The organism is Flavobacterium sp. LMO8 (assembly GCF_009495755.1).
GTDB lineage: Bacteria > Bacteroidota > Bacteroidia > Flavobacteriales > Flavobacteriaceae > Flavobacterium.
The window spans coordinates 1-115343 of record NZ_WIBJ01000030.1; the positions used below are offsets into that span (position 1 = coordinate 1).

Here is a 115343-nt window from a genome sequence, read left to right on the forward strand (position 1 = left end):
ATGAAGAAAATTATTTTATTATCGGTTTTGTTTTTTGGGTTCACTACTATAAAAGCTCAAGAAAATATTGTTAAAGCGAGTGTCGTTTTTGGTAATGCTGGTATTCAATACGAAAGATCTTTGTCCCAACATTTTTCTTTAGCAGCCCAAGCAGGATACGGTTTTACTTTTATTTCCACACCAGTTGAGGAAAATGAGCTAACTACTGGTTTAGCATATTCAATTGAAGGAAGGTATTATTTTTCATCTTCAAAGGACAAGTTAACTGGTTGGCACATAGGTCCGTCTGTAAATTTTATTGATACAAAAGGTAAAAATGATTATAAATATAACACTAAAATATATGGTGTAACTGGAGGAAATCAATGGATATTTGATTCAAAATTTACACTTGAATTTGTTGTGTCTGTTGGTTATAGAACAGTTGATTCGCCTGATGTGAATTTAAATTTGAATACAACTTATAAAAAAGATTTTGATATAATGCCCTCTGCTGGTGTTTCCTTCGGATACGCTTTTTAACAAGTTATTTATCAGATATATTAAATCAAACCCGTTCTCTTAACATCGCCTCAACTTTCGGTTCTTGACCTCGGATTTTTTATGCAATTTCATTGCTTATTCGGTGTCGCATTTTGAAAGGGCATTTTTTTGAATTTTGTAGTAACGTCTTTGTTTAAAATTAATCCTGACAGGTTTTTAAAACCTGTCAGGATTGTGAATTTATCCATTAATAACAATTCGTTGTTCTACTTGTGCTTGACTTGCTTTTCGTTTTCCTCTAAAGAAAAAATACAAGTTTAAGAACAGCATCAATCCTAAATAAATTGAAAATCCGCCAATTTTGTAACTCAGTTTTTCAATTAAAACTTGGTAACTATTGTCATACATATTCATTTCTAAAATCATTAAAGCAAAGCCTAAATTCAATAAATAAAATCCAGTTTCGAATAGTTTGTTGGTTGCATTGGCGATTTCTTCTCGACCTTTAAAAATATCCAACATATAAATTTTACTGTTTTTAAAAAGCGTTTTTGAAACATAGTAGGTTAAAAATAAGGCAATGGGAAGATAAATTGCATAACCGATTAAAATTTTTGTAGTTTCCATAATACGAGTGTTTAAATTAATTTTTTAATGTAATTCGTTAATAAAATAATATTGATGTAATGCATTACGGCAATCGCAATAATAATGAAAGCCGATTTTGAGGTTATCACTTCAATGAGTTGCGTGGTACTTTCAATTTGTTCCCAAGAAATGATCGTCATCGCACAATAACCTAAGTTCAAAAGATAATATCCAACCAAAAGCAATTGATTTATTTTATGACACAAGTCTTCGTGATTAGGAATCAATTGCGAAACGAAAATGTTTCCATTTTGATAACAGACTTTTCCAACTTTGACAATGATGATGGCTGTAATGCTAAAATAGATTAGGTAGGCGATGATGTTGAGGTTCATGATAATAAGTTTTTGAACGTTTCATCTAAATCACTAAACTCAAATTCAAATCCGTTCTCTGTTAATCGTTTTGGGATGACATTTCTACTTTTTAAAACTAATTCGGTTTCTGTTTTGATGAATTTTGCTCCAATTTCAAGCATTGATTTTGAGATTGGTAATCCAAACGGAATTCCAATTGATTTTTGAAGTTTTTTCATGAATGCTTCATTGCGAATCGGTTTTGGAGAAACAACATTGATGCTCTCAGAAAGTTCTTTTTCGATTATAAATTCGACAGCTCTTGCAAAATCTTTTTCATGAATCCAACTAACAAATTGACTTCCATTTCCGTTTTTTCCACCTAAACCATATTGTGTTAGTTTTTTCAATGGAATAAAAGCGCCTCCATTTTTACCTAATACAATTGAAGTTCTAATCGCTGTTTTCAATGTGTTTGGTGTATCAATTTCATAGAATATTTTTTCCCAAGATTTGGCAACGTTCATAGAAAAATCATTGCCAATTTCTCCTGTATATTCATCCATTTCTTTATCTTCTGAATGACGATAAATAGTTGCAGTTGATGAGTTGATAAAATGTTTTGGTGGATTTGCACATTGTAAAATGGCTTCGTTTAAAATTTTGGTACTATCAATTCTTGAAGCTAAAATTTCAGCTTTATTTTTTTCGGTATATCTACAATCAACGGATTTTCCAGCTAAGTTTATGACAACATCTGTGTTTTCTAATTCTTTCTCCCAGCCTGAAAATGATTTAGCATCCCAATTTACATATTTAATTTTGTTTTTAATTCTTGATTTTCCTCGGGTTAGGATTACGATTTCTTCAAATTTATTATTGAAATGTTGGATTAAAACGTTTCCTAAAAAGCCTGTTCCTGATGCAATTATTAGTTTTTTCATTATTTTGTAATATTATATTTAGAATTTGAGAAACTACAATAGTTTAAATACAGATTAAATATTGCAATAATTAAGCACGAATTGAAATATAGTTTGCCTATAAACAAAAAGTATAAATAGACTAATAGCCAATAAATAAAATATAAAATCAATAGTTTTTGGTTACGATTAATAGTATGAAAAGTTATTCCTAATGATAAGGAGATTTGATAAAAACCAATAAACAATAAAAGGAGTAAATTCTCATCGGTGTTTTCAAAATTTAAATTACTGTATAAAGTTTCAATTAAGAATATTGAAAGTAATATTGCATTAATTATGAATGTTATTTTTCTCATATTATCTATTATTTTAAACTTTCAGAAATAATTGAAAGTTTTGATTAAATTTTTTTATTTCTATTTCATGATTTTAACAACCAATTTTGCCAACCAATTGTCTTTGTATTCTGTGATTTTATCCAAAACGTTATCGGCTTTTAATACGAAGTCGTATAATTTTGTGGTTTGATTTACGAAATGTTTTTCTGCTTCTGTGTTGTCTGATTTTATAGAAGAAACTTCTTTTAAAACTTTCAGGGCTGGTTTGATTTCGCGTTTGCTTCTCTCTCTTGAAATTTTTACGGCTAATTCATCTAAATCTTTTTCGGCTGTGAAAAATTCACGTCTTTCGCCCGCTTTGTATTCTTTGTACACGATGCCCCAATCCATTAAAGCTCTTAAATTCATTGAAGCATTACCGCGCGAAATTTGTAATTCTTCCATAATGTCTTCCATAGAAACAGGTTCGTGCGAAACCATCAACAACGCATGAATTTGTGCCATGGTTTTGTTAATGCCCCATTGAGAGCCTAAAGCTCCCCATGTTTGTACAAATTTATTTTTTGCTTCTTTGAATTCCATTTTGATGGTTATTTCATTTTGATAGGACAAAGATATATAAAAGTTTTTAAAGTTTCAAAAAAAAATGAAAGTTTGTTGTTTTGATTGTAAAAAGTTTAATATTGGTGAATGTAATCTCCGAAAAATATATAAATTTGGTGAATATAATCACCAAAAAATATATAAATTTGGTGAATAGAAATAAAATATATAAATTTGTTTAAAATTTAAGGTATGATTTTTAGAGATTTAGCAGCTAATTTGGAGGCAAAATTACACAAAGGAAAAGTTATTGTGTTAATTGGTCCAAGACAAGTAGGAAAAACAACTTTAGTTAATTCCATTTTAAAAGATAAAGAGTATTTGTTTTTGGATGGGGATGATAATACTGTAACCGAAACTTTAGCTAATGCTAATACCGAAATTTTGAAAAGTATTATTGGTAATCATAAATATATTTTTATTGATGAGGTGCAACGTATTCCAAATATTGGACTGAAGTTGAAAATTATAGTAGATCAAATAAAAAATGTGCAAGTTATTGTTAGCGGATCTTCTTCTTTAGATATTAATAATGTTACGCAAGAGCCATTAACAGGTAGAAAATTCGAGTTTCATATGTTTCCCGTTTCATGGAAGGAATTTGAAAGTAGTGTAGGTTACATGAAGGCGCAACAACAACTTGAAATTCGATTATTGTTCGGAATGTATCCAGATGTTATCAATAATTTTGGTAATGAATATGAAATCTTGAAAAATTTGGTTTCGAGTTATTTGTACAAAGATATTTTGGCTTTGGCAGACATTAGAAAATCAGAAGTTTTAGAGAAAATTTTACGTGCTCTCGCCATGCAAGTAGGAAGTGAAGTTAGCTATAACGAAATTGCTCAGTTGGTTGGAGTTGATAAAAACACTGTAAATAACTACATTGATTTGTTGGAGAAAAGCTTTGTAATTTTCCGTTTGACAAGTTTTTCAAGAAATATTCGAAACGAAATTAAAGCCAACAAAAAAATATACTTTTACGATAATGGTGTGATGAATACGATAATTGGTAATTTCAATACTTTAGAATTTAGACAAGATAAAGGTGCATTGTGGGAAAATTTTTTAGTTTCTGAACGAATAAAACAATTGTCTTATACACAAAGTATAGCCAAGCCTTATTTTTGGAGAACAACAACCCAACAAGAAATAGATTATGTAGAAATCAATGCGGATGAGGTAAGTGCTTTTGAATTCAAATGGGCAACTACTAAAAAAGCGAAATTACCAAAATCTTTTTCGGATGCGTATAACCCAAGTTTTTTGGTGGTGAATAAGGATAATTTTAGAGAATTTTTGAAGTGATTAAACCTGACAGGTTTCGAAAACCTGTCAGGTTTGATGTTTTACAAAAGCCCAGCCCTTTTCAACAAAGCCTCTACTTTCGGCTCCTGACCTCTGAATTTTTTGTACAATTCCATTGGTAATTCGGTTCCACCTTTTGAAAGAACGTTGTCTTTGAATTTGGTTGCGACTTCTTTATTGAAAATTCCTTTTTCTTGGAAATACGCAAATGCATCAGCATCTAAAACTTCCGCCCATTTGTAGCTGTAATATCCCGAAGAATAACCGCCTTGAAAAATATGTGAAAATGAAGTACTCATACAATTTTCGGCTACATCTGGATACAAACTTGTGCCTTCCATCGCTTGTTTTTCAAAGGCCTTTACATCGTCAATAGTTTGTGATTTTCCGTGATACTTCATGTCTAAAATTCCGAAACTCAATTGACGTAACGTAGCCATTCCTTCTAAGAAACTCGCACTTTCTTTGATTTTTTCTACATACTGTTGCTGAATAATTTCACCTGTTTCGTAATGTTTGGCAAATAAAGCCAATGCTTCAGGCTCGTAACACCAGTTTTCCATCACTTGACTTGGTAATTCCACAAAATCCCAATACACCGAAGTGCCAGATAAACTTGGATAAGTTGTATTGGCTAACATTCCATGTAACGCATGTCCAAATTCGTGAAACAATGTCGTTACTTCGTTAAAAGTTAATAATGATGGTTTTGTTTCTGTTGGCGGTGTGAAATTGCACACGATAGAAACATATGGTCGTTCGTTGATTCCGTCCTTAATATACTGTGGTTTGTAAGATGTCATCCAAGCGCCATTTCGTTTTCCTTTTCTTGGGAAGAAGTCTGAATAAAAAACAGCTACTAATTTTCCTTCGAAATCTAATACTTCAAAAGTTTGAACGTCTTCATGGTATTTATCAATATCAAAAACTTCTTTAAACGTGATTCCGAATAACTTTTCAGCGATAGTGAATGCTCCGTTCAATACATTTTCCAATTTGAAATATGGTTTCAACAACTCATCATCCAAACTGAATAATTTTTGTTTCAATTTTTCTGAATAATAGGCGCCATCCCATTTTTCTAATTGGTCAATTCCATCCAACTCTTTTGCGAAAGCGGTTAATTCAGCAAATTCTTTTTGAGCCGCTGGTTTTGCTTTTTCCAATAAATCATTCAAAAACGATTGTACTTTTTCCGGATTTTGCGCCATTCGTTCTTCCAAAACAAAATGTGAATGTGATTGATAACCCAATAAATTTGCACGTTTGTGACGTAATTCCACAATGCGTTTTACGTTTTCTTTATTATCGAATTCATTATCTTGAAACGATTTTTTTCCTGCAGCAATAGCAATTTCTTTTCGCAATTCACGATTTTGAACGTAGGTTACGAAAGGTAAATAACTTGGAAAATCTAAAGTGAAAACCCAACCTTCCAAATTTTTTGATTTAGCCAAACTCGCTGCCATTTCTTTAGCACCATCAGGTAAACCTTTTAAATCGGCTTCATTGGTTATATGTAATTGATAGTTGTTGGTTTCAGCCAAAACATTTTCACCAAAAGTTAGTTTGATTTTTGCTAACTCGGTATCAATTTCGCGTAATTTTAATTTGTCTTCTTCATTAAGTAACGCTCCATTTCGAGAAAAACCTTTGAATTTTTTGTCTAATAAAGTCGCTTGTTCGGTAGTTAATGTTAAACTATCTTTTTGATCATAAACGGCTTTTACTCGTATGAATAAATCTTCATTCAAAGCAATATCATTACTGAATGCTGTAATTAATGGAGAAACTTCTTGTGCGATTTTTTGCATTTCATCACAAGTTTCTGCCGAATTCAAATTGAAGAAAATATTGGACAATCTATCCAATTGTTCGCCTGAATAATCCAAAGCTTCAATTGTATTCGAAAAAGTAGGTGTTTCTGTGTTTTTTACGATACTATCGATTTCAGTACGAGCTAGTTCAATGGTTTTCTCAAACGCAACTTTGTATTCTAAAAGATTAATCTTACTAAACGGAGCTGTATTGTGCTTTGTTGTAAATTTTTTTAAAAAAAGTTCCATAAAAATTTGTTTTTATCGATAAAGTGTATAATTTTGTCGACGAAATGATGTTGAAACATCCTTTTTGCCCCAAATCAGAGAGAGAGTAGAATTTTTTTATAGTTGTCACTTAATTGTGAGTAGAAATCCCGAATTAGCAATAACTCGGGATTTTCTATTTTTATTTTAAACCTTCAGAAGCTTTTAAAACCGCTTGTTTCAATCCTTCTTTGTAGGCGATGATTTTATCTAAGACACATTTATCAGAACTTCCGATAATTTGTGCGGCTAAGATTCCAGCATTTTTAGCGCCATTTAATGCAACAGTTGCTACAGGAACGCCACCTGGCATTTGTAAAATAGATAAAACAGAATCCCAACCATCGATTGAATTGCTCGATTTTACAGGAACTCCTATTACAGGAAGTGGCGACATTGAAGCAACCATTCCAGGTAAATGAGCTGCACCACCAGCACCAGCAATAATTACCGAAATACCTCTTTCGTGTGCATTTTTACTGAAATCAAATAGTTTTTCAGGTGTTCTGTGTGCCGAAACAATATCTACTTCGGTTTCGATATCAAATCCTTTTAATATGTCGATGGCTTCTTGCATTACCGGCATATCCGAAATGCTTCCCATTATTATTGCTACTTTACTCATGTTTATTGTTTATTGTTTATGGTTTGTTGTTTATAGTTTTTTAAAGTAATAAATAAAAGCACTATAATCCAAAAGATTAAATAATTGTAAATTAAGTTTTTCGGAAAGCTTCCATGTTGAAGTTCGTAGCAATTTTTAAAACTTTTAACTTCAAATTGATGATAAATTTCAAATGGAAATCCAAAACTCATTTCAGGAAAAGTCCCTTGTAATTTGTTATAAATGATTGAATAAATTAACATGGAAAAATTAATCACACAAAATGTGACAAATGAATAAAAACTTATTTTTAAAAATTGTTTTATCATTTTCAAATCTTCAAATTATTAAATCGAAATCACTCGAATCGAATTTTTCACTTCCTCTGCAACTCTTCTTGCTTCTGCCATATCTTCATTTACAATCGTAACGTGTCCCATTTTTCTAAAAGGTCGCGTTTCTCTTTTTCCGTAAATGTGTGGTGTTACGCCATCGATTGCCATGATTTTTTCTATATTTTCGTAAACTACTTGTCCAGTATACCCTTCTTCACCTACCAAATTTACCATAATTCCGGCAACTTTGCTATCGGTGTTTCCTAAAGGTAAGTTTAAAATCGCACGTAAATGGTTTTCGAATTGTGAAGTATAACTCGCTTCAATTGAATAATGTCCAGAGTTATGTGGGCGAGGAGCAACTTCGTTTACCAAAATTTCATCGTCTGCTGTTTGAAACATTTCAACTGCTAATAATCCAACATGATGAAATGCTTCCGAAACTTTTAAAGCAACTTCTTTAGCTTTTTGCGCTACTTTTTTATCAATTCGAGCAGGACAAATTACGTATTCCACTTGATTTGCTTCGGGATGAAATTCCATTTCTACTACTGGATAGGTTTTCACTTCTCCAGAAACAGAACGAGCAACAATCACTGCCAACTCATTTTTAAACGGAACCATTTCTTCAGCAATGCATTCTACATCGGGTAATTTTACCAAATCTAATGCAGAGCGACAAATTTTAACGCCATTTCCGTCGTAACCAAACTGAGCGCATTTCCAAACAAATGGAAATTCTAATTCATCTTTTGCTAAAGCGTTTCTTAAATCGTTCAAATCGACAAATCGTTGGTGTGGCGAAGTAGGAATATCGTTTGAAACGTAATAATCTTTTTGTTTTCCTTTGTTTTGAATCAAACGTAAGGTTTTAGGTGAAGGGTAAATTGGTAATCCTTCTGCTTCCAATTTATCTAAAGCATCAAGATTTACATTTTCAATTTCGATCGTTAACAAATCGACCATTTTACCGAATTGATAAACGGTGTCAAAATCCATTAAACTGCCTTTGTAAAATCCGTTGCAACTGTATCGTGCTGGAGCTTCTTCGCTTGGTTCTAAAACTAAAGTTTGAATATCGAATTTTCGAGTTTCGGTCAAAAGCATTTTTCCTAATTGACCTCCTCCTAAGATTCCTAATTTAAAATCAGATGAAAAATAATTCATTATTTTATGTAGTGTGTTGTTGTTTGTGTCGCAAAGATACTCAGACAATTGATAATTAACAATTGATAATTAACAATTTGTTATTTGTTGAGTTTTTTTAAAAGATTTCGAGTAGCCGCTTGGTAAGCCGCGGAATGATTCGAATAATCTTGCTCTATGATGGATTTTAATTCTTCGTGAACCCAATCGTATTTCTTGCCTAAAACAAAAAGTGCTTTCATAGCATACACTTTTGCTGCTACTTTTTCGTCTTGAATTAATCGGTCAATTAAAGCTTCAATTAAATTGTGTTCTTGTTCTTGAGTAAGCGAAATGCCATTTTTTCTGTGATTGCTTTTAGCTAAAAACATACAAATTTTAATAGCGGGTCTTATTGCGGAATCGTCTTTTAATTTTGGTAAAACTTCACAAAACAAATCGATATAAGGAACAAAAAGCTTTAATTTTTTCTCGCAAACCAATTCTAAACTCCAAAACGCTTTTACGTGATTTTCATTTTGTATGTCAAATGCAATTTCGACAAATTCATTAAGTAAATCTTCATTACGAATAACATAATTACTAATGTAAACCCTACTTTTTCTATGAGCGGTACTTTGGTCAATTTTGGATGCTAAATTGGTTTTCATTTGGTAAATATATCAAATTTGCAAAAAAGTTAAAATACTTTATTTGAAATCCTTATGAGTTTAGTAAATTTGTTGTTTATTTCTAAAACGAACCAAAGTGATACAACTACACGATAAAAAATTTGAAGTTTTTATTTCAGGAGAAGAAATTAACTTCGCTATTGAAAATATGGCAAAACAAATTGAAGACGATTTTTGCGATGATGTTCCAGTTTTTATTGGAGTTTTGAATGGCTCTTTTATGGTTGTTGCTGATTTGTTGAAAAAATACAGTCACAATTGTGAAGTTTCATTTGTGAAAATGGCTTCGTATGAAGGAACAGAATCTACTAATGATGTAAAACAACTTATTGGATTAAATCAAAATTTAGAAGGTCGTTCTGTTATTATTGTAGAAGATATTGTGGATACCGGAAATACAATTGAAGAATTAAAAGCAATTTTAAAGCAACATAAAGTGAAACATTTTAAAATAGCAACTTTGTTTTTAAAACCTGAAGCGTATAAAAAAGATATCAAATTAGATTATGTAGGAATTAGAATTCCAAATAAATTTATTGTAGGCTACGGTTTAGATTACGATGGTTTAGGAAGAAATTTAAAAGATATCTATCAATTATCAGAATAACTAACTATTACACATAAACACAACATAAGCAATGATTAATATCGTATTATTTGGTAAACCAGGAGCAGGAAAAGGAACTCAAGCCGAATTTTTAAAAGACAAATACAATTTAGTACATTTATCTACAGGTGATATTTTTAGATTTAACATCAAAAATGACACTGAACTTGGAAGATTAGCGAAAACTTTTATGGATAAAGGAGATTTAGTTCCGGATGAAGTAACAATTAAAATGCTACAAAGCGAAGTAGATAAAAATCCACAAGCAGCAGGTTTTTTATTTGATGGTTTTCCAAGAACAATTGCGCAAGCAGAAGCTTTGGATAAGTTTTTAGAAGGTAAAAATCAAGAAATTACAGCTACAGTTGCTTTGGAAGCGAATGACGAAATCTTAGTACAACGTTTGTTAGAAAGAGGAAAAACTTCAGGAAGACCAGACGATCAAGATGAAGAAAAAATCAGAAATCGTTACCAAGAATACAACGAAAAAACTGCGCCATTAATGGATTATTACAAAGCGCAAGACAAATTTTACGCAGTTGATGGTATTGGATCTATTCAAGAAGTTACTGAAAGATTGAGTTTAGTTTTAGATATATTTTAATAGAAAAATCAGCCTTTGAGATAAATTTCGGGCTTTCATTTTTTTTTTCGATATTTGCAAACGGAAAAGAGCGATTTCTTAAAACGGAATATTGCTCTTTTTTTGTAATTTTAACTATGGAAATTTTAATTATTCTTTTTCTTATTGTTTTGAATGGCGTTTTTTCAATGTCGGAAATCGCATTGATTTCGGCTCGTAAAAATCGTTTAGAAACTGCGGCTAAAAAAGGAAATAAAAATGCGAAAGTAGCATTAGATTTAGCTAATTCTCCAAACGAATTTTTGTCTACAGTTCAAATCGGAATCACCTTAATTGGTATTTTAACGGGTATTTATTCAGGAGATAAAATTACTACCGATGTTCAAAATTTTGTAGCCACTTTTGAAGCACTAAAACCTTATGCAAATTCTGTTGCAGTTGGAATTGTGGTTGTGGTATTAACCTTTTTCTCTTTAGTTTTAGGAGAATTATTACCAAAAAGAATCGGTTTAAATTATCCTGAAGGAATTGCCAAAGCAGTTGCGGTTCCAATGAAGTTAGTTTCTACGATAACGATGCCTTTTATATGGTTATTGACTACATCGACCGAGTTTTTATTGAAATTGCTTCAAATAAAACCAACGGCTGATGGCAAAGTTACCGAAGAAGAAATCAAAGCCATTATTAAAGAAGGAACAGAAGTAGGAGAAGTTCAAGAAATTGAGCAAAATATTGTGGAGCGTGTTTTTCACATTGGCGATAGAAAAGTAAATTCGTTAATGACACACCGAAATTCAATTGTGTATTTGTCTTACGAAGATACAATTGAAGAAATCAAAGCGAAAGTTTTAGATGAATTGCATTCGGTTTATCCGGTATGTGCTGATAATTTAGACGATGTAGAAGGAATCGTTTTATTAAAAGATTTGTTTTCTAATTTCGAGAAAGGAAATTTTGATTTAAAATCGATAATAAAAGAACCTGTATATTTTATTGAGCAAACTTCGGCATATAAGGCATTGGAAAATTTCAAGATTTCAAAAGTTCATTATGCTTTGGTTACTGATGAGCACGGTGTTTTCCAGGGAATAATTACATTAAATGATATTTTAGAAGCGTTAGTTGGCGATGCTTCTGATTTTTATGAAGATGAATACAAAATTGTGGCAAGAGAAGATGGTTCGTGGTTAGTTGACGGACATTATTCTTTGCACGATTTCTTAACTTATTTCGATATGGATGAGTTAATAGGAGATTACGAAGTAACAACAGTAAGTGGATTAATCATAACAGAATTAGGTATAATCCCTAAACAAGGACAAAAGTTAATTTGGAACAAACTAGAGTTCGAAGTTATCGATATGGACGGTGTTAAAATTGATAAAATTTTAATTACCAATTTAAAAGAATAATAATTAAGTATTCAGTGTTCAGTATTTAGTAAGCAGATTTAAATATTGTTCATTGAGAATAACAAATTGTCATCAGAAAATGAGTTTTTACTGGTTTTAGAAAATCACTGAACACTCAACACTGATAACTGAACACTAAGAAAAATGACAGAGGGAAATTTTGTAGACTACGTAAAAATATATGTTTCTTCCGGAAAGGGAGGAAAAGGGTCGTCGCATTTACACAGAGAAAAATTTATTGAAAAAGGTGGTCCCGATGGTGGTGATGGTGGTCGTGGTGGACACGTATATATAAAAGGGAATAAAAACCTTTGGACTTTATTTCACTTAAAATTTCTAAAACACATGCGCGCTGGTCACGGAGGCGATGGAGGAAGTTCAAGAAGTACAGGTCATGATGGTGAAGACAAATACATTGAAGTACCATTAGGAACGGTTGTAAAAGACCAAGAAACAGGAGATGTTTTGTTTGAAATTACAGAACACGATGAGGTTAGGATTTTAGCAGAAGGAGGAAAAGGTGGTTTAGGAAACTGGCATTTTAGAAGTTCAACCAATCAAACACCTCGTTATGCGCAACCTGGTATGCCTGTAAAAGAAGTGGATGTTACTTTAGAATTAAAAGTTTTAGCAGACGTAGGTTTAGTAGGTTTTCCAAATGCAGGGAAATCAACGTTACTTTCTGTGTTAACTTCGGCTAAGCCAAAAATTGCCGATTATCCGTTTACGACTTTAAAGCCTAATTTAGGAATTGTTGCGTATCGTGATTTTCAATCGTTTGTGATGGCTGATATTCCTGGAATTATTGAAGGTGCAGCGGAAGGAAAAGGATTAGGACATTACTTTTTGCGTCATATTGAACGTAATTCAACGTTGTTGTTTTTAGTTCCAGCTGATGCGGATGATATTAAGAAAGAATACGAAATTCTGTTAGATGAATTACGTCGTTACAATCCAGAAATGTTAGACAAAGATCGTTTGATTGTGATTTCAAAATGCGATATGTTAGACGATGAATTAAAAGCTGAATTGAAAAAACAATTGGACAAAGAGTTTAAAGGAACTCCTTATATGTTTATATCTTCTGTTGCCCAACAAGGTTTACAAGAGTTGAAAGATAAATTGTGGCAAATGTTAAATGTCGAAGAAAAATAAAATAATATAAAAAGTATCAAAAGCATCTTCAATTTGGAGATGCTTTTTTGTTTTTAATGCAGGTATTATAATAAAAAGTTAAAATTGCTTCAATTTAACTTGATTTTAAAGTGATAATTTTATCAAAATCGTATTTTTAAGTATATTCGCCACACAAATCAAAAGAACACAGTTTTATTATGAAAAAATTATTATTATTTGTCGTTTCTGCTATAATGCTTGTGCCAGCTTCGGTAAAAGCAGATGAAGGAATGTGGTTTTTAATGTTCATTGAGCGTTTAAATCACCGCGACATGCAAAAAATGGGCTTACAATTAACTGCCGAAGAAATTTACAGTATCAACAATCACAGTTTAAAAGATGCAATTGTGCAATTTAACGGTGGATGTACTGCTGAAATGATTTCAAAAGACGGATTAGTTTTAACCAATCACCACTGTGGATATGATGCTATTGCAGAATTATCTTCAGCAGAAAAAAATTATTTAAAAAATGGGTATTGGGCAAAAAACAAAGCAGATGAATTAAAACCATCAAGTTTATACGTTCGTTTCTTTGTTCGTATGGACGATTGTACAAAAAGAATTTTGTCTGTAGTTAATCCAAGTATGAGCGAAGCCGATAGAGAAAAAGCTATCAATGCTGAAATCGCTAAAATTGAAAAAGAAAACAACGATGGTGGAAAATATACGGTTTCTGTTCGTCCGTTTTTTCAAGGAAATGAATATTACTATTTCGTTTACCAAGACTATAAAGACGTTCGTTTAGTTGGAACTCCACCAGAAAGTTTAGGAAAATTTGGTGGTGATACTGATAACTGGGAATGGCCACGTCATACAGCCGATTTCTCTATGTTTAGAGTGTATGCTGATGCTAATGGTAATCCAGCTGAATATTCTACAAACAATGTTCCTTTAAAACCAAAACATTATTTACCTGTAAATATTGGTGGTGTTAAAGAAAATGACTTCGCTATGATTTTAGGTTATCCAGGTAGAACGAATCGTTGGATGCCAGCAGGTGGAATTGAGCAAAACGTAAAATTTGCTTATCCAGCTTGGGTTGAAGGTTCTAAAACCGGAATGGACAATATGAAAAAATATATGGTTCAATCTGACGCTTTAAACCTTATCTATGCTTCAAAATTTGCAGGAGTTGCTAACTACTGGAAAAACCGTCAAGGAATGATTGATGCGTTATCAAAATTTGGTACAGCTAAAACAAAAACAGCTCAAGAAGCTAAATTTCATAAATGGGCTAACAAATCGGCTAACAAAGCAAAATATGGAAATGTAGTTCCTACTATCAATAAATATTATGCAATGACGAATGAGAAATCACGTCATGATAATTATTTAATGCAATTATTCAGAACTTCAGCTTTTGGAACAGTTGGTAGAGGTTTAGGAAGACAATTAGATGCGTATGCAAAAGCAGATGCAACTAAAAGAGCACAAATGGCTCCAGCTATTTTAAAAATGGCTCAAGGTATGCACAGTGAATTACATATTCCAGCGGAAAAAGATATCATGGCAGCTCAATTGAACCTTTATGCTAAAAAAGCGGGTTATACTTTAGCTCCAATGGTTGAAAAACTAGCTAAAGAAAATAATGGCGATTTTACAAAATATGTAAATGCAGCATTTGATTTAAGTATTTTTACTTCTGTGGATAAAATAAAAGCATTCTTAGATTTACCATCTGAAGAATTACTTAAAAATGACCCACTTTTCGTTTTAACAAATGATATGTTAAATCACTACAGTTCAAGAAGTGAAGAATTAATCAAATCTCAAAATGATTTTGGTGCTTCTTTCCGTTTATTGGTTGAAGGTTTAAGAGAATCTAAAATTGGAGAAATCAAATATCCAGATGCAAATTCAACTTTACGTTTAACGTATGGAAAAGTTCGTTCTTTACCAGCTGACAAACGTAATGACGCTAAAATTAACAACTACACTACTTTAGCGGGTCAAGTTAAAAAATACAAAAAAGGTGATTTAGAATTTGATTTACCTACAAGGGTATTAGAAATGAACGCTGCTAAAGATTTTGGTCGTTATGCTGATAAAGATGGTTCATTACACGTTAATTTCTTAACTGACAATGATATTACAGGAGGAAATTCAGGTTCTCCAGTATTAAATGGAAAAGGTGAATTAATCGGTTTAGCATTCGACGGAAACATCGAAGCGATGGCTGGTGACGTAATCTTTGACAAAAAATTACAAAGAACAATCAACGTTGATATTCGTTATGTGTTATGGGTAATTGAGAATTTCTCAGGAGCAAAACACATCGTAGACGAAATGACTATTGTAAAGTAATTTTCAAATACAATTGATAAGAAGCGGCTTGAGAAATCAAGTCGTTTTTTTATGCGAAAAATCCAAAATCATTTCACTATTTTTGGGAAATGAAAAAAATCCAGCTCGTTTTTCTATTACTTTCGTTTTCAGTCTTTTCACAATCAACGTTTGAAAGGGCTGAGAAATTGTATGGACAAAAAAAATACAGTGAAGCAGAAAATTTTTTTTCGAAGTTTTTAAAATCACAACCAAATCACGCAAAAACCATTGAATATCTTGGTGATATTGCTGGACATCAAAAAGATTGGAATACTGCGATTATCAACTATAAAAAACTAAAAGTTAGTTATCCCAAAAATGCTAATTATTGGTACAAATATGGTGGCGCACTCGGAATGAAAGCTAAAGAATCTAATAAATTCAAAGCTTTAGGAATGATTGATGAAGTAGAAGAATCATTTTTAACTGCCGCTAAATTAGATAAAAAACATATCGATGTTCGCTGGGCATTAGTTATTTTGTATATCGAATTACCTGGGATTATTGGAGGAAGCGAAAAAAAAGCACAAAAATATGCCGATGAATTAATGACACTTTCAAAGGTAGATGGTTATTTAGCAAAAGGATATATTGATGTATATTTCAGTCGCTATACAAAAGCAGAAATCCATTATAAAAAAGCACACGAAATTGGTAATTCAAAAACCACTTTTGAAAAATTATATGACTTATATTTGAACAAGTTGAAAGACAAAATAAAAGCAAATAAGTTAAAAAGAGAATTTGAAAACAAATAGTGTGATTGTTGAAATGAAGAATCGTTTAATCGATTTGACAAATTAACAGTTTAACAATTCAACATAAAAAATGAGAACACATTTCATAGCCATCGGCGGAGCAGCCATGCACAATTTAGCATTAGCCTTACACAATAAAGGATATCACGTAACGGGTAGCGATGACGCTATTTTCGAACCTTCAAAATCACGTTTAGAGAAAAAAGGTTTGTTGCCTGCTGAAGAAGGTTGGTTTCCAGAAAAAATCACAACCGATATTGAAGCGATTATTTTAGGAATGCACGCTAAATCGGATAATCCAGAATTGTTAAAAGCGCAAGAATTAGGTTTGAAAATTTATTCGTATCCTGAATTTTTATACGAACAATCGAAAAACAAAACACGAGTAGTTATTGGTGGTTCGCACGGAAAAACTACGATTACTTCGATGATTTTACACGTGATGCATTATCACAATATCGAAGTGGATTATATGGTAGGAGCACAGTTGGAAGGTTTCGACACGATGGTACATTTAACCGAGAACAATGATTTTATTGTGTTAGAAGGCGATGAATATTTAACTTCTCCGATTGATTTGCGACCAAAATTTCATTTGTACCAACCTAATATTGCGTTGTTATCAGGAATTGCTTGGGATCATATCAATGTGTTTCCAACCTTTGATAATTATGTAGAACAATTCAGAATTTTCGCTAACCAAATCACGCGTGGCGGAATTTTAGTATATAACGAAGAAGACGAAGCTGTTAAATCAGTTGCAGAAGAAACAGAAAATCCAATTCGAAAAATCGCTTATCAAACACCAAGTTACACAGTTGAAAACGGAACCACGTTGTTAGATACTCCAGAAGGTCCAATGCCGATTGAAGTTTTTGGAGCACACAACCTAAGCAATTTAGCAGGTGCCAAATGGATTTGCCAATGTATGGGCGTCGACGAAGCCGAATTTTACGAAGCCATTGCCAGTTTCAAAGGTGCTTCAAAACGTCTAGAAAAAATTGCCGAAAGTGCAAATAAAGTTGCTTATAAAGATTTTGCGCATTCGCCAAGTAAAGTTTCTGCAACTACAAAAGCCGTAAAAGCACAATATCCAAATAGAAAATTAATCGCTTGTTTAGAATTGCATACGTACAGCAGTTTAAATGCCGAGTTCTTAAAAGAATACCAAGGCGCTTTAGATGCAGCAGATGTTGCCGTAGTTTTCTATTCACCGGATGCTGTAAAAATCAAACGTTTGGAAGAAGTAACCTACGACCAAATTGCGCAATCGTTCCAAAGAGAAGATTTGATTATTTACACCAATCCAACCGAGTTCAGAGACTTTTTATTCAGCCAAAATTTAGATAACTCGGCTTTATTATTAATGAGTTCAGGAAATTATGGCGGATTGAATTTTGATGAGGTGAAAGGATTAATAAAGTAAAATTTCGTTGATTTATGATTTATAAAATTGAAATTGGGTTTTTTGATTATTTAAGAATTTTATTTTTTTCTTTATCTTCTTGGATACCTTGGTTTTTTATCCCCGACTTGAAAGGGAAAATTATTCTGGTTTGTTTACCAATCATAATTACTCTTTACTTTGTTTTAAAATTAGAATCAATAGAGTTTTATGAAAAATCAATTATAATAAGAAAAAGTTTTTTAATGTTCAATTCTACTGTAGCAAAATTTGATATTGATGAATTAAAAAAAGTAAAAATTTATTATTCTAAATCACTGGCCGATTATGGATATATTATTAGTTTTAATTTTTGGAAGTTAAAAAAAGAAGATATTACTGTGAGATTATATTCGAGAGAAATAGATTTAGATTTTTTAGATAAATTTTTCAGTGGCGGTAGAATAGATTTCGAAAAAGAATAAATTAGAATCATTTCCCATATCTAAAATGCCCCACAATTTTCCAACTGAACAAACAATCTTCTAAAACTTGTCCACTGCCCACGTTGTGCACAATCATTGGGTTTCCATTTTCTGATTTAAGATGCGTTACAATGCCAATATGTGGTAATTTATCACCAATCATCCAAGTAACTAAATCGCCCGTTTTGTAATCGTTTGGATTTTGGGTAATGAGTAAAGTTGTCCCTTTTCGAGCAAAGAAAATTTCTAAATTTGGAACTCTTCGGTGGTCGATGTTTTTATCGGTAGTTTTTAAACCCCATTTTTTTAAATTCGGATACAAGGAAAAGTTGTCTTTCATGTCTTCATGCACTTCTTTTTGTAAATCAATCCCTAATTTTCGATAAGCACGAATCACCACATCTGTACAAACGCCCGTTTTTGCAGGAACATCTCCATTTGGATATTTTATCCCAACATAATCCGGAGTATAAACCACTTCTGGGTCAATTATCGAAAGCGCTGCATTGGATAGTTTTTCGTAGAAATCGTTTGGGTTTTCAATTGCTTTGATTTCTGTTTTTGATTCAATCTGTTGTGCTATTTCCGTTTTAATGGTTTCTTTTTTACAATTCAGAAATAAAAAAGACAATAAAATGATTCCAGTAAATTTCATGTGTTAGTTTTTTATGAAAACGGAACTTCAACCTAATTTAGTATTAATGATTCTAAAATTAAAAAAATCATCCATCATCCATCATCCATCTTCCATCACCCATCTTCCATCATCCATCTTCCATCTTCCGTCAATGTTTTGCCATTTCAATTTTTTCAATTATTTTTGTTCTCATAAACGCCAAAATAAAATTTTATGTACACGCCAATCAATCAATGGTCCGAAGACGATCGACCACGTGAAAAATTTCTTCTAAAAGGTAAATCCACCTTATCTGATTCTGAATTACTTGCTATTTTAATTGGTTCCGGTTCTCGAAATGAGAGTGCGGTGCAATTGTGCCAACGCATTTTAGCTTCCTCTGAAAACAATTTGAATACATTAGGGAAAATGTCAATTTCCCAACTCATGCAATTCAAAGGAATTGGTGAGGCCAAAGCCATTTCCATAGCCGCAGCATTAGAATTAGGAAGAAGGCGCAGAGCCGAAGAGGCCATCGAACTCAAAAAAATCACATCTAGTAAAGCAGTTTTCGAAATTATGCAACCCATAATTGGCGAATTACCTCATGAAGAATTTTGGGTATTATATCTCAATAATTCCAATAAAGTCATCTACAAAGCCCAACTCTCAAAAGGCGGAATCACAGGAACTGTTGTAGATATTCGCATAATTTTCAAAATGGCATTCGAACAAAACGCAACGGGATTAATTCTCTCACACAATCATCCATCAGGAAAATTAATGGCAAGCGAAGCCGATTTAAAAATCACCAAAAGAATCAAAGAAGCAGGTCAAACTTTAGAAATCCAAGTTTTAGATCATCTTATCATCACTGAGACTGGTTATTTGAGTTTTCAGGATGAAGGGATTTTTTGATTTTTTTTAAACACACAGAATCTATGTGTTTAAAAAAGTTACATAGTTTTTAATTACAATCTATGCGTTTAAACCAAGAATTATAGAAATTTTAAGATTTGGTAGTTTTTTATCTAATCGATAAGCCGTAATTTTATCAAAAATTAAAATATCATGAAGAATATAAAACTTTTAGTTGTAACACTTTTAGTAACTCTTACTGCTTCGGCACAGTTTACATAAAAAGCCTTGCCTTATGCTTATAATGCTTTAGAGCCATTTGTTGATGCGCAAACTATGGAAATTCATTACAGCAAACATCATGCTGGATATGTAAAAAACCTTAATGCTGCTTTAGCAGGAACAGCTGATGAAAAATTAAGTTTGAATGAAATTTTTGCTAAAGTTTCATCAATGTCAACAGCTGTTAGAAATAATGCTGGCGGTCACTATAATCATGAATTATTTTGGTCGGTTTTAACACCAGAGAAAAACACTAAAATGTCGGCTGAATTAGAAAAAGCAGTAAATGAAACTTTCGGAAGTTTAGAGGTTCTGAAAGAAAAATTAAATGCTGCAGCTGCAACACGTTTTGGCTCAGGTTGGGCTTGGTTGGTGGTTACTAAAGAAGGGAAATTAGTGGTGAGTTCAACTCCAAATCAAGACAATCCACTAATGGATATTGCAGAAGTAAAAGGAACGCCAATCTTTGGAATCGATGTTTGGGAGCACGCTTATTACTTAAAATATCAAAATAAAAGAAGTGATTATTTAGCTGCTTTATGGAATGTGGTAAACTGGACAGAAGTAAGCAAAAGATACAAAGCAGCAATGCCAAAACCAGATACATTTGCAGCTTGGCCAGAAATCAAAACCTTTCACAAAGTAATGTCGCAAACCTTTCATCCAAGTGAAGAAGGAAATTTGCAGCCTATCAAAGAAAGAAGCGCTGAAATGGCTGAAAAAGCAAATGCTTTAAAAATGGCTAAAATTCCAGCTGAGTTCAATAAAAAAGAAATTGTGGCTGCTGTCAATAAATTAGCAAAAGATAGTAAAGCATTAGATAAATTAGTAAAATCGAAAGCGTCTGACGAAAAAATCACAAAAGCCTTAAATGGTTTACATGACACTTTTCATACGATTGTAGGATTGTGTACTCATGATGAAGAATAGTTAAATAATCAAATAACAATTGTCAAGCTGAACTCGTTTCAGCTTCTTTTTTGGTATCTGATTATTAGAAATTATTTAAGAAATTTTTTAAACGAATTTGTTATCTTGCAACATTAAATTAATGCTGAAACAAAAATGATAAGCACTAAAAACATACGATTTTCCTATAGTAAAGAGCAAGAATTTATCTTTCCTGATTTGTATTGCGAAGCTGGAAATACGCTTTTAATTACAGGAGATTCAGGAAAAGGTAAAACGACCTACTTACACATTCTAGCAGGATTATTAAAACCAGCTAAAGGCGAAATAGAAATCGATAAAACGGATATCGTAGCACTTTCAGAAAAAGCAACCGATAAATTCCGCGGAAAGCATATTGGTGTGGTTTTTCAAAAATCACATTTCATTAGCGCTTTAACCGTTTTGGAAAATTTAGAAATGGCTAGTTGGTTGGCAACGGGTAAAAAACATACTAAAAGAGCTAAGAAATTATTAGAACAATTGGGAATCGAAAACCAAGCGTCTAAATTGCCCTCGCAGTTAAGTATTGGGCAACAACAACGTGTTTCGATTGCGCGAGCTTTAATGAACGAACCGAAAGTGTTGTTAGCTGACGAACCAACATCGAGTTTAGATGATAAAAATGCGGAAAAAGTAATCGAATTGCTGACTTCCTTATCGAAAGAGTACAAAGCGGCTTTACTAATCGTTACGCATGATAACCGAATTAAAGAAAGATTTATCAATAAAATTACCTTGATATGATAGCAAAATTAGCATGGAAAAATATATGGTTCAAACCATTAAATACCATCTTGAGCGTTATTTTGCTAACCTCAAGTGTCGCGATTATTACCACTTTGGTTTTAGTCGAAAAGCAATTTGAAGAAAAGTTTTCAAGCAATATTGACGGAGTAGATTTGGTAATGGGAGCACAAGGAAGTCCGTTACAATTGATATTGTCTTCGGTTTACCAAGTAGATTCTCCTACAGGAAATATTAGTTACGATTCGGCAAAAGTTTGGATGCAACATCCGTTTGTTCAAAAAGCGATTCCGTTAGCATTTGGAGATAATTATCGCGGTTATAAAATCTTAGGAACAACGCCTGATTATTTAGAAAAATATGGTGCAAAGATTGCCGAAGGAAACCTATTTGAAAAGAATTTCGAAGTCTTAATAGGAAGTGATATTGCTAAAAAATTAAGCTTAAAAATTGGAGATGAGTTCTTTGGTTCGCATGGCGATGCGGCAGAAGGTGAAGTGCACGATCATTACGGATATAAAGTTGTTGGAATTGCAAAACCAACTGGTAAAGTAGTGGATAATTTGATTTTATGCACGATTCCAAGCGTTTGGCAAATGCACGGCGGACATGAAGAAGCAGAAAATCCAGCTCATGGTGAAGAAGGTCACGTTCATGTAGAAGGAGAAGAGCATCATGAAGAAGCCGACATGACTTTAGATGAACCTGGAATGGAAATCACAGCTGTTTTACTAAAATTCCGCAATAAAATGGGAATTGTAACTTGGCCAAGAATCATTGCGCAAAACACCAAAATGCAAGTCGCATCACCAGCAATTGAAGTCAATCGTTTGTTTTCTTTATTCGGAATTGGAATTTCAGCTTTGCAATATTTAGCTTATGGAATTATGTTGATTTCAGGAATTTCAATCTTCATTGCACTTTACAATACATTGAAAGAACGCGAAAATGAATTTGCCTTAATGCGTGTTAATGGAGCCAAAAGATTACAACTTTTAAAAGTCGTGATGATTGAAAGTTTACTTTTATGTGTTGTTGGGTTTATTTTTGGTACGATTTTGGGAAGAGTAGGATTAAGTATGTTGTCTAACTCGGCCGAAGAGGATTTTAAAATGAGTTTCAATCCATACGAATTTATTTGGGAAAAAGAAGGAACACTGTTTTTACTAACTATATTTGTGGGCTTTATTGCAGCATTAATTCCTGCCGTAAAAGCATACAATTTAAATATTTCAAAAACATTAGCAAATGCGTAATTATATTAAATTAAGTTTGGCTTTAGTCGTTTTTATTTCGATGATGAGCTTTTCAGATAGTACAACTTCATCAGTAAAAACTACTACTAAAACATCAGTAGTAGCAGATACCTTAACATGGAAACTATTGGGCGATATCAAATACGTTCGTAAAAAACACGCAACGTATGGCGAAGTAGAATTCCCACAAGTGAACATGCAATTAAAAATGATGCAAAAGAAAACCGTTTTCATGAGCGGCTTCATTGTGCCAATCGACAATAAAAATTACGCGTTGAGTAAAAACGTATTTGCGGCTTGTTTCTTCTGTGGAAAATCAGGACCAGAGACTATTGCTGGAATCAAATTTAAAGGTGGCGCTTTTCCAAAGTTGAAAACCGATACGTATGTAACCTTAAAAGGAACTTTTAGATACAACGAAACTGACGTAGAAGATTGGATTTACCATATCGAAGATGCCGTAATTATCTCTCAAAGTAAATAATTTAGAAGCCCATTCGTTTGGGCTTTTTTTAATCGTTTGGTCCCGCTGTCCGCTATATCCGCTAAGGCGGGATGTCGCTTCCATCGGGGCTAAAACAATCATAAGGTTTGAAAATCAGTAGTAAATTAGAAATATACCGAAATCATAATTGGTGACAATTCGTGATAAAAAATAAAATGAAATCATTCCAACATAAAAAACATCTCTTTTTCGATTTAGATCACACGCTTTGGGATTTTGATAAAAATTCAGGATTTGCGTTTGATACGATTTTCAAACAGCAAGGTTTCGATATTGAATTATCGGATTTTCTAAATATTTACATTCCCAGAAACCAACATTATTGGAAATTGTATCAAGTGAATCAAATCACACATGAAGATTTACGTTATTATCGTTTGAAAGACGTTTTTGATGCGTTAGAATATGAAGTTTCCGACGAAATGATTCATCATTTATCTGAACAATACATCAAATGTTTACCTGAGTATAATCATTTATTTGATGGTGCTATTGAATTATTGGATTATTTAAAACCGAAATATAAATTGCATATTATTACCAACGGATTTGCATCGGTTCAAACCAAAAAAATGAAAAATTCCAATATTGATCATTATTTTGAAACGATCACCAACTCTGAAATGGCGGGCGTAAAAAAACCGCATAAAAACATATTTGATTTTGCCTTATCTTTGGCAAACGCTTCAAAAGAAGAAAGCTTAATGATAGGCGATAGTTATGAAGCCGACATCATTGGAGCACAAGAAGCCGGAATAGAAGCGGTGTTTTTCAATGAACAAAATATTGAAGTAGAAAAACCAGTATTTCAAGTGAATCATTTGTTAGAATTAAAAAATATATTATAGTTATGAAAAAAGTAGTTTTGTTATTCGTTTTGTTTGTTTACTCTTTTTCCTTTGCACAGGATAATTACAAGTATGTTATTGTGCCTAAAAAATTCAGTTTTTTTAAGGAAGAAAACAAGTATAATTTGAATGTTATGACGAAATCTTTTTTTGAAACAGAAGGTTTTCAAGTCTATTTTGAAACAGATGAATTCCCAAAAGAATTAGCGGAAAATCGTTGTTTGGCTTTGTTTGTTGATCCTGAAGACGGCAGTAATATGTTTACTACTAAAGTTTCGATTGAATTAAAAGACTGCTATAATAAAGTTTTACAAACAAGTGATTTAGGCATTAGTAAGCAAAAAGATTTTAAAAATGCATATAACGAAGCTTTTCGTAAGTCTTTATCTTCAATGAAAGGACTATTGAATATTAAAAATACAACAGTTAAATCACCTGAAAAAGTTAATGATGTAATGGTGACTATTCCAACAAAAAAACCATCTACAATAATTAATACAAGCGAACTTCGAGCAATTCCTACAGAATCGGGCTATACTTTAGTAAATTATTCAGATAATGTAGTTATGGTGCTTTATAGTACTTCATTAGATACAGTTTTTCTTGCAGGAAAAGAAAATTTTAAAGGAGTTCTTTTAAAGAAAAACAGCGGTTGGTTTTTTGAATATGACTTTGATGGAATTGTGTATTCTGAGAAAATGGAGGTTAAGTTTTAAAAGTTCCTAACTCTTTACTAATACCCATATTTATCCTTCCATCTATTTTTTAAAAACTGACGCAATTCTTTTTCACGAGCATTTTCGCCTGGTTCAAAGAATTTAGTTTCTGAAATTTCTATAGGTAAAAATTCTTGCTCAGCAAAGTTGTTGGGGAAATCGTGTGAGTATTTGTATTCATCTCCGTAGCCTAATTCTTTCATTAATTTGGTTGGTGCATTTCGTAAATGAATAGGAACCGGTAAATCGCCAGTTTGTTTTACCATTTGTTGGGCTTTTCCAATTGCCATATAACTTGCGTTACTTTTTGCAGATGTGGCTAAATAAATTGCACATTGGCTCAAAATAATACGACTTTCAGGATAACCAATAGTTGCCACTGCTTGAAAAGCATTATTGGCCATGATAAAAGCTGTTGGATTGGCATTTCCAATGTCCTCACTAGCTAAAATCAGTAGTCGCCTTGCTATAAATTTCACATCTTCGCCACCTTCAATCATTCGAGCTAACCAATACACAGCACCATTTGGGTCGCTTCCACGAATTGATTTTATAAAAGCAGAAACAGTATCATAATGTTGTTCACCCGTTTTGTCATACAATACAGTATTTTTTTGCACCAATTGCATTACTTTTTCATTTGTAATTTCTATGGGTGCTGAGCTTGTCGAAGTATCTGTAGCATTAATTACCAATTCAAAAATATTCAATAATTTTCGTCCATCGCCACCCGAAAGTCTTAACAACGCTTCGGTTTCTTTTAATTGGATGTCTTTGTTTTGAAGCTGAACATCAGTTTTCATTGCACGATGTAACAATGCTTCCAAATCGTCTTTGGTAAACGCATTTAAAACATAAACCTGACATCTTGACAATAAAGCAGGAATAACCTCAAAACTTGGATTTTCGGTAGTAGCGCCAATCAAAGTTACCCAACCTTTTTCCACCGCCGCCAATAAAGAATCTTGTTGCGATTTGCTAAAACGATGAATTTCATCAATGAACAAAATCGGATTTTTTGCTGTGAATAAACCGCTGCTTTGCTTTGCTTTTTCAATTACTTCACGAATGTCTTTTACACCCGAATGTATCGCGCTCAGTTGGTAAAACGGACGTTTGCTTTCTTGCGCCATGATTTGTGCCAAGGTAGTTTTTCCAGTTCCTGGTGGTCCCCATAAAATCAAACTCGGAATTAATCCTTTGGCAATTTGTTGTGTTAACGAACCCTCAGGTCCAACTAAATGCAATTGGCTGATGTAGTCCGATAATTGTTGTGGGCGAATGCGTTCGGCTAGTGGTTGATTCATGACGTAAAATTACAAAAATATGCGATTCTTTTTTAGATTTTTACCACATAGAAACATAGGTTCTAAAATTATTGTTTAAAGGTATTTCATTAATTTAAGATTGTATAGATTTCGCTTTGTGAACCATGTCAAGTGTAACGCCGTGAACACCTCTAAAGTCCATTCAAGGTGACAATCCTTATCTAAACTTTTTTCTTTATAAGTTTTTGGTCAGATTCTTATAATTTTCAAGGTACTCATTTGCGTTCTTTGCGGAAAATCTTAGCGACTTTGCGTTAAAAATCAAGCTTATGTGGCTATGTGTTTCAAAATAAATCTGACATAATTACCGAAATATTTTTTTGGCTTTATCTTTGAATTCAAATCAATATGGAAAAACAGCACGATAATCCTTTTCAGTTTACAAAAACGGTCATTTATTTGCCGTTATTTTTTGTATTGACTTTATGGTCGGTTTTTTGGTACGAATTGCATTTTCATGCTAACTTGTCGCATTTTGGTGTTTATCCAAGGGAAGCTTTCGGTTTAAAAGGGATTCTTTTCAGCCCTTTTTTGCATGGCGATATCGAACATTTGGCGAATAATTCCATTGCGTTATTGGTCTTGTTGCCTATTTTGAGATATTTTTACAAAGAACAATCGTTTGTGGTTTTATTTTTAGGAATTCTCTTTTCAGGATTAGGAACTTGGTTGTTAGGACGACCAAGTTACCACATTGGCGCCAGCGGATTAATTTATGCTTTGGTAAGTTTTATCTTCTTCAAAGGTATTTTTACCAAATATTACCGATTGGTAGCTTTATCATTCACCATCGTAATTTTGTATGGTGGAAGCGTTTGGTATATGTTCCCAAATGTGAAAGAAGGTGTTTCGTGGGAAGGACATTTAGCTGGATTTCTCGTCGGATTGGCTTTAGCATTGGTTTTGAAAACGCCACAATTTGGAAAAACAATTTTCTATGAATGGCAAAAACCCGATTTCAATCCAGAACTCGATCCCTTTATGAAAAACTTCGACGAAAAAGGAAATTTTAATCCACCACCAAAACCAGAAGAAGTGATTCGGGAATATTTTAATTCTTCTATGAAAGTAATTTATGAATTTTTGGGTGGGAAGAAGTAGTGATTAAAATAATTAATGAATAATTAAAAAGACTGATTTTGATGATTAGCACCAATCAATAATATTTCCTGCTGAATCAAATTCAAAAGTAAATCCTCTACCATTGACATTAACCATTTCGTTAATAATTACAAAAATTCTATTTTCAACTTCTAATGATCTAGAGACTAATAAATAGTTTTCTTTATTTGTGTTTGTGTTTATTTTTTTAACTATTTTGAATTTCTTTTTATTTATGTTTTTTAGTTCAAGAAAAAGAGTGTCAAAATTGTTTTTGGGTTTTATAGTAAAGTTTTTCTCGTTTATTATTTTTTCTTTTAGACAATCAGCACTTATGTAATTTACATAATTTAAATGACCATTAATTTTTAAACGCAAATCTATTTCTGATTTTGCTAAAATTTCCGAACAATAAAACTCAAATGCTATTTGCTCATAAAACGGTTCATCAGATTGTGCTAAACAAAATGACGAATAAATAGAAATGAATACTAATAAAAGAAAAGGTTTTTGCATTCGAAATGAATATAAAAATTATCTACATTCTCTGTCTCAAAGCCTCATACAAAAAAGCACCACAAGCTACCGAAACATTTAATGATTCAATTGTGCCAAACATTGGTAATTTTGCTTTTTCATCAACAATTTTTAATACAGAAGGGTTTACACCTCTATCTTCGCTACCCATAATAATCGCAACGCCTTCGTTGAAGTTGATGTCATAAATGTGTTGCTCTGTTTTTTCAGTTGCTGCAACAGTTTTAATTCCGCTTCCTTGCAAATAGAAAATGGCATCTTTAATGTGATCTACTTTACAAATAGGCACATTAAAAACAGCTCCAGCCGAAGTTTTAACCGTATCTCCATTCACAGGAGCCGAACCTTGTTTTTGAATAATAATTCCGTCAACACCAGTACATTCTGCTGTTCTGATGATCGCACCAAAGTTACGTGCATCAGACAATTGGTCTAAAATTAGGAATAAAGGTTTTTTACCACTTTCGATAACACCTTCTACTAAAGTTTCTAATGAAACAAAAGAAATTGGAGCAATGGTTGCCACCGCACCTTGATGGTTATTTGGAGTTAATCGGTTTAGTTTTTCAACAGGAACGTATGAAAAGTTGATGTTGTTTCTTTTCATTGTTTTCATCAAATCTTGCATCAAGTCGCCTTGTGCATCTTTTTGAACGAATACTTTATCAATTTCCTTTTTAGCGTTAATTGCTTCAATTATTGCTCTAATCCCGAATATTTGGTTGTCTTTTTCCATGGCGCAAAAATAGTCATTTTTAATTAGAATGTCTAATCGTGTTAATATCTAAAAATTTGAAACCGATTTTGAAGTTCCCCCTTCGGGGGTTAGGGGGCTAAAAATTCGTTTTAAAACTAATATGCACAATCGAATTCGAAAGTTTTATCGCTTGGTCACTCGTACTTCCGTTGGCGTAAACTAAATTTAATAATCCGTTTTTTGTGAATAATCCAAACCCAAATCCTAAACCTAATAATTGATCTTTTGTATTGGAAGTTTTATCTTGAAAATAACCAAAATCGGTAATCGAATGTAGATATAAATTAGAAGCAACTAAATAACGATATTCGGCAATAATTCCACTGTAAGCATTCGCTTGTAAGCTATTTTCGTTAAATCCTCTGATCGAATTAATACCACCAAATCGAAACAACTCGTTAATCACATAATCATCACTCTGTAAATAAAAAGTCTGATTTCTTAAATAAATACTGTTTTTGGAATTCAAATTCACATTGTAACTCAAATCCAATTGCGTAAAAAACTGACTCGTTTTTTGAGATGTAATGGTTCGATTACCTGTTCCTGCTTTAATGAAGACTTTTGCTTTTTCTGGGAAGATGAAATTTTCGTTGTCAAAATCGGTATATTCAAAACTCGATGTTAGAAAAGTATTTGTAAAATCATTCAAACTAAATGAATTTGTATTTTGTATATCGACAGAAGTAGTTTTTTGATAACCAATGTAAGTTTTGGTGTTGTACGAAAAATAGTAACCCAAATTTAAATCGGTAATGGTGTTCTGAAAAGTATAATCTTGTTTAAAAATTCTCAAATTGGCTTTAATTCCGATGGGAGTTTTAAAAATATAAGGTAATTCGGTTCCAATATTAAATGAAGTTTGTCTGTTGCCATCGTTTTTCCAATACAAATTAAATTTTTCTCCCGAATTCAAAATGTTCTGTAATTGCAAATCTAAATAACCGTTAAAAGTTAATTTACTTTGGTCATCGTTCGAAAACCCAATAAAGCCATCAAATTTATTCGGTTTCGATTTTTCTAAATACACAAAAATTTTAGTGGAATCGGTTGTAAATAAAATTTCAGGATATTTCAACTGACTCACAAATTGCAATTTATCAAACTCATCATTAATCTGCTTTAAATTATCCTGATTAAAAGTCGCTTTTTTTGCTTTTTTCGTTATTGCTTTTTTAATTCCTGGTGGAAATTTGTCATAACCTACGATAACAATATCGGTAATATTTCTTTTCGAATTGAGTTTGAGTTGTAAATCAGAAAGCAAGTCATTTCCAATTCTTTGTTGGTTCACCAATTGTAAATTCGCTAACGAATAGCCTTTCTTCTCTAGTAAAGCTAATTTGCTTTTCATGAAATTTTCTACTTCACTCGTTGCTATAATTAAAGTGTCTTTTTCTAATTGCAAAAGCGATTTTTCTTCGGAGGAAAGTTTACCTATATATATGGAGTTGTTTTTCACAGCATTTCCTAAACTGTATTTAAAAACAAAACTACTATCATTGACTTTGTTTTGTTCTAAAAGCAGCCAATCAAAAAAACCTTGATTCGTTATTTTGTTTTCAAATCGTTTTTGTTCTTCTAAAAGTAAAGCCACCGAAGCGTGTTTAGATTCGTATTGTAAGCTATCAATGGTTTTGTTTTCAATTTCAGAAGCTCCTTTTATGTTTAAATAGAAATTTTGTCCCAATGAAAACTGGAAGCAAAAAAACACAATAAAACCAAAAAGTAATTTCATAGCAGTAAAGAAACGAAAAAAAGTAAAATAAATTTTATTTGCAGTAGCGAATGGCTTGCGAATTTTTGGTTTTCATATTCCCGCTGTCCGCACTACATGGTAGTTTGCTCCCATCGGGTCTAGGTAGTTTTTGTCTTTCTTTCTTGTAACTCAATACAAATCAAATCACTACTAAAATCAAATTGCATTGAAAATTAATAAATTATGATTTGGAAAGTAAAAAATAATTCCTACATTTGCAACCCCGTAAAAAGCGGGAATTTTAAACAGTAAAAATTTTTAGTATTTAATTATGCCAACAATTCAACAATTAGTAAGAACAGGGAGAACCCAAATAACTAAGAAGAGTAAATCGGCTGCTTTAGATTCTTGTCCTCAAAGAAGAGGTGTGTGTACTCGTGTTTACACAACAACTCCTAAAAAACCAAACTCGGCAATGAGAAAGGTGGCTAGGGTTCGTTTAACAAACGGTAACGAGGTGAATGCATACATTCCTGGAGAAGGTCACAATCTACAAGAGCACTCGATAGTATTAGTTAGAGGTGGAAGAGTAAAAGATTTACCAGGTGTACGTTACCACATCGTACGTGGAGCATTAGACACTGCGGGTGTTGCAGGAAGAACACAACGTAGATCTAAGTATGGAGCTAAACGTCCAAAACCAGGACAAGCAGCTGCACCAACTGGAAAGAAAAAGTAATTTAAAATCTTTTAAAGAAAAGACATGAGAAAAAGAGCGGCCAAAAAAAGACCACTTTTACCAGATCCAAAATTTAACGATCAGTTAGTAACACGTTTTGTAAACAACTTAATGTGGGATGGTAAAAAATCAACAGCTTTTAAAGTTTTCTATGACGCATTAGAAATCGTTGAAACTAAAAAGCAAGATGCAGAAAAATCTGCTTTAGAAATTTGGAAAGATGCATTAACAAATGTTATGCCTCACGTAGAAGTTCGTTCACGTAGAGTGGGTGGAGCTACATTCCAAATTCCAATGCAAATTCGTCCAGATAGAAAGATTTCTTATGCTATCAAATGGATGATTCTTTATGCAAGAAGAAGAAACGAAAAATCAATGGCAGGTAAATTAGCTTCTGAAATCTTAGCTGCGGCTAAAGAAGAAGGTGCTGCTGTTAAGAAAAGAATGGATACTCACAAAATGGCAGATGCTAATAAAGCATTCTCTCACTTTAGATTTTAATTCGTACAGAAATGGCTAGAGATTTAAAATATACAAGAAACATTGGAATTGCTGCTCACATTGATGCTGGTAAAACAACAACAACTGAGCGTATCTTATTCTATACAGGGAAATCACACAAAATTGGTGAAGTACACGATGGTGCTGCAACAATGGACTGGATGGCTCAAGAGCAAGAAAGAGGTATTACAATTACTTCAGCTGCTACAACTTGTGAATGGAATTTTCCAACAGAGCAGGGTAAAGTATTACCTGAAACATTACCATACCACTTTAATATTATCGATACACCGGGACACGTTGACTTTACAGTTGAGGTAAACCGTTCGTTACGTGTATTAGATGGTTTAGTATTTTTATTTAGTGCGGTTGATGGTGTTGAGCCTCAATCTGAAACTAACTGGAGATTAGCTGATCAATATAGAGTTCCACGTATGGGATTCGTAAACAAAATGGACCGTCAAGGTTCTAACTTCTTAAATGTTTGTCAACAAGTTAGAGAGATGTTAAAATCTAACGCTGTTGCAATTACTTTACCAATTGGTGAAGAAAATGACTTTAAAGGAGTTGTTGACTTAGTAAAAAACCAAGCTATTATTTGGCATGACGAAACTCAAGGGGCAACTTTTGATATCGTGCCTATTCCAGCTGATATGGTTGACGAAGTAAAAGAGTATCGTTCAATTTTAATTGAAGAGATTGCTACTTACGACGAAAACTTATTGGAAAAATACATGGAGGATGAAAACTCTATTACTGAAGAAGAAATTAATGTAGCTTTAAGAGCTGCAACAATTGATATGGCTATTATTCCTATGATTGCTGGTTCTTCTTTCAAAAATAAAGGTGTTCAGTTTATGTTAGATGCAGTATGTAAATACTTACCATCTCCAATGGATAAAGAAGGTATTGAAGGAATTCACCCTGATGATGCTGACTTATTAGAAGAAGATCAAAAGAAAATTTTACGTCGTCCTGATCCAAAAGAGCCGTTTGCAGCTTTAGCATTTAAAATTGCTACTGACCCTTATGTTGGTCGTTTAGCTTTTTTCCGTGCTTATTCAGGTCGTTTAGATGCTGGTTCTTATATCTTGAATACTCGTTCAGGAAACAAAGAGCGTATATCTCGTATTTACCAAATGCACGCTAACAAACAAAATCCAATCGAATATATTGAGGCTGGAGATATTGGAGCTGCTGTAGGATTTAAAGATATCAAGACTGGAGATACAATGTGTGATGAAAAACACCCAATTATTCTTGAGTCAATGAAATTCCCTGATCCTGTAATTGGTATCGCAATTGAGCCAAAAACAAAAGCTGACGTAGATAAAATGGGTATGGCTTTAGCTAAATTAGCTGAGGAAGATCCAACGTTTACAGTTAGAACTGATGAGGCTTCAGGTCAAACGATTATTTCAGGTATGGGTGAGTTGCACTTAGACATCCTTGTAGATCGTATGAAACGTGAGTTTAAAGTTGAGGTAAACCAAGGTGAGCCACAAGTAGAATATAAAGAAGCGTTCACAAAATCGGCACAACACAGAGAAACTTATAAAAAGCAATCTGGAGGTCGTGGTAAATTTGGTGATATCGTATTCCGTATAGAACCTGCTGATTTAGTAGACGGTAAAGCTCCTATGGGATTACAGTTTGTTAATGAAGTTAAAGGTGGTAACGTACCAAAAGAATATATTCCAGCTGTTGAAAAAGGTTTCAGAGAAGCTATGAAAGCAGGTCCTTTAGCAGGATACGCAGTAGATAGTTTAAAAGTAACTTTATTAGACGGATCTTTCCACCCTGTGGATTCTGATGCTCTTTCTTTCGAATTAGCAGCTAAAATGGGATATAAAGAAGTAGGTCGTGCTGCTGGTGCAGTTATTCTTGAACCAATCATGAAAATCGAAGTTATTACTCCAGAAGAAAATATGGGTGATATCGTAGGTGACTTGAACCGTCGTAGAGGTCAAGTGAATGATATGGGTGATAGAAATGGTGCTAAAACTATCAAAGCAGATGTTCCTTTATCAGAAATGTTTGGTTATGTAACAACATTAAGAACATTATCATCAGGTAGAGCTACATCAACAATGGAGTTTTCACATTATGCAGAAACACCTTCTAATATTTCAGAAGCTGTAATCAAAAAAGCAAAAGGTAACGCTTAATTTTTAAGAAAATGAGTCAAAAAATCAGAATAAAATTAAAATCTTACGATCACATGTTGGTTGATAAATCAGCTGAGAAGATTGTAAAAACTGTAAAAAGTACAGGTGCAGTAGTAACGGGTCCAATTCCATTACCAACTCACAAAAAGATTTTTACTGTATTACGTTCTCCACATGTTAATAAAAAATCAAGAGAGCAGTTCGAATTAAGTTCATATAAGAGACTATTAGATATCTATAGTTCTTCTTCAAAAACTATCGATGCTTTAATGAAATTAGAATTACCTAGTGGTGTTGAAGTAGAAATCAAAGTATAATTGATTTAATTGCAATCGCAATAACCTTAAAAAACCGTTAATGTTAATAGCATTACGGTTTTTTTCTTATTATTTTTAGTGAGTGAAATTGCCTTTTTTGAAGGAAATTTCACTTAACTATTTATTTTTGCGATAATTAAAAAATAATTTATATATTTGCACCCTCAAAATGAGTAGTGTGCAAATACTATTTGTTGTATAAATAAGAGTTTAATTAATAATTAGTTTAATATGTCTGGGTTAATCGGAAGAAAAATTGGCATGACTAGCATTTTTGATGAGAACGGGAAAAATATTCCTTGTACTGTAATCGAATGTGGTCCATGCGTTGTTACCCAAGTCAGAACCAATGAAGTAGACGGATATTCTGCTATTCAGTTAGGTTTCGATGACAAAGCTGAAAAACGTTCTATTAAAGCTGAGTTAGGTCACTTTAAGAAAGCGGGAACAGCTGCAAAGAAAAAAGTCGTTGAATTCAAAGGTTTTGAAGAGGAGTACAAATTAGGCGATGTAATCGCTGTTGACTTATTCGCTGAAGGTGAATTTGTTGATGTTTTGGGAGTTTCTAAAGGAAAAGGATTCCAAGGAGTTGTTAAACGTCATGGTTTTGGCGGTGTTGGACAAGCAACACACGGTCAACATAACCGTTTAAGAGCACCTGGATCTGTAGGAGCGTCATCTTATCCATCTAGAGTATTCAAAGGAATGCGTATGGCTGGAAGAATGGGAGGAGATAATGTAACAGTACAAAACCTTAGAGTTTTAAAAGTGGTTGGTGAGAAAAATCTTTTAGTAGTAAAAGGTTGTGTACCGGGTCACAAAAACTCTTATGTAATCATTCAGAAGTAATGGAAGTAAAAGTTTTAGATATTAACGGAAAAGAAACTGGAAGAAAAGTTCAACTTTCTGATTCAGTTTTCGCAATCGAGCCAAACAAACATGCTGTATATTTAGATGTAAAGCAATATTTGGCTAATCAAAGACAAGGAAACCACAAAGCTAAAGAAAGAGCTGAAGTTGCAGGAAGTACTCGTAAAATTAAAAAACAAAAAGGTACAGGTACTGCTCGTGCAGGATCTGCAAAAAACCCTTTGTTTAAAGGTGGAGGTACAGTTTTTGGACCAAGACCAAGAAGCTACTCATTCAAATTGAATAAAAACTTAAAAAGATTAGCTCGTAAATCAGCTTTATCTTTAAAAGTAAATGAGTCAAATTTAGTAGTAGTAGAGGATTTTACATTTGATACACCAAGCACTAAAAATTTCATTAACGTATTGAAGTCTTTAGGGTTAGATAATAAAAAATCTTTATTTGTGTTGGGCGATTCAAATAAAAATGTATATTTGTCGTCACGCAATTTAAAAGCGTCTAGTGTTGTAACCACTTCAGAATTAAGTACTTATGCTATTTTAAATGCAAAAAGTTTAGTTCTTTTAGAGGGAGCTGTAGACGGAATTGAAGCTAATTTAAGTAAATAATAAGATTATGAGCATCATAATTAAGCCTATTATAACTGAGAAAATAACTAAAGATGGTGAAATTTTTAACCGTTTTGGTTTTATAGTTGAAAAAACTGCTAACAAAATTCAAATCAAAAATGCTGTTGAAGCTGCTTTTGGTGTGAATGTAGTTACTGTTAATACAATGAACTATAGAGCTGATAGAAGTGTTAAATATACTAAAAGTGGTTTAATCAGTGGGAAAACAAATGCATATAAAAAAGCAATTGTTCAAGTTCAAGAGGGAGAAACAATAGATTTTTATACTAATATCTAATAGAATATGTCAGTTAGAAAATTAAAACCTATTACCCCGGGTCAGCGTTTTAGAGTTGTTAATAGCTTTGACACTATTACAACTGATAAGCCGGAGCGTTCATTAATCGCGCCGAAAAAAAACTCAGGAGGTAGAAATAGTCAAGGAAAGATGACCATGCGTTATGTAGGTGGTGGTCACAAACAAAAGTATCGTATTATCGATTTTAAAAGAACTAAAGTTGGTATTCCAGCTACAGTTAAAACTATCGAGTACGATCCAAATCGTTCAGCATTTATTTCATTATTATATTATGCAGATGGAGCTAAAACTTACATCATTGCACAAAATGGATTACAAGTTGGACAAACTGTAGTTTCAGGTGTTGATGCATCTCCAGAAATTGGAAATGCAATGCCTTTAAGTAAAATTCCTCTAGGAACTGTTATTTCGTGTATCGAATTAAGACCAGGTCAAGGAGCTGTAATCGCTCGTTCTGCAGGAACTTTCGCTCAGTTAATGGCAAGAGATGGAAAATATGCAACAATTAAAATGCCGTCGGGTGAAACAAGATTGATCTTGTTAACTTGTTCAGCTACAATTGGAGCAGTTTCTAACTCAGACCACCAATTAATCGTATCAGGTAAGGCTGGTAGATCAAGATGGTTAGGTAGAAGACCAAGAACTAGACCGGTAGCAATGAACCCAGTTGATCACCCTATGGGAGGTGGTGAAGGACGTTCATCTGGAGGTCATCCACGTTCAAGAAAAGGTTTACCTGCTAAAGGTTATAGAACTCGTTCTAAAGTTAACCCGAGTAATAAGTATATTGTAGAACGTAGAAAGAAATAATTAGATAGACATGGCACGTTCATTAAAAAAAGGACCATTTGTTCACTTTAAATTAGAGAAGAAAGTTCAAGAAAATATCGCAGGTGGTAATAAAGGTGTTGTTAAGACTTGGTCTAGAGCATCTATGATTACTCCAGATTTCGTTGGACAGACTATCGCAGTTCACAATGGTCGTCAGTTTGTACCAGTTTACGTTACAGAAAACATGGTAGGACACAAATTAGGAGAGTTTTCGCCAACAAGATCTTTTAGAGGTCATGCTGGGGCTAAAAATAAAGGTAAAAAATAAGAAGCAATGGGAGTTCGTAAAAGAGAAGTTGCGGATGCAAGAAAAGAGGCTAACAAGTCTATTGCATTTGCTAAATTAAATAACTGTCCAACTTCACCTAGAAAAATGCGTTTAGTTGCAGATTTAGTAAGAGGTCAGAAAGTTGAACTAGCTCTTAATATTTTAAGATTTAGTCAAAAAGAAGCTTCAAGAAAATTAGAGAAATTGTTATTATCTGCCATAAATAATTATGTACAGAAAAACGAAGATGCTAATTTAGAAGAAGCAGGCTTATTTGTAAAAACGATTACAGTTGATGGCGGAATGATGTTAAAAAGACTTCGTCCAGCACCACAAGGTCGTGCACATAGAATTAGAAAACGTTCTAACCACGTAACAATCGTGTTAGGATCAAATAATAACACACAAAGCAATTAATAAACAGTATGGGACAAAAGACAAATCCAATAGGAAATAGACTTGGTATCATCAGAGGGTGGGACTCAAACTGGTATGGTGGAAATGATTACGGTGATAAAATCGCTGAAGATTATAAAATCAGAAAGTATATCCATGCTCGTTTATCTAAAGCAAGTGTATCAAAAATAATTATCGAGAGAACTTTAAAACTTGTAACCGTTACTATCACTACTGCTAGACCTGGTATCATTATCGGAAAAGGTGGGCAAGAGGTAGACAAGTTAAAAGAAGAACTTAAGAAAATTACTGATAAAGAAGTTCAAATTAACATCTTTGAAATTAAAAGACCTGAGCTTGATGCTTACTTAGTAGGTACAAGTATTGCTCGTCAAATTGAAAGTAGAATTTCTTACAGACGTGCAATTAAAATGGCTATTGCTGCTGCTATGCGTATGAACGCAGAAGGTATCAAAGTGCAAATTTCTGGTCGTTTGAATGGAGCTGAAATGGCTCGTTCAGAAAATTTTAAAGAAGGTAGAATTCCTTTATCAACTTTCAGAGCTGATATTGATTATTCATTAGCAGAAGCTCATACTACTTATGGTAGAATGGGTATCAAAGTATGGATAATGAAAGGTGAGGTTTATGGAAAAAGAGATCTTTCTCCGTTAGTAGGTATGGACAAACAAAAGTCTAAACCTTCAGGATCTGCTCCTAAAAGAGATGGTAAACCAAACGCACGCAAAAGAAAGTAATTATTTAAACTAAAGAAAAATGTTACAGCCAAAAAGAACAAAATACCGTAAGGTACAGAAAGGTAGAATGAAAGGCGTTTCTCAAAGAGGACACGAACTTTCAAATGGAATGTTTGGTATTAAATCTTTAGATTCTTCATTTATTACTTCTCGTCAAATTGAAGCAGCTCGTATTGCAGCAACACGTTTCATGAAAAGAGAAGGTCAATTATGGATCAAAATATTTCCAGATAAACCTATTACAAAGAAACCATTAGAAGTACGTATGGGTAAAGGTAAAGGTGCAGTTGAGTATTGGGCTGCAGTTGTTAAACCTGGTAAAATTATGTTTGAAGTTGGAGGAGTTCCTCTATCGGTTGCAAAAGAAGCTTTACGCTTAGCAGCTCAAAAACTTCCTGTTAAAACTAAGTTTATCGTTGCTAGAGATTTCGAAGCATAATCAAAATTTATTATGAAACAATCAGAAATTAAAAATCTATCTGCAGCTGAGTTACAAGAACAACTTAGTCAGTTAAAGAAAACGTATACCGACCTAAAAAATGCTCATGCAATTTCGCCAATCCAAAATCCTCTTCAATTAAGAGGTTTAAGAAGATCAGTTGCGAGATTACATACAGAGTTAACTAAAAGAGAGTTACAATAATTGTAGACTAGCTGAAAGATGGAAAAAAGAAATTTAAGAAAAGAGAGAATAGGTGTGGTGACTTCAAACAAAATGGAGAAATCTATTGTTGTGTCACAAACTACAAAAGTGAAACACCCATTATACGGTAAGTTCGTGTTAAAAACTAAAAAATACGTTGCACACGACGAAACAAACGATTGTAACATTGGAGATACAGTAAAGATCATGGAAACAAGACCTTTATCTAAATCAAAATGTTGGAGATTAGTTGAAATCATTGAAAGAGCTAAGTAATTATGGTACAACAAGAGTCAAGATTAAAAGTAGCAGATAATACGGGAGCTAAAGAAGTTTTAACTATCCGTGTTTTAGGAGGAACGAAACGTCGTTATGCCTCTGTTGGTGACAAAATTGTAGTTTCAATTAAAGATGCAACTCCAAACGGGAACGTTAAAAAAGGAGCTGTATCAACTGCAGTGGTTGTACGTACCAAAAAAGAAGTGAGAAGAGCTGATGGATCTTACATCCGTTTTGACGATAACGCATGTGTATTGTTAAACGCTGCAGGAGAAATGAGAGGAACTCGTGTTTTTGGTCCAGTTGCCAGAGAACTTCGTGAAAAACAATTCATGAAAATTGTATCATTAGCACCAGAAGTGCTTTAATTCTTATACAAATGATAAAGCTAAAAATAAAATCAGGAGATATCGTAAGAGTTATTGCTGGAGACCACAAAGGTTCTGAAGGTAAAATTGTACGTGTTCTTCGTGAGAAAAACAAAGCGATTGTTGAAGGAGTTAACATGGTTTCGAAACATACAAAACCAAGTGCAAAAAACCCTCAAGGAGGAATCGTTAAGAAAGAAGCTCCTATCCATGTGTCTAACTTGTCTTTAATTGACCCAAAGTCAAAAGAAGTAACTAAAGTTGGTTTCAAACAAGAAGGAGACAAGAAAGTGAGATTTTCAAAAAAATCTAATCAAGTACTATAGTTATGGCATATATTCCTAGACTAAAAGAAGAATATAAGAGCAGAGTAATTGCTGCTCTTACAGAAGAATTCGGTTACAAAAACGTAATGCAAGTTCCTAAACTTGAAAAAATCGTTGTAAGCCGTGGAGTTGGTGCAGCAGTATCTGACAAAAAGTTAGTAGACTACGCTGTTGAAGAAATGACAAAAATTACTGGGCAAAAAGCAGTTGCTACTATCTCTAAAAAGGACGTTGCGTCTTTCAAATTGAGAAAAGGTATGCCAATTGGTGCTAAAGTAACTTTACGTGGAGAAAGAATGTATGAATTCTTAGATAGATTGATTACTTCATCTTTACCACGTGTTAGAGATTTCAGCGGAATTAAATCTACTGGTTTTGACGGAAGAGGAAATTATAACTTAGGTGTACTTGAACAAATCATTTTCCCAGAAATTGATATTGATAAAGTAAACAAAATCTCAGGATTTGACATTACCTTCGTAACTTCTGCAGAAACAGATAAAGAAGCAAAAGCATTATTAGCGGAATTAGGATTACCTTTTAAAAAGAATTAAGACATGGCTAAAGAATCAATGAAAGCCCGTGAGGTGAAAAGAATTGCATTAGTAGAAAAGTATGCTGAGAAAAGAAAAGCTTTGAAAGAAGCTGGAGATTTCGAAGGATTACAAAAATTACCAAAAAATTCTTGTCCAGTTAGAGTACACAATCGTTGTAAATTAACAGGTAGACCAAGAGGGTATATGCGTCAGTTTGGTCTTTCACGTGTAACATTCCGTGAAATGGCTAATCAAGGATTAATTCCAGGTGTTAAAAAAGCATCTTGGTAATCTCGAAAAAAGTTATTACTTTTGCAATCCAATAAAAAAGTTTAATTGGTTAAAGGTTCAATCCGCTGAGGGCGGATTGAAAACCATAACCGCAAATCTATACATATGTATACAGATCCAATTGCCGATTATCTTACGAGAGTTAGAAACGCAGTGAGAGCTAACCACAAAGTGGTTGAAATTCCTGCATCTAACATGAAAAAAGAAATCACAAAGATTTTATTCGATCAAGGATATATCTTAAGTTACAAATTTGAAGAGAATTCTGTACAGGGTTCAATCAAAATTGCACTTAAATATGATAAAGACACGAAAGAGTCAGTTATCAAAGATATTCAAAGAATTAGTAAACCAGGTTTACGTAAATATGCTGGTTCATCAGACTTACCAAGAATCTTAAACGGTTTAGGTATTGCTATTGTTTCTACATCAAAAGGATTGATGACAGGAAAACAAGCTAAGCAATTAAATGTTGGTGGAGAGGTTGTTTGTTACGTATATTAATAATAAAGAGTAGACAATGTCAAGAATAGGTAAAAATCCAATTGCAATTCCAGCAGGAATAACTGTAGAAGTTAAAGATGCTGTAGTTACAGTAAAAGGAAAATTAGGCGAGCTTACTCAAGAATTTTCTGATGTAACAGTTAAAATCGAAGATAACCAAGTTATCGTAGAGCGTTCGTCAGATCATAAAGATGAGAGAGCGAAACACGGACTTTATCGTTCATTAATCAATAACATGATTATTGGTGTTTCTGAAGGTTTTACAAAAGAATTAGAATTAGTTGGAGTAGGTTATAGAGCATCTAATCAAGGCCAAAAACTTGATTTAGCTTTAGGATTCTCTCACAACATCGTTTTAGAAGTTGTAAAAGAAGTTACTGTTGTAACAGTATCAGAAAAAGGTAAAAATCCGATAGTAAAATTATCATCATTCGACAAACAATTATTAGGTCAAGTAGCTGCGAAGATCAGAGGTTTCCGCAAACCTGAGCCGTATAAAGGAAAAGGAGTTAAGTTTGTAGGAGAAGAACTAAGAAGAAAAGCAGGTAAATCAGCTTAAAAATTAAGACTATGTCATTAACGAAATCTGAAAGAAGACAAAGAATTAAGTTCAGAATCAGAAAGATTGTAAGCGGAACTGCTGCTCAACCAAGACTTTCTGTATTCAGAAGTAATAAAGAAATCTATGCGCAAATCATAGACGACGTAAACGGTACAACTTTAGTTGCAGCTTCATCGAGAGATAAAGAAGTAGCGCAAGGAACTGCTGTTGAAACTGCAAAAGCAGTTGGTAAATTAGTTGCTGAAAAAGCACTTAAAGCAGGTATTTCAACAATCTCTTTTGATAGAGGTGGGTATTTATACCATGGACGTGTGAAATCATTAGCTGAAGGAGCTAGAGAAGCTGGACTTAAATTCTAAGAAATTATGTATCATAATTATAAAAACGTAGAGATTGTAAAACCAGGAGGTCTTGAATTAAAAGACCGTTTGGTGAGTGTAAATCGTGTTACTAAAGTTACTAAAGGAGGTAGAGCATTTGGTTTCTCTGCTATCGTAGTAGTTGGTGATGAAAACGGTGTAGTTGGTCATGGATTAGGAAAATCTAAAGATGTTTCTGAAGCAATCGCTAAAGCGGTGGAAGATGCTAAGAAAAACTTAGTTAGAATTCCTTTACAGGGACAATCTGTTCCTCATGAGCAAAAAGGTAAATTTGGTGGTGCTAGAGTATTTTTAATGCCTGCTTCACACGGTACTGGAGTTATTGCTGGTGGTGCTGTTCGTGCGGTATTAGAATCTGTAGGTGTTCACGATGTATTATCTAAATCACAAGGTTCTTCAAACCCTCATAACGTAGTAAAAGCAACTTTTGATGCTTTGTTACAAATGAGAAGCGCTTTAACGGTAGCAAAACAAAGAGGAGTATCTTTAGAAAAAGTATTCAAAGGTTAATCAACAGGAAATCATGGCAAAATTAAAAGTAAAACAAGTAAGAAGTAAAATCAATTGTCCTCTTGATCAAAAGAGAACTTTGGAAGCTTTAGGTCTTCGTAAAATGGGACAAGTTGTTGAGCATGATGCAAATCCTGCTATCCTTGGAATGGTAAATAAAGTTAAACACTTAGTTTCTGTTGAAGAAACTAAATAACACTATACAGTTATGAATTTAAGTAACTTACAACCAGCTGAAGGTTCTACGCACAATCAAAATAAAAGAGTAGGTAGAGGAGAAGGTTCTGGAAAAGGTGGTACCGCTGCACGTGGACACAAAGGAGCAAAATCTCGTTCTGGTTATTCTAAGAAAATTGGTTTTGAAGGTGGTCAAATGCCGCTTCAAAGACGTGTACCTAAGTTTGGTTTCAAGAACATTAATAGAGTAGAATATCAAGGTATTAATCTTGATTCGTTACAATTATTAGTAGAAAACGGTGTGGTTACTGATACAGTAGATTTTACTGTATTTGTAGATACTCGTTTGGCTACAAAAAATAGCTTAGTAAAGATTTTAGGAAGAGGTGAGCTAAAAACAAAACTTAAAGTTAGTGCTCACAAATTTACTGCATCTGCAAAAGCGGCTATCGAGGCTGCGGGTGGAGAAGCTGTAACTTTATAATCTTTTAGTAAAATGAAGAAATTTATAGATTCATTCATCAACGTTTGGAAAATCGAAGAGTTAAAAAATAGAATTTTATTAACGCTTGGTTTATTATTAGTGTACCGTTTCGGTGCTCAAGTAACCCTTCCGGGGATTGATGCTACTAAATTGACAAATCTTACAAACCAAACTGATGAAGGTATTGGATGGTTAATTAATGTATTTACAGGAGGTGCGTTTTCGCAAGCTTCTGTATTTGCATTGGGTATCATGCCATACATATCAGCTTCTATCGTAGTTCAATTAATGGGAATTGCGGTGCCATATTTACAAAAATTACAAAAAGACGGTGAAAGTGGTAGAAAGAAAATTAACCAAATTACAAGATGGTTAACTATCTTAATTACTTTAGTTCAAGGTCCTGGTTATATATATAACTTGTACAGAACTTTACCAGGAGAGGCATTTATGCTAACTGGACCAACATTCATCTTCTCTTCAGTACTAATCTTAGTAACTGGAACAATCTTTGCAATGTGGTTAGGAGAAAAAATTACTGATAAAGGTATTGGTAATGGTATTTCTTTATTGATAATGGTAGGTATTATTGCAAGAATGCCACAAGCATTTATTCAAGAATTTTCATCTAGAACTTCTCAAGCAAATGGAGGTATTATGATGATCGTAATCGAATTAATACTTTGGTTCTTAGTAATAATTGCATGTATTTTATTAGTAATGGCTGTAAGAAAAATTCCAGTACAGTATGCAAGACGTACAGTGTCTGGGGATTTTGAAGAAGACATGATGGGTGGTAACAGACAGTTTATCCCATTAAAGTTAAATGCATCAGGTGTTATGCCGATCATTTTTGCGCAAGCTATTATGTTTATTCCTGCTGCTGTTTCTGGTTTGGCTAAAGAATCAGACACTGCACTTTCTATTGCAGGAATGTTCAACGATCCATTCGGTTTAGTATATAATATGGTTTTTGCTTTGTTAATCGTAATTTTTACGTACTTTTACACCGCAATTACTGTACCAACTAACAAGATGGCAGATGATTTAAAAAGAAGCGGAGGTTTTATACCAGGTGTTAAGCCAGGTGTAGAAACCGGAGATTACCTAGATAAAATTATGTCATTAATCACTTTTCCAGGATCATTATTTCTTGCTTTAGTAGCTGTGTTCCCAGCTGTTGCAGTAAGTTTACTTGGAGTTCAAGGTGCTTGGGGTTATTTTTATGGTGGTACTTCTTTACTAATCATGGTTGGAGTTGCAATAGACACTATTCAGCAAATAAATTCTTATTTATTGAATAAACACTATGATGGTTTGATGAAAAGTGGTAAAAATAGAAAAGCAGTAGCTTAATTTTTATGGCAAAACAATCAGCAATAGAACAAGACGGAACAATCATTGAAGCATTATCAAATGCTATGTTTCGTGTAGAGTTAGAAAACGGACATATTGTAATTGCTCATATCTCTGGTAAAATGCGTATGCATTACATTAAATTGTTACCAGGTGACAAGGTTAAACTTGAAATGAGCCCTTATGATTTGTCTAAAGCAAGAATTACTTATAGATACTAAAGCTATTAAAATGAAAGTAAGAGCATCAGTTAAAAAGAGAAGTGCCGAGTGCATTATTGTACGTAGAAAAGGAAGATTATACGTTATTAACAAAAAGAATCCTAGATTTAAACAAAGACAAGGATAATTATGGCAAGAATTGCAGGGGTAGATATACCTAAACAAAAAAGAGGAATCATTGCTTTAACATACATATTTGGTATTGGTAGAAGCAGAGCTAAAGATATATTAGCTAAAGCTCAAGTGAGCGAAGACAAGAAAGTTCAAGAATGGAATGATGACGAGATCGGAGCAATTCGTGAAGCGGTATCTTATTTCAAAATTGAAGGAGAATTGCGTTCAGAAGTTCAATTAAACATTAAACGTTTAATGGACATCGGATGTCAAAGAGGAATTCGTCACAGAGCTGGACTTCCATTAAGAGGTCAAAGAACTAAAAACAACTCTAGAACTAGAAAAGGTAAGAGAAAAACTGTTGCTAACAAGAAAAAAGCAACTAAATAATAAGTAATAATATGGCTAAAGCAACAGCAAAAAAACGTAAAGTTATCGTTGAATCTTCGGGAGAAGCACATATTAATGCTACTTTTAACAACATCATCATCTCGTTAACAAACAAGAAAGGTGAAGTTATTTCTTGGTCTTCAGCTGGTAAAATGGGCTTTAGAGGTTCTAAAAAGAATACTCCTTATGCAGCTCAAATGGCAGCAGAAGATTGTAGTAAAGTAGCTCTTGAAGCTGGATTAAAGAAAGTAAAAGTTTATGTGAAAGGACCAGGAAACGGAAGAGAATCTGCAATCAGATCTATTCACAATTCTGGAGTTGAAGTTACAGAAATCATTGATGTAACTCCAATGCCGCATAACGGATGTCGTCCTCCAAAAAGAAGAAGAGTATAATTTAAGTATAACACACAGGTAGGTTTAAAATTATCGAAGGATATAAGACCTGAATTCATAATTCCTACCTTTTTTAATTTTTTAAAATGGCAAGATATACTGGTCCAAAAACTAAAATTGCTCGTAAATTTGGCGAAGCAATATTCGGAGAAGACAAAGCCTTCGAAAAAAGAAATTACCCTCCAGGGCAACATGGTTTAGCTAAAAAGAGAGGTAAAAAATCTGAATATGCTGTTCAGTTAATGGAAAAGCAAAAAGCTAAATATACTTACGGTATTTTAGAAAAACAATTCAGAAACTTATTCAAAAAAGCATCTGCTGCTTCTGGAGTAACAGGTGAAATCTTATTACAATTATGTGAAGCTCGTTTAGATAACGTAGTTTACAGAATGGGTGTTGCGCCTTCTCGTAGAGCAGCTCGTCAAATTGTATCTCACAGACATATCACTGTAAATGGTGAACTTGTAAATGTACCATCTTACCACTTAAAAGCAGGTGATAAAGTTGCTGTACGTGAAAAATCAAAATCTCTTGAAGCTATTGATCGTTCTTTAGCTGCTTCTTCTCAGGTTTATGAGTGGATTACTTGGAATAATGATACTAAAGAAGGTACTTTCGTTTCTGTGCCTCAAAGACTTCAAATTCCAGAAAACATTAAAGAACAACTAATCGTTGAGTTGTATAACAAATAATAATTGACATTAGTCGAACATATGGCAATATTTAATTTTCAAAAGCCCGATAAAGTTATCATGATCGATTCTACGGATTTCGAAGGTAAATTTGAATTTAGACCTTTGGAACCTGGTTACGGATTGACTGTTGGTAATGCACTTAGAAGAGTTTTGCTTTCTTCACTGGAAGGTTATGCAATTACATCAGTAAGAATTGAAGGAGTAGAACATGAGTTCTCTACAATTTCTGGTGTAGTTGAAGATGTTACAGAAATTATCTTAAATCTTAAACAAGTACGTTTCAAACGTCAAATTGAAGATATTGATAATGAATCTGTTTCAATTTCGCTTTCAGGTAAAGATAAAATAACTGCAGGTGATTTTCAAAAATTCATCTCTGGTTTTCAAGTTTTAAATCCAGATTTAGTAATCTGTAATTTAGACAGTAAAACATCTATCAACATGGAACTTGCTATCGAAAAAGGTAGAGGTTATGTTCCAGCTGAAGAGAACAAGAAATCAAATGCTCCAATAGGGACTATTTTTACAGATTCAATTTACACTCCAGTAAAAAATGTAAAATATACTATTGAGAATTTCCGTGTGGAACAAAAAACAGATTACGAAAAATTAGTTTTTGAAATCATTACTGATGGTTCTATCCATCCTAAAGATGCATTAACTGAGGCAGCTAAGACGTTAATCCACCACTTTATGTTGTTCTCTGATGAAAGAATTACTCTTGAGGCAGATGAAATTGCTCAAACTGAGTCTTATGACGAAGAATCTCTTCACATGAGACAGTTATTGAAAACTAAATTAGTTGATATGGACTTATCTGTTAGAGCATTAAATTGTTTAAAAGCGGCTGAAGTTGATACATTAGGTGATTTAGTTTCTTTCAACAAGAACGACTTAATGAAGTTCCGTAATTTTGGTAAAAAATCATTAACTGAATTAGATGAGTTAGTGGCTAATAAAAACCTTACTTTCGGTATGGACTTAACTAAATACAAGTTAGATAAAGAATAATTGCTTCATATTTTGCGCTCCTATATGGGATTGATGCAAGATGAAGATAAATAAAACACGTCATGAGACACGGAAAAAAATTCAATCATTTAAGTAGACAAAAAGGACATAGAGCGGCTATGTTAGCTAATATGGCTTGTTCTTTAATCGAACATAAACGTATCAACACTACTGTTGCTAAAGCAAAAGCTTTAAAACAATTTGTTGAACCATTAGTTACAAAATCAAAAGAAGATACTACTCACAATCGTCGTATTTGTTTTTCTTATTTAAGAGATAAATATGCTGTTACTGAGCTATTCAGAGAAGTTGCTGCTAAAGTTGGTGACCGTCCAGGAGGATACACTCGTATCATCAAATTAGGAAACCGTTTAGGAGATAACGCTGATATGGCAATGATTGAGTTAGTAGATTTCAATACATTGTACAATGGTGGTAAAAAAGAAGTTAAGAAAACGACTCGTCGTGGAAAAGCTAAAAAAGCAGAAGGTACTCCTGAAGCTCCAGCTGCTGAAACTTCTGAAAACTCTGAAGCTACAGAATAATCATGAAACCATTCATGTGAAAATAATAAGGATAGACTTTTTTAAGTTTATCCTTATTTTTTGTTTTTATAGAATTAAAGATTTTCTAAAAACAACTTTTATAACTAAATTTGCATCCACAACAACACAACACAATGAAATACAACAATCGTTCTAAAGCCGTTTTACTTCTTAAAGACGGTACTATTTTTCATGGAAAATCAATCGGAATTGAAGGTGTTACTTTTGGTGAAGTCGCTTTTAATACGGGAACAACAGGTTATCAAGAAATTTTTACAGATCCTTCTTATTTCGGTCAAATCATGGTTACAACCAATGCGCACATTGGAAATTATGGTGTTAACGATAAAGAAGTGGAATCAGATTCAGTAAAGATTTCAGGATTGGTTTGTAAAAATTTTAGCTTTAATTATTCGCGAGAAGATGCTTCTGAAAGTTTGTTTGATTATTTAAATAAACAAAATCTTATCGTAATTTCAGATGTAGATACAAGGGCATTAGTGAGTTATATTAGAGATAACGGCGCTATGAATGCTGTTATTTGTACAGACGGAACTCCTATCGAAGAATTAAAAGAAAGATTAGCACAAGTTCCAGACATGAATGGTTTGGAATTGGCTTCACAAGTTTCTACTAAAGAGCCTTATTTCTTTGGAGATGAAAATGCAAAATACAAGATTTCTGCTCTAGACTTAGGAATTAAAACCAATATTCTTAGAAATTTTGCAAAAAGAGATTGTTTTATCAAAGTTTTTCCATACAATGCTTCTTTTGAAGATTTAAAATCGTTCAATCCAGACGGTTATTTCTTGTCAAACGGACCTGGGGATCCAGAACCATTAGAAACTGCTCAAGAAGTAGCTAGACAAATTTTAAATGAAAATAAACCTCTATTCGGAATTTGTTTAGGTCATCAAATTATTGGTTTAGCAAATGGAATTTCTACTTACAAAATGTTTAATGGTCATAGAGGGATAAATCATCCGGTTAAGAATGTAATAACGGGTAAGGGTGAAATCACTTCGCAAAATCATGGTTTTGCCGTAGTAAGAGAAGAATTAGACAAACATCCTGATTTTGAATTAACTCATGAACATCTAAATGATGGTACTGTTGCGGGGATGAGAATGAAATCAAAAAACTGTTTTTCAGTACAATATCATCCAGAAGCAAGTCCTGGGCCACATGATTCAAGTTATTTATTTGATCAATTCATTGATAATATCAAATCGGCAATCAACTAAAACGTTATCGTTTATAAGTTTTTTAAAATTCATAAAAAAGTTCAATTTTAAGTTTTAAATTTGTTATTATTCGTAAAATACTAACTAAAAAAATATAAAATGAGTATAATTATAAAAGTTCACGCTAGACAAATTTTAGACTCTCGTGGAAATCCAACAGTTGAAGTTGATGTAATTACAGATAATGGTATTTTAGGACGTGCTGCTGTACCAAGTGGTGCTTCTACTGGAGAACATGAAGCTGTTGAATTACGTGATGGTGGTAAATCATACATGGGTAAAGGAGTTTTAAAAGCGGTTGAAAATGTAAATACAAAAATTGCTGAAGCCGTTGTGGGAATGTCTGTTTTTGAGCAAAATTTAATCGATAAAACAATGATTGAATTAGACGGAACAGCAAATAAATCTAATTTAGGAGCAAATGCAATTTTGGGAGTTTCTTTGGCTGCTGCTAAGGCTGCTGCTAATGAATTAGGAATGCCTTTGTATCGTTATGTTGGTGGTGTTTCTGCAAATACGTTGCCAGTTCCTATGATGAATATCATTAATGGTGGTTCACATTCAGATGCTCCAATTGCCTTTCAAGAATTTATGGTTATGCCTGTAAAAGCTAAAAACTTTACACACGCTATGCAAATGGGTACTGAAATTTTTCATAATTTGAAAAAAGTATTACACGATAGAAATTTATCTACCGCAGTAGGTGATGAAGGAGGTTTTGCTCCAAATTTACCAGGTGGAACAGAAGATGCATTAGATTCTATTAAATTAGCGGTTACGAATGCAGGTTATACTTTTGGTGATGATGTTATGATTGCATTAGATTGTGCTGCGGCAGAATTTTTTGTAAACGGAAAATACGATTACTCAAAATTTGAAGGTGAAACAGGAAAAATTAGAACTTCTGAAGAGCAAGCATCTTATTTAGCTGAATTGACCGAAAAATATCCAATTATTTCAATCGAGGATGGAATGGATGAAAATGACTGGGAAGGTTGGAAATTATTAACAGATAAAATTGGTAATAAAGTTCAATTAGTAGGAGATGATTTGTATGTAACTAATGTAGAAAGATTATCTCGCGGAATTAGTCAAGGAATTGCAAATTCAATTCTTATTAAAGTAAATCAAATTGGCACTTTGTCTGAAACTATAGCAGCAGTAAATATGGCGCATAATGCCGGATATACATCTGTAATGTCTCACCGTTCAGGAGAAACAGAAGACAATACAATTGCTGATTTGGCGGTTGCTTTAAATTGTGGACAAATCAAAACAGGTTCAGCTTCTCGTTCAGATCGTATGGCAAAATACAATCAATTATTACGAATAGAAGAGGAATTAGCTGATGTAGCTTATTTTCCTGGCGTAAATGCTTTCAAAGTAAAAAAATAACAATGTTATTATAATGCTGTCCCGATGCTTCGGGATCGTTTCAGTATCTAAAAATACAACCCTTTCAGAATGTAAATTTTGAAAGGGTTTTTCATGTATATTATTTAACCATAAATTATAGAAATTTTCTTTATTGTTTGATTATTATTTATTAAATTCGCAATTCACATTAATTTTATCATAAAATATCACATAAATAATATGTCAAAAACTGCAATATTAGAGCTTGATGGCAAAAAGTTTGAGTTTCCTATAATAGTTGGAACTGAGAATGAGGTTGCTATCGACATCGACAAGTTACGTAGTGCATCTGGTGCTATTACTATTGATCCCGGTTATAAAAACTCGGGTTCATGTACGAGTGAAATTACTTTTTTAGATGGTGAAGAAGGAATTTTGCGTTATAGAGGATATTCAATCGAAGATTTAGCGGATAAAGCGAACTTCTTAGAGGTTTCTTATTTATTAATTTTTGGAGAGTTGCCTACAACTCTTCAGCTTGAAAAATTTGAAAACGATATTAGAAAATATACATTAGTTAGCGAAGAAATGAAAAGCATCATTGATGGTTTTCCTAGAACGGCTCATCCTATGGGTGTTTTAGCTTCATTAACAAGTGCTTTAACTGCATTTAATCCTAAATCAGTTAATCCACATAATGAAAAAGAAATGTATGATGCTGTTTGTAAAACAATGGCAAAATTCTTGGTTATTGCAACTTGGACATACAGAAAAACAATGGGTTATCCATTAAATCAATATGATAACAGTAAAGGGTATGTAGAAAACTTCATGCGTTTGATGTTCGAATTACCTACAGGTCCATACAAAGTAGATAAAAGAGTGGTTGATGCATTAGATAAATTATTCATTTTACATGCAGATCACGAACAAAATTGTTCTACTTCTACAGTAAGAATCGTTGGTTCTTCTCATGCTGGATTATTTGCTTCAATTTCTGCTGGAGTTTCTGCATTATGGGGGCCTCTTCATGGTGGAGCTAATCAAGCAGTTTTGGAAATGTTGCAAGAAATCCATGATAATGGAGGTGATGTAGCTAAATTCGTTTTAAAAGCAAAAGATAAAGATGATCCTTTCCGTTTAATGGGATTCGGTCACCGTGTATATAAAAACTTTGATCCAAGAGCAACTATTATTAAAAAAGCAGCCGATGATGTGTTAACTACTTTAGGAGTTGATGATCCATTATTAGATATTGCAAAACAATTAGAAAAAGTAGCGTTAGAAGATGAGTATTTCAAAGCTAGAAATTTATATCCAAACGTAGATTTCTATTCTGGAATTATTTATAGAGCTATGGGTATTCCAGTTGAAATGTTTACTGTTTTGTTTGCGATTGGTCGTTTACCTGGTTGGATTGCGCAATGGAAAGAAATGCGTATCAATAAAGAGCCTATTGGTCGTCCAAGACAAGTTTATACAGGATATAATTTGCGTCCTTTTAAAGAAGTTAAAGATAGATAAAAGGAATCCCGCTAGAAATAGCGGGATTTTTTATTTATTGTTATTCTGAGGTTTTCTCTTTTTCATTGCTATTTGATAAATCTTCAATTTTTTCTTCAGCTTTATCAGCAGTTGTTTCTCTTAAAGTTTCTTTTACTTCATGAGCTTTTTCTTCAATCCATTCAGCTGCATCAGCTGCTTTTTCTTTTGCGTTTTCAACAAAATCGCCCACTTTTTCAGAAATCCCCATTTCATCTAGTTTTTGAGAAGCAGATTCGGCTGCAATTTCAACTTTTTCTTTGACTTCATTTGCAACTTCAGTTACTTTTTCAACAGCAGTGTCAGCAACCTCACTTAAATTTTCTTTTGCGTTTTCGGCAGTTACTTTTGCTTTACCAAAAAGTGAACTGAAAAAATTTGATAATCCCATAATAGTATTGTTTTTATAGTTTTATCAAATGTAATTATTTAACACTTAAATATAACAATGCTACATGAAATATTTACTTTAAATCACAATTACTATATCGTTTGCTTTTTCTATATTTGCCGTATTGTGTAGTAAAAACACACAATTAAAAATTAAAGTTATGTTGCAATTAAATGTAAAAAACGAAACTTCCCGATTAAGGGCTGTAGTGTTAGGAACAGCTGTAAGTAATGGTCCAACTCCTACTATTGATGAAGCCTATGATCCGAAATCATTAGAACATATAAAAGCAGGAACTTATCCCGTAGAAGACGATATGGTTAAAGAAATGGAGGCTTTTAACAAAGTATTTGAAAAATACGATGTAAAAGTTTATAGACCTGAAATTATTGAAAACTACAATCAAATTTTTGCTAGAGATATTGGCTTTGTTATAGATGATGTTTTTATTAAAGCCAATATATTACCCGATAGAGAGCGTGAGCTTGACGCTATTCAATATATAATCGATAAAATTGATCCAAAAAAAGTGGTGAGACCGCCAGAAGAAGTGCATATTGAAGGCGGCGATGTAATGCCATGGAACGATTATATTTTTATAGGGACTTACAAAGGTTCTGATTATAAAGATTATATCACAGCCAGAACAAATTGGCAAGGTGTAGATTATATTAAAGCCTTGTTCCCAAATAAAATCGTAAAAGCATTTGATTTAGTAAAATCGAAAATAGAACCTCGTGATAATGCATTGCATTTAGATTGTTGTTTTCAACCTGTCGGAATTAATAAAGGAATTATCTATAAAAGTGGTTTCCGTGAAGAAGCAGATTACATGTTTTTAGTAAATTTATTCGGAAAAGAAAACTTGTTTCACATTGAAAGAGAAGAAATGTATCACATGAATTCAAATGTGTTTTCCATTGCTCCTGATGTTGTGGTTTCTGAAAAGAATTTCACCAGATTAAACAATTGGTTACGCGAAAACGGCTTTACCGTAGAAGAAATTCCGTATGCTGAAATTGCTAAGCAAGAAGGATTGTTGAGATGTTCAACGTTGCCTTTAATTAGAGATTAAAAACTTTGTTTCAAGTTTAATGTTCCAAGTTCTAAAACCTGAAACCTAAAACCTAAAACCTGAAACCTCAAACATAAATAAAACATGAACCAAACAACTAATTCCATATTGATGATTCGTCCGGTAGCATTCCGTATGAACGAACAAACAGCGGTGAATAATTATTACCAAAAAGTTTTAGATAATTTAACACCAACTTCGGTTAATGCAAAAGCACAAGAAGAATTTGATACTTTCGTTCAAAAGTTACGAATGATTGGGTTAAATGTTGTGGTGGTTGAAGATACCTTAAGTCCAGATACGCCAGATAGTATTTTTCCAAACAATTGGATTTCATTTCATGAAAATGGCGATGTAGTTTTATATCCTATGTTTGCCGAAAATCGTCGTTTAGAACGAAGAGAAGATGTTTTAGATGTGTTGGAAGAAAAAGGATTCGTAATTAATGAAATTATGGATTATACTTCTGCAGAAGAAGATGAAATATACTTGGAAGGAACAGGAAGTATCGTTTTGGATAGAGCAAATGGAAAAGCGTATTGTGCCTTATCTCCGAGAGCAGATGAAGAACTTTTTATTGAGTTTTGTGAGGATTTCGAATTTACTCCTGTAATTTTTGAAGCATTCCAAACGGTAAACGGAGAAAGAAAACACATTTATCACACAAACGTAATTATGTGCGTGGGTGAAACATTTGCAGTTATTTGTGCCGATTGTATCGATGACAAAAAAGAACGCAAAATGGTCTTAGATAGTTTAAAGGGTGATGAAAAAGAAGTAATTCTAATTACAGAAGACCAAGTAAACAACTTCGCTGGAAATATGTTAGAAGTTAAAGGAACTGACGACAGAAGATATTTAATCATGAGTGCCTCAGCACATCAAAGTTTGACTAAAAAGCAAATTGCACAATTAGAAGAACATGTAACCATTGTAAGTTCAAGTTTAGATACAATTGAAGCTTGCGGTGGCGGAAGCGCACGTTGTATGATGGCAGAAGTCTTCTTGCCGAAAAAATAATTTACAACTATAAATAGAAATCCCAAATTGCGAATCATTCGAAATTTGGGATTTTTTGTTTTTAAATTTTAAAATTAAATACCTCTTATAATACTCAATACTGCGCTAATAATATATTGAATACCAATAGCAATCGTTAAAAATCCAATAATTCTCGAAATAGCTACAATTCCCGAAGCTCCTAAAATATTAGCTAAATAATGTGCACTTCTTAAAATTAGATAAATTGTTGCAGCCACAACCAAAATAGCTATTGATGAAATGATAATTTCGTTTGTACTATTATGATCTTGATAAAAAGCAATTAATAACGAAATAGAACCTGGACCAGCCAACATTGGCATTGCTAATGGTGTTAATGCGATATCATGACGGTTTTCAACATCTTTTTGTACTTTTTTGTTGATACCTTTATTTTTGCTAAAGTTCCCATTTAGTAATCCAAAGCCTGAACTTGTAATAATAATTCCACCAGCAATTCGTAACGCTGTAATCGTAATTCCGAAAAATTGCAACACATATTGACCAATAAAAAACGAAATTATCAAAATGATAAATACATTAAAGGAAGTCAATAATGAAACTTTTGAACGTTCTGCTTTTGTATAACCTTGGGTTAGCCCAACGAAAATTGGTACCGTTCCAATTGGATTTAAAACAGAAAATAGAGCGGCGAATAGATAAATAAATAATTCCATTGTTTTTTTACAAATTTAGTACAAGGTAATTATTTTATTTACCAAACAAAAAAAATCTTCTTTACTTTTAGGTTTCCATAATGTAAGTAAGCTTAATAAACATCTAATGGAGAGTAAAATGTATTTTTTTCTTTTTCCAATTCGAGCTTATCGATGAATTTTTGAACTCCCTTGCTGTTTTTTGAACAATCAACCGAAATATAATGATGGTCTACGTGAAATGTTAAAGAATTGCCAGGTTTGAAAATTACCAATTTATAAAATGGAATCGCTAAAGCATAAACATCTAATCGAGATTGAAATCCAACAATAATTCCTTTTGGACGCAATTCGATATTGCAGAATTTTATAGTATTATTTACATGTAGTAAGTCATAAATCTCAGTACTACATCGAGTAATAAACAATTTTGGAGAACCAATTCCACCTTTTTTAATGTTTTGTAGAATTGAAAAAGGTTTACCAACCATATCATTGATTTGGCTTTCAATTTTTGGGTCTTTGTGGGAAATGTTATAAAGCATTTTTATTTAAAATTACTTCAAAAATTCTAATGTAATCTGACTTTAGCAAATTTTTATTATTTGTTTATTTATTGTAACTTTAAATTTCTAAAAAAGTAAAAAATGAAAACATTAGTCATAGGTGCATCTACCAATAAAGAACGTTATTCGTATAAAGCTATTCATAATTTAGTTGGAAAAAGTCATCAAGTGGTTGCCATTGGAGCTAAAAAAGGAATGGCATTAGATGTTCCAATCGAAACAGATAAATTAGATTTTCATGCCATTGATACAATAACTTTATATCTCAATCCTAAGGCACAAGTTGAATATTATGATTATATTTTGTCGTTAAAACCAAGACGTGTAATTTTTAATCCTGGAACAGAAAATCCTGAATTGTATAAAATATTGGAAGCAAATACTATCCAATATGAAGTGGCTTGCACCTTAGTTTTACTTGCAACGAATCAATACTAAACCAATAAAAGTTAGTAATCCATTTACGATTAAAATTTCAAATCCAAAGGCGAAACCAAACCAGGCTTCGCTTTTTAGGTTTAAAATAATAGCCGTAATAACAGATAAAATTGCTACAATTGGAGTGAATTTGTCTTTTATTTGCCATTTTGTAAACAATCCAAAACTATACAATCCTAATAAGGGACCGTAGGTAAATCCAGCAAATTTTAATACTTTATCAATAATACTTGAGTCGTTAAATGCGTATTTAAAGAAAAGTATCACTAAAATAGAAACAAAAACAAAAGTTAGATGAATTCGTTTTCGAACAGCCACTTGTTTGGCAACATCGTATTTTTTTTCAATTTCTAAAATATCAATGCTAAATGATGTGGTTAATGATGTCAAGGCACTATCAGCACTCGAATAAGCCGCAGCAATTAATCCTAAAATGAATGTAAAAGCAACTGCAATTCCTAAATGCTCATTGGCTAAAATGGGAAATAATTTATCCTGATGCGCATCAATATTGTGTTTTAAAGCATATTCTGTAAACAAAAGTCCAAGAACTAAAAACATAAAGTTTACAAAAGTTAAAACAATAGTAAACCAAAACATGTTTTTTTGCGCATCTTTTAAACTTCTACAGGTAAGATTTTTTTGCATCATATCTTGGTCTAAACCGGTCATTACAATGGCGATAAAAGCTCCTGAAATAAATTGTTTCCAAAAATAACTTGGCAAACTCGCATCTTCAAAAAAGAAGGTTTTTGAAAAATCACTATCACCAATAAAACCAAAAATAGTATTGCTATTTAAACCTAAATCTTGCGAAACAATCACAATACAAATTCCAACCGATAAAAGCATGAAAAATGTTTGCAAGGTGTCTGTCCAAATAATGGTTTTAATTCCCGATTTAAAGGTGTACACCCAAATTAATAAAATGGTAACCGAAACAGTTATCCAATACTGAATTCCAAGCGGTTCAAATACCAAAGTTTGCAACACATCAGCAACCAAAAGCAATCGTAAATTGGAACCCACAGTTCTTGAAAGAATAAAAAACCAAGCACCCGTTTTATAGGAATAACGCCCAAATCGGTCGCCTAAATAACTGTAAATCGAAGTTAAATTCAGTTTATAATATAGTGGCAATAAAACAGTTCCAATAATTAAATAACCAACAATATAACCTAAAACCAATTGAAAATAGACAAATTGTGAGCCTTCTACTTTTCCAGGAACTGAAATAAAAGTTACGCCAGATAACGAAGCACCAATCATCCCAAAAGCTACTAAATACCATGGAGCTTGCTTGTTAGCTTTAAAAAAAGAATCATTTGAATTATCATCTTTTCGTCCAATAAAATAGGAGAATAAGATTAAAACTAAGAAATAGCCTAAAATTAGAAATAGGATTGATGTTGGTTGCATATATTTTTCTTTACACGCAAAGATAAAAGAAATCTTAAATGAATATAGAATTAGACTTTGTTTTGTAATTTTGTCAAATGGAATTGCCTTCAAAATTAGTAGAAAATGCGGTTAACGAAATGTCTCAGTTGCCTGGAATTGGTAAGCGAACAGCATTGCGTTTGGTTTTACATTTGTTAAAACAACCTCTTGAACAAACAGAACAACTAACAACTGCTTTGGCTTCAATGCGAAATGATATTCAGTTTTGTACTACTTGTCATACGATTTCTGATGCCGAAATTTGCGCAATTTGTTCTAATTCGTCGCGAGATAAATCGATTATTTGTGTTGTTGAAGATGTGCGAGATGTTATGGCAATTGAAAACACCAATATGTTTAAAGGAGTTTATCATGTGCTTGGTGGGAAAATTTCACCTATTGAAGGAATTGGGCCAAGTCAATTAAAAATTACTTCATTGGTTGAAAAAGTAAAAGAAGGAACTGTTTCGGAAATTATTTTTGCTCTAAGCTCTACAATGGAGGGCGATACAACCAATTTTTACATTTATAAACTAATCAAGGAATATGAATTGAAGACATCAACTATCGCTAGAGGAATTTCTGTTGGCGACGAGTTAGAATATGCCGATGAAGTTACTTTAGGTAGAAGTTTGTTAAATAGAATTCCATTTGAAACTTCAATCAAGCCGTATTAACAAAATTTTAATCAAAAATCAGGAATAACTTCGTTATTTTAATTGTAAAAACTATATTTGTTACCTAATTAAGTGTAGTTTGTGTTTGTTATGTATTAATAATTCATCGCAAATCGTATTAGTAAAGTTTACTCATGAAAAAAATAGTTTTTTTTGCCTTATTTTCGGTATTATTCACTTCTTGTATTTCTACAAAAGATTTGACGTATTTACAGCCTAATTCAACAAAATCTTCAGATTCTATAAAGGTTAGTCAAGAGGTTTCAAAACCATACAGAATTCAGACAAGTGATATCTTAAGTATAAGCATCAAGGCGTTAGATCAAAAGTTAGTAGATATGTTCTCTGTTTCTCAAGTACCTGGTCAAACGCAAACTTCTCCACAAGCTCTTTTTTTTAACGGTTATACTGTTAACGATCATGGAAATATTAGAGTTCCTATTTTAGGAGAGGTTAATGTTTTAGGTTTTACTGAAGATGAAGTAAGGCAAAAAATAGAAAAACAATTGTTAGAAGAATATTTTAAAGAAGAAGCAAATATTTTTGTTACCGTAAAGTTAGCAGGATTAAGATATACAATAAATGGAGAAATAGGGTCGCCTGGAATTAATACTATTTTCCAAGATAGAGTAACAATTATGGAAGCTATTGCGAATTCTGGTGACATACCAATTACTGGAAATAGAAAAGATGTTCAGATAATAAGAAAATTAGCTCATGGATTTGAAACTTACAGTATTGATTTAACAGATGCAGGTGCAATGAATTCTCCTCATTTTTATATACAACCAAATGATTACATTATCATTAAACCATTGAAACAAAAATCATGGGGTACTGGAGTTACAGGAATGCAATCTGTAGCAACAATTATAACCGCTATTTCTTTAATCACAACATTATTGGTGTTGTCTAAAACATTGTAATTAAGATGTTAGATACTAAAGATTTTAATTTTTTCGAATCACAAAATTCATTTGATTTCAAAGGTTTCCTTTTGAAAATTGTTGGTTATTGGAAATGGTTTGTTTTGTCTTTGTTATTCGCTTTTTTCTTTGCATATAATGTAAATATTAGAAAAGAGAGTGTTTACGGGATGGAGTCGCTAATAGTAGTAGAAGATCAAAATAATCCATTTTTTACTTCAAATACGAGTTTGGTATTTAATTGGGGGGGAACTTCCGATAAAGTGCAAACCATTATTACAACATTGAAATCGCGTTCTCATAATGAAATAGTGGTTGATAAGCTACAATATTATATAAAATATCTTAAAAAAGGAGAATATTATTTTCAAGATGTATATGGTGAAACTCCTTTTTATGTAGAAATTGACAAAACAAAAGGTCAACTTTACGGACAATTAATTAACATTAAATTTTTATCTCCTTCACAATATCAATTAAGTGTTGATTTTGGTGAAGCTACTTCAGCTACAATAATGCAGTATTCAGATTTGCTTTCAAATCCGGTTAATGTGCCTGGAGGTGAATTTAAAAAAGTTTATAAAATAAATGAACAAGTTACTTTACCATTTTTAAATTTAAAAGTAATTATAAAACCAGATGCCTACGAATATACAAATCAAGAATATTATGTGCGTTTCGATGATTTTAACGGAACGGTTGCAAACTACAAAGGAATTGATGTAAGTGCTGATTTAAAAGCTTTGTCGGTTGTGAGATTACAAATGGAAGGTTCTAATAAATATAGATTAGTAGAGTACTTAAATACAACGGTTGATGTTTTAAGAAAAATTCAGTTAGAGAGTAAAAATCAATTTGCAAACAATACAATCGCTTTTATCGACAGTACATTAAGAGAAATGGAAGGCCAAATAAAAGAAGCTGAAAATGAATTAAAAGAGTTTAGAAAAGGAAAAAATATTTTTGAATTAGAAGATGGAGGAGGAGTTTTAAGTTCAAAATTGTCTAATTATGATATAGAGAAGGATGCTATTGATAGAAAACTAGCCTACTATAATTTGCTTAAAAATTATTTAGATAAAACTACTGATTATGCTAAACTTCCGGCACCAGCTGTAGCTGGAATTGATGACCCTAATGTTGTGAGTAATGTGGCTAAATTAATAGAGTTGTCATCTGAACGAGCAAGAATGTCATATTCTGTTAAAAATAAAGGAATGTTTTCAGATTTCGATGTAAAAATGGAAGCCACTAAAAAGGTATTATTAGAAAACATTGCAAGCTCAAAAAGTGCTTTAGCTCTTGACCTATCTTTAATTAAAAGAAATATTGCCAAGGCAGAAGGAGAAGCTAGTTTGTTGCCAGAAAATAAGCAAGAACATATTAAGATTACTAGAAAGTACAATTTAAAAGACCGAATTTATAGCACCTTTTTAGAAAAAAGGAGTGAAGCGGAAATTGTAAAAGCTGCCAATATCTCTGATATTAAATTTTTAGATCCAGCGAAAGATTTAGGTGGTGGTTTAAGAGGTCCTAAAACAAGTGTTAATTATATTTTAGCAGCAATGTTTGGCTTCTTATTGCCATTATTGGTGGTGTTTGTAATTACCTTATTAGATAATAGTATCAACACAACAGATGATATTAAAAAATTAACTGCAATACCTTTAATTGGAGTAATAGGTAAAAAGAATACTGAAAACAACTTATCTGTTTTCGAAAAACCAAAATCACCTTTAGCAGAGTCTTTCAGAGCAATTCGTTCTTCGTTGCAATTTATGTATAAAAAGCAACAAAAAGATGGTACAAAGATTTTAATGCTTACATCATCAGTTAGTGGAGAAGGTAAAACATTTTGTTCTATTAATCTTGCAACTGTTTTTGCATTAAGTGATAAAAAAACAGTAATTGTAGGTTTAGATTTAAGAAAACCAAGAATTTTCGGAGATTTTAACATTGATAATATCACAGGAGTTGTAAATTATTTAATCGGACAAAAAACAATCGATGAGGTAATTCAAAAAACACATATTCCTAATCTAGATGTTATCCCATCAGGACCTATCCCACCAAATCCTTCCGAATTATTAATGAGTGATGCAATGGGTGAAATGATTGAAGAATTAAAAACAAAATATGATTATATTGTATTAGATACACCACCTGTTGGATTAGTATCTGATGCGTTAGAATTAGCTCATTTTTGCGATGCAACTTTATATGTAACACGACAAGGATTTACTAAAAAAGGAATGTTAAGTGTCGTTAATGATAAACATAAAAGAGGAGAATTACATAATGTTAGTATTGTATTTAATGGTTTTCAGAATAAAGCAAAATACGGATATGGTTATGGTTACGGATATGGTTATGGATACGGTGCTTATGGAGAAGGATATCATGATGATGTAAAATCAAAATCAGGTTGGAAAAAAGTGTTAGAAAAGTTAAAAAAGAATAGCTAAAATCAGTATAGGCTAAGGAAATGACAAAAATTTTAAATAAAAAGATACTTATTACTGGTGGCGCGGGTTTTATCGGTTCTAATTTGTGTGGGTATTTTTTAGAAAATAACAAAGTGGTTTGTTTGGATAATTTCTCGACAGGATATCGTAAAAATATTCAATTATTCCTTTCTAATCCTAATTTCACTCTAATTGAAGGCGATATTCGAAATTTTGAAACTTGTGAAAAAGCAGTCAAAGATATTGATTATGTTTTACATCAAGCGGCTTTAGGAAGCGTACCGCGTTCAATTAATGATCCTATTACTACAAATGAAGTTAATGTTTCTGGTTTTTTGAATATGTTAACAGCCTCAAGAAATGCAAAAGTAAAGCGATTCATATACGCTGCCAGTTCTTCCACTTATGGTGATTCTGAAAATTTACCAAAAATTGAAGAAGTCATTGGAAAACCACTTTCGCCTTATGCTGTTACTAAATTTGTGAATGAATTATATGCTGATGTGTTTAGTAAAACATTTGGTATTGAAACTATTGGTTTAAGATATTTTAATGTTTTTGGAAGAAATCAAGATCCAAATGGTGCTTATGCCGCAGTAATTCCTAAATTTGTAACCCAAATTTTAAATCATGAAAGTCCAGTAATTAATGGCGATGGAAATTTTTCTCGCGATTTTACTTACATAGATAACGTGATACAAATGAATGAGTTGGCAATGTTGACCGAAAATAAATCGGCAATAAACACGGTTTATAACACTGCTTTTGGAGAAAGAACCACTTTGAATGAGTTGGTAAATTCATTAAAAGAGTTTTTAACTCTATATGATAATGAAATAGCTAATGTTCCCATAATTTATGGAGAAAATAGAGTAGGAGATATTCCACACTCATTAGCAAGTATAGAAAAAGCAAAAAAGCTACTAAATTACCAACCCAAATTCTCCATGAGAGATGGTTTGAAAGAAGCGGTAAATTGGTATTGGAATAATTTTAAAAAATAAATTTATACAATGATTACAAATATCTGTTGTATTGGTGCAGGATATGTTGGAGGGCCAACAATGGCAATTATTGCTCAAAAATGCCCACACATAAAAGTTACCGTAGTTGACTTAAACGAAAAAAGAATTGCCGCTTGGAATGATACAGATGTTAATAATATTCCTATCTATGAACCCGGATTAAGTGATGTTGTGGCAGAAGCTCGTGGAAGAAATTTATTTTTTTCAACCGAAGTCGACAAAGCGATTGATGAAGCACAAATGATTTTTATTTCGGTTAATACGCCAACCAAAACCTACGGTGTAGGCAAAGGAATGGCTGCGGATTTAAAATATATCGAATTGTGTGCGAGACAAATTGCTCGTGTGGCAAAGAACGATAAAATTGTTGTTGAAAAGTCAACGTTACCGGTAAGAACGGCAAGTGCCATTAAAGATATTTTAGATAACACAGGTAATGGTGTTAATTTTCAAATTTTATCTAACCCGGAATTTTTAGCAGAAGGAACAGCAGTTGAAGATTTATTTGCTCCGGATAGAGTTTTGATTGGTGGAGATACTACACCTGAAGGACAAAAAGCAATTCAACAATTAGTGGATGTGTATGCCAATTGGGTTCCTAAGGATAAAATTCTAACCACAAATGTTTGGTCATCTGAATTGTCTAAATTAACCGCAAATGCTTTCTTAGCTCAACGTGTTTCTTCTATAAATGCATTAAGTGAATTATGCGAAAAAACCGGTGCTGATGTTAATGAAGTAGCTAAAGCAATTGGATTAGATAGTAGAATAGGACCTAAATTTTTAAAAGCTTCTGTTGGTTTTGGAGGTTCTTGTTTTCAAAAAGACATCTTGAATTTAGTTTACATTGCAAAATCATACGGATTAAACGAAGTGGCCGATTATTGGGAACAAGTAATTATTATGAACGATCATCAAAAACGTCGCTTCGCAAAAAATATAATCAAAACGTTATACAATACTGTTTCTGATAAAAAAATTGCATTCCTAGGTTGGGCTTTTAAAAAAGATACTAATGATACACGAGAATCAGCAGCAATTTATGTAGCAGATGATTTATTAAGTGAACAAGCAAATATTAGTATTTATGATCCAAAAGTTGAAATCGAACAAATTCAATTTGATTTAAATTATTTAGAATCTCGTTCAGAAGCAGAAAACGCAAAAGGTATTCAAGTTGTTTCAAACGCATATGATGCTTGTAGTAATGCACATGCCATTGCTGTTTTAACAGAATGGGACGAATTTAAAGCCTACGATTGGCAAAAAATATATGACAATATGTTAAAACCAGCTTTTGTTTTTGACGGAAGAAATATTTTAGATAAAGACGCATTAGAAAAAATTGGTTTTATATACCAAGGAATAGGTTCTAGATAATGAATATAAAAATTGCAATAATAGGTTTAGGATATGTTGGTTTGCCATTGGCGCGACTTTTTGCTACAAAATATCCAGTAGTTGGTTTCGATATTAATCAACAACGGATATCTGAATTAAATCAGGGAATTGATGTAACATTGGAAGTAGAGGAAGATTTGTTAAAATCAGTTTTGGTTACTCAATCTTCAAATCAAATAGGTTTATATTGTTCTAATCAATTAAATGATATTGCCGATTGTAATTATTACATTGTAACCGTTCCAACACCAGTAGACAAGCATAATAAACCCGATTTAACACCTCTTTACAAAGCCAGTGAAACGGTAGCGAAAGTATTAAAAAAAGGCGATATCGTAATTTACGAATCAACGGTTTACCCTGGTGTTACAGAGGAAGAATGTGTGCCGGTGTTAGAAAAAAATTCTGGATTAAAATTCAACGAAGATTTCTTCGCGGGTTATTCTCCTGAACGAATTAATCCAGGTGATAAAGAGCATACAGTAGAAAAAATATTAAAAGTTACCGCTGGTTCAACTCCAGAAATTGGTGAAAAAGTGGATGATTTATATAACAGTGTAATAACTGCTGGAACTCATTTAGCACCTACAATTAAAGTAGCAGAAGCAGCTAAAGTAATTGAAAATTCGCAACGCGATATCAATATTGCTTTTGTTAATGAATTGGCAAAAATATTTAATATACTAAATATTGATACCCATGCGGTATTAAAAGCCGCTGGAACAAAATGGAATTTTTTACCTTTTAAACCAGGTTTAGTAGGTGGGCATTGTATAGGTGTTGATCCTTATTATTTGGCACAAAAAGCACAGGAACATGGTTATCATCCAGAAATTATTTTAGCAGGTCGTCGTTTAAATGATAGTATGGGAGAATATGTTGCTGCACAGGTAGTAAAAACCATGATAAAGAATAAAATTAATGTTTATGGAGCAGAAGTACTACTTTTAGGAATTACTTTTAAAGAGAATTGCCCCGATGTTCGAAACACCAAAATAGTTGATGTTATACGTGCTTTGGAAACTTATAGTATGCGCGTTACTATATTTGATCCATGGGCTAGTCCGAAAGAAGTTGCTCATGAATATAACATTATAAGCTCTCAAACCCTACCTTCTTCTCGTTTTGATGCTATCATATTGGGTGTGGCTCATGAAGCGTTTCAACAGCTTGATTTTTCTAGTTTAAAAAATGAAAATAGTATAATTTATGATGTTAAAGGAGTTTTAGATTCCATTTCAGATGCAAAATTGTAGTGTTTTAAATAAGTAATTTATGAAGAAAACTTCCCGTTCAAGCAATACGGTTCAGGCTTTTTGGGTGGCTTCGGGAAGTTTGAGCTCTATTGCATTGGCTATCGTTAGCGCGGCCATTTTATCGCGTTATTTTTCAAAATCTGATTACGGTACCTATAAGCAAGTTGTTTATGTTTATAGTTCTTTATTGGTGCTTTTTTCTGCCGGTTTACCTCGGGTATATTCTTATTTCTTGCCGCGTTATACTCATGAAGAAGGCTTGAGTATTGTTAAAAAAGTCAGTAAAATGCTGCTTGTTTCAGGACTCCTTTTTTGTACTTTTTTATACTTTCTATCAGAACCAATTTCGATGGTTATGCACAATCCATCTTTGGCTTATCCTCTGCGTGTTTTTTCTCCGATTCCACTTTTTTTATTACCTACTTTGGGATTAGAAGGGATATTTGCTACTTATCGAAAAACGATGTATTTAGCTATTTACAATACTATTTCACGTTTTTTAATGCTACTTTTTATTGTTGTTCCTGTCGTTTTTTTTAAGGGTTCACTCACCGAAGCCTTATATGGTTGGGTGTTTATATCGGTGTTGACTTTTTTTTTGGCACTATATTTTAAAACAATTCCTTTTCGTTCCTTGGTTGCAAAGCCAACGAATTTGACCTACTCCCAACTTTTTGAGTTTAGTTTGCCATTAGTAACTGCTAGTTTGTGGGGTATAGCTATTAAAGCGGCCGATCCATTTTTTATAAGTCATTACTTTGGAAGTTCAGTTTTTGCTGAATATTCAAATGGTTTTATTGAGTTGCCCTTTGTTTCTATGATTACTTCTAGTACTTCAGTAGTCTTGTTGCCTGTTTTTTCTAAAATGATACAAGACGGCAACACGGTTGATAGTTTGTTGGCTACTTGGACTTCTGTTTTGCAAAAATCGGCATTATTAATTTATCCTTTGGTTGTGTTTTTTATTTTTTATGCCGAATCCATTATGGTATTGTTGTATTCTGAAAAATATGCTGCTTCTGGGGTTTATTTTCAAATTAATATGGTGTTAAATTTTTTTAACATCATCATTTTTGCGCCTTTGTTTTTAGCGATGGGTAAGACCAAGTTGTATTCTCATTTGCACTTGATTTTTGCTTTGATTTTGTGGGGTTCCGATTTTATAGTTATTCAATTATTTTATACTCCCGAGGCTATTGCAATAAATACAACTTTTTTTCAGGTTGTAAAGATTTTTCTTTTTATGTATTGGTCTGCTCGTTTTTTAAACGTTTCTTTTTATCGTTTTTTTCCTTTTTTAGTACTATTGAAAGTTCTATTCTTGTCACTTTTTGTAGTTGGTATACTTAAAGCTATTTCATTATGTAATATTCTACCCAATTGGCTTTTTATTCAATTAATTCTTAATTTTGTTTTATATATTATTCTACTTTTGGGAATTTCTCCTTTTTTAGGTCTTTCCTATAAAGAAATCATCAAGCCGTTGCTTAAAAAAATATCAAAATGAGAATTGTTATCGTTGCTGGTGCTCGTCCGAATTTTATGAAAATTGCTCCAATTATTCATGTTTTACAAGATAGAATTGCTGCAGGAATTGACTTTTCATTTCGATTGGTTCATACAGGTCAGCATTATGATACGTTAATGAGTACTACTTTTTTTGATGAATTACATATACCCAAACCTGATGTGAATTTAGGTTGTGGAGGAGGTACTCAGGCTGAGCAAACTGCGGCAATAATGGTTGCTTTTGAAAGGGAATTGTTAGCCCATCCTGCGGATTTGGTTTTGGTTGTTGGAGATGTAACTTCAACGATGGCTTGTAGTATCGTAGCTAAAAAAATGCACGCAAAGGTAGCGCATGTTGAAGCGGGTATTCGATCGTTTGATTTGACCATGCCGGAGGAGATAAATCGAATGGTAACCGATAGTATAACTGATTATTTTTTTACAACATCTTCTGTAGCTACTAATAATTTATTGCACAATGGTGTTGCTCCACAAGCAATACATTTTGTCGGTAATGTTATGATTGATACCCTGTTAAAACAACAGCCAAATTTTAGGAAACCGTTTTTTTTTGATGCTTATGGATTACAACCAAAGTCGTATTTTGTTTTAACCTTACATCGTCCTTCCAATGTTGATTCTGAGTCTCATTTGCAAGAAACTTTAAAGGAAATATTAGCAAACACACATGGGTTGCCCATAATATTTCCAATACATCCTAGAACAGAAAAACTAGTTACCAGTTTGGAATTAGATGCGTCACAGCTTAAAATAGTTACACCTTTGGGGTATTTGGAATTCAATTATTTGGTTCAAAATGCAAAAGCTGTTATTACAGATTCTGGTGGAATTACAGAAGAAACAACCATTATGAAAGTGCCATGTTTAACGTTGCGTGATAGTACAGAGCGTCCTGAAACAGTTAGCATAGGTACCAACGAACTGGTTGGCACTGAACCAAAATCGATTCAAGAACCATTGTCTCGATTATTCGCAGGCAACTGGAAAAAAGGAGGAGTTCCCGAATTATGGGATGGGAATGCTGCTGTACGAATTGTAGCCGTATTAGAACAATTAATTGCTTCTTAATGAAAAAGGTATTGTTTGTTATACCGATGTATGATACGATAGGTCCACGATCAATACGTTTTAAAAATTTACTTGCTAATTTTTCAAAGGATTTTGCTTCAGATTTTGTTTTTGACGTATTAAAATTTGATATCGCATCAAGTAGCTCTCCTTCTATTTTTACTCTTCCACTTTCGAATTGGGTTACTCATTTAATTTTTGGGCGTTCTATTTTTGCTAAGTTGGCAGGAATTTTGATTCGCCCTGATGTTAAATTACTTTCGTTATTTAGTCTGGCTTCCTATTTTAAGCAGATACGGAAAACTTCAGATTCTGCTTATACGGTTATGGTTTTTACTAGGCCATTTTCTTATTACTTGGGCGGATTTATTGCTAAAAAATGGTATTCTAAACGCGCGATAACTGTTTTGGACTTGGGAGATCCCTATTATCAAAATTCTGCTACAACTACCACTATTTTTAATAAATGGTTTGAGCAATTTTGTTTACGGTATTACGATTATTTGGTAGTTACTAATATTGCTACTAAAAATTTTATGATTGAAACCTATGGTTTTTTGCCTGACCGAATTGCTGTTATTCCACAAGGGACAATCGCAGTAGACTCTTCTGAATTTATAAATACACCTCAACCTCAATCTGGCGCTGTTGTTTTTTCTTATGCAGGAGCTTTTTATGCTGGGCTTCGTGAGCCGTATTCTTTTTTAAAAGCAATTCAGCTTATTAATCGAACCGATCTGGCGGTACAATTTATTGGTGTGGCTCCAGTATGGACAAAAGATTATCCATTTGTTCAGCATTTGCCGCGAATGGAAAATGCTGCAGTTATGGCAGCCTATATGAAAAGTGATGTTTTGGTGTTTTTTGATAATGCCTATGGTATTCAAACCTCAGGTAAAATATATGAATTGGTGGCTTTAAATAAGCCTTTACTATTGATAACCACAGTTACTCGGCGCTATATTTTTGATGAATTTAAAGATTTGGAAGGGGTTGTTATAGCAGATGAGACGGTTGCATCTATACAGAAGCAAATTCTTTATTTGTTAGAAGGTTCCCTACCGTGTGACCGTAGTGCTGTACAGCTGCGTTATAGTTGGCATGCTCGTAGTGTTTCTTATCTCGAATTTTTATCTCAAATGGTTGATGGAAAAGCCTAAACGTATCTTATTTATAGCGCCACGCTATCATACTAATTTTCGATTCCAATTGGCAAAACTTTTGGAAGCGGGAAATGTTGTGCGGTTTATTAGTATCGGTCAAGGTGCAATAGAGAATTATCAGGTTTTAAAGCCTATTATAATTGGTTTGTCAAGGTTTGGTCGGTTGTTGGATTGTTATTTAAATCCCGCGCAGGATGTTGCCCAACGCAATGTAAAAGGCTTGCCCAATGTGTTTCGATTGTATGCTGAAGTGATTCGATTTCGTCCAGATGTTGTCATTACCCGCAGTGTTAATTCTACCTATTTTAGAGTATTGTTTCCGCTATTTTTAGTGCGTTGGTTTCGCCTAGTTGTCTATGTGCAAAATCCACAATATGTAACGCATTGTTCATACACTAAACGCATTTATTATTTTGTACTTACAAAAGTTTTCAACATACGGTTTTATACCACGGTGCGCTATTTAATGCAAGAAGGTACGCCTTCCACTTTGCAACGTCAGCCATTTTATAGTTATTTTCCTTTTTTTATTGTTCCACAAGTTGATCGTGAATCTTTCAATTCTTCTGAAGTTGCACTTCGACTTTTGCACATTGGTAAGTTTATCCCTCGAAAAAATCATGATTTGGTTTTGGATGCTTTTATTGAATTACGTGCTCAGTTTCCGAATTGTAGTTTAACTTTGATAGGCGAATGCATTAATGAACCACAACTGGAATTGTTAGCGGGATTAAAGGATAAGATTGCAGCGGCAGGTTGTAACGATGCGGTACATATCTATACAAATGTGCCCAATGAGACTATAGCTGCTCATTATACTAAAGCCAATTTATTTTTGATGCTTTCGGTTCGTGAGACCGCTTCTGTTTGTCAAGTAGAGGCTATGTCATTTGGTTTGCCAGTAATCTGTTCGATAGATAATGGGACGGCTCATTATATAGAAGATGGCGTAAATGGTTATGTGATTTTGCCTCAAAAAGAGGTCTTGTTAGAAAAATTACTTTACTTTGCAAAACATCAAAATGAAATGGCAGTTATGGGGAAAAACAGTTTACATCTTATTAAAACTACTTTTAATATTGATCAAAATTATGATTCATTTATGCAATTTCTTACTTCAAAATAGCAACAAAGATGAAATCACCCCTACGACTTAGTGCTGTTTTATTTTTAATAAGTCCTTTTTTTTCATTGCCTTTTTTGCTTAAGGATATTTATTTACGCAAAAAAGATAGTCTTCTTTGGTTTGCTTTATTTATTGGTGTTTTATCCTATTTATATTTACCTTCTCTTTCTCAAGATGGTGCAGGGCGGTATTTGTTATATGAAAAATTTATAGGCTTGTCGATTTCCGATTTTTATCACAACTATTTAGTTCATCGATCGGATTATGTTTTCTATACATTAATTTTTTTGGCGGCTTATACGGGAATAAAATTTCAATTGTTATTGTTTTTATTTGCTTTTTTTAATGCATATGTGCCTTTGTATGTGTTTAAAAAAATAGTCGCTTCTCGAAATTTGGAGTTTTCAAAGTATTTTCAATTATTTATTTTAATTATTCTCACTTATTCGGTTACTTTTTTATTTTCGGGTGTTCGTAATAATGTTGCTTTTTCTTTCGTGATCTTGGGTTTTTATTTTGCCTTGTATGCTCAAAAGAAGTATTGGTCTATTCTCTTAGTTGTTTTGGGAGTGCTTACTCATTTTAGTGCTTTTGTTTATTTGCCTTTGTTGTTGCTTTATCAGCGAATCCCCTATAGACTTTTATTGTTTTTGTTTTTTAGTTTTGCTGTAATCAGTTTTGTTATTCCATCGAGTATTGTTCAGGCTTTGTTTTTGGATATTGAGTTAGGTTCGGAAATTTATGATAATAAAGTCGAAGCTTATTCGAGTACTTCTTATGGTACTTCATCATCAACAGAAGCCACTATATTTGCAAAAATATTATTTACTCTTTGGTTTTATGTTTCTTTATTATATGTGTTTTTGACTTTAGAACGTCATCGAAATTCTTCCTCTTTAAAAGCCTATTTGATTTTTGCATTGCCTGTATTGTTGTTCATTGCATTTCCTGGGGTTTTTAATCGTTATTTAGTGGTCATGAAATTTTTCTTTGTTCTGTTGTTAATTGAAGATTCACGTTATTGGAATACTAAGCGTTGGCGTAACATTTTTATTGTATTATTGCTTATACAACCCCTTTATGATGTTTTCCGGTTATTACTACCTAGTTTTGTTGCGGGTTATTTTCGTTTAGAAAATATGACTTTGATACAAATACTTTTGCAAACCTATACTTATAAAGATATGTTGCCTTAATTTGTTATGCGGAAGAATATAAAAATTTTAGTTTTTACTGATGCTTTTTCGGGAGGAGGGGCAGAGGAAGTGATGGGTACTTATAGTCAGTTTTTACATCAACATTATCAAGTGTTGCATTTGTCTAAATGGAAAGGGCCAAAACAGTATGTTTTACCTTATTGGAAAATCTCATTAGATCGATCTAGTTTAAAATCTTGTATTCTGCCTCTTCTGATTGTTTTACGAAGATATCAACCTAAAATAGTATTTACTTCAACTGGGCACAACAATATATTGTTTTTGTTATTTAAGTTGTTTTGGTTTCGTAACATGAAGGTCATCATAAGAGAATCCAGTATCGCTTCTGTTATGAATCAATATACTTGGAAGGCACGCTTAATGAATCGTTTTTTAGTACAACCCTTGTATCGTATGGCTGATGTGGTCATTGTGCAATCTTCGGATATGCAATACGATTTGTTAACTCAATATGGTTTGTTGAAAGAAAAGGTGGTTTTACTTCAAAACCCAGTTTTAAATCCAAGCCGGTATGTTAGAGAACCCAATGTTGCTTTTAAAACTATTCAATTACTACATATTGGTCGATTTTCTAAAGAGAAAGGGCACCATCGTTTGTTAGATATTTTTGCTCAGTTACCTCATTCGTATCATTTGCAATTGATTGGGGATGGTCCGTTATTGGAGTCAATCAAAGCTTATGCGCAGGAATTAAATGTTGCTGATCGAGTAAATTTTTTAGGTTTTTTGCAAGAAGAAGCAAAACTTAATGTTATTTTGCAATCTAATTTATATGTGCAAACCTCTTATGTTGAAGGTTTTCCCAATGCCTTGGCTCAAGTTGTGAGTATGGGAATACCAGCAATAGCATTTGATGTACCAGGAGGAACTAAAGAAATTCTTTGTTCTACTACAGGTTTATTGATAGAAGATGGTGCTCTTACAAATATAGCTCAAGCTATTCAAGACACTAATTGGAGTTCTTTTGATCCAAATGCTATGCGAGAAGTTATGCTACAAAAGTTTGGAGAAAAAGCATGTTTTGCCAAATTATTGAATGTATTTGAAAATGAAAGGAAAAAATAACACAGGGATTCCAATATTATATTATCATAGTATTGCTAATCATGAACAAGTAACTCCATGGAGTTTTTTGTCAGTGTCTATTGCTGTTTTTAAAGCGCAAATTGATTATTTAAAACGTCATCATTTTCAAAGTTGTACATGGAAGGAATTGGATCAGCATATTATGGGTTTAAATCCTTTACCAGAGCGTACAGTAATGTTTCATTTTGATGATGGCTTTTTAGATAATTGGTCGGTAGTCTTTCCTATTATGAAGGAAGCAGGTTTTACATATTCTATAGTAGTTACACCGGATTTTATTGAAGACGGTCCTATACGTCCTTTTGTTACTGAAACCACTCTTTCGAATGTATCTGATTGGTGGGGTTATTTGAATCGCAATGAAATACAATTCATGTCAAATTCTGGTTTAGTTGATTTTCAAGCGCATGGTTTTACCCATACTTGGTATGAAGCTTCTGATGAACTGATTGATGTTTATGATGGTGTCAAACTTTATCCGCATCTTGGTTGGAATCTTTTTCCAGAAAAAAAACCCAAATGGTTACAAACTTCATTAAATGTACCTATGGGATATCCTGTATTTGAGTATAAGAAATCGTTAGAATTAAGGCAACGTTTTATCCCTGATCCAGACTTTATTGAACAGGCAATAACTCTTTTTGATGCCTCTCAATCTCAAGCGGAACGATTGGCAGTCTTAAAACAACTCAAGTCTAAATTTACTTCTATAGGTCGTTATGAAACCGAAGAAGAGCAAGTGCTTCGTTTAAAAAATGAATTAGAGTCTACTCGTTTGTTTATTTCGGAGATTATTCAAAAGCCAGTAGAATATTTGGTTTTTCCAGGCGGTGGTTCCTCTCCTCAGGTGTTGGAAGCTGCTAAAAAAGCGGGATATTTGCTTGTTTCTAAAGGTACTCAATTGAATACATTTGGGTCTCAATTGTTTCAAGTGTCGCGTTATAGTGCTGTTTATTTATTTCCAAAGCCTATACAAGTAGTAGCTAATATTTATTTTTTGCGTTTACAAATTGCTAGAGCAAAAGGTAATCGCTGGGTTCAATTGCTTTTTAAAATTTTAAAACGATGATGCGACTTTATTCTCTTTTGCCTGTTTTTTTACAGCATCTTTTGATCACAATAAAGAATAATCATAGTTATTATCAAAAATATCGTGCTTTGCCTTGGTTGAATTCTTTGAGTAGCATCTATAAAAAATTGCAACCCACGGATTGGATTAACGATGCGCATGTTTTGGAACGTATAAATGCTTTATTGGCCACGGCCAAACAGCACGTTCCCTATTATCAGGTACATGCTGCTGACTATCCACAGCTTCGATCATTAACTGAATTGCAAAACTTACCTGTGCTCACAAAAGCCACATTGCGGACAAATAGTAGTTTATTTATTTCTGATTTAAGTACCTCTCGTAATTCCTATTCTTTTAAAACTAGTGGGTCAACCGGTTCGCCGTTGCAAGGAGTAGTTTCTTTGGATGATTTGCATCACAGGTTTATGACTGTTTTGAGTTCGTTAAAAATGAATGGTATAGACTATTCCAAGCGCGTTGGACGTTTTTTAGGCGCTGAAGTAGCAGATACTTCAACGGTTTATCGTGTAGATTTTATCAATCGTCATTATTTGTTTTCCATTTATTCCCTTTCGGAAGAATCAATTATTAAGTATTATAACGCCATTACTTCCAATTCCTTGGAAATATTGGAAGGTTATCCATCTACTATATATGCTTTAGTTCAACATTTAAAAGCACAAAATTTACAAATTAACTGTGTGCAACACGTTATTACTACAGCTGAAAAATTGTTGGATTATCAAAAGGATGCTATTATGCATTATTTTGGTTGTTCGGTTATGGATTATTATGGTTCAAGTGAAGGTTCAGCTTATTTGTTTACACATGAGGGGGTATATCATAATGCAAATACTGTTGGTTATGTTGAAATTGTAGATGAGCAGTATTTGCCCGTAGCCCCAGGTACTATGGGTAGAATGTTGATAACTAGTTTTACCAGCTCGTTTATGCCATTGATTCGTTATGATATTGGTGATTATAGTATACAGCTTCCTTCGGAAACTTCTTCACCTTTTGATTTGCAATTTAGTGAGTTGTTTGGTCGTAGTGAGTCTGTTTTTATTACAGAAGAAGGGGTGCATTTTACAAGATTTTCCCTTTGTTTAAAATACTTACCTTCTATTTTATTAGAATCACAATTACAGTTGGTACAGCGATCTAAACAGGTGAAAGTAGTTTGCGTTTTGCCTAATGGCGTTTCCTTGTCTACTCTAGATTTTAAGCTATTTGAGCAAAAGTTTCAATCGATGTTAGGTTCGGGCTATCAATTTACATATGAGAGTGTATTGCAATTTGAAAAAAGGGGGCGTGGAAAATTAAGTGCTGTACAAATTATGACTTAAATTATGGGAAAAATCAAAGTAGCTTTTTTAATATCCAGTTTAGGTACCGGTGGTGCAGAACGTCAATTGGTTCATACTATTAATTGTTTGGATTCTTCAAAATATGAGATTGCTTTGTTTGTACTTCAACGAAAAGGTAGTTTACAAAATCAGCTTAAAGTTCCTGTTCATCTTACTTTTTTAGGGGTAAAATCATACTATAATCCATTCGCTGTTCAAAAGGTGATTGCTGCTATTCATGAGTTTCAACCTGATTTGTTGCATTCGGTTATGTATGCTTCTAATTTGTTGGCTCGGTTTTATAAGATGAAGAATTCAAGTTGTCGTGTTCTAAATCATGTTCATGGAATGGGGTCTTGGATTCGAAAAAGACATATAGTATTGGATCGATTATTATTGCGCTATGTAGATAAAATATTAGTAGTTTCGGAGCAAAGTAAGCAATTGCGTTTGGCACGTGAACGCTATCCTATCTCAAAAGTAGCGTTGGTTTATAATTGTATCCCTGTTTCCGATTATTTAGTAGCGACATTGCGAAGTACCCCATCTAAAATTATTTTAGGGACGGCCTCACGGTTAGTACCTTTAAAGCAGATTGAAATGGGGATTTATTTGGTAGAATTCTTATTGTTACATGGACGTGAGGTTGTGTTTCATATCGCTGGCGAAGGACCAGAATTGGGTTATTTAAAGCAATTGGTTTTCGATTTGAAACTTACGGATCAGGTTGTTTTTTTAGGACATCAAGAAGATATGCCTGTATTTTATAAAAGTATAGATTGTTTTGTGCTGTTTTCCCGCACAGAAGATATGCCGTTGTCTATTGTAGAAGCTTTTGCTTCTGGTTTGCCTGTGATTGCTCCGGCGATTGGTGGTATTCCAGAGTTGTTGTCGGAAACTAAAAGTTATTGTTATGACGTTACAGTTCCAAGGTCTGCACTTTTTGAGGCTATGGAGCATTTTATTTTCGAACTTGATTGGGCAGCAGCTCATACTTTAAATGCCCATAAGGCAGTTGCTTTTTTTGATATTTCTCGTCATCAGCAACATATCGTATCTATTTATCAACAGTTGTATGATTCTCGCTCATGAAGAAAAAGTTAATTCGAATTACTACGATACCCATTTCGTTGGAGAAATTGTTAGGAGGACAGCTATCCTATATGAATACTTATTATGAAGTAACAGCTGTTTCTTCTGCGTATGATGATTTGAAGCGTGTAGCTATGCAAGAGGGTGTCTCCTTTCATTGTGTTCCTATGACACGAGCTATTACTCCATTGCAAGATTTGATTGCGTTATATAAAATGTATGTTTATTTTAGAAAAACACGTCCAGAAATTGTGCATACACATACACCAAAAGCGGGTCTGATTGGTATGCTGGCGGCTTACTTAGCACGTGTGCCTCATCGTTTACATACGGTTGCAGGATTACCATTGCTTGAGTCAAGTGGTTTACGACGAAAAATGTTGCAATTTGTTGAAAAAATAACGTACCAATGTGCGACTAAGGTTTATCCCAATTCGTTTGGTTTAAAAGATATTATTTTAGCTGCTCAATTTTGTGCAACAACAAAATTGAATGTATTAGCAAATGGTAGTTCTAATGGTATCAATACAGCTCATTTTAGTACCGCTGCACTTGTACCTTCTATGGTTCAAGACTTGCGTAGTTCATTGGGTTTGAAAACAAGTGATTTTGTTTTTATCTTTGTAGGTCGATTGGTAGCAGATAAAGGCATTCATGAATTGGTAGCTGCCTTTTCAAAATTAAATCAAGAACATGTGAAATTGTTATTGGTAGGTTCGTTTGAGCCGGATTTGGATCCGTTGCGCAAAGAGACGCTAGTAAAAATAGATACAAATAGTTCCATTATTTCAGTGGGCTATCAGGCCGATGTGCGACCTTATTTTGCTCTTTCCCATGCTTTGGTTTTTCCAAGTTATCGCGAAGGATTTCCTAATGTGGTGATGCAAGCGGGATCGATGGAGTTACCATGTATTGTTACTGATATTAATGGTTGTAATGAAATTATAATGCACGGAGAAAATGGGGTTATTGTTCCTGTAAAAGATGTTGAAGCGCTCTATGTTGCAATGCAAAAAATTGTTCAAGATGTTTCTTTTTATTTACAACTAAAACGTAATTCTCGCACTAAAATAGTAACTAATTATGAACAATGTGTTGTATGGGAATCACTTTTAGCGGAATATCAAAAATGTAAAACAGATGTATAGAAATTTTGTAAAGCGTATTTTTGATTTTTGTTTTGCTTTTTTTGGCTTATTGTTTTTGAGTCCAATATTTATAGTACTAACGATTAGTTTGCTTATTGTTAATCGAGGTACGCCATTTTTTTTGCAGCGGAGACCAGGAAGGAATGAAATGCTATTTACAATCATTAAATTTAAAACGATGCATGATGGTTGTGATGCTTCTGGTGAATTGTTGCCTGATGCCGAACGTTTGACTACTGTAGGTCGTTTTATACGAAAAAGTTCGTTAGACGAAATTCCACAATTGCTTAATGTGTTAAAAGGTGATATGAGTATTGTGGGGCCAAGACCTTTATTAGAGGCTTATTTACCCTTGTATAATGCAACCCAAAAAAGGCGTCACGAAGTACGCCCGGGGATTACTGGTTGGGCACAAGTAAATGGTAGAAATGGAATTAAATGGGATATTAAATTGCAGTACGATGTTTGGTATGTTACCCATCTTTCGTTTTTGTTGGATTGTAACATACTCTATTTGACGTTGCTAAAAGTATTAAAAAGAGAAGGTATATCGCAGGAAGGGCATGCAACTGCTGAAGCTTTTAAAGGAAATTAATTTATGAAACAAATTGTTATTGTTGGTGCAGGAGGGTTAGGAAGAGAAGTAAAGTGTTTGATTGATGCTATAAACAAGGTTAGTCCAACATATACTTTGCTTGGTTTTTATGATGATGGTTTTGCCAAAGGAACTCTAATTAATGGTTTGCCTGTTTTAGGTAATATTTTGGATCTAATATCACAAGGATCTGATCTTGCTGTTGCTGTTGCAATTGGAACACCAAAAGTTAAACATAAAGTTGTAGATTTATTAAAGTCTAAACTATTTTCATATCCTGTTTTAATTCATCCAACAGTAATAATATCTGATGATGAAGTGATTATAGGTCAAGGAACTATTATATGTGCTGGAGCAATTCTTACATGTAATATTGGTATTGGCGATTTTGTACTTCTGAATTTGAGTTGCACTGTAGGTCATGATACTAAGCTACATGATTATAGTTCGTTTATGCCAGGTGTTCATATTTCGGGTGAAGTTATTATAGAGTCGTCTGTATATGTTGGAACAGGTGCAACTATAATCAATGGTGTAACTGTTGGACGTGAAACTATTGTAGGTGCGGGAGCTGTTGTAGTAAAATCACTTCCCTCTTGTGTTACTGCTGTTGGAACACCTGCTAAACCAATTAAAATGCATTAAAATGCTTAAAAGGACTTTTGATTTTATTGTTTCTTTTTTTGCTTTGGTTTTTTGTTTTCCATTGCTTGTAATTGTATGGCTAATAGCCTCAATTGATACTCAGTCTAATGGCCTTTTTTTGCAAGAGCGAATTGGTCAATATGGTGTTCCTTTTATTATTTTTAAAATTAAGACTGTACATCCTATTACAAAAAAAATTAGTTCGGTTGGAGCTTTTTTAAGAAAATCTAAAATTGATGAACTTCCTCAATTGCTTAATATATTATTAGGACAAATGAGTTTTGTGGGACCACGTCCGGACATTCCAGGTTATTATGATTTGTTAGAAGGTGAATCGCGTAAGATATTATCATTGAAGCCTGGGTTGACTTCTGAAGCTTCGTTGAAATATGCTAATGAAGAATCACTTTTGCTTAAACAAGATGACCCGTTGCATTATAATGATACTGTTATTTTTCCAGATAAAATAGCTATGAATCTTAATTATTATTATAATCAAAATTTTTGGTTAGATATCGCAATATTGTTAAAGACCATTTTTTGATTTATGAATTTTTATAGAATTGAGAATTTAAATTTTAATTTATTTTAATTCTTGGATTATTTACTTTGTTAGGTATCATCACATTTTGTTTTATTATGTTATAAAAATGTAAAAACAATCTGTTTTTTTACTTTAACTATATTTTTTTTGTATTTTTATATTCTAGCCTTCAATCTAAAATTAATTAGAATATGATTTATAAAATTACTCCTACATTAATTTCTATAAAAAAAATATTTTTATTTGCAGTATTATTGAGTTTTAATCTTGCATTAAAAGCACAAGTTGTTGATGATTATCGTACTGTAGATTCTGGTAACTGGGATGCTTTGTCTGTTTGGGAAAGATATAATGGGACATCTTGGGAACCTGCTAGTGTTATTCCAAATAGAACTGTTAATGGAATTGCCATTCGAGATGGTCATACGATAACTATTTCATCTAATGTTTCTGCTGATCAACTTATAGTTGAAACTAATTCGATTTTAATACTAACTGCTAAGTTAACTGTTTTTGATGGTGTAGGGACTGATTTTTTGCTTTTAGGTAAGTTAATACACAATGCTTCGGGGCGTTTTTCATTTAATTCTATGTCGGCTTCTTTAATTGTGGCTTCTTTGGGGGTATATCAATATAATCGTTCTTTTACTGCTACTATTGGATTGCCTACAGGTTTACAAACAACTTGGAATGACGGCTCGGTTTGTAGTATTACAAATGATATATCGAATAGTACATTTTTTGATGGTCATCAATTTTCTGTTTTAGAAATAGATTATTCGACTGGTACTGCTATTCGTTCTATTGAAGCAAATTGGGGTAGTGTTGCTGTTTTAAAAATAAAAAATACAGGAACTAGAGGAATATTTTCAATTAGTAATTCAGTAGGTACAACAGATATATCAGTTGAAGAATTAGAAGTGTCAGGAGGTAGACTACATGTTTTTGCTTCTGGGTCATCTGGAAATAAAACTTTCACTGTAACTGGTAATGTAATTCAAAGCGGAGGTGTTCTTTCTGTATGTAGTAATGATGTTTTAGGGAACTATTTAATGAAAGTCAATGGTAATTACACTATAACTGGAGGAACAACAAATATTAGTAATGCTAATGGAACAAGTTCAAGGATAGCAGATTTACAAGTTGATGGTGATGTTGCGATTTCAATAGGTACTTTGCAACTAGCTACAGGAAATTCAAGTGTAACTAATGATGGAAGATTAATTTTAGGTAGTAATTTAACATTGTCGTCTGGAGCTTTAGCCTTTAATCAATCTCGTACTACTGGTGTTTCTGGAATTTATTTTAATGGAACTGGTAATGTGAATTTCACTTGGTCAGGAGGGACTCTAGGTACTGGTAATGGAAAAATAGGGAGACGATTTTATTTTAATAACTCAGGTGTGATAACGGGGTTAAATGAAATATATAGTGGGGCTAGTTCTCAAACTACAATTGATGGTTCCCAAGGAGTCCCTTCGGCTGGATATGTTTCATGGCCATCAACTGGAACGATTTTACAAAATTTAACTATTAATAATGCTTTTGGGGTAGTTTTAAGAAGTAAGAAAACGGTAAATGGTAACTTGAATTTGTTATCCGGAAAGTTGACTTTAGGTAATAATAATTTAACTTTAGCTAACTCAAATGGATTAATCGGAGGTTCTGAAATAAATTATATAGTTACAAATGGTAATGGAAATTTTATTCGTACTGTAGGAGGAATTGGATCTTATTTTTTCCCAATAGGCTCTAATACGGATTATAATGGAGCAATGATTACTTGGGCTTCAGTACCAGGTATAACAAAATTGTCTAGTAGATATGTAGCTTCAACAGTTACATTAGGCACAGGTTTGCCTTTAACTCATGAATGTTTTACAGCTACAGAATTGTTAGACAATGGATATTGGATATTTAATTCAACTGGTACTTTGGCAAATTTACCACAATTGTCATTTACAAGAAACGGACATACGAATGCAGGATTATCAATATCAAATCATGCTATTTTGAATAGAGTTTCAGGAAGTTCTGACTGGCAAATAGCAGGAGATTGGAATAATTCAGGTAGTGTGTTAGTTTCACCAGTTAACATTGGTACTGTAGAATTAATTCAAAATAATGGGACATCATTTGGTGAATTTGCAATTGCTAAAGGAAATATTTCAAATTTAGAAGCTACAGTTGTTATAGATACTGTTCCTTCTGGGACAGTTTGTTCGGGCACAACACTTAACTTTACGGCCATTCCAACAAATGGAGGAACTTCTCCAGCTTATCAATGGTTTTTAAATGGAGTAGCAATTCCTGGAGCCAATTCTGAAGTATATAGTACATCAACTTTAGAAGATTCTGATGTGATTTCTGTTGAAATGACATCTAATCAATTATGTGTAGAAAATCCGACTGTTTCTTCTTCTGGTTTTGTTGTCTCTTTTCTTACAAATACATGGTTGGGTACAACTAATGCTTTCTGGGATGAACCTTCAAATTGGTCGTGTGGAATAGTGCCAAATGATACTAATTCTATATTAATAGATACAAATAGTCCAAATATTCCTATATTAAATATTGATTTAACAATAGGTGTAAATTCTATATTTACGATATCAGGTAGTGGTCAATTAGTAATAGATTCTCAGCATACTTTATCTGTCTTGGGAACAGCTAATTTTAATGGTAGACCAATTTTAATGAAATCTAACTCAAGTGGAACAGCAATGTTAGGAACAGTTACAGGAACAGTTACTGGAGCTACTAATGTTACAGTTGAAAGATATATTCCATTAGGGAAAAGAGCTTTTCGATTTTTATCATCTTCTGTTAATTCTACAGGTTCGTTATCCGAAACATGGCAAATGAGTACACATATCACTGGAGTTGGTGGTGATGTAAATGGATTTGATACAACAACTACCAATAGTTCTTCATTGTATCTATATAATAATCAAATTCCAAGCGGAACAGGATGGTATGCGGCTTCTAATACTAATGCAACAAATTTAGAAATAGGTAAAGGATATCGTATGTTAATTAGAGGCGATAGAACTCCTGAATTAATAACTTCAACATCAGCTGAAAACATGAATGCACCTATTACTTTGTTTGCAACAGGGTCTTTATTTATAGGAGATTTTGTTTTTAATTCGTCAAGTTCAGTGCCTATTAATAATACTACAAATAGTACAACTGATAATGGAAGTTTAATAGGAAATCCTTATCAAAGTGCTGTTGATTGGCATAGTGTGACTAAAACAGGTATTCAAGACGTATATTATGCATGGGATGCAAATATGGGTTCTGGTTCTGAACGCGGTAGATATGTGGCTTATAGTCAATCAACAGGTGTTAATAATGAACCAGCATCTTCAGTTAATAGATATATACAACCTGGTCAAGCTTTGTTTGTGAAAAACGCTATTTCTGGGGTTGCAGGAACTTTAGTTTTTAAAGAAACGGATAAACAAAGTGTGAATTCGTCTGTTTTTAGAACAGAACAAACATTAGAATCTGTTTTTTCTTCCATGTTGTCAATTTCTTTATACGAAAGTTCGATATTAAGTACAGGAGGGTTTCCGTTAGATGGATCTGTTGCTGTTTTTGGTTCTTCATTTTTAAATGATATTGATTCTTCAGATGTTAAAAAATTAGAGGCACCTGGTGAAAATTTAGCCTGGTATCAATCCAGCACAAAATTGGCCATTGCATCTTATAATATGCCTCAGCAAAATTCAATTTGCGAATTAAAAATTTTACGTTTAAAGGCAAATAAAAATTATACTTTTAAAATAGTAACATCTGGATTTAGTTCAGATTTATCTGCTATTTTAATTGATTCATTTACAGGGAATCAAACGTTGATTCAGTTAAATGAAGTTGTAAATATTTTATTTACAACCACTTCTGAATTAGCTTCTCAAGATGAAAACCGTTTTTCTATACATTTTCAAAGTGTTGTTTTGGGAGAGTCTCTTTTAGATTCAGAACAAATTAGTGTTTTTCCTAACCCAATTTTAAATAATGAATTTTCACTAATTTTGCCAATAAATACAAATGAACCAATTCAAGTAGTGATGTACTCGATATTAGGTCAATCGGTTTATAAAAATAAATTTGATTCACAATCTGTTTTAAAAATATCTCCTAATGTAAAGTTAGAAGCGGGTATTTATATAGTTGAAGTTACAATAGGTGAAAATGTGATGAAGAAGAAGATTGTGATAAAATAAATGAAGTAGTAAAATGAAGAATTTAAAAAGAATGAGCATTTTTATGATGCTTTTTATTAGTATTGCTGTATCAGCACAAGAAGGTTTTCCAGATGACGATGTTGATGATGTTCCTACAGCACCAATTACTATTGGGGTTTATCCCATGCTTATTATTGGAGTACTTTTAGGGTTTTATTTATGGAAAAAACAGGACACAATTTCTGAATAATTTATAAATATTAATTTTATAAACTATTTGGTTGTCTTTAGTAACGATTACGGAAAATGAATAAAAGAATTTGGCTATCCTCTCCTCATATGGGTGGTAATGAAATTAACTACATCCATCAAGCATTCGATTCAAATTGGATAGCACCTTTAGGTCCTAATGTTACTGAATTTGAAAATGATTTAAAGAGTTATTTGCAAGATGATATTCATGTAGCCGCGTTAAGCAGTGGTACTTCAGCCATTCATTTAGGCTTAATATTATTAGGTGTTAAGAGGGATGATGTAGTAATTTGTCAAAGCATGACATTTTCTGCCTCAGCTAATCCAATTTTATATCTAGGTGCAACCCCAGTTTTTATAGACAGTGAATCGCTTACATGGAATATGTGTCCAATAGCTCTAGAAAATGCAATACTGTTAAGTTTAAAACAAAATTGTAAACCTAAAGCTATAATTGTCGTACATTTGTACGGTATGCCAGCGCAATTAGATGTAATTGAGGCTATTGCATTAAAATATGATATACCTATATTAGAGGATAGTGCAGAAGCATTAGGGAGCTCTTTTAAAGGAAAAATGTGTGGCACTTTTGGAACTATGGGAGTATTATCGTTTAATGGAAATAAAATTATCACAACATCTGGAGGAGGAGCTTTAGTTGTTAAATCAGCTGACTTAAAGAAAAGAGCTGTTTATTTAGCAACACAGGCAAGAGATGAAGAAGTACATTATCAACATTCTGAAGTTGGTTATAATTATAGAATGAGTAATGTTTGTGCAGGTATTGGAAGAGGACAAATGGAAGTTTTGGATCGTCATATTGAATTAAGACGTAATATTTATAATTTTTATGTAGCTTTTTTTACTGCTATTGACTATGTAACAGTTTTAAAAGCGCCTTCAAATGATTTTGTTCCAAATCATTGGCTTACTACAATATTGATACATCCAAATGAGAAAAATAAAAATCGTGAAGCATTGAGATTGCATTTAGATAGCCTAGGTATTGAGAGTAGGCCTTTATGGAAGCCAATGCATTTACAGCCTATATTTTCTTCCTACCCTTATTATGGTAGTAGTGTTGCAGAAGACTTGTTTGAAATAGGATTATGTTTGCCTTCAGGTTCTAATCTTACTAGTCATGATCAAAAACGTATAGCTTTAGCTTTAGAATCTTTTTTTAATAAATAATAAGTAAATTTAAGCCCCAAACAAATGAACTTACTATCTAAATTACTAATTTCCGCAAAAAAAAGTATAAAAAGGAAATTTCCTTTTTTACGTAAAATCGATACTGTAGAATATTTACCTAGATGGGTAGTTCTGTTTATTGATTTAAATGTAGTATTTTTCGCCTCTTTTGTTAGCTTTTTTTTAATGAAAGATGTTGGATTAATTCCATTTATTCGAATGAATCTATATGAATTTATCCTTTTTTATACAGTCTTAAATTGGGCCTGTTTTAAAATTGTCAAATCATATAGAGGTATTATTCGTCATTCATCCATAGAAGATGCTTTTAAATTACTTACTGCTTTAAGCATTGTTTTTATTAGTTCTTATATAATTAATAGCATATATGTTTTTTCTAATGGTAATAAATTATTTCTCAATACCTATATTTTTTTAAATGTATTACTTAGTTTTTGTTTGTTACTATTCTATAGACTGGTTGTGAAGCAAGTTTATAATGCATTAATACTTTTTAGTTTAGAAGGTAAAAAAGAGAAAATTGTTGTTTGGGGTTCAAACTCAAACTCTATTTCTGTAGTTAAAGCCTTGCAAATGGAAGTTCCTTTAAAGTATAATGTTGTCGCTTTTTTAAGTAATAATAATGAAAGTACTAAAGTAATTAACAATATTCCAATTATTTTTGTTTCAAATAATTTTTCAAAAAAAATTAAGAGTTTAGGAGCTACTTCTATAATTATTGCAGATGATTCTATGAATAAAAGCGTAAGAATGCAGTTAGTAGAAGATTGTTTGCAAAATTCAATACGTGTTTTAAAAGCAGCAGAAATTCGTGAATTGGAAAATAATAAAGACAAACCTGTAAAAGTTAAAAATTTACAAATTTTAGATTTATTAGAACGAGAGCCTATTCTTTTGAATAATCTTGATATTTGTAATGAAGTATTTGATAAAGTAATTTTTGTTACAGGTGCAGCAGGTTCTATTGGCAGTGAATTAGTTCGTCAGCTAGTTGAATTTAAGCCCAAAAAAATTATATTAATTGATCATGCTGAAACTCCTTTGCATAATCTGAGTTTAGAATTGTTAGAAAATTGTCCAGAATCTTTGTTTGTTTGTTCGGTTTCAAATATAACAGATGAACAAATTATGAGGCGATTATACAAAGAACATCGTCCAGACTTGGTTTATCACGCAGCTGCTTACAAACATGTTCCTATGATGGAAAATAATCCAGATCAAGCGGTTATAACAAATGTTTTAGGTACAAAGAATCTTGCAAATTTAGCACTTGAATATAATGTTAAAAAGTTTGTAATGATTTCTACTGATAAGGCAGTAAACCCAAGTAGTGTAATGGGGGCAACAAAACGTATTGCTGAAAAGTACGTGCAATCTTTAAATTTTAGTGCTATTTCAAAAACTAAATTCATAACAACTCGATTTGGAAATGTTTTAGGTTCAAATGGAAGTGTTGTTCCTTTGTTTACTAAACAAATTGAAGAAGGAGGGCCGGTAACAATAACACATCCAGATGTAATTCGTTATTTTATGACAATACATGAAGCATGTCAATTGGTATTAGAAGCAGGAACAATGGGTAATGGAGGTGAAATTTTTATTTTTGATATGGGTGATCCTGTTAAAATTATAGATTTAGCAAGGAAAATGATTCGATTGGCTGGATTAGAACCTGATAAAGATATCGCTATTAAAACAATTGGTTTACGTCCAGGTGAAAAATTGTATGAAGAACTATTGAATGATGTTTCAATTACTTTGCCTACACATCATGAAAAAATTACTATTGCAACAGATATAAATAGTACTTTTGCAGAGGTAAATGAACAAGTTGATGTTTTATTACAAGTTTTAAATTCGGGAGATACAACTGCTTTAGTTACTCAAATGAAAATTATGGTGCCTGAATTTGTTTCTATGAATTCAACTTATAAAGAATTAAATATATTAATAAATGCCTCATGAGCGGTAAGCCTTTTTTTTACATTATTATAATTAGTTGTTTTGTTTTTTTGATGTCTTTAACGAGTTCTTGTGTGTCTCCAAAAAAAGTAATCTATTTGCAAAACCCATTGCCTTCTAGCTCTACAAATTACCAACCTAGTTTGCAACCCGATGATGTATTATTGATTGTTGTGTCATCTGAAACGCCTGAAGTTGCTGCTCCTTTTAATTTAGCTCCAGTAAATATGCAACCTAATAGTGAGCTTGGTACCCAACAGCAACGCACTCTTTCATATGTTGTTAATTCGTCTGGCGATATTAATTTCCCTGTTTTAGGCTCTTTTAAAGTTAGTGGAATGACCACCACTGATGTTTCTAAATTATTATATGAAAAAATAAGCAAATACATTGCAAATCCTACAATTCAGGTACGATTGTTAAATTTTAAAGTATCCGTTTTAGGTGAAGTTGCTCGTCCAGGTACCATAACTTTAACAGGTGAAAGGATAACCATTTTAGAAGCTTTGAGCCAATCTGGAGATATGACCATTTATGGAGATAGAAAAGCGGTAAAAGTAATTAGAGAAGAAAATGATGAAAAAAAGATTGTTTCTTTAGATTTGACACAATCTGATTTTGTTAATTCGCCATATTATTACCTAAAACAAAATGATGTTGTTTATGTTGCTCCTAATCCAACAAAGATAAATTCTTCTGCTATTGGTCCTAACTTAACAGTTGGTTTAACAGCGTTGTCTTTAGTAATTACTTTAGCAGCCTTAATAATCAAGTAGCATGAATAATTACCCTCCAATAGAAACAGATTCTAATGTTAACAAAGAGAAAAACTTTTCAATTCGCGAAGAGTTTGATTATTATTTGCATTATTGGAAATGGTTTTTTTTAAGTGTTTTAGTGTTATTTATTTCTGCTACAATTTACCTTCGATATAGTACTCCAATTTATAAAGCAAATGCTAAAATATTAGTTAAAGATGATAAAAAAGGAGGAATATTATCAGAATTAGATTTGTTTTCTGATATGTCAGCGTTTAGTAAAATTAAAAGTAATGTTGATAATGAAATTGAAATTATAAAATCGAGAACTCTTGCTGAAAAAACAGTTGAAAAACTTGGTTTAAATGTTACTTATTTTGCAAAAGGGGTTGTTAAAGAATCCGAAATTTATCCTTCGCCAATACAATTGCAGTTCACCCCTTTAGACAAAGATACCTTGTCAAATTCCATAACTTTATCTCTTGAAATTGTTTCCCCTTCTACTTATAAAATATTAGATTCCCAAGATCCTAATCAATTGTATTCTTTTGGAAAAACATTCAAATATAAAAACGGAAACTGTATTGTATATGCAGCATCATTAACCAAAAAAAGTGTTGGTAAGGCAATCAATGTTACCATTTATCCTGTTGAGAAAGTTGCGGCTCAATATGTTTCGGCATTATCAGTTCAGCCTTTAAGTAAAAATACTAGTGTTATTGAAATTAGTATGACTAATCCTGTAGTTAAAAAGGCAGAAGATTATATCAATATGTTAATTTCTGTATATATACAAGATGCAATAGATGATAAAAATTATGTTGCTAAAAACACATCTAATTTTATTGAGAATCGTATTCGTAAAATTGCCACAGAGCTTAAAGGTGCAGAAAATGATACAGAAAATTATCAAATAACAAATAAAATTTCTGGCGGAAAAGAAGAAGCTGGTTTGTTTTTACAAAATGCTTCGGAATTTGAAAAATTAGAAATTGAAACAGAGACACAAATTAAGATTGTAGAAACAATGTTAGTTTACTTGTCAAAAAGCACAATATCAGATTTAGTTCCAGCAAATATTTTAACAGCAGATGTAAACGCTGCAGGTATGATTGACCAATATAATCAGTTAGTATTACAGCGCAATCGTTTATTAAAAAATGCCCCTAAAGAAAATCCGGTTATTAAAAGTTTGGAAGAAAAAATTAAAGCCGTTAAAGAAAATATTAATGCGACACTTTTTCGTTTAAAGTCATCTTTATCAATACAGTTAAAGGATTTTAAAGAGCAAAATGCCATGCTATCTGGCAAATTGTCAAAAGTTCCTACTATTGAGAAAGAAATGCGAGGGTTAGGTCGTCAACAGCAAATTAAAGAAAGTTTATATTTATACTTATTGCAAAAAAGAGAAGAAACAGCTATAAGTTTAGCTGTTACAGAACCTAATGCTAAAATAATAGACAATGCTAAAGGATTAAGTTCGTTAGTTTCTCCAAAAAAATCAATTATTTATGTGGCAGTGTTTTGTATTGCTTTATTCTTGCCTTTTTCTGTTTTGTATATAAGACGTTTATTAGATACTAAGGTTTCTTCACGCTCAGATTTAGAAGTTCGAATTAAAATACCTTATTTGGGAGATATTCCAACATCTAGTTCGAATGAAGAGATTATGCAGAATGATTCAAAATCTAGTACAGCAGAAGCTATTCGGATTTTACGCACTAATGTTGAATTTTTACTCAATAAAGTTCCTGGGAATCAATCCAAAACAATTTATGTAACTTCTTCTGTTCCTAATGAAGGGAAAACCTTTATTTCGGTTAATTTGGCTAGTTCCATAGCCTTAACGGGTAAAAAAGTGCTTTTAGTTGGACTAGATATTCGAAATCCTAAATTGGATAATTACCTTCATCTTCCAAAAGAAGGAGTAACAAATTATTTAGCGAATTATTCCTTGCAGTTACAAGATATTGTGATGCAACACGATACTAATCCTAACCTATTTATCGTCCCTTCTGGTATTATTCCGCCTAATCCTGCCGAATTGTTAATGACACCTCGAATGGATTTGTTTTTTGAAACTATAAAAAAATCTTATGATTATATTGTAGTAGATACTTCGCCAGTTGGGCTGGTTACTGATACTTTGATTATTGCCAAATATGCTGACGCGGTTCTTTATGTAGCACGAGCTAAATTTACTGATAAAAGATTGTTGCTACTTCCAGAGCAATTATATTTAGAGCATAAATTACCTAATATGGCTATGGTATTAAACGATACTTCTGCAAATCAAGGTTATGGTTATTATGGTTATTATGGTTATGGGGTAAAAAAAGAAGAAAATTGGTTAAAAAAACAACTAAAAAAATATACTTAAAAAATTGTAGTTATATGTTTTTTAAGAATAGCTAAAGGTGTTTTAATTTATTTAGTCGAATTTCTATTTATTAATTATAAGAAAAAAGTATTTTTTTTCATTACTTCCTTAATTTCATCCCCATTGTTAAAAACTAATTTACTTTGAAAAGCGGCTATATGATTCTTATGATGAATATCAGAGCCTGTAAAATCATACAAATTTTCTTTTAATAAATAGTTAGCGGTTTCTGCTACGTCTTTTCCATAATATCCTACAGTTGATAATAAGTTCAATTGAAACAAACACCCTGCTTTTTTTAGTTTTTTATATTCTTTTTTGTTAGAATGAAAGTAAGAATAGCGTTCAGGATGGGCTAAAACCACATAATATCCTGAAAGTTGCAATTGGTATAAAAAATCATAAAGTTGAATAGGCGCATTCAAGTAGGATAATTCTATTAATACAAAATTATCTTTTAACGTAAGAAGTGTTTTGTTTTTTGCTTTTTTTAGAACCGATTCGTCTAATAAATATTCCGATGCTGCTTGAATTTCAAAGGGTAACTGTAAGTTTGAATTTACTTTATGGAGTGCGTTGTTAATGCTCTCGGGCGTATTTTCCCAAACAGTACTCATGGTGTGTGGAGTTGTGATACATTTAGTAAAACCCAACTGTTTCATCTCTTCCAAAAGAAACTCCGTATCTTGTAAAGTTTTAGCACCATCATCTATTCCGGGTAAAACATGCGAATGAATATCCACATAGTTTGTAGGAATTATTTCAGATAATTTTGGCTTGCTTTTAAATAAGGATAACATGTAATCAAATTTGGTGCAAAAATAAACTATTTGTATTAATATTTGATTATCAATTGCCTATTATCCATGCAATAAGTTTGCTCGGTAACCAAAATAGTTTAATTTTGAAACGTTAATAAAGAAAGTACCCAAATTCATGAATAAAACAAGTTATTCCGAAGAAGAATGGTTGTATGAAATTACTCCAAAAAATAAGTTCTTCTCCCTTAATTTAAAAGAAGTATGGCGTTATCGCGACTTGTTGTTTTTGTTCGTTAAGAGAGATATTGTTACGGTATACAAACAAACAGTTTTAGGGCCACTTTGGTATTTAATTCAGCCTTTGTTTACTTCTATTACGTTTACCATTATTTTTAATAATGTAGCCGGAATTTCAACTGGAAGTATTCCTCCGTTTTTATTCAATTTGGCAGGAATTATGGTTTGGAATTATTTTACCGCTTGTTTATCATCAACTTCAGATACTTTTAGAGCCAATGCTGGAATTTTCGGAAAAGTATATTTTCCAAGGTTAATTGTACCTATTTCGGTAGTGATTTCTAACTTAGTAAAATTCCTTATTCAGTTTAGCATTTTTGTTGGTTTTTATATTTATTACGTAAGCACCGGAACTAAAATTGATTTAAACGGAACCCTTTTATTTTTCCCGATTTTGATTATTGTAATGGGAATTTTAGGTTTAGGTTTGGGAATGTTAATTTCTTCGTTAGTTACAAAATACAGAGACTTTTCGTATTTAATTGGTTTTGGAGTACAATTGTTAATGTATTTGTCGGCAGTTATGTATCCTATGGCATTAATAAAAGAAAAAATGCCAAACTTAGCTTGGCTTGTAGCTTATAATCCGTTGGCATATATTATAGAAACGTCTCGTTATATGCTTTTAGGAGTGGGCGATATTTCTTTATATGGGATTTTATATGTGGTAGGAATAACGGCATTTCTTTTTCTGTTTGGCTTATTAATTTTTAATAAGACAGAGAAGAGTTTTATAGATACGGTTTAGGGTGAGGAGTGAGAGGCGAAAAGGGAGCGTTTAACCATCTTTTGTTATTCCGTAGTAATCTCTTATAGGGTTTAAAATTTAGTTTTTTGTTTAACCACAAAGAACACAAAGTTTGAAATTTCTTCAATCTGTGTTCTTAAAATAGTTAAATTGGAATTAGATTGACATAATTGTCACTTCGAGCGCAGTCGAGAACTAATGAAAACCTTCGACTTCGCTCAGTCTGACAAAGCAGAATAAAAAATAAAATGAGTAAAAAAGATATCATATTAAAAGCAGAAAATATTTCCAAACAATACCGTTTAGGTGTTGTAGGCACGGGTACGTTAAGTCACGATGTAAATCGCTGGTGGCATAAAGTGCGTGGCAAGGAAGATCCTTATTTGAAAGTTGGAGAAACAAATGATCGTACTACCAAAGGAGAAAGCGAATACGTTTGGGCATTACAAGATATTAATTTTGAAGTAGAGCGTGGAGAAGTTTTAGGGATCATTGGTAAAAATGGTGCTGGAAAATCTACTTTGCTTAAAATTTTATCTAAAGTCACCGCTCCCACAACCGGAAGTATCAAAACGCGTGGTCGTATTGCTTCTTTGTTAGAAGTAGGAACTGGTTTTCACCCAGAACTAACAGGAAGAGAAAACGTGTATTTGAATGGTGCTATTTTAGGCATGACCAAAAAAGAAATCACGGCTAAATTAGACGAAATTATTGCTTTTAGTGGTTGCGAGCGATACATTGATACCCCAACTAAGCGCTATAGTAGCGGAATGACCGTTCGTTTGGCTTTTGCTGTAGCGGCTTTTTTAGAACCAGAAATTTTGGTTGTAGATGAGGTTTTAGCGGTTGGTGATGTAGAGTTTCAAAAGAAAGCCATTGGAAAAATGCAGGATATTTCAAGAGAAGGTGGTAGAACGGTTTTGTTTGTGAGTCATAATATGGCGGCAGTGAAGAGCTTGTGTACCAAAGGTATTGTTTTAGAACATGGGAAAGTAGTATTTAGTAGCGATGCTGAAAATGCGGTAAATTATTATTTAGAAAAAGAATCATTTGAAAAGGTAATTTATAAAAAAGAGGAATTAGATGAATTGTATCAATCCGATAAAATAGTAATAAACCGACTAGAGTTAAATTCAGATAATTTTTTTTCAATTGCAAACAAAACTTTTGTTAATATTAATTATGATGTTTTATGTGATTTGAGTGCATTTAATTTTAGTCTTGTGTTAAAAGATTTTAACGATGTTTTTATTTTGAACTCAATATCTCATGTTGAAAACATTAAAGCTGGAAATTATGAAACATTGTTTGAACTTCCTGAAAATTTTCTTAACGATGTTAAATATAAATTAAGATTAATTTTTGTCAATGAATCTAAAATACTAATAGATCTTGATGATGTTTTTTCTTGGAGTGCAGTTGAATCTGAAGAGCGAAAAATGAATTGGTTTGGCAAAATAGGTGGAGTTGTAAGGCCAAAATTAAAATGGGAGACCAAAAAGATTAATGAAAAAAATAGATAGATTAACAATTACTAATATGGATGTTTATTTTCCATTGGTACAAAAAAGAGATTTGATTCAGAAAATTTCTGAACGTTATTTTATAAATGGGAGTTTATTAGATTTAGGTTGTGGTACTATGCCCTACAAAGATTTGATATTAAAAAATTCTGGAATTACAAATTATATAGGAGTAGATATAGAAAATCCAATTTATCAAAAAACACTAAAGCCTGATTGTTTTTGGGATGGATACAAAGTACCTTTAGAAAGTTCCACATTTGATAATGCCATATTAATTGAGGTTTTGGAACACATGCCTAAACCAGAGAATACATTAAAAGAACTAAGTAGACTTTTAAAAAAAGACGGAAATTTATTGATAACAGTTCCGTTTTTATGGACTTTACATGATGTGCCAAACGATGAGTTTAGGTATACGCCATTTGCTTTGAAAAGGATGTTAGAAGAAAACAACTTTGAAGTAATTAATTTGGAGAGTTTCAATAATTGGCATGGGAGTATGGCGTCAATGCTAGCATTATATGCTAGAAGAGGTTGTCCAGTTAAGTTTCGAAAAATCTTTTCTTTTTTTATTTTTCCTGTAGTAAAATATTTAATGAAAAAAGATTCAGGATCAAATAAAGCTGTTTTTAATGAAGGACAAATGATTACGGGTATTTGGTGTTTAGCAAAAAGAAAGTAAAAATATGATTAACGTAACCAAAACTTTTTTTCCTCCCATTAAAGAGTATCAAGATCAATTGCAACGCATTTGGGCGAACCAATGGTTAACTAATCGAGGCGAATTGTTGTTGGAATTAGAAGAAAAGTTAAAAAATTATTTAGAGGTAGATCATATTCTAGTAACTAATAACGGTACAATTCCCATTCAAATCGCATTAAAATTGTTGGGTAATGGAGGTGAAATTATTACTACGCCATTTAGTTACGTAGCTACTTCGGCTGCCATAGTATGGGAACATTGTACTCCTGTTTTTGTTGATATTCACCCGGATTATTTAACGATTGATGAAAGCAAAATTGAAGCGGCTATAACTGATAAAACGACTTGCATTTTAGCAACACATGTTTTTGGTAATCCGTGTCATGTAGAAGCTATTGAAGTTATAGCAAATAAGCATAATTTAAAGGTAATCTATGATGCTGCACACGCTTTTGGGGTAACTTATGATGGTCAATCTATTTTTAATTATGGGGACGTGAGTACTTGTAGTTTTCATGCCACGAAGTTGTTTCACACTGGTGAAGGTGGCGCTTTATTTGCAAAGGATACCACTTTACAGCATCAATTATTTTATAGTCATAATTTCGGACATAATGGACCGTTAGCCTTTCATGGATTAGGAATTAATGGTAAAATATCCGAATTGCAAGCGGCAATGGGGTTAGCTGTTTTGCCTCATATGTCAACCATTTTAAAAGAGCGAAAAAGAGTGGTAGATTTCTACAATGAAAATTTAGACTTAGACCATATTCAAACTTTGAAAATAAGAGAAAATACCCAATGGAATTATAGTTATTACCCTATCATTTTAAAAGACGAAGTTACTTTATTAAGCGTTCAAAATGCTTTGAATGAAATGCAAATTTTTCCAAGACGTTATTTTTATCCTTCGTTGAATACCATTGATTATTTGGATGGTAAAAAAATGCCTGTTTCTGAAAGTATTGCTTCAAGAATACTTTGTTTACCTTTGTATGTAGAGTTAAATAATAATCAATTACAATTCATATTATCGATATTAAACGCTAATTTATGATTATAGTAGGCGCTAAAGGTTTTGCGAAGGAAGTATTAGAGGTTTTACATCAACTAAATCAACTAGAAAATGTTGTTTTTTATGATGATATAAGTAAAGATACACCTGAATTATTATATGGTCGTTTTCAAGTTCTACAGACAAAGGAAGCTGCTTCTCATTATTTAAAAACTGTTGACAACCGTTTTACTATTGGTATAGGAAATCCTGTTTTGAGAAAAAAATTAGTTACACAATTTGAACAAATTGGGGGTCTTTTTACTAGTACAATAAGTCCATTTGCACAAATAGGTCATTTTGAAAATCGTATTGGCGATGGATGTAATATTATGACAGGAACCGTTATTACTAATGATATTACTATTGGGAAAGGCGTTTTAATAAATTTAAACTGTACTATAGGTCATGATTCTGTCATAAACGATTTTGTTGAAATGTCACCAGGAGTTCATATTTCAGGAAATTGTACCATTGGTGCCTTTTCCAATATTGGGACTAATGCCACAATTTTACCAAAAGTGACTATTGGTAAAAATGTTGTAGTTGGAGCGGGTTCAGTTGTAACCAAAGACATTCCTGATAATTGCTTGATTGTAGGTATTCCTGCTAAAGTAATTAAAGAATTAGAACCATTAATTAATTGTTAGTGATGTCTACTTCAATTGTTCACATTTTTAACGATGATAAGTTTATTGATCCTAGCATAAAATTGTTTGAGGAGGTTATTCCTAATCAATCTGTTTATTACATTATTAAACAAAAGGGAGATGCGTTACATTATGTAAAATCTACAAATGTTAAAAGAGTAGATTTAGCAATACATCAAGATAAGAAGGAATTGTTAGATTATATAAACTCTAATTTAAATCATGTTGTTTTTTTTCATGCTTTGGATAATGATAAACAAGATTTGGTTAGAGAAATTTTTCCAACAATAAAAAAAGTATGGTTTATATGGGGATATGATTTATATGAGAATTGGTCTCTTTTAAAGAAAGATATTTATCAGTCTCAAACGAAATTACTTATACAAATCAAATCAAATTTTAAAGATAAATTCCTGAATAGCTCGTTTGCCTTTTTACTTTTTCAAAACATAAATTTAGTAAAGAACATAAATATAAGAGCCTTCAAAATACTAAACAATACTTTTAATACGAAATTTTATCAATCGGTTCAGCTGATTGATTTTGTGGTACCTGTTGTTCCAACTGAATTTCCACTTGTAAAAAAAATCAATTCAAAAGTAAAGTATGCTCCATTTACTTATGGCTGTATTGAAGATTTATTAGGTAATAAAATAGATAAAAATGTTAAAAATCAGCCAAATATTTTATTGGGTAATTCTGCTGATCCAAGCAATAATCATGTAGAAGTTTTTTTAGAATTATCCAAGTTAGATTTGAAAGATCGGATTGTTTATGTTCCTTTAAGTTATGGAGGAAATGATGCGTATAAAAAACAGGTTTTGAATGCCGGTCGTGAATTACTAGGGGCTAATTTTCAGCCATTGATTGACTTTATGCCATTAGAAAAATATAATGAAATTTTATTAAGTTGTGGTACTCTGATATTTAACCATAATAGACAACAAGGAGTTGGAAACATTATTATTTCTGGTTATTTAGGAGCTTCTCTATTTTTAAATGAAAAAAGCCCAGTATATCAGTATTATAAATCCATAGGAATAAAAGTTTTTTCAATTAGTCAAGTTTCCAAATTAATTGCTACCCCTTTAAATGATTATGATATTAATATTAATAAAACTAAATTAAATAAATTATATTCAAAAGCTGCGGTACATGAAAAAATAAACACACTTTTATCATTAGTTAATGAATAGTAATGTTTTAGTTTTGTTACTTTGTAAAATTATACTGAATTTTTAAGATTTTGAATTGAAAATATGCATAATCCTCTAGTTTCTATAATCATTCCTACTTACAATCGTGCGCATACGATAGGCGCAACAATTGATAGTGTTATAGCGCAATCCTATCAAAATTGGGAGTGCTTAGTAGTTGATGATAGAGGAGAAGATACTACTTTAGAAGTTATTGAAAATTATAAGACTACAGATGCAAGAATTAACTATTTAATTCGACCAACTACAAGTCCAAAAGGAGCAAGCGCTTGTAGAAATTATGGTCTTTCACAGTCTAAAGGAGAATATGTAATTTTCCTTGATTCAGATGATGTGTTAATGACGTATTGTTTAAAAGAAAGAATTGCAAAAATATTAGAAAACACAGATAAGGATTTTTGGGTTTTTCCTATGTATATTCAAAATGAAAATCAACCAAAGGAAACGGTAACTATTCCAATAAGCGAAAACTATCTTCAAGATTTTTTGTCATGTAAAGTACATTGGGGAATTATGTGCACAACGTGGAACGCTCATTTTGTTAAAAAGATAAAAGGTTTTAATGAGTTTTATCCAAGGTTAAATGATCCTGAGGTGCATATTCGAGCAATGTTAGCTTCTAAAAATAATTATTCTGTTTTTACAGATTGTCTGCCGGACAGTATTTATATGGCGGCTGCTATTAATGACAAATATAAATTTGCAATTAATTACGCTAACTCACTTAAATTATTTATACCAGATATTTGTAAAGAGTTAAATGTAAATGGATTAGCAAATGATAAACGGTATTTGAAAAATTATTTAAACCATTATTTTTTAAATTTTTATCAATTTAATTCAAGAATAAATAATACTAATGTTTTAGCCGTTTTTTATACTAATAAAATCATATCATTTTTTTTATATTTAAAAATACTGCTACTATATTATCTGTTTTTGATTTTTAATGCTTTTTTAAAAAAAATAAAGCAAGGGTTACATAAGCTCTTTAAAAAAATATAAAATTCAAAAATGATAAAAAGAGGTAAACTGCTATTTATATTTATTCCTCATCACCACATTGGTGGTGCAGAGCGTGTGCATCTTAATATCATTAAAGCTTTACCCTATAAACCTGTAGTTTTTTTCGACTATTCAAGTTCAAATCAAATTGAAGATGAATTTAAAAAAAACGCCTATTGTTTTTTAATTAATTCTCCCAGAAGAAGAAAATATGCCTTTAAACTACTTCAGATTATTTCATTTTTTTTTCCTGTAGTACTTTTTGGCTGTAATAGTAACCTTTTTTATAATTTTGTTTCAAGATTAAAGAGAAAGAGTAAAGCAATTGATTTAACGCATGCTTTTTCATTTCCTGATAGAGGAATTGAAATTACTTCACTACCTTTTGTTGATTTATTAGATAAACGCGTGGTTATTAATACAAAAACATTAGAAGATTACAAACAACTATATAGTGAGAGTAAAATAGATAAGGAATTGATTAATAGATTTGTAATTATACCTAATGGTATTGAAATTAACAAATTTGATTCTAGTAAAATCGATTTTAGATGGAATAATTTTACTATTGGATTTGTAGGAAGAAATTCACCTGAAAAGCGTCCGGAATTATTTTTAGAAATTGTTAAAAAATTAAAAATAAAAGCAAAAGCAATTGGAGATAATTTTAATCAATTTAAAGAAGAATATCCCAATGTTATTTACTTTGAAAATTGTAATGATAAAGATTTAATTAGAGAACAGTTTTCTGATATTTCAGTATTAATTGTTCCCTCTAGTAGAGAAGGCTTTCCGCTTGTTATCATGGAGGCAATGGAATTAGGAATACCTGTTATTGCTACAAATGTTGGAAGTATTTTTGAACATTTACAAGATACTGAAAAAGGGTTTTTAGGACCAGTAGAAAGTGAAATGTTCCTAGATTTTGCCTCTGATAAAATTTCAGCAATCATGGAAAATAAAGAATGGTATTCTACTTTGTCATTAAATGCTAGAAGATATGCAGAAGATAACTTTGCAATAGAAAAATTTAATTCGCAATATAGAGCTTTGTTTTATGAATAATAAAATTTCCATAATTGTTCCTTGTTATAACCAAGCACAGTATTTAGACGAGTGCTTGCAATCGGTTTTAGAACAAACCTATGAAAACTGGGAATGTATTATTGTGAATGATGGTAGCCCTGACGACACAGAGCAAGTAGCAAAAAAATGGATAGAAAAAGATAATAGATTTCAGTATTTACACAAAGAAAACGGAGGGTTAAGTTCGGCAAGAAATGCTGGAATTACTATGGCTAAAGGAACGTTTATTTTACCTTTAGATGCTGATGATAAAATTGGATCAAAATATGGCGAGTTAGCGCTAAAAGAATTTGACAAAGATCAAAATTTAAAAGTGGTTTATTGTTTAGCTGAAAAGTTTGGAGATGAAAGTGGAAGTTGGGGTTTGAAAGATTTTTCGCTACTTAATTTATCAAAAAAGAACATGATTTTTTGCACTTCTTTCTTTAGAAAAAAAGATTGGGCAGAAGTAGGTGGTTATGATGTAAATATGATTTATGGTTTAGAAGATTGGGATTTTTGGATATCAATTTTAAAAAAAGGCGGCAATGTTATACGATTAAACGAGGTTTGCTTTTATTATAGAATAAAAAATGTTTCCATGCTAAAAGGCCTTTCTGATGTTAATAAAGAAAAATATTTATATGACTATCTAAGTAAAAAACATACCGATTTTTTTATTGAAAATTTAGGTTCATTTAATTATTTAAATGACAAATATGAGCAAGTTAATAGTAGTTACAAGCAAATTTTAAATGATAAGCGTAAGATAATTGATTTGTTTTGTCGCACCTTTTTTAGGTTTACATTTTTTAATTCTAAATTTTAATGGTATTAGTTTCAATAATTATTCCCGTTCATCAAGTAAAAGACTTTTTTAAGGATTGTGTAGCTAGTGCCTTACAGCAAACTTATACAAACATTGAAGTTCTTATTACCTGTAATGGTAATTTAAGTATTGATGAATGTAAAGCTTTTTTGAATATTGAAGACGAACGACTTATTTATTTATCGACCGATTCTGGTCGACATAATGCAAGAAATAAAGGAATGATAGAAGCAAAAGGAGATTTTATTCTTTTTTTAGATTATGACGATATTTTATTTCCAAATAAAATTTCCAATCAATTAAATGAAATCAACTTTAAGCCTTTAAAAAATCATATCTTAATTGCCAAGTGGAAAAAATTTAAGTTAGAAATCGAAGAAAATTATAATTTTCCTTTTCCAACTTTTTTTGAAGATAAAATTAACGATAGCAAAGGAATTCTTGAAAAACTTGCTAAAACAGGTGGTTTTTTTGTAACCACTTCATGGATGATTTCTAAGGATATTTGTAATCAAATTAAATGGCTAGATAGTCCAAATGATGATGCTAATTTTTTTTTCAAAGCCTTAGTCTATAAACCAACAATTATTATGACATCTGAGATTTTATCTGGATGCAGAATACATACCGACAACACAAGTTCAATTAGAAATAGAGATGAGTTTGATAAATTGATAAAGAGTTGGGACGAAATCTATTATAATTTACAACTAGTCGACAAAGAAAATGCTAATTATTATTTGTTTCAGATTTATTTAATTTTAATTCGATATTCCAAAGAAATTAATAATTATAAGTTGTTTCAAGTAAACATTAGATGTTTGTATTATGGACTGATGTCAAAAAAAATATTTTCCGTTTTTAGGAAACTACTATCTTTATAAAGATGTATTATGTTAAAAAATAAAATTCTTTTAATTGGTCCAATAGGTGATTTTGGAGGGAGAGAAGTTGAGGTCAACATTATTGCCAGAGCACTAGAAAATGATTTCAATGTCAGTATCTTGTCTACTGGCTACATGACGGCCGATTCTTTTGCATTGAAGAATTTAAAAGAAACGAAATGGGAGTCAGTCCCAAAAAAAATAAATACCAACAATATTTTTCTTTACTTTTTAAGTTTGTTGTCTAAAATTGTAAATAAAGGTAAGCTTAAAAATTATGCGTATTTAAATAATTTAGTTTCAAAAAAGCTTTTTGATTTAGATAAATTATATCAAATAGAAATTGAAAAAAAGATAAATGAATCAGATTTAATAATACTCTGCATGCAATTGACATCCAAATTTTTACCAGAAATAGTGGTTTATTGTGATGAAAAAAAAATGCCATGTTTAGTTCGAACAACAGGAACAATTAGACAAGTGCTAGAATCAGATGCTTCGTTTCTAAAAAAAGTGAGTTTATTTATACATCACTCTGAAGCCAATGCAGGTAATTTAAACAATCAAATCGATTTACCATATTCAATAATAGATCAATGTGCTTTAAATGAAGATCAACTTTTAGCTTTAGAAATAAAATCAAAAACAGCGCTGCGTTTTGGTTATCTTGGTAGACTTAGCAGTGAAAAAGGTGTTTTGCCAATAGCCAATTTTTTTTCTAAAACTACTTTACCGTTTATAATAGCTGGTGAGGGTGAATTAAAAAATGAACTTTTAGAAATAATTTCAGATAAAAAGAATTGTAATTTTTTAGGATCATTAACAAATGAAAATTTGGCTTTATTTTTTGATGCAATTGATGTTTTGATTATTCCTTCTTATGAAGAATCAGGACCTTTAGTAGGTTTAGAAGCTATGGCCGCCGGAAAAATTATTATTTCTACAAAAGTGGGAGCCATGGAAGAGCGTTTAGAAGGACTGCGTTCATTCTGGTTTCAAATTGAAAATATAGCTACATTGCAAGCAGCTCTAGAGCAAGTTTTGAGTTTAAATGAATCGGAAAGATTTATGCTTTCAAATTTATCTAGAGAAAGGTATCTTTGCAAGTATAGTTTACAAGCAGTTTCTGAAAAGTATAAAAAAATAACCAAACAATTTATAAACTAAATGCGAGTAGGTTTTAATCCTAATAAAGATAAAATACTTTCTAAATCTGATTTTACTCATCAGGTTATCGTTCCTGTTTATATCCCACATCAGAATGATTATTTTAAAGATTGTTTTCAAATTTTACGTTATTGTTTAGAGTCTTTAATTACAACCAGTCATGCCAAAACCTACATTACCGTTGTAAACAATGGAAGTTGCGATGAAGTTATTTTATATCTAAACCAATTACAGCTACAAGGAAAAATACATGAAGTAATTCATACCACAGCCATAGGAAAACTAAACGCTATTTTAAAAGGGTTAACGGGGCATCAATTTCCATTAATTACCATAACAGATGCCGACGTATTATTTCTAAACCATTGGCAAAAAGCTACGTATGAAGTCTTTGAGGCTTTTCCAAAAACAGGTTTAGTTTGTACAACGCCTTCTTCTAAATCCTTTAACGATAAAACGTTTAATATTATAATCGAAAGACTGTTTTCTAAAACAATGGCGTTTACTAAGGTTAAAAATCCAGCTGCTTTTGAAGCTTTTGCAACAAGCATTGGAAATCCCAATTTTTATAAGCCAGTTCATTTTGAAAAATATTTAACACTGACACATCATAAGGTACAAGCCGTTGTAGGAGCAGGACATTTTGTGGCTACCTATCGTGGCAATATTTTTTCTGACTTAGGCGTGACTGCAACCCCATTTAGTTTAGGTGGTACTAGCGAAGCTAAAATTTTAGATTTACCTGTAATAAGAAAAGGATATTGGCGTTTGTCTACCGATGATAATTACACTTATCACCTAGGAAATGTCCAAGAATCTTGGATGCAAGAAACATTCAATACCTTGAAAAATGAAGAAAAAGAAATTGATTTTGTTTTACACAAACCTTTAAAACGACCTTCAAAATTTCTTTTTTGGCTAAAAAATAACGTACTAGAAAAGTTGTTTTACCAAAAAGGAATCCGAAGATTTTTTTTAAAATATAAAGGATTAACTACTGAAGAAGTTGTGAATTATTAATTTCTCAATATATTTACCCTTTTAGACTAAATCAAAGGCATGAAGAGTACCGCTAAAATAATCATTACAGAGCAAGCTATTCCTTTTCAAAAGAATGGCTCATGGTCGCAGCGTTTAGAATATTTTTTAAAAAGCGACCACAATTTAATTGACTATTTTATTTGTGGCGAAACCAATCAATCGTTAGCTACAACTACTACTTTTTATAGAGAAAAACAAGTGCAATCGAAATGGCGATTAAAGTTATTTCCAAATACAAGATATCAGCATTATACCAACCGTTTGGAACAATTGGTTAACCAACATTCTCATGCCATAGTTTGTGTGGTTGATAATGTGAAATTGATGTTAGCTGTTAGCGAATGTGTCGAACAAAAAAAGCTCAAAAATAAAGTTACGTTACTTTTTTACTGCTGTGGTCATTCTTATTTATTGGATGATAATTTGCAAAAGAAATTTTTGAAACATTGTGACGAATTCATTTTTCTTACTAAAAAAGCCTACACTTTCAATAAAGAACGTTACGATGAATTTATACCAGAAGTAACCGTTTTGAATAATCCGATTGAGAAAAATATTTATAAGTCAATTTCGGTTGCTGAAAAAGAAGCCTTGCTTCAACAACACCAGTTTACAGGAAAGAAAGTATTTTTATGGTTATCGCATGACCGTCCTAAAAAAGGATTGAGTATTGTTTTAAATGCTTGGAAAGATTCTGAAAAATTGCAAAATGAAGGTGTACTTTTAGTGGTAGGAGCAAAACGAAAGGAGGCAATCAAAGGAGTTCAATTTATAGGTCAAGTGGCGAATAATGAAGTAGCAAAGTATTATCAATTAGCTCACGTCTTTTTATTTCCAACTCTATGGAAAGAAGGTTTCGGATTGAGTTTGGCTCAAGCCATTTGTAGTGGTTGTTACAGCATTGCAGCTGATAATGGTGGTGTTTCCGATTTTTTCACTCATAAAGATGGGGTTTTGTTAACAGCGCCAAATGTTGTTTCTCATTGGGTAGCAAGTATGGAAACTGCATTAGAACAAGTGAATTCAGGATGGGAAAATAAAGAGACAGGAAATCAAATTTTAGATTACCCTGAATGGTCGCAACAATTTGCTGCTATTTTTACCAAATGGGAAAGAAGATTCCAAAACGAATAAAGAATTATGTGCGCAATAAATGGAATTATTAATTGGAATGGCGTTTCCAATCTTCATAAAGAACAAATAACCGCTTCTTTAAAGGAAATGGAATATCGAGGTCCCGATTTTTCCAATACCCATTCCGATGTAAATAGTATTTTAGGTCATAATCGATTGGCGATTCTGGATTTGAATCCGAGATCAAACCAACCCATGCTTTCGGAAAACAAAAGATATACTATTGTTTTTAATGGTGAAATATACAATTACAAAGACATCAAGAAAGACTTAGAGCAAAAAGGATATCGCTTCAATAGTGTTTCTGATACCGAAGTTTTACTGAATGGCTTCATTGAATATGGAACAGAAATTGTTCATAAACTGAGAGGTATGTTTGCCTTTTTGATTTGGGACGCAGAAAAAAAAGAAGCCTTTATTGCTCGAGATAGATTTGGTGAAAAGCCATTTTATTATCACTACAATTCTAATGGCGAGTTTGGTTTTGCTTCTAATCTAGCAGGAATTGTTCCTTTGGCGGGAATAGAACTTCAAATTAGTAAACAAGCTATTTATGAATTATTTAGTTTGCAATATATCGATGAGGGTTCTTGTATTTATGAGGGTATTCAAAAATTAGCACCAGGTTGCATGATGACCATCAATGCTTCAGGAATTAAGACAGAAACATATTGGACTCCCAATTACAAAGATAAAACCGATTCAAATTTTGAAGCAAATAAAGAAAACTTACATCAATTAGCCAAAGAAGCAGTAGCCGAACAATTAGAAGCGGATGTTCCTGTAGGTTTGTTTTTAAGTGGAGGAACGGATTCAGCTGTTATTGCAGCATTGGCTTCAAAACAAAAACAAGATATAACGACATTAACCATGTCGGTTCCAGATAATAAAAATTCGGATGAAGCTGAAGCGGCATCTTTTGTTGCAAAAAAATTGAATATAAAACATAAGATTGTAAATTTGGATACCCATTGTGTGGCCGATTTGCCTTATGTCTTACAAAATATAGAGCCTTTAGCCGATGCTTCTTTACTTCCAGCTATGGCAATTGCCAAAGAAGCAAAAAAGGAATTTACAGTAATGTTATCAGGAGATGGTGGTGATGAAATTTTTGGAGGTTATAAACGTCCATTGCAGTATAGAAAGAATGCATTTTCAGGAAATAGCCTGACGAAGAGTTTGGCGGAAATTGTAATAAAAAAATCAGATACAAAACCTTATAATTATTGTTTTTCTAAAATTACCGATGCTCGAATTTATAAATGGGCAGGAGTAGAAACTTTATATCATTTAAAATCATTGCCAGAAAAACAAGCACAAGTTCTTTTTAAAACGAATCAAAAGTTTGAAAATCAACTGGTAAAAAAATATAAAGAAGCTTCAAATTTTGCTCATTCAGAAGAAGATAAAATGTTGTATGTGGGAGTGAAATCTAATTTGACAGATGATTTTTTGCTTAAAATGGATACGGCTAATATGTTTCATTCGGTAGAATCGAGATGTCCTTTTTTAGATTATCGCATTTTAGAATATACATCGCACTTGACTATAGAACAGTTAATGCCTAATGGAATTGATAAAGAATTATTAAAAAGTATAGGTGCAGATTATATTCCAGCGGAGTTTTTTAAATTACCCAAAAAAGGATTCTCAATTCCGTATTATGATTATTTAAAAACCTCTTGGGGTGATATTTTGCTTCGTTTTATGCAAGAAGGCATCTCATCTGATATGAATCTAATTGATTCCAAAACTGTGATACAACTTATTTCCAGTTACCGAGCCAAACCGACTTTCAAAATTGGGAAATTGTTGTATAGTATTTTGGTTTTTGAAATTTGGTTACGTGTTTTTCATTTAAAGATGAATCCAGAATCCATTAAATTGATTTAATTATGAGTAAAACGATAGCAATAATCCCAGTACGAGGTGGTTCCAGGCGTTTACCGGGTAAAAACATAAAACTATTGGGAGGAATACCTTTGCTAGCACACAGCATTTTATATGCGAAACGACATGATTTTATAAACGAGGTTTATGTTTCAACTGATGATGAAGCGATAAAGCAAGTAGCTTTACAATATGGTGCTCTAGTAATTGATAGACCTCAATCACTTTCAGGTGATTTAGAACCAACTGTTTCTGCTTTAAAGCATGTTTTAGAATCAATTGATGGAGTAGTTGAAAATGTAATTCTTTTACAAGCTACCAATCCACTTCGACCACAAAATTTACTAAAAGAGGCTTTTACGATTTTTCAAGAAAAACAAGTGGACAGTTTGTTTACCGTTTCTCGTAGTTATCACAAATTAGGAAAAATCGCAAACAATGCATTTATTCCATACAATTATGAAGTTGGACAACGTAGTCAAGACTTAGAACCCTTATATTATGAAAATGGCTTGTTATATATCACAAAATCATCTGTTATACTGAACAATGAAATCATTACAAATGAGTCTTTTCCATTAGAGGTGAAGCATCCTTTTGCTAGTGTTGATATTGATACACAAGAAGATTTTGATTATGCGGAGTATTTGCTTGGGAAGTTTAAAGTTTAAAGTTTCAGGTTTCAGGTTTCAGGTTTCAAGTTTGGAACACAAAGTTTCACGAAGTTTTCACAGCGTTTCACGGAGTTTTTTTGGAAGTGGATTGTGACGGATTTATTTTGTTTGTAATTGAAGTTGTTTTTGATTTTGTTTCTAAACTTAGGGATTGACATGGAAAGATTACTTATGAAAATATTGATTAACTTCAAGATATCATTTCAATTATTTAATCAAATTGGTTTTAAATATGTTATTTTTGTTTTTTTGTATTCTTTGCCATTAAATTACATTACGATATAATGAACGGAATTGAAATTTATAAATCAATAACAGGTGAAACTCAAATTGAAGTTCGGTTTGAGCATGATACTGTTTGGTTAAATTTAAATCAAATTGCACTACTTTTTGGAAGAGATAAGTCGGTGATTTCACGACATCTTTCAGCTGTTTTTAGAGATAATGAATTGGACAGACAATCAGTTGTTGCAAAAAATGCAACAACTGCATTAGATGGTAAAACCTATCAGGTAGATTTTTATAATTTAGACGCTATTCTTTCAGTAGGTTATCGTGTTAATTCAAAACAAGGTACACAGTTTCGAATTTGGGCTACGCAACGATTGCGCGACTATTTAGTAGAAGGGATTAGTGTTAATAAAAAAAGATTACAAGAGCTTGAAAAAATTGTTGAAGTTATATCGAAAACCAATATTGATCAAACTCACGATTTGGCTGAGGCGAAAGGATTACTTCACATTCTTAATCATTATACCAAAAGTTTTATACTTTTAAATCAATTTGATAGCGCTTCCCTACCTTTGCAAAATTTGAATAGCGTTGTTTCCTATCAAATTGAATATGAAGAAGCTATTCAAGCCATACAAGTTTTAAGAGCAGAGTTAATACAAAAAAATGAAGCTACATCGCTTTTTGGAAATCAAAAAGATAAAACTTTTGAAGGGATTTTAAGAAGTATTTTGCAAACCTTTGATGGTAATTATTTGTATCCTACTATAGAAGAACAGTCAGCGCATTTGCTTTATTTTGTTATTAAAAATCATCCTTTTTCTGACGGAAATAAAAGAATAGGTGCCTTTTTATTTGTTTGGTTTTTGGAAAAAAATAGTCATTTGTTAAAGCATAATGGTGAGCGTAAAATTAATGATAATGCTTTAACAGCTTTGGCCTTGTTAGTTGCTCAAAGTAATCCAGAGGATAAAGAATTAATGATTCGATTAATTTGTAATTTAATACTAAATACTTAAATATGAATCCCTATATAGAAATAGCAGGAAGAAAAATTGGTCAAGATTTTCCACCTTTAGTCATCGCAGAAATCGGAATTAACCATGAAGGTTCTTTGCAAGTGGCTAAAGAAATGGTAGATGCTGCTCATAGAGCAGGAGTTGAGGTAGTTAAACACCAAACCCATATTGTTGCTGACGAAATGAGTGGTGCAGCTAAAAAAGTAATTCCAGGAAATGCAGATGTTTCCATTTATGAAATTATGGAGCGTTGTGCCTTAAACGAAGAAGAAGAGCTAGAATTAAAAAATTATGTGGAAAGCAAAGGCATGATTTTTATCTCAACACCTTTCTCTCGTGCTGCTGCCGAACGTTTGAAAAAGTTTGATATTCCGGCTTATAAAATTGGTTCGGGTGAATGTAATAATTATCCCCTATTAGAACATATTGCTTCTTTTGGGAAACCAGTCATTTTAAGTACTGGAATGAATACAATAGATAGTATTCAAAAAGCTGTAGCAATTTTTGACAAACACAATATTCCAGTTGCCTTATTGCATACTACCAATTTATATCCAACCCCAATTCATTTAGTACGATTTGGAGCTATGATTGAAATGCATCAGGCGTTTCCTGATAAAGTTTTTGGATTATCAGATCATACGCTAAATAATAACGCTTGTTTAGGTGCAGTTGCATTAGGTGCATCCATTTTAGAGCGACACTTTACAGATCACATGAACCGAACAGGTCCAGATATTGTATGCAGTATGGATGAGCAAGCTACAAAAGAATTAATCATCAATAGTGCCGAAATGGCGCAAATGCGTGGTGGAACCAAAAAACCAGCCGAAGAAGAACAAGTAACAATTGATTTTGCTTTTGCAACAGTTTGTTCCATTGCCTCTATCCAAAAAGGAGAAGTGTTAACCAAAGAAAACATTTGGGTAAAACGACCTGGTACTGGTAAAATTTTAGCTGAACATTTTGATTCGTTATTAGGAAAAAATGCGACAAGAGACATCGCAAATGATGAACAATTGGATTTTAGTGATTTTGAGTAAGTTTTTATGGAATAATTCCACTTTTGTCAAGCTGAGCCTGTCGAAGCCTAATGGAAACGAAATTTGCTACTAAGGACTTCGACAAGCTCAGTCTGACATTGGGGTTAATCAGTTTTTAATGAGATGATGAGTTTTTGAATTGTGCTACTTAGGACTTCGACAAGCTCAGTCTGACATTGGAGTTAATTGGTTTTAGTTGATTTTACAGTTCTTTAAATATGTAATTCCACTATTGTCAAGCTGAGCTTGTCGAAGCCTAATGGAAACAATTAAATATTGCATTTGATGAAGTTATTCTATGTTTATATTTTAAAATGTAAAGATGATTCTTTTTATACAGGAATCACTAACAGTATAGAAAGAAGATTATATGAACACAATCTAGGAATTGATAAAGACGCTTATACTTATTCAAGAAGACCAGTTGAATTAGTTTGGTTTGAAATGTTTACTGATCCTACTCAAGCAATTATGGTTGAAAAGAAAATTAAAGGATGGAGTAGAAGAAAAAAACAAGCTTTAATTGATGAAGATTGGGATAAGCTAGTAAGATTTTCTAAGAATTACACTCAGTTTGGAAAAGAAGATTAGTGCTACTAAGGACTTCGACAAGCTCAGTCTGACATTGGAGTTAATCAGTTTTTGATGAGATGATGAGTTTTTGAATTTTGCTACTAAGGACTTCGACAAGCTCAGTCTGACATTGAAGTAAGTAAGATGAATTTGATTTCAGTTGTATTTGATTCAAAAGAATTAACCAAAAATCCTATATTTGCAACACGATAACAAACAAAAAATGTCCAAAAAAATCCTATTTCTTACCGGTACTCGTGCCGATTTTGGCAAAATAAAATCGTTGATTCAAATTTTGGAAGCGCATCCCGAATTTGAACCTTTTATTTTTGTTACAGGGATGCATTTGCAAAAGGAATATGGCTATACCTTGTTAGAAGTGGAAAGATGTAGATTTTCTAATATTCACACGTTTGAAAATCACACCCATGAAACCACGATGGATTTAACTTTAGCTAAGACTATCGAAGGACTTTCACTTTATGTAAAATCGTGCAAGCCCGATATGATTGTAATCCATGGCGATAGAGTGGAAGCTTTAGCAGGCGCTATTGTAGGAAGTTTAAATAATATTTTAGTGGCCCATATTGAAGGAGGTGAAGTCTCTGGAACCATTGATGAGTTGATTCGTCACTCCACTAGTAAAATGAGTCACGTACACTTTGTTTCAAACCAGCAGGCCAAAAAGCGATTGATTCAAATGGGCGAATTAGAAAATGCTATTTTTACAATCGGTTCTCCAGATGTAGATATTATGTTTTCCAATACGTTACCTGATTTAGAAACGGCAAAACAGTATTATGAAATTTCATTTGATAAATATGCCGTTGCGATGTTTCATCCTGTGACTACTGAAGCCAAATTTATGCAGGAATATGCTACTACTTTTGTAGACGCATTAGTAGCAGATCATCATAATTATGTGGTGGTGTATCCCAATAACGATTTAGGAAGTCAAACTATATTAAAAGCGTATGAGAAATTAAAAGGCAATCCCAGATTTCGTATTTTTCCTTCTTTGCGATTTGAATATTTTTTAACCTTATTGAAAAAATCCCAATTTATTATTGGAAATAGTAGTGCTGGAATTCGCGAAGCACCTTATTATGGTTTACCCATTATCAATATCGGAACACGTCAACAAAATCGTGCACTTCACGCTGATATCATCAATGTAGATTATGCATTGGAATGTATTTCTAATGCTCTCAATGTTATAGATACTCATAAAGTGCAACCAACAGAAAGTGATTTTGGAAAAGGGAATAGTGCAGAATTATTTTTGAAATCCCTTTTAAATGAGGATATTTGGCAACTCAATCATCAAAAACAATTTAGAGATAGTTAAATGTTTTTCAATTCCTTATCCTTTGCCATTTTTTTACCCATCGTATTTTTACTGTATTGGTTGGTGTTTAATAAAAATAAAACCACTCAAAATGCGGTATTAATTGTTGCGAGTTATTACTTTTATTCCTGTTGGGATTGGCGTTTTCTGTTTTTATTAGTGTTTTCTACCTTGTTGGATTATTTCAGCGCCATCATGATGGAAAATAGCACTTCAGATAAAAAACTAAAAATGTGGTTATGGTTGACTATTGGAATTAACTTAGGATTTTTAGGTGTTTTTAAATATTACGATTTCTTTGCGCAATCGTTTGCCGATTTGTTGCACGGTTTCGGATTTCAAGCGAATCCTATTTTATTAAAATTAATACTTCCTGTTGGAATATCCTTTTATACCTTTCATGGCTTATCCTATGTAATTGATATTTATTACAAACGCATCACTGCCGAACGCAATTTTATTGATTATTCACTATTTGTAAGTTACTTTCCACTTTTAGTAGCTGGTCCTATCGAAAGAGCCACACATTTATTACCACAGGTAAAAATAAAACGCCATTTTAATTTTGAAAAAGCCAAAGAAGGCGTCTATCAAATTATTTGGGGATTGGTCAAAAAAGTGGTTATTGCCGATAGTTGTGCTACGTATGCTAATGCGGTTTTTGATAATTACGAATCCATGAATTCGTTGTCGTTAACATTAGGTGCGGTGTATTTTGCTTTTCAAATTTATGGCGATTTTTCAGGGTATTCGGATATTGCTTTAGGTACATCTAAATTATTTGGAATCGATTTATTAAAAAATTTCAATTACCCTTATTTTTCAAGAGATATTGCCGAGTTTTGGCGTCGTTGGCACATTTCGTTATCGTCTTGGTTCCGCGATTATTTATACATTCCGTTAGGCGGAAGTCAAGGTGGAATGTGGATGAAAGTAAGAAATACTTTCATCATTTTCTTAGTAAGTGGATTTTGGCATGGCGCCAATTGGACGTTTATTGTTTGGGGCTTATTGAATGCGATTTATTTCTTACCTCTATTACTTCAAAATAAGAATCGTTCCAATATGGGCGAAATTGAAATGGGTTGGAATATTGGTAGTGTAAAAACCATTTTAAATATTTTAGGAACATTTGCTTTAACCACAATGGCTTGGATTTTCTTCAGAGCTAAATCGATTTCAGAAGCCATAGGATATATACAAAAAATGGTTACAGATTTCCATTTTAACTCACAATATTTGAACAATGAGCGCTATAATTTTGAATTGCTACTTTTAGTACTAGTCTTTGTTTTGGTTGAATGGTTCAATCGTTCAAAAGTAGAGCCTTTGTCAGGGAAAGCCAGTTGGGTAAAAGTTACATTAGCGATTATGGCTTTATTAGCTTTAGGCGTGTATTCCGATTATAAAGAATTTATTTATTTCCAATTCTAATGAAACAATTTTTAGTTTTTATCGGAAAAATAATGTTTGTGCTTTTGCTTTCCGCTTTTGCATTGGATTTCATTTATACCGCTGTTTTTTCGCAATCGGAAACTCGAAATAAGGTTGAAAATGTCATCAATTCGAAACCACAAAATTACGATGTGATTATTTTAGGAACATCAAGAGCTAATAACCATTTTGTGCCGGCATTATTTGAAAAAGAAGGACTAAAAACCTTTAATTATGGAATGAGCGGTTCTCATTTATTTGAAACGTCACTGATGCTGAAATTAATGGTTGAACGCGGATGGGAAATAAAAAATGTTATAGTAGAAACCGATTTGAATTTGTCCAACGAAAAACGGGATGATGGTACTTTCGGTCGTTTTATGCCGTTTATGCATCAATCAAAAACCATCACGACTCATTTTGCAACCGAAGTTGATTTTGCAGAATTGTATTATGTGCCTTTTTACAGATACATCCAATTTGATAGTAAAGTTGGATTTCGGGCTTTTTATAAATCGTTACGTCAAGAACCAAGCAATACATTAGCAAACAATGGCTATTATCCATTAGGATTTAACCCAAAAGCCAATATGAAAAATAATATTGAAAGTTTAGTGCCTTTGCGTAACCGTTATTTCGAAGAAATTAAGCAAATTTGTAAAAGTAATAACATCAATTTGATTGCGGTAACCACGCCCATGTGTTCTAATGTAAAAGGAATGGACTATTTTAAAAAAGTGAAAGCTTTGTATCCTGAAATTAAAGAGTATGAACATTTTGTTGAAGGAGATGACTATTTTTCATCTTGTGGGCATTTGAATGACAAAGGTGCAAGGTTGTTTACCACTAAAATTATTGAAGATTTAGGCTTTAAAAGAAAATATAAAATTGATTAATTTTGATAACCATAAGTAATTATCATTATATAAGAGAAGATTTTTCTGCTCCATATCCGAGTGTTTTTGGAGTTACTCCTATGCGATTTAAACATCAGTTAAAATTGCTTAAAAATGAAGGCGATTTGATTACACCTTCTGAATTTTTAGCTAATTATGAAGAATTAGTAGTGTCAAAAGACAATTTTTTCTTCATTACTTTCGATGATGGTTTAAAAGAACAATTTAGTTTTGCTCTACCTATTTTAGACGAATTTGGCATGCAAGCCATTTTCTTTGCGAATTCAATGAATGTCGAGGAAAAAAGAGTAAGTACAGTTCATAAGATTCATTTATTGCGTTCGGTTATACCATCCCATGTGTTATTGAATTATCTAAAAGATCAGAAAATTGCTATGCTAACACATGAAGAATTGCAACAAGCCAAAACCAATTATAGATTTGATGATGCGGCAAGTGCTGAATTAAAGTATTTGCTTAATTTTAAAATTTCATTTGATGTACAAGAATTGTTAGTGCAATCTATTTTTGAAAAACATTTTTCAGAAAGTGAAATTTTAGAATCGCTTTATATGTCAAAGGCTCAATTGCAGTATTTGGCAAATATAGATTGTTTGGGAAGTCATACGCATACGCATTATCCATTAGGATTGTTGAGTGAAGATAACTTGACTTACGAATTAAAGCACAGTAAAAACTATTTGGAAAAACTATCAGGTAAAGCTATTCAAATGATTGCTTATCCTTATGGTACGCCAGAAGCTTGTACTGATTTAGTGGCTGAAACTGCTAAAAAAGTCGGATATTTGTATGGTTTTACTACAAGAAAAGGAATCATAGAAGAGTCTCAAAATAAATTGCTTTTGAACCGATTTGATTGCAATGATGTAGTAGGAGGTAAGAATTATAAACTGTAAGAAGTTACATTATTAAAATAGCAATATGAAGGATTTTTCTCAATTGAGGAAAAATTTAAAAAAAGATTTTTCAGGATTTAAGTCTTTAAAAGTAGCCTTGTTAGGAGATACTTCCACTCAGTTTTTGGCTCAGGCAATTCGAGGGGAAGGATTTGACGCAACATTAGATTTGGAAATTTGGGAAGCCGATTTTAACCAAATTGAAATGCAGGTATTTAATACTGATTCAGAAATGTATGCTTTTCATCCTGATGTAATTATCCTTTTTTTGTCGTCTCATAAATTACTAAATAAATACAACAAACTTAAAGTCGAACAACAATCAAGTTTAGCAACGAGAGAAATTGAAAATATTGAAGCTATTGTATCAACAGTTTCTGCAAATTCAACGGCTAAAATCATCTATTATAACTACAATGAAATCGATGATGCCGTGTTTGGAAGTTATGCCACTAAAACAGAAACTTCATTTTTATACCAACTCCGAAAGTTAAATTTCGAGTTGATGAATATAGCAAATCGCAATACAAATTTTTATGTTTGCGATGTAGCTACAATTCAAAATCAAGTGGGAAAAGCAAACTTTTTTCATACTTCGGTTTATATCAGTACGGAAATGGTTTTAAGTTTAAATGTTTTACCATTAGTAGCTCAAAAAACGGTTGATATATTAAAAGTTTTGAACGGAAAGTTGAAAAAATGTGTTATTCTCGACTTAGACAATACAGTTTGGGGCGGAATTATCGGAGATGATGGAATAGAAAACATTCAAATTGGAAGTTTAGGAATTGGAAAGGCATTTACCGAATTTCAATATTGGATTAAAAAGCTAAAAAACAGAGGTATTATAGTGGCGGTGTGTAGTAAAAACACCGAATCAATTGCAAAAGAGCCTTTTGAAAAGCATCCGGATATGGTTTTAAGACTAGAGGATATTTCTGTTTTTATTGCCAATTGGGAAAATAAAGCGGATAATATTAGAGAAATTCAACGTATCTTAAATATTGGTTTTGATTCGATGGTTTTTCTCGATGATAATCCTTTCGAACGTAATTTAGTTAGAGAAAATATATCAGGAATTACGGTTCCCGAATTACCTGAAGACCCAGCGGAATATTTAGAATACTTATATACTTTAAATTTATTTGAAACCAATTCCTTTTCTGATGAAGATAAAGAACGTACTAAATTGTATCAAATAGAAGCACAACGTGTGGTTACGAAGCAGAAATTTACAAAAGAAGATGATTTTTTGAAAAGTTTGGATATGATTTCTGTAGTCGCTTCTTTTACTAAATTTAATATTCCAAGGGTTGCCCAATTATCGCAACGATCTAATCAATTTAATTTAAGAACTGTTCGTTATACCGAATCGGATATCGAAAATCTTGCAAAATCCAATGATTATGTTACTT

Annotated in this window: 121 protein-coding genes and 1 pseudogene (1 of these 122 running past the window's edge); 104 read left to right on the forward strand and 18 right to left on the reverse strand. The window is 32.4% G+C overall.

Annotated features, from left to right (window positions below):
* Nucleotides 1–522: DUF3575 domain-containing protein (locus tag GFJ94_RS06190; protein ID WP_153200706.1), on the forward strand; the 522-nt coding region annotated here is incomplete at its 5' end.
* A gap of 201 nt (nucleotides 523–723) precedes the next feature.
* On the opposite strand, the gene GFJ94_RS06195 is transcribed toward GFJ94_RS06190, so the two are convergent.
* From GFJ94_RS06195 to GFJ94_RS06210, 4 genes are all read right to left on the reverse strand, one after another.
* Nucleotides 724–1110 carry a hypothetical protein gene (locus tag GFJ94_RS06195; protein ID WP_133609528.1) on the reverse strand — a complete coding sequence of 129 codons (387 nt, stop codon included), beginning with the start codon at nucleotides 1108–1110 and terminating at the stop codon, nucleotides 724–726.
* 11 nt (nucleotides 1111–1121) lie between these two features.
* Nucleotides 1122–1466 (reverse strand): hypothetical protein, encoded by a 345-nt coding sequence (locus GFJ94_RS06200; protein ID WP_153200707.1) that lies wholly within the window; start codon nucleotides 1464–1466, stop codon nucleotides 1122–1124.
* A complete protein-coding gene (locus GFJ94_RS06205; protein ID WP_153200708.1) occupies nucleotides 1463–2371 on the reverse strand; it encodes a TIGR01777 family oxidoreductase in 909 nt (302 codons plus the stop codon). Before GFJ94_RS06205 ends, GFJ94_RS06200 begins: the two co-directional genes overlap by 4 nt.
* 398 nt (nucleotides 2372–2769) lie before the next feature.
* Nucleotides 2770–3273 carry a GbsR/MarR family transcriptional regulator gene (locus GFJ94_RS06210; RefSeq protein WP_153200709.1) on the reverse strand — a complete coding sequence of 168 codons (504 nt, stop codon included), beginning with the start codon at nucleotides 3271–3273 and terminating at the stop codon, nucleotides 2770–2772.
* Between the two features lie 213 nt (nucleotides 3274–3486).
* Here GFJ94_RS06210 and GFJ94_RS06215 point away from each other — a divergent pair, with 213 nt between their 5' ends.
* Complete coding sequence (locus GFJ94_RS06215; RefSeq protein WP_153200710.1) at nucleotides 3487–4602, forward strand: ATP-binding protein; 1116 nt, start codon at nucleotides 3487–3489, stop codon at nucleotides 4600–4602.
* A 41-nt stretch (nucleotides 4603–4643) separates the two neighbouring features.
* Here GFJ94_RS06215 and GFJ94_RS06220 read toward each other — a convergent pair whose 3' ends face one another.
* From GFJ94_RS06220 to GFJ94_RS06235, 4 genes are all read right to left on the reverse strand, one after another.
* Complete coding sequence (locus GFJ94_RS06220; protein ID WP_153200711.1) at nucleotides 4644–6668, reverse strand: M3 family metallopeptidase; 2025 nt, start codon at nucleotides 6666–6668, stop codon at nucleotides 4644–4646.
* 160 nt (nucleotides 6669–6828) lie between these two features.
* Entirely contained in the window at nucleotides 6829–7311 is a 483-nt protein-coding gene (gene purE / locus GFJ94_RS06225; RefSeq protein ID WP_008254544.1) for a 5-(carboxyamino)imidazole ribonucleotide mutase, read from the reverse strand.
* A gap of 326 nt (nucleotides 7312–7637) precedes the next feature.
* Nucleotides 7638–8792 (reverse strand): 5-(carboxyamino)imidazole ribonucleotide synthase, encoded by a 1155-nt coding sequence (locus GFJ94_RS06230; protein ID WP_153200712.1) that lies wholly within the window; start codon nucleotides 8790–8792, stop codon nucleotides 7638–7640.
* Nucleotides 8793–8872: 80 nt separating this feature from the next.
* Nucleotides 8873–9421: a hypothetical protein gene (locus GFJ94_RS06235; protein WP_153200713.1), complete on the reverse strand. Its 549-nt coding sequence runs from the start codon at nucleotides 9419–9421 to the stop codon at nucleotides 8873–8875.
* Nucleotides 9422–9518: 97 nt separating this feature from the next.
* Between GFJ94_RS06235 and hpt the strand changes: the two genes are divergently transcribed.
* The 8 genes from hpt to GFJ94_RS06275 all read left to right on the forward strand — a co-directional run bounded on the left by hpt (nucleotide 9519) and on the right by GFJ94_RS06275 (nucleotide 18174).
* Nucleotides 9519–10049 carry a hypoxanthine phosphoribosyltransferase gene (gene hpt / locus GFJ94_RS06240; RefSeq protein ID WP_008254537.1) on the forward strand — a complete coding sequence of 177 codons (531 nt, stop codon included), beginning with the start codon at nucleotides 9519–9521 and terminating at the stop codon, nucleotides 10047–10049.
* A 31-nt stretch (nucleotides 10050–10080) separates the two neighbouring features.
* The gene (locus GFJ94_RS06245; protein WP_153200714.1) at nucleotides 10081–10653 is read left to right on the forward strand and encodes an adenylate kinase; all 573 of its coding nucleotides are present in this window, start codon (nucleotides 10081–10083) and stop codon (nucleotides 10651–10653) included.
* 167 nt (nucleotides 10654–10820) lie between these two features.
* Entirely contained in the window at nucleotides 10821–12044 is a 1224-nt protein-coding gene (locus GFJ94_RS06250; RefSeq protein WP_238989446.1) for a hemolysin family protein, read from the forward strand.
* A gap of 144 nt (nucleotides 12045–12188) precedes the next feature.
* Nucleotides 12189–13199, forward strand: coding sequence for a GTPase ObgE (gene obgE, locus GFJ94_RS06255; protein WP_133609546.1), 1011 nt, complete (start codon nucleotides 12189–12191; stop codon nucleotides 13197–13199).
* A gap of 179 nt (nucleotides 13200–13378) precedes the next feature.
* Entirely contained in the window at nucleotides 13379–15526 is a 2148-nt protein-coding gene (locus GFJ94_RS06260) for a S46 family peptidase (protein WP_153200716.1), read from the forward strand.
* Nucleotides 15527–15615: 89 nt separating this feature from the next.
* Nucleotides 15616–16305, forward strand: a complete 690-nt coding sequence (locus tag GFJ94_RS06265; protein WP_153200717.1) for a lipopolysaccharide assembly protein LapB — start codon at nucleotides 15616–15618, stop codon at nucleotides 16303–16305.
* A gap of 70 nt (nucleotides 16306–16375) precedes the next feature.
* Nucleotides 16376–17731: a UDP-N-acetylmuramate--L-alanine ligase gene (gene murC, locus GFJ94_RS06270; protein ID WP_153200718.1), complete on the forward strand. Its 1356-nt coding sequence runs from the start codon at nucleotides 16376–16378 to the stop codon at nucleotides 17729–17731.
* 14 nt (nucleotides 17732–17745) lie between these two features.
* On the forward strand, nucleotides 17746–18174 hold the full coding sequence (locus GFJ94_RS06275; RefSeq protein ID WP_153200719.1) for a hypothetical protein: 429 nt from the start codon (nucleotides 17746–17748) through the stop codon (nucleotides 18172–18174).
* 7 nt (nucleotides 18175–18181) lie between these two features.
* Here GFJ94_RS06275 and GFJ94_RS06280 read toward each other — a convergent pair whose 3' ends face one another.
* On the reverse strand, nucleotides 18182–18829 hold the full coding sequence (locus tag GFJ94_RS06280; protein ID WP_153200720.1) for a DUF1287 domain-containing protein: 648 nt from the start codon (nucleotides 18827–18829) through the stop codon (nucleotides 18182–18184).
* Nucleotides 18830–19024: 195 nt separating this feature from the next.
* Here GFJ94_RS06280 and radC point away from each other — a divergent pair, with 195 nt between their 5' ends.
* From radC to GFJ94_RS06315, 7 genes and pseudogenes are all read left to right on the forward strand, one after another.
* Entirely contained in the window at nucleotides 19025–19708 is a 684-nt protein-coding gene (gene radC / locus GFJ94_RS06285) for a DNA repair protein RadC (RefSeq protein WP_153200721.1), read from the forward strand.
* A gap of 228 nt (nucleotides 19709–19936) precedes the next feature.
* A pseudogene (locus tag GFJ94_RS12675) lies at nucleotides 19937–20521 on the forward strand (superoxide dismutase); the annotation flags it as partial.
* A gap of 474 nt (nucleotides 20522–20995) precedes the next feature.
* Complete coding sequence (locus GFJ94_RS06295; RefSeq protein WP_153200722.1) at nucleotides 20996–21625, forward strand: ABC transporter ATP-binding protein; 630 nt, start codon at nucleotides 20996–20998, stop codon at nucleotides 21623–21625.
* Nucleotides 21622–22881 carry an FtsX-like permease family protein gene (locus GFJ94_RS06300; protein WP_153200723.1) on the forward strand — a complete coding sequence of 420 codons (1260 nt, stop codon included), beginning with the start codon at nucleotides 21622–21624 and terminating at the stop codon, nucleotides 22879–22881. The genes GFJ94_RS06295 and GFJ94_RS06300 overlap by 4 nt, the downstream gene beginning before the upstream one ends.
* On the forward strand, nucleotides 22874–23365 hold the full coding sequence (locus GFJ94_RS06305) for a hypothetical protein (protein WP_153200724.1): 492 nt from the start codon (nucleotides 22874–22876) through the stop codon (nucleotides 23363–23365). The genes GFJ94_RS06300 and GFJ94_RS06305 overlap by 8 nt, the downstream gene beginning before the upstream one ends.
* A gap of 176 nt (nucleotides 23366–23541) precedes the next feature.
* Nucleotides 23542–24234 carry a YjjG family noncanonical pyrimidine nucleotidase gene (locus tag GFJ94_RS06310; RefSeq protein ID WP_153200725.1) on the forward strand — a complete coding sequence of 231 codons (693 nt, stop codon included), beginning with the start codon at nucleotides 23542–23544 and terminating at the stop codon, nucleotides 24232–24234.
* Nucleotides 24235–24236: 2 nt separating this feature from the next.
* Nucleotides 24237–24950 carry a hypothetical protein gene (locus GFJ94_RS06315; RefSeq protein ID WP_153200726.1) on the forward strand — a complete coding sequence of 238 codons (714 nt, stop codon included), beginning with the start codon at nucleotides 24237–24239 and terminating at the stop codon, nucleotides 24948–24950.
* A gap of 17 nt (nucleotides 24951–24967) precedes the next feature.
* Here the strand turns inward: GFJ94_RS06315 and GFJ94_RS06320 are convergent, their stop codons facing one another.
* Complete coding sequence (locus GFJ94_RS06320) at nucleotides 24968–26257, reverse strand: replication-associated recombination protein A (RefSeq protein ID WP_153200727.1); 1290 nt, start codon at nucleotides 26255–26257, stop codon at nucleotides 24968–24970.
* Nucleotides 26258–26626: 369 nt separating this feature from the next.
* Here GFJ94_RS06320 and GFJ94_RS06325 point away from each other — a divergent pair, with 369 nt between their 5' ends.
* Nucleotides 26627–27379, forward strand: coding sequence for a rhomboid family intramembrane serine protease (locus GFJ94_RS06325; protein ID WP_153200728.1), 753 nt, complete (start codon nucleotides 26627–26629; stop codon nucleotides 27377–27379).
* Between the two features lie 45 nt (nucleotides 27380–27424).
* Here the strand turns inward: GFJ94_RS06325 and GFJ94_RS06330 are convergent, their stop codons facing one another.
* The 3 genes from GFJ94_RS06330 to GFJ94_RS06340 all read right to left on the reverse strand — a co-directional run bounded on the left by GFJ94_RS06330 (nucleotide 27425) and on the right by GFJ94_RS06340 (nucleotide 30411).
* A complete protein-coding gene (locus GFJ94_RS06330; RefSeq protein ID WP_153200729.1) occupies nucleotides 27425–27895 on the reverse strand; it encodes a hypothetical protein in 471 nt (156 codons plus the stop codon).
* A gap of 22 nt (nucleotides 27896–27917) precedes the next feature.
* The gene (gene rlmB / locus GFJ94_RS06335; protein ID WP_153200730.1) at nucleotides 27918–28652 is read right to left on the reverse strand and encodes a 23S rRNA (guanosine(2251)-2'-O)-methyltransferase RlmB; all 735 of its coding nucleotides are present in this window, start codon (nucleotides 28650–28652) and stop codon (nucleotides 27918–27920) included.
* Between the two features lie 97 nt (nucleotides 28653–28749).
* Nucleotides 28750–30411, reverse strand: coding sequence for a hypothetical protein (locus GFJ94_RS06340; RefSeq protein ID WP_153200731.1), 1662 nt, complete (start codon nucleotides 30409–30411; stop codon nucleotides 28750–28752).
* Between the two features lie 292 nt (nucleotides 30412–30703).
* Between GFJ94_RS06340 and rpsL the strand changes: the two genes are divergently transcribed.
* The 35 genes from rpsL (at nucleotide 30704) to GFJ94_RS06515 (ending at nucleotide 52058) form a co-directional block, all read left to right on the forward strand.
* Nucleotides 30704–31111, forward strand: coding sequence for a 30S ribosomal protein S12 (rpsL, locus tag GFJ94_RS06345; RefSeq protein ID WP_008254501.1), 408 nt, complete (start codon nucleotides 30704–30706; stop codon nucleotides 31109–31111).
* 24 nt (nucleotides 31112–31135) lie between these two features.
* Entirely contained in the window at nucleotides 31136–31612 is a 477-nt protein-coding gene (gene rpsG / locus GFJ94_RS06350) for a 30S ribosomal protein S7 (RefSeq protein ID WP_073583337.1), read from the forward strand.
* A gap of 11 nt (nucleotides 31613–31623) precedes the next feature.
* Nucleotides 31624–33780, forward strand: coding sequence for an elongation factor G (gene fusA, locus GFJ94_RS06355; RefSeq protein ID WP_153200732.1), 2157 nt, complete (start codon nucleotides 31624–31626; stop codon nucleotides 33778–33780).
* Nucleotides 33781–33791: 11 nt separating this feature from the next.
* Nucleotides 33792–34097, forward strand: coding sequence for a 30S ribosomal protein S10 (rpsJ, locus tag GFJ94_RS06360; protein ID WP_008254495.1), 306 nt, complete (start codon nucleotides 33792–33794; stop codon nucleotides 34095–34097).
* A gap of 231 nt (nucleotides 34098–34328) precedes the next feature.
* A complete protein-coding gene (gene rplC / locus GFJ94_RS06365) occupies nucleotides 34329–34946 on the forward strand; it encodes a 50S ribosomal protein L3 (protein WP_008254494.1) in 618 nt (205 codons plus the stop codon).
* A complete protein-coding gene (rplD, locus tag GFJ94_RS06370; RefSeq protein ID WP_008254492.1) occupies nucleotides 34946–35575 on the forward strand; it encodes a 50S ribosomal protein L4 in 630 nt (209 codons plus the stop codon). The genes rplC and rplD overlap by 1 nt, the downstream gene beginning before the upstream one ends.
* 7 nt (nucleotides 35576–35582) lie before the next feature.
* Nucleotides 35583–35873 (forward strand): 50S ribosomal protein L23, encoded by a 291-nt coding sequence (rplW, locus tag GFJ94_RS06375; protein WP_008254490.1) that lies wholly within the window; start codon nucleotides 35583–35585, stop codon nucleotides 35871–35873.
* Nucleotides 35874–35879: 6 nt separating this feature from the next.
* The gene (rplB, locus tag GFJ94_RS06380; RefSeq protein WP_008254488.1) at nucleotides 35880–36704 is read left to right on the forward strand and encodes a 50S ribosomal protein L2; all 825 of its coding nucleotides are present in this window, start codon (nucleotides 35880–35882) and stop codon (nucleotides 36702–36704) included.
* 10 nt (nucleotides 36705–36714) lie between these two features.
* The gene (gene rpsS / locus GFJ94_RS06385; RefSeq protein ID WP_008254487.1) at nucleotides 36715–36993 is read left to right on the forward strand and encodes a 30S ribosomal protein S19; all 279 of its coding nucleotides are present in this window, start codon (nucleotides 36715–36717) and stop codon (nucleotides 36991–36993) included.
* A 6-nt stretch (nucleotides 36994–36999) separates the two neighbouring features.
* Complete coding sequence (gene rplV, locus GFJ94_RS06390) at nucleotides 37000–37410, forward strand: 50S ribosomal protein L22 (protein ID WP_133609598.1); 411 nt, start codon at nucleotides 37000–37002, stop codon at nucleotides 37408–37410.
* 8 nt (nucleotides 37411–37418) lie between these two features.
* Complete coding sequence (gene rpsC, locus GFJ94_RS06395; protein WP_153200733.1) at nucleotides 37419–38147, forward strand: 30S ribosomal protein S3; 729 nt, start codon at nucleotides 37419–37421, stop codon at nucleotides 38145–38147.
* Between the two features lie 19 nt (nucleotides 38148–38166).
* Entirely contained in the window at nucleotides 38167–38586 is a 420-nt protein-coding gene (gene rplP, locus GFJ94_RS06400) for a 50S ribosomal protein L16 (protein ID WP_008254483.1), read from the forward strand.
* A 12-nt stretch (nucleotides 38587–38598) separates the two neighbouring features.
* The gene (gene rpmC / locus GFJ94_RS06405; protein WP_008254482.1) at nucleotides 38599–38790 is read left to right on the forward strand and encodes a 50S ribosomal protein L29; all 192 of its coding nucleotides are present in this window, start codon (nucleotides 38599–38601) and stop codon (nucleotides 38788–38790) included.
* Nucleotides 38791–38808: 18 nt separating this feature from the next.
* Nucleotides 38809–39066 carry a 30S ribosomal protein S17 gene (gene rpsQ, locus GFJ94_RS06410; RefSeq protein WP_008254481.1) on the forward strand — a complete coding sequence of 86 codons (258 nt, stop codon included), beginning with the start codon at nucleotides 38809–38811 and terminating at the stop codon, nucleotides 39064–39066.
* A gap of 2 nt (nucleotides 39067–39068) precedes the next feature.
* Nucleotides 39069–39437, forward strand: coding sequence for a 50S ribosomal protein L14 (rplN, locus tag GFJ94_RS06415; RefSeq protein ID WP_007803649.1), 369 nt, complete (start codon nucleotides 39069–39071; stop codon nucleotides 39435–39437).
* 11 nt (nucleotides 39438–39448) lie between these two features.
* On the forward strand, nucleotides 39449–39763 hold the full coding sequence (gene rplX / locus GFJ94_RS06420) for a 50S ribosomal protein L24 (RefSeq protein ID WP_153200734.1): 315 nt from the start codon (nucleotides 39449–39451) through the stop codon (nucleotides 39761–39763).
* A gap of 2 nt (nucleotides 39764–39765) precedes the next feature.
* On the forward strand, nucleotides 39766–40317 hold the full coding sequence (gene rplE / locus GFJ94_RS06425; protein WP_133609604.1) for a 50S ribosomal protein L5: 552 nt from the start codon (nucleotides 39766–39768) through the stop codon (nucleotides 40315–40317).
* Between the two features lie 3 nt (nucleotides 40318–40320).
* Nucleotides 40321–40590: a 30S ribosomal protein S14 gene (gene rpsN, locus GFJ94_RS06430; protein WP_133609606.1), complete on the forward strand. Its 270-nt coding sequence runs from the start codon at nucleotides 40321–40323 to the stop codon at nucleotides 40588–40590.
* A 105-nt stretch (nucleotides 40591–40695) separates the two neighbouring features.
* Nucleotides 40696–41094 (forward strand): 30S ribosomal protein S8, encoded by a 399-nt coding sequence (gene rpsH, locus GFJ94_RS06435; protein ID WP_153200735.1) that lies wholly within the window; start codon nucleotides 40696–40698, stop codon nucleotides 41092–41094.
* A gap of 16 nt (nucleotides 41095–41110) precedes the next feature.
* Complete coding sequence (gene rplF / locus GFJ94_RS06440) at nucleotides 41111–41653, forward strand: 50S ribosomal protein L6 (protein ID WP_153200736.1); 543 nt, start codon at nucleotides 41111–41113, stop codon at nucleotides 41651–41653.
* A gap of 11 nt (nucleotides 41654–41664) precedes the next feature.
* The gene (gene rplR, locus GFJ94_RS06445) at nucleotides 41665–42015 is read left to right on the forward strand and encodes a 50S ribosomal protein L18 (RefSeq protein WP_026725631.1); all 351 of its coding nucleotides are present in this window, start codon (nucleotides 41665–41667) and stop codon (nucleotides 42013–42015) included.
* A gap of 6 nt (nucleotides 42016–42021) precedes the next feature.
* Complete coding sequence (gene rpsE / locus GFJ94_RS06450; RefSeq protein WP_133609610.1) at nucleotides 42022–42546, forward strand: 30S ribosomal protein S5; 525 nt, start codon at nucleotides 42022–42024, stop codon at nucleotides 42544–42546.
* A gap of 13 nt (nucleotides 42547–42559) precedes the next feature.
* Nucleotides 42560–42742: a 50S ribosomal protein L30 gene (gene rpmD, locus GFJ94_RS06455; protein WP_111566953.1), complete on the forward strand. Its 183-nt coding sequence runs from the start codon at nucleotides 42560–42562 to the stop codon at nucleotides 42740–42742.
* Nucleotides 42743–42754: 12 nt separating this feature from the next.
* Nucleotides 42755–43207, forward strand: a complete 453-nt coding sequence (gene rplO, locus GFJ94_RS06460) for a 50S ribosomal protein L15 (RefSeq protein ID WP_153200737.1) — start codon at nucleotides 42755–42757, stop codon at nucleotides 43205–43207.
* A 12-nt stretch (nucleotides 43208–43219) separates the two neighbouring features.
* Complete coding sequence (secY, locus tag GFJ94_RS06465; protein WP_153200738.1) at nucleotides 43220–44563, forward strand: preprotein translocase subunit SecY; 1344 nt, start codon at nucleotides 43220–43222, stop codon at nucleotides 44561–44563.
* A gap of 5 nt (nucleotides 44564–44568) precedes the next feature.
* Complete coding sequence (infA, locus tag GFJ94_RS06470) at nucleotides 44569–44784, forward strand: translation initiation factor IF-1 (RefSeq protein ID WP_008254466.1); 216 nt, start codon at nucleotides 44569–44571, stop codon at nucleotides 44782–44784.
* A 10-nt stretch (nucleotides 44785–44794) separates the two neighbouring features.
* On the forward strand, nucleotides 44795–44911 hold the full coding sequence (gene ykgO / locus GFJ94_RS06475) for a type B 50S ribosomal protein L36 (RefSeq protein ID WP_002987490.1): 117 nt from the start codon (nucleotides 44795–44797) through the stop codon (nucleotides 44909–44911).
* A 2-nt stretch (nucleotides 44912–44913) separates the two neighbouring features.
* Nucleotides 44914–45288: a 30S ribosomal protein S13 gene (gene rpsM, locus GFJ94_RS06480; RefSeq protein WP_153200739.1), complete on the forward strand. Its 375-nt coding sequence runs from the start codon at nucleotides 44914–44916 to the stop codon at nucleotides 45286–45288.
* A gap of 11 nt (nucleotides 45289–45299) precedes the next feature.
* Complete coding sequence (gene rpsK, locus GFJ94_RS06485) at nucleotides 45300–45683, forward strand: 30S ribosomal protein S11 (RefSeq protein ID WP_008254446.1); 384 nt, start codon at nucleotides 45300–45302, stop codon at nucleotides 45681–45683.
* An 86-nt stretch (nucleotides 45684–45769) separates the two neighbouring features.
* Nucleotides 45770–46375, forward strand: coding sequence for a 30S ribosomal protein S4 (rpsD, locus tag GFJ94_RS06490; protein WP_153200740.1), 606 nt, complete (start codon nucleotides 45770–45772; stop codon nucleotides 46373–46375).
* A gap of 21 nt (nucleotides 46376–46396) precedes the next feature.
* The gene (locus GFJ94_RS06495; RefSeq protein WP_153200741.1) at nucleotides 46397–47389 is read left to right on the forward strand and encodes a DNA-directed RNA polymerase subunit alpha; all 993 of its coding nucleotides are present in this window, start codon (nucleotides 46397–46399) and stop codon (nucleotides 47387–47389) included.
* A gap of 62 nt (nucleotides 47390–47451) precedes the next feature.
* Nucleotides 47452–47934: a 50S ribosomal protein L17 gene (rplQ, locus tag GFJ94_RS06500; RefSeq protein ID WP_153200742.1), complete on the forward strand. Its 483-nt coding sequence runs from the start codon at nucleotides 47452–47454 to the stop codon at nucleotides 47932–47934.
* 134 nt (nucleotides 47935–48068) lie between these two features.
* The gene (gene carA, locus GFJ94_RS06505; RefSeq protein WP_153200743.1) at nucleotides 48069–49178 is read left to right on the forward strand and encodes a glutamine-hydrolyzing carbamoyl-phosphate synthase small subunit; all 1110 of its coding nucleotides are present in this window, start codon (nucleotides 48069–48071) and stop codon (nucleotides 49176–49178) included.
* Nucleotides 49179–49277: 99 nt separating this feature from the next.
* Nucleotides 49278–50573: a phosphopyruvate hydratase gene (gene eno / locus GFJ94_RS06510; protein ID WP_153200744.1), complete on the forward strand. Its 1296-nt coding sequence runs from the start codon at nucleotides 49278–49280 to the stop codon at nucleotides 50571–50573.
* A 201-nt stretch (nucleotides 50574–50774) separates the two neighbouring features.
* On the forward strand, nucleotides 50775–52058 hold the full coding sequence (locus GFJ94_RS06515; protein ID WP_153200745.1) for a citrate synthase: 1284 nt from the start codon (nucleotides 50775–50777) through the stop codon (nucleotides 52056–52058).
* A 40-nt stretch (nucleotides 52059–52098) separates the two neighbouring features.
* On the opposite strand, the gene GFJ94_RS06520 is transcribed toward GFJ94_RS06515, so the two are convergent.
* Nucleotides 52099–52467: a hypothetical protein gene (locus GFJ94_RS06520; protein ID WP_153200746.1), complete on the reverse strand. Its 369-nt coding sequence runs from the start codon at nucleotides 52465–52467 to the stop codon at nucleotides 52099–52101.
* Nucleotides 52468–52627: 160 nt separating this feature from the next.
* On the opposite strand from GFJ94_RS06520, the gene GFJ94_RS06525 reads away from it, so the two are divergent.
* Both GFJ94_RS06525 and ctlX read left to right on the forward strand, forming a co-directional pair.
* Nucleotides 52628–53542: a dimethylarginine dimethylaminohydrolase family protein gene (locus GFJ94_RS06525; protein ID WP_153200747.1), complete on the forward strand. Its 915-nt coding sequence runs from the start codon at nucleotides 52628–52630 to the stop codon at nucleotides 53540–53542.
* An 84-nt stretch (nucleotides 53543–53626) separates the two neighbouring features.
* The gene (gene ctlX, locus GFJ94_RS06530) at nucleotides 53627–54562 is read left to right on the forward strand and encodes a citrulline utilization hydrolase CtlX (RefSeq protein ID WP_153200748.1); all 936 of its coding nucleotides are present in this window, start codon (nucleotides 53627–53629) and stop codon (nucleotides 54560–54562) included.
* A gap of 74 nt (nucleotides 54563–54636) precedes the next feature.
* Here the strand turns inward: ctlX and GFJ94_RS06535 are convergent, their stop codons facing one another.
* Together GFJ94_RS06535 and GFJ94_RS06540 are read right to left on the reverse strand one after the other, a co-directional pair.
* Nucleotides 54637–55260, reverse strand: a complete 624-nt coding sequence (locus GFJ94_RS06535) for a MarC family NAAT transporter (RefSeq protein ID WP_153200749.1) — start codon at nucleotides 55258–55260, stop codon at nucleotides 54637–54639.
* A 92-nt stretch (nucleotides 55261–55352) separates the two neighbouring features.
* On the reverse strand, nucleotides 55353–55784 hold the full coding sequence (locus GFJ94_RS06540; RefSeq protein ID WP_153200750.1) for a hypothetical protein: 432 nt from the start codon (nucleotides 55782–55784) through the stop codon (nucleotides 55353–55355).
* A 102-nt stretch (nucleotides 55785–55886) separates the two neighbouring features.
* On the opposite strand from GFJ94_RS06540, the gene GFJ94_RS06545 reads away from it, so the two are divergent.
* Nucleotides 55887–56243 carry a CoA-binding protein gene (locus tag GFJ94_RS06545; protein ID WP_153200751.1) on the forward strand — a complete coding sequence of 119 codons (357 nt, stop codon included), beginning with the start codon at nucleotides 55887–55889 and terminating at the stop codon, nucleotides 56241–56243.
* On the opposite strand, the gene GFJ94_RS06550 is transcribed toward GFJ94_RS06545, so the two are convergent.
* Complete coding sequence (locus GFJ94_RS06550) at nucleotides 56220–57662, reverse strand: sodium:solute symporter (protein WP_153200752.1); 1443 nt, start codon at nucleotides 57660–57662, stop codon at nucleotides 56220–56222. The genes GFJ94_RS06545 and GFJ94_RS06550 overlap by 24 nt on opposite strands.
* Nucleotides 57663–57739: 77 nt before the next feature.
* On the opposite strand from GFJ94_RS06550, the gene recR reads away from it, so the two are divergent.
* From recR to GFJ94_RS06675, 25 genes are all read left to right on the forward strand, one after another.
* On the forward strand, nucleotides 57740–58360 hold the full coding sequence (recR, locus tag GFJ94_RS06555; protein WP_153200753.1) for a recombination mediator RecR: 621 nt from the start codon (nucleotides 57740–57742) through the stop codon (nucleotides 58358–58360).
* Between the two features lie 134 nt (nucleotides 58361–58494).
* The gene (locus GFJ94_RS06560; RefSeq protein WP_153200754.1) at nucleotides 58495–59286 is read left to right on the forward strand and encodes a polysaccharide biosynthesis/export family protein; all 792 of its coding nucleotides are present in this window, start codon (nucleotides 58495–58497) and stop codon (nucleotides 59284–59286) included.
* 5 nt (nucleotides 59287–59291) lie between these two features.
* Nucleotides 59292–61751: an exopolysaccharide transport family protein gene (locus GFJ94_RS06565; RefSeq protein WP_153200755.1), complete on the forward strand. Its 2460-nt coding sequence runs from the start codon at nucleotides 59292–59294 to the stop codon at nucleotides 61749–61751.
* A 20-nt stretch (nucleotides 61752–61771) separates the two neighbouring features.
* Nucleotides 61772–62755: an SDR family oxidoreductase gene (locus GFJ94_RS06570; RefSeq protein WP_153200756.1), complete on the forward strand. Its 984-nt coding sequence runs from the start codon at nucleotides 61772–61774 to the stop codon at nucleotides 62753–62755.
* Nucleotides 62756–62764: 9 nt separating this feature from the next.
* A complete protein-coding gene (locus GFJ94_RS06575; RefSeq protein WP_153200757.1) occupies nucleotides 62765–64156 on the forward strand; it encodes a UDP-glucose 6-dehydrogenase in 1392 nt (463 codons plus the stop codon).
* On the forward strand, nucleotides 64156–65433 hold the full coding sequence (locus GFJ94_RS06580; protein ID WP_153200758.1) for a nucleotide sugar dehydrogenase: 1278 nt from the start codon (nucleotides 64156–64158) through the stop codon (nucleotides 65431–65433). Before GFJ94_RS06575 ends, GFJ94_RS06580 begins: the two co-directional genes overlap by 1 nt.
* Before the next feature lie 19 nt (nucleotides 65434–65452).
* Nucleotides 65453–66940, forward strand: a complete 1488-nt coding sequence (locus GFJ94_RS06585; protein WP_153200759.1) for an oligosaccharide flippase family protein — start codon at nucleotides 65453–65455, stop codon at nucleotides 66938–66940.
* Nucleotides 66937–68031 (forward strand): non-hydrolyzing UDP-N-acetylglucosamine 2-epimerase, encoded by a 1095-nt coding sequence (wecB, locus tag GFJ94_RS06590; RefSeq protein WP_153200760.1) that lies wholly within the window; start codon nucleotides 66937–66939, stop codon nucleotides 68029–68031. The genes GFJ94_RS06585 and wecB overlap by 4 nt, the downstream gene beginning before the upstream one ends.
* A complete protein-coding gene (locus tag GFJ94_RS06595) occupies nucleotides 68031–69191 on the forward strand; it encodes a hypothetical protein (RefSeq protein WP_153200761.1) in 1161 nt (386 codons plus the stop codon). Before wecB ends, GFJ94_RS06595 begins: the two co-directional genes overlap by 1 nt.
* Nucleotides 69178–70320 (forward strand): glycosyltransferase family 4 protein, encoded by a 1143-nt coding sequence (locus GFJ94_RS06600; RefSeq protein WP_162523811.1) that lies wholly within the window; start codon nucleotides 69178–69180, stop codon nucleotides 70318–70320. Before GFJ94_RS06595 ends, GFJ94_RS06600 begins: the two co-directional genes overlap by 14 nt.
* 8 nt (nucleotides 70321–70328) lie before the next feature.
* Nucleotides 70329–71516, forward strand: a complete 1188-nt coding sequence (locus GFJ94_RS06605) for an EpsG family protein (RefSeq protein WP_153200763.1) — start codon at nucleotides 70329–70331, stop codon at nucleotides 71514–71516.
* Nucleotides 71517–71522: 6 nt separating this feature from the next.
* Entirely contained in the window at nucleotides 71523–72602 is a 1080-nt protein-coding gene (locus tag GFJ94_RS06610) for a glycosyltransferase (RefSeq protein ID WP_153200764.1), read from the forward strand.
* Nucleotides 72586–73692 carry a polysaccharide deacetylase family protein gene (locus GFJ94_RS06615; protein ID WP_162523812.1) on the forward strand — a complete coding sequence of 369 codons (1107 nt, stop codon included), beginning with the start codon at nucleotides 72586–72588 and terminating at the stop codon, nucleotides 73690–73692. Before GFJ94_RS06610 ends, GFJ94_RS06615 begins: the two co-directional genes overlap by 17 nt.
* Nucleotides 73689–75041 (forward strand): phenylacetate--CoA ligase family protein, encoded by a 1353-nt coding sequence (locus GFJ94_RS06620; RefSeq protein WP_153200766.1) that lies wholly within the window; start codon nucleotides 73689–73691, stop codon nucleotides 75039–75041. Before GFJ94_RS06615 ends, GFJ94_RS06620 begins: the two co-directional genes overlap by 4 nt.
* A gap of 3 nt (nucleotides 75042–75044) precedes the next feature.
* Nucleotides 75045–76133, forward strand: a complete 1089-nt coding sequence (locus GFJ94_RS06625; RefSeq protein ID WP_153200767.1) for a glycosyltransferase — start codon at nucleotides 75045–75047, stop codon at nucleotides 76131–76133.
* A complete protein-coding gene (locus GFJ94_RS06630) occupies nucleotides 76130–77281 on the forward strand; it encodes a glycosyltransferase family 4 protein (RefSeq protein ID WP_153200768.1) in 1152 nt (383 codons plus the stop codon). Before GFJ94_RS06625 ends, GFJ94_RS06630 begins: the two co-directional genes overlap by 4 nt.
* Nucleotides 77274–77876 (forward strand): sugar transferase, encoded by a 603-nt coding sequence (locus tag GFJ94_RS06635; protein WP_153200769.1) that lies wholly within the window; start codon nucleotides 77274–77276, stop codon nucleotides 77874–77876. The genes GFJ94_RS06630 and GFJ94_RS06635 overlap by 8 nt, the downstream gene beginning before the upstream one ends.
* 3 nt (nucleotides 77877–77879) lie before the next feature.
* Complete coding sequence (locus GFJ94_RS06640) at nucleotides 77880–78521, forward strand: acetyltransferase (protein ID WP_153200770.1); 642 nt, start codon at nucleotides 77880–77882, stop codon at nucleotides 78519–78521.
* A gap of 1 nt (nucleotide 78522) precedes the next feature.
* A complete protein-coding gene (locus GFJ94_RS06645) occupies nucleotides 78523–79065 on the forward strand; it encodes a sugar transferase (RefSeq protein ID WP_153200771.1) in 543 nt (180 codons plus the stop codon).
* 191 nt (nucleotides 79066–79256) lie between these two features.
* The gene (locus tag GFJ94_RS06650) at nucleotides 79257–83297 is read left to right on the forward strand and encodes a T9SS type A sorting domain-containing protein (RefSeq protein WP_153200772.1); all 4041 of its coding nucleotides are present in this window, start codon (nucleotides 79257–79259) and stop codon (nucleotides 83295–83297) included.
* Nucleotides 83298–83310: 13 nt separating this feature from the next.
* Entirely contained in the window at nucleotides 83311–83508 is a 198-nt protein-coding gene (locus tag GFJ94_RS06655; protein ID WP_153200773.1) for a hypothetical protein, read from the forward strand.
* 56 nt (nucleotides 83509–83564) lie between these two features.
* Entirely contained in the window at nucleotides 83565–84701 is a 1137-nt protein-coding gene (locus GFJ94_RS06660; RefSeq protein ID WP_153200774.1) for a DegT/DnrJ/EryC1/StrS aminotransferase family protein, read from the forward strand.
* A 483-nt stretch (nucleotides 84702–85184) separates the two neighbouring features.
* Complete coding sequence (locus tag GFJ94_RS06665; RefSeq protein ID WP_370513803.1) at nucleotides 85185–86687, forward strand: polysaccharide biosynthesis protein; 1503 nt, start codon at nucleotides 85185–85187, stop codon at nucleotides 86685–86687.
* Nucleotides 86688–86758: 71 nt separating this feature from the next.
* A complete protein-coding gene (locus GFJ94_RS06670; protein WP_162523813.1) occupies nucleotides 86759–87460 on the forward strand; it encodes a polysaccharide biosynthesis/export family protein in 702 nt (233 codons plus the stop codon).
* A gap of 1 nt (nucleotide 87461) precedes the next feature.
* Nucleotides 87462–89822 carry a tyrosine-protein kinase gene (locus GFJ94_RS06675; protein ID WP_153200777.1) on the forward strand — a complete coding sequence of 787 codons (2361 nt, stop codon included), beginning with the start codon at nucleotides 87462–87464 and terminating at the stop codon, nucleotides 89820–89822.
* A 74-nt stretch (nucleotides 89823–89896) separates the two neighbouring features.
* On the opposite strand, the gene GFJ94_RS06680 is transcribed toward GFJ94_RS06675, so the two are convergent.
* Entirely contained in the window at nucleotides 89897–90622 is a 726-nt protein-coding gene (locus tag GFJ94_RS06680; protein WP_153200778.1) for a tyrosine-protein phosphatase, read from the reverse strand.
* Between the two features lie 136 nt (nucleotides 90623–90758).
* Here GFJ94_RS06680 and GFJ94_RS06685 point away from each other — a divergent pair, with 136 nt between their 5' ends.
* The 23 genes from GFJ94_RS06685 to GFJ94_RS06795 form a co-directional block, all read left to right on the forward strand.
* Nucleotides 90759–91628: an ABC transporter permease gene (locus tag GFJ94_RS06685; RefSeq protein WP_153200779.1), complete on the forward strand. Its 870-nt coding sequence runs from the start codon at nucleotides 90759–90761 to the stop codon at nucleotides 91626–91628.
* A gap of 248 nt (nucleotides 91629–91876) precedes the next feature.
* Nucleotides 91877–93151, forward strand: a complete 1275-nt coding sequence (locus GFJ94_RS06690) for an ABC transporter ATP-binding protein (protein WP_153200780.1) — start codon at nucleotides 91877–91879, stop codon at nucleotides 93149–93151.
* Complete coding sequence (locus GFJ94_RS06695; RefSeq protein ID WP_153200781.1) at nucleotides 93135–93836, forward strand: class I SAM-dependent methyltransferase; 702 nt, start codon at nucleotides 93135–93137, stop codon at nucleotides 93834–93836. Before GFJ94_RS06690 ends, GFJ94_RS06695 begins: the two co-directional genes overlap by 17 nt.
* 4 nt (nucleotides 93837–93840) lie before the next feature.
* Entirely contained in the window at nucleotides 93841–94914 is a 1074-nt protein-coding gene (locus GFJ94_RS06700) for a DegT/DnrJ/EryC1/StrS aminotransferase family protein (protein WP_153200782.1), read from the forward strand.
* Entirely contained in the window at nucleotides 94911–95561 is a 651-nt protein-coding gene (locus tag GFJ94_RS06705) for an acetyltransferase (RefSeq protein WP_153200783.1), read from the forward strand. The genes GFJ94_RS06700 and GFJ94_RS06705 overlap by 4 nt, the downstream gene beginning before the upstream one ends.
* A gap of 2 nt (nucleotides 95562–95563) precedes the next feature.
* Entirely contained in the window at nucleotides 95564–96757 is a 1194-nt protein-coding gene (locus GFJ94_RS06710) for a TDP-N-acetylfucosamine:lipid II N-acetylfucosaminyltransferase (RefSeq protein WP_153200784.1), read from the forward strand.
* Between the two features lie 63 nt (nucleotides 96758–96820).
* Complete coding sequence (locus tag GFJ94_RS06715) at nucleotides 96821–97783, forward strand: glycosyltransferase family 2 protein (protein ID WP_153200785.1); 963 nt, start codon at nucleotides 96821–96823, stop codon at nucleotides 97781–97783.
* Nucleotides 97784–97792: 9 nt separating this feature from the next.
* Entirely contained in the window at nucleotides 97793–98848 is a 1056-nt protein-coding gene (locus tag GFJ94_RS06720; RefSeq protein ID WP_153200786.1) for a glycosyltransferase family 4 protein, read from the forward strand.
* Complete coding sequence (locus tag GFJ94_RS06725) at nucleotides 98841–99677, forward strand: glycosyltransferase family A protein (protein ID WP_153200787.1); 837 nt, start codon at nucleotides 98841–98843, stop codon at nucleotides 99675–99677. Before GFJ94_RS06720 ends, GFJ94_RS06725 begins: the two co-directional genes overlap by 8 nt.
* Nucleotides 99677–100561, forward strand: coding sequence for a glycosyltransferase family A protein (locus GFJ94_RS06730; RefSeq protein ID WP_153200788.1), 885 nt, complete (start codon nucleotides 99677–99679; stop codon nucleotides 100559–100561). The genes GFJ94_RS06725 and GFJ94_RS06730 overlap by 1 nt, the downstream gene beginning before the upstream one ends.
* Before the next feature lie 9 nt (nucleotides 100562–100570).
* Nucleotides 100571–101728 carry a glycosyltransferase family 4 protein gene (locus tag GFJ94_RS06735; protein WP_153200789.1) on the forward strand — a complete coding sequence of 386 codons (1158 nt, stop codon included), beginning with the start codon at nucleotides 100571–100573 and terminating at the stop codon, nucleotides 101726–101728.
* Nucleotides 101729–102748, forward strand: coding sequence for a glycosyltransferase family A protein (locus tag GFJ94_RS06740; protein ID WP_153200790.1), 1020 nt, complete (start codon nucleotides 101729–101731; stop codon nucleotides 102746–102748).
* A 39-nt stretch (nucleotides 102749–102787) separates the two neighbouring features.
* Entirely contained in the window at nucleotides 102788–103903 is a 1116-nt protein-coding gene (locus tag GFJ94_RS06745; RefSeq protein ID WP_153200791.1) for a glycosyltransferase family 4 protein, read from the forward strand.
* A 6-nt stretch (nucleotides 103904–103909) separates the two neighbouring features.
* Nucleotides 103910–105796, forward strand: a complete 1887-nt coding sequence (gene asnB / locus GFJ94_RS06750) for an asparagine synthase (glutamine-hydrolyzing) (RefSeq protein ID WP_153200792.1) — start codon at nucleotides 103910–103912, stop codon at nucleotides 105794–105796.
* 2 nt (nucleotides 105797–105798) lie between these two features.
* Nucleotides 105799–106464 (forward strand): cytidylyltransferase domain-containing protein, encoded by a 666-nt coding sequence (locus GFJ94_RS06755; RefSeq protein ID WP_153200793.1) that lies wholly within the window; start codon nucleotides 105799–105801, stop codon nucleotides 106462–106464.
* A 287-nt stretch (nucleotides 106465–106751) separates the two neighbouring features.
* Nucleotides 106752–107717 (forward strand): virulence protein RhuM/Fic/DOC family protein, encoded by a 966-nt coding sequence (gene rhuM, locus GFJ94_RS06760; RefSeq protein WP_153200794.1) that lies wholly within the window; start codon nucleotides 106752–106754, stop codon nucleotides 107715–107717.
* Between the two features lie 2 nt (nucleotides 107718–107719).
* Nucleotides 107720–108760, forward strand: coding sequence for an N-acetylneuraminate synthase (gene neuB, locus GFJ94_RS06765; RefSeq protein WP_153200795.1), 1041 nt, complete (start codon nucleotides 107720–107722; stop codon nucleotides 108758–108760).
* A 285-nt stretch (nucleotides 108761–109045) separates the two neighbouring features.
* The gene (locus GFJ94_RS06770; RefSeq protein ID WP_153200796.1) at nucleotides 109046–109351 is read left to right on the forward strand and encodes a GIY-YIG nuclease family protein; all 306 of its coding nucleotides are present in this window, start codon (nucleotides 109046–109048) and stop codon (nucleotides 109349–109351) included.
* A gap of 205 nt (nucleotides 109352–109556) precedes the next feature.
* Nucleotides 109557–110681 (forward strand): UDP-N-acetylglucosamine 2-epimerase, encoded by a 1125-nt coding sequence (gene neuC / locus GFJ94_RS06775; RefSeq protein ID WP_153200797.1) that lies wholly within the window; start codon nucleotides 109557–109559, stop codon nucleotides 110679–110681.
* Nucleotides 110682–112115 carry an MBOAT family protein gene (locus tag GFJ94_RS06780; RefSeq protein WP_153200798.1) on the forward strand — a complete coding sequence of 478 codons (1434 nt, stop codon included), beginning with the start codon at nucleotides 110682–110684 and terminating at the stop codon, nucleotides 112113–112115.
* The gene (locus GFJ94_RS06785) at nucleotides 112115–113011 is read left to right on the forward strand and encodes a hypothetical protein (protein ID WP_153200799.1); all 897 of its coding nucleotides are present in this window, start codon (nucleotides 112115–112117) and stop codon (nucleotides 113009–113011) included. The genes GFJ94_RS06780 and GFJ94_RS06785 overlap by 1 nt, the downstream gene beginning before the upstream one ends.
* A 2-nt stretch (nucleotides 113012–113013) precedes the next feature.
* The gene (locus GFJ94_RS06790; RefSeq protein WP_153200800.1) at nucleotides 113014–113928 is read left to right on the forward strand and encodes a polysaccharide deacetylase family protein; all 915 of its coding nucleotides are present in this window, start codon (nucleotides 113014–113016) and stop codon (nucleotides 113926–113928) included.
* Nucleotides 113929–113953: 25 nt separating this feature from the next.
* A protein-coding gene (locus GFJ94_RS06795) for an HAD family hydrolase (RefSeq protein ID WP_153200801.1) crosses the window boundary here: on the forward strand, nucleotides 113954–115343 show its 5' portion. The gene runs 341 nt beyond the window's last position; the window shows 1390 of its 1731 coding nt (coding positions 1–1390); the start codon lies at nucleotides 113954–113956; its stop codon lies off the right edge, out of view.

Excerpts from the sequence above, each read along its gene's own strand:
- GFJ94_RS06195 (WP_133609528.1), bottom strand. The coding sequence starts at position 1,110 with ATGGAAACTACAAAAATTTTAATCGGTTATGCAATTTATCTTCCCATT.
- GFJ94_RS06200 (WP_153200707.1), bottom strand. The coding sequence starts at position 1,466 with ATGAACCTCAACATCATCGCCTACCTAATCTATTTTAGCATTACAGCC.
- GFJ94_RS06205 (WP_153200708.1), bottom strand. The coding sequence starts at position 2,371 with ATGAAAAAACTAATAATTGCATCAGGAACAGGCTTTTTAGGAAACGTT.
- GFJ94_RS06210 (WP_153200709.1), bottom strand. The coding sequence starts at position 3,273 with ATGGAATTCAAAGAAGCAAAAAATAAATTTGTACAAACATGGGGAGCT.
- GFJ94_RS06215 (WP_153200710.1), top strand. The coding sequence starts at position 3,487 with ATGATTTTTAGAGATTTAGCAGCTAATTTGGAGGCAAAATTACACAAA.
- GFJ94_RS06220 (WP_153200711.1), bottom strand. The coding sequence starts at position 6,668 with ATGGAACTTTTTTTAAAAAAATTTACAACAAAGCACAATACAGCTCCG.
- purE (WP_008254544.1), bottom strand. The coding sequence starts at position 7,311 with ATGAGTAAAGTAGCAATAATAATGGGAAGCATTTCGGATATGCCGGTA.
- GFJ94_RS06230 (WP_153200712.1), bottom strand. The coding sequence starts at position 8,792 with ATGAATTATTTTTCATCTGATTTTAAATTAGGAATCTTAGGAGGAGGT.
- GFJ94_RS06235 (WP_153200713.1), bottom strand. The coding sequence starts at position 9,421 with ATGAAAACCAATTTAGCATCCAAAATTGACCAAAGTACCGCTCATAGA.
- GFJ94_RS06245 (WP_153200714.1), top strand. The coding sequence starts at position 10,081 with ATGATTAATATCGTATTATTTGGTAAACCAGGAGCAGGAAAAGGAACT.
- GFJ94_RS06250 (WP_238989446.1), top strand. The coding sequence starts at position 10,821 with ATGTCGGAAATCGCATTGATTTCGGCTCGTAAAAATCGTTTAGAAACT.
- obgE (WP_133609546.1), top strand. The coding sequence starts at position 12,189 with ATGACAGAGGGAAATTTTGTAGACTACGTAAAAATATATGTTTCTTCC.
- GFJ94_RS06260 (WP_153200716.1), top strand. The coding sequence starts at position 13,379 with ATGAAAAAATTATTATTATTTGTCGTTTCTGCTATAATGCTTGTGCCA.
- GFJ94_RS06265 (WP_153200717.1), top strand. The coding sequence starts at position 15,616 with ATGAAAAAAATCCAGCTCGTTTTTCTATTACTTTCGTTTTCAGTCTTT.
- murC (WP_153200718.1), top strand. The coding sequence starts at position 16,376 with ATGAGAACACATTTCATAGCCATCGGCGGAGCAGCCATGCACAATTTA.
- GFJ94_RS06275 (WP_153200719.1), top strand. The coding sequence starts at position 17,746 with ATGATTTATAAAATTGAAATTGGGTTTTTTGATTATTTAAGAATTTTA.
- GFJ94_RS06280 (WP_153200720.1), bottom strand. The coding sequence starts at position 18,829 with ATGAAATTTACTGGAATCATTTTATTGTCTTTTTTATTTCTGAATTGT.
- radC (WP_153200721.1), top strand. The coding sequence starts at position 19,025 with ATGTACACGCCAATCAATCAATGGTCCGAAGACGATCGACCACGTGAA.
- GFJ94_RS06295 (WP_153200722.1), top strand. The coding sequence starts at position 20,996 with ATGATAAGCACTAAAAACATACGATTTTCCTATAGTAAAGAGCAAGAA.
- GFJ94_RS06300 (WP_153200723.1), top strand. The coding sequence starts at position 21,622 with ATGATAGCAAAATTAGCATGGAAAAATATATGGTTCAAACCATTAAAT.
- GFJ94_RS06305 (WP_153200724.1), top strand. The coding sequence starts at position 22,874 with ATGCGTAATTATATTAAATTAAGTTTGGCTTTAGTCGTTTTTATTTCG.
- GFJ94_RS06310 (WP_153200725.1), top strand. The coding sequence starts at position 23,542 with ATGAAATCATTCCAACATAAAAAACATCTCTTTTTCGATTTAGATCAC.
- GFJ94_RS06315 (WP_153200726.1), top strand. The coding sequence starts at position 24,237 with ATGAAAAAAGTAGTTTTGTTATTCGTTTTGTTTGTTTACTCTTTTTCC.
- GFJ94_RS06320 (WP_153200727.1), bottom strand. The coding sequence starts at position 26,257 with ATGAATCAACCACTAGCCGAACGCATTCGCCCACAACAATTATCGGAC.
- GFJ94_RS06325 (WP_153200728.1), top strand. The coding sequence starts at position 26,627 with ATGGAAAAACAGCACGATAATCCTTTTCAGTTTACAAAAACGGTCATT.
- GFJ94_RS06330 (WP_153200729.1), bottom strand. The coding sequence starts at position 27,895 with ATGCAAAAACCTTTTCTTTTATTAGTATTCATTTCTATTTATTCGTCA.
- rlmB (WP_153200730.1), bottom strand. The coding sequence starts at position 28,652 with ATGGAAAAAGACAACCAAATATTCGGGATTAGAGCAATAATTGAAGCA.
- GFJ94_RS06340 (WP_153200731.1), bottom strand. The coding sequence starts at position 30,411 with ATGAAATTACTTTTTGGTTTTATTGTGTTTTTTTGCTTCCAGTTTTCA.
- rpsL (WP_008254501.1), top strand. The coding sequence starts at position 30,704 with ATGCCAACAATTCAACAATTAGTAAGAACAGGGAGAACCCAAATAACT.
- rpsG (WP_073583337.1), top strand. The coding sequence starts at position 31,136 with ATGAGAAAAAGAGCGGCCAAAAAAAGACCACTTTTACCAGATCCAAAA.
- fusA (WP_153200732.1), top strand. The coding sequence starts at position 31,624 with ATGGCTAGAGATTTAAAATATACAAGAAACATTGGAATTGCTGCTCAC.
- rpsJ (WP_008254495.1), top strand. The coding sequence starts at position 33,792 with ATGAGTCAAAAAATCAGAATAAAATTAAAATCTTACGATCACATGTTG.
- rplC (WP_008254494.1), top strand. The coding sequence starts at position 34,329 with ATGTCTGGGTTAATCGGAAGAAAAATTGGCATGACTAGCATTTTTGAT.
- rplD (WP_008254492.1), top strand. The coding sequence starts at position 34,946 with ATGGAAGTAAAAGTTTTAGATATTAACGGAAAAGAAACTGGAAGAAAA.
- rplW (WP_008254490.1), top strand. The coding sequence starts at position 35,583 with ATGAGCATCATAATTAAGCCTATTATAACTGAGAAAATAACTAAAGAT.
- rplB (WP_008254488.1), top strand. The coding sequence starts at position 35,880 with ATGTCAGTTAGAAAATTAAAACCTATTACCCCGGGTCAGCGTTTTAGA.
- rpsS (WP_008254487.1), top strand. The coding sequence starts at position 36,715 with ATGGCACGTTCATTAAAAAAAGGACCATTTGTTCACTTTAAATTAGAG.
- rplV (WP_133609598.1), top strand. The coding sequence starts at position 37,000 with ATGGGAGTTCGTAAAAGAGAAGTTGCGGATGCAAGAAAAGAGGCTAAC.
- rpsC (WP_153200733.1), top strand. The coding sequence starts at position 37,419 with ATGGGACAAAAGACAAATCCAATAGGAAATAGACTTGGTATCATCAGA.
- rplP (WP_008254483.1), top strand. The coding sequence starts at position 38,167 with ATGTTACAGCCAAAAAGAACAAAATACCGTAAGGTACAGAAAGGTAGA.
- rpmC (WP_008254482.1), top strand. The coding sequence starts at position 38,599 with ATGAAACAATCAGAAATTAAAAATCTATCTGCAGCTGAGTTACAAGAA.
- rpsQ (WP_008254481.1), top strand. The coding sequence starts at position 38,809 with ATGGAAAAAAGAAATTTAAGAAAAGAGAGAATAGGTGTGGTGACTTCA.
- rplN (WP_007803649.1), top strand. The coding sequence starts at position 39,069 with ATGGTACAACAAGAGTCAAGATTAAAAGTAGCAGATAATACGGGAGCT.
- rplX (WP_153200734.1), top strand. The coding sequence starts at position 39,449 with ATGATAAAGCTAAAAATAAAATCAGGAGATATCGTAAGAGTTATTGCT.
- rplE (WP_133609604.1), top strand. The coding sequence starts at position 39,766 with ATGGCATATATTCCTAGACTAAAAGAAGAATATAAGAGCAGAGTAATT.
- rpsN (WP_133609606.1), top strand. The coding sequence starts at position 40,321 with ATGGCTAAAGAATCAATGAAAGCCCGTGAGGTGAAAAGAATTGCATTA.
- rpsH (WP_153200735.1), top strand. The coding sequence starts at position 40,696 with ATGTATACAGATCCAATTGCCGATTATCTTACGAGAGTTAGAAACGCA.
- rplF (WP_153200736.1), top strand. The coding sequence starts at position 41,111 with ATGTCAAGAATAGGTAAAAATCCAATTGCAATTCCAGCAGGAATAACT.
- rplR (WP_026725631.1), top strand. The coding sequence starts at position 41,665 with ATGTCATTAACGAAATCTGAAAGAAGACAAAGAATTAAGTTCAGAATC.
- rpsE (WP_133609610.1), top strand. The coding sequence starts at position 42,022 with ATGTATCATAATTATAAAAACGTAGAGATTGTAAAACCAGGAGGTCTT.
- rpmD (WP_111566953.1), top strand. The coding sequence starts at position 42,560 with ATGGCAAAATTAAAAGTAAAACAAGTAAGAAGTAAAATCAATTGTCCT.
- rplO (WP_153200737.1), top strand. The coding sequence starts at position 42,755 with ATGAATTTAAGTAACTTACAACCAGCTGAAGGTTCTACGCACAATCAA.
- secY (WP_153200738.1), top strand. The coding sequence starts at position 43,220 with ATGAAGAAATTTATAGATTCATTCATCAACGTTTGGAAAATCGAAGAG.
- infA (WP_008254466.1), top strand. The coding sequence starts at position 44,569 with ATGGCAAAACAATCAGCAATAGAACAAGACGGAACAATCATTGAAGCA.
- ykgO (WP_002987490.1), top strand. The coding sequence starts at position 44,795 with ATGAAAGTAAGAGCATCAGTTAAAAAGAGAAGTGCCGAGTGCATTATT.
- rpsM (WP_153200739.1), top strand. The coding sequence starts at position 44,914 with ATGGCAAGAATTGCAGGGGTAGATATACCTAAACAAAAAAGAGGAATC.
- rpsK (WP_008254446.1), top strand. The coding sequence starts at position 45,300 with ATGGCTAAAGCAACAGCAAAAAAACGTAAAGTTATCGTTGAATCTTCG.
- rpsD (WP_153200740.1), top strand. The coding sequence starts at position 45,770 with ATGGCAAGATATACTGGTCCAAAAACTAAAATTGCTCGTAAATTTGGC.
- GFJ94_RS06495 (WP_153200741.1), top strand. The coding sequence starts at position 46,397 with ATGGCAATATTTAATTTTCAAAAGCCCGATAAAGTTATCATGATCGAT.
- rplQ (WP_153200742.1), top strand. The coding sequence starts at position 47,452 with ATGAGACACGGAAAAAAATTCAATCATTTAAGTAGACAAAAAGGACAT.
- carA (WP_153200743.1), top strand. The coding sequence starts at position 48,069 with ATGAAATACAACAATCGTTCTAAAGCCGTTTTACTTCTTAAAGACGGT.
- eno (WP_153200744.1), top strand. The coding sequence starts at position 49,278 with ATGAGTATAATTATAAAAGTTCACGCTAGACAAATTTTAGACTCTCGT.
- GFJ94_RS06515 (WP_153200745.1), top strand. The coding sequence starts at position 50,775 with ATGTCAAAAACTGCAATATTAGAGCTTGATGGCAAAAAGTTTGAGTTT.
- GFJ94_RS06520 (WP_153200746.1), bottom strand. The coding sequence starts at position 52,467 with ATGGGATTATCAAATTTTTTCAGTTCACTTTTTGGTAAAGCAAAAGTA.
- GFJ94_RS06525 (WP_153200747.1), top strand. The coding sequence starts at position 52,628 with ATGTTGCAATTAAATGTAAAAAACGAAACTTCCCGATTAAGGGCTGTA.
- ctlX (WP_153200748.1), top strand. The coding sequence starts at position 53,627 with ATGAACCAAACAACTAATTCCATATTGATGATTCGTCCGGTAGCATTC.
- GFJ94_RS06535 (WP_153200749.1), bottom strand. The coding sequence starts at position 55,260 with ATGGAATTATTTATTTATCTATTCGCCGCTCTATTTTCTGTTTTAAAT.
- GFJ94_RS06540 (WP_153200750.1), bottom strand. The coding sequence starts at position 55,784 with ATGCTTTATAACATTTCCCACAAAGACCCAAAAATTGAAAGCCAAATC.
- GFJ94_RS06545 (WP_153200751.1), top strand. The coding sequence starts at position 55,887 with ATGAAAACATTAGTCATAGGTGCATCTACCAATAAAGAACGTTATTCG.
- GFJ94_RS06550 (WP_153200752.1), bottom strand. The coding sequence starts at position 57,662 with ATGCAACCAACATCAATCCTATTTCTAATTTTAGGCTATTTCTTAGTT.
- recR (WP_153200753.1), top strand. The coding sequence starts at position 57,740 with ATGGAATTGCCTTCAAAATTAGTAGAAAATGCGGTTAACGAAATGTCT.
- GFJ94_RS06560 (WP_153200754.1), top strand. The coding sequence starts at position 58,495 with ATGAAAAAAATAGTTTTTTTTGCCTTATTTTCGGTATTATTCACTTCT.
- GFJ94_RS06565 (WP_153200755.1), top strand. The coding sequence starts at position 59,292 with ATGTTAGATACTAAAGATTTTAATTTTTTCGAATCACAAAATTCATTT.
- GFJ94_RS06570 (WP_153200756.1), top strand. The coding sequence starts at position 61,772 with ATGACAAAAATTTTAAATAAAAAGATACTTATTACTGGTGGCGCGGGT.
- GFJ94_RS06575 (WP_153200757.1), top strand. The coding sequence starts at position 62,765 with ATGATTACAAATATCTGTTGTATTGGTGCAGGATATGTTGGAGGGCCA.
- GFJ94_RS06580 (WP_153200758.1), top strand. The coding sequence starts at position 64,156 with ATGAATATAAAAATTGCAATAATAGGTTTAGGATATGTTGGTTTGCCA.
- GFJ94_RS06585 (WP_153200759.1), top strand. The coding sequence starts at position 65,453 with ATGAAGAAAACTTCCCGTTCAAGCAATACGGTTCAGGCTTTTTGGGTG.
- wecB (WP_153200760.1), top strand. The coding sequence starts at position 66,937 with ATGAGAATTGTTATCGTTGCTGGTGCTCGTCCGAATTTTATGAAAATT.
- GFJ94_RS06595 (WP_153200761.1), top strand. The coding sequence starts at position 68,031 with ATGAAAAAGGTATTGTTTGTTATACCGATGTATGATACGATAGGTCCA.
- GFJ94_RS06600 (WP_162523811.1), top strand. The coding sequence starts at position 69,178 with ATGGAAAAGCCTAAACGTATCTTATTTATAGCGCCACGCTATCATACT.
- GFJ94_RS06605 (WP_153200763.1), top strand. The coding sequence starts at position 70,329 with ATGAAATCACCCCTACGACTTAGTGCTGTTTTATTTTTAATAAGTCCT.
- GFJ94_RS06610 (WP_153200764.1), top strand. The coding sequence starts at position 71,523 with ATGCGGAAGAATATAAAAATTTTAGTTTTTACTGATGCTTTTTCGGGA.
- GFJ94_RS06615 (WP_162523812.1), top strand. The coding sequence starts at position 72,586 with ATGAAAGGAAAAAATAACACAGGGATTCCAATATTATATTATCATAGT.
- GFJ94_RS06620 (WP_153200766.1), top strand. The coding sequence starts at position 73,689 with ATGATGCGACTTTATTCTCTTTTGCCTGTTTTTTTACAGCATCTTTTG.
- GFJ94_RS06625 (WP_153200767.1), top strand. The coding sequence starts at position 75,045 with ATGGGAAAAATCAAAGTAGCTTTTTTAATATCCAGTTTAGGTACCGGT.
- GFJ94_RS06630 (WP_153200768.1), top strand. The coding sequence starts at position 76,130 with ATGAAGAAAAAGTTAATTCGAATTACTACGATACCCATTTCGTTGGAG.
- GFJ94_RS06635 (WP_153200769.1), top strand. The coding sequence starts at position 77,274 with ATGTATAGAAATTTTGTAAAGCGTATTTTTGATTTTTGTTTTGCTTTT.
- GFJ94_RS06640 (WP_153200770.1), top strand. The coding sequence starts at position 77,880 with ATGAAACAAATTGTTATTGTTGGTGCAGGAGGGTTAGGAAGAGAAGTA.
- GFJ94_RS06645 (WP_153200771.1), top strand. The coding sequence starts at position 78,523 with ATGCTTAAAAGGACTTTTGATTTTATTGTTTCTTTTTTTGCTTTGGTT.
- GFJ94_RS06650 (WP_153200772.1), top strand. The coding sequence starts at position 79,257 with ATGATTTATAAAATTACTCCTACATTAATTTCTATAAAAAAAATATTT.
- GFJ94_RS06655 (WP_153200773.1), top strand. The coding sequence starts at position 83,311 with ATGAAGAATTTAAAAAGAATGAGCATTTTTATGATGCTTTTTATTAGT.
- GFJ94_RS06660 (WP_153200774.1), top strand. The coding sequence starts at position 83,565 with ATGAATAAAAGAATTTGGCTATCCTCTCCTCATATGGGTGGTAATGAA.
- GFJ94_RS06675 (WP_153200777.1), top strand. The coding sequence starts at position 87,462 with ATGAATAATTACCCTCCAATAGAAACAGATTCTAATGTTAACAAAGAG.
- GFJ94_RS06680 (WP_153200778.1), bottom strand. The coding sequence starts at position 90,622 with ATGTTATCCTTATTTAAAAGCAAGCCAAAATTATCTGAAATAATTCCT.
- GFJ94_RS06685 (WP_153200779.1), top strand. The coding sequence starts at position 90,759 with ATGAATAAAACAAGTTATTCCGAAGAAGAATGGTTGTATGAAATTACT.
- GFJ94_RS06690 (WP_153200780.1), top strand. The coding sequence starts at position 91,877 with ATGAGTAAAAAAGATATCATATTAAAAGCAGAAAATATTTCCAAACAA.
- GFJ94_RS06695 (WP_153200781.1), top strand. The coding sequence starts at position 93,135 with ATGAAAAAAATAGATAGATTAACAATTACTAATATGGATGTTTATTTT.
- GFJ94_RS06700 (WP_153200782.1), top strand. The coding sequence starts at position 93,841 with ATGATTAACGTAACCAAAACTTTTTTTCCTCCCATTAAAGAGTATCAA.
- GFJ94_RS06705 (WP_153200783.1), top strand. The coding sequence starts at position 94,911 with ATGATTATAGTAGGCGCTAAAGGTTTTGCGAAGGAAGTATTAGAGGTT.
- GFJ94_RS06710 (WP_153200784.1), top strand. The coding sequence starts at position 95,564 with ATGTCTACTTCAATTGTTCACATTTTTAACGATGATAAGTTTATTGAT.
- GFJ94_RS06715 (WP_153200785.1), top strand. The coding sequence starts at position 96,821 with ATGCATAATCCTCTAGTTTCTATAATCATTCCTACTTACAATCGTGCG.
- GFJ94_RS06720 (WP_153200786.1), top strand. The coding sequence starts at position 97,793 with ATGATAAAAAGAGGTAAACTGCTATTTATATTTATTCCTCATCACCAC.
- GFJ94_RS06725 (WP_153200787.1), top strand. The coding sequence starts at position 98,841 with ATGAATAATAAAATTTCCATAATTGTTCCTTGTTATAACCAAGCACAG.
- GFJ94_RS06730 (WP_153200788.1), top strand. The coding sequence starts at position 99,677 with ATGGTATTAGTTTCAATAATTATTCCCGTTCATCAAGTAAAAGACTTT.
- GFJ94_RS06735 (WP_153200789.1), top strand. The coding sequence starts at position 100,571 with ATGTTAAAAAATAAAATTCTTTTAATTGGTCCAATAGGTGATTTTGGA.
- GFJ94_RS06740 (WP_153200790.1), top strand. The coding sequence starts at position 101,729 with ATGCGAGTAGGTTTTAATCCTAATAAAGATAAAATACTTTCTAAATCT.
- GFJ94_RS06745 (WP_153200791.1), top strand. The coding sequence starts at position 102,788 with ATGAAGAGTACCGCTAAAATAATCATTACAGAGCAAGCTATTCCTTTT.
- asnB (WP_153200792.1), top strand. The coding sequence starts at position 103,910 with ATGTGCGCAATAAATGGAATTATTAATTGGAATGGCGTTTCCAATCTT.
- GFJ94_RS06755 (WP_153200793.1), top strand. The coding sequence starts at position 105,799 with ATGAGTAAAACGATAGCAATAATCCCAGTACGAGGTGGTTCCAGGCGT.
- rhuM (WP_153200794.1), top strand. The coding sequence starts at position 106,752 with ATGAACGGAATTGAAATTTATAAATCAATAACAGGTGAAACTCAAATT.
- neuB (WP_153200795.1), top strand. The coding sequence starts at position 107,720 with ATGAATCCCTATATAGAAATAGCAGGAAGAAAAATTGGTCAAGATTTT.
- GFJ94_RS06770 (WP_153200796.1), top strand. The coding sequence starts at position 109,046 with ATGAAGTTATTCTATGTTTATATTTTAAAATGTAAAGATGATTCTTTT.
- neuC (WP_153200797.1), top strand. The coding sequence starts at position 109,557 with ATGTCCAAAAAAATCCTATTTCTTACCGGTACTCGTGCCGATTTTGGC.
- GFJ94_RS06780 (WP_153200798.1), top strand. The coding sequence starts at position 110,682 with ATGTTTTTCAATTCCTTATCCTTTGCCATTTTTTTACCCATCGTATTT.
- GFJ94_RS06785 (WP_153200799.1), top strand. The coding sequence starts at position 112,115 with ATGAAACAATTTTTAGTTTTTATCGGAAAAATAATGTTTGTGCTTTTG.